General features: G+C 68.9%; 102 protein-coding genes, 2 tRNA genes and 1 other RNA gene (1 of these 105 running past the window's edge). 54 read left to right on the plus strand and 51 right to left on the minus strand.

Annotated elements, in window-relative coordinates:
* The first annotated feature begins 303 nt into the window (after nt 1–303).
* From nhaA to ACH49X_RS07505, 3 genes are read left to right on the plus strand one after another with little or no spacing between them, the layout of a single operon-like run.
* On the plus strand, nt 304–1605 hold the full coding sequence (nhaA, locus tag ACH49X_RS07495) for a Na+/H+ antiporter NhaA (RefSeq protein WP_357207138.1): 1302 nt from the start codon (nt 304–306) through the stop codon (nt 1603–1605).
* Nucleotides 1606–1638: 33 nt separating this feature from the next.
* Nucleotides 1639–2145: a phage holin family protein gene (locus tag ACH49X_RS07500; protein WP_195079851.1), complete on the plus strand. Its 507-nt coding sequence runs from the start codon at nt 1639–1641 to the stop codon at nt 2143–2145.
* A gap of 45 nt (nt 2146–2190) precedes the next feature.
* On the plus strand, nt 2191–3126 hold the full coding sequence (locus ACH49X_RS07505; RefSeq protein ID WP_195079850.1) for an alpha/beta fold hydrolase: 936 nt from the start codon (nt 2191–2193) through the stop codon (nt 3124–3126).
* A 171-nt stretch (nt 3127–3297) separates the two neighbouring features.
* Here ACH49X_RS07505 and ACH49X_RS07510 read toward each other — a convergent pair whose 3' ends face one another.
* The 4 genes from ACH49X_RS07510 to nth form a co-directional block, all read right to left on the minus strand.
* Nucleotides 3298–4491: a MarP family serine protease gene (locus ACH49X_RS07510; protein WP_067799611.1), complete on the minus strand. Its 1194-nt coding sequence runs from the start codon at nt 4489–4491 to the stop codon at nt 3298–3300.
* Entirely contained in the window at nt 4488–5204 is a 717-nt protein-coding gene (locus tag ACH49X_RS07515; RefSeq protein ID WP_195079849.1) for a CoA pyrophosphatase, read from the minus strand. Before ACH49X_RS07515 ends, ACH49X_RS07510 begins: the two co-directional genes overlap by 4 nt.
* An 85-nt stretch (nt 5205–5289) precedes the next feature.
* Nucleotides 5290–5937, minus strand: coding sequence for a TlpA disulfide reductase family protein (locus ACH49X_RS07520; RefSeq protein ID WP_357113162.1), 648 nt, complete (start codon nt 5935–5937; stop codon nt 5290–5292).
* A complete protein-coding gene (gene nth / locus ACH49X_RS07525; RefSeq protein ID WP_323124482.1) occupies nt 5934–6635 on the minus strand; it encodes an endonuclease III in 702 nt (233 codons plus the stop codon). Before nth ends, ACH49X_RS07520 begins: the two co-directional genes overlap by 4 nt.
* A gap of 238 nt (nt 6636–6873) precedes the next feature.
* Between nth and ACH49X_RS07530 the strand changes: the two genes are divergently transcribed.
* Both ACH49X_RS07530 and ACH49X_RS07535 read left to right on the plus strand, forming a co-directional pair.
* Nucleotides 6874–7101, plus strand: a complete 228-nt coding sequence (locus ACH49X_RS07530; protein ID WP_084486060.1) for a hypothetical protein — start codon at nt 6874–6876, stop codon at nt 7099–7101.
* A gap of 132 nt (nt 7102–7233) precedes the next feature.
* Nucleotides 7234–7908 (plus strand): Crp/Fnr family transcriptional regulator, encoded by a 675-nt coding sequence (locus tag ACH49X_RS07535; protein WP_067799618.1) that lies wholly within the window; start codon nt 7234–7236, stop codon nt 7906–7908.
* Nucleotides 7909–7971: 63 nt separating this feature from the next.
* On the opposite strand, the gene ACH49X_RS07540 is transcribed toward ACH49X_RS07535, so the two are convergent.
* Genes ACH49X_RS07540 through ACH49X_RS07550 form a run of 3 tightly spaced genes read right to left on the minus strand, consistent with a single transcriptional unit; the run spans nt 7972 to nt 9440 of the window.
* Entirely contained in the window at nt 7972–8763 is a 792-nt protein-coding gene (locus ACH49X_RS07540) for an MBL fold metallo-hydrolase (RefSeq protein ID WP_195079847.1), read from the minus strand.
* 39 nt (nt 8764–8802) lie between these two features.
* Nucleotides 8803–9261: a RidA family protein gene (locus ACH49X_RS07545; protein WP_195079846.1), complete on the minus strand. Its 459-nt coding sequence runs from the start codon at nt 9259–9261 to the stop codon at nt 8803–8805.
* Nucleotides 9262–9278: 17 nt separating this feature from the next.
* Nucleotides 9279–9440, minus strand: a complete 162-nt coding sequence (locus ACH49X_RS07550) for a DUF4177 domain-containing protein (RefSeq protein ID WP_085994820.1) — start codon at nt 9438–9440, stop codon at nt 9279–9281.
* 909 nt (nt 9441–10349) lie between these two features.
* Between ACH49X_RS07550 and ACH49X_RS07555 the strand changes: the two genes are divergently transcribed.
* Together ACH49X_RS07555 and ACH49X_RS07560 are read left to right on the plus strand one after the other, a co-directional pair.
* The gene (locus ACH49X_RS07555; protein WP_195079845.1) at nt 10350–11345 is read left to right on the plus strand and encodes an ArsA family ATPase; all 996 of its coding nucleotides are present in this window, start codon (nt 10350–10352) and stop codon (nt 11343–11345) included.
* 61 nt (nt 11346–11406) lie between these two features.
* Complete coding sequence (locus tag ACH49X_RS07560; protein ID WP_195079844.1) at nt 11407–12546, plus strand: ArsA family ATPase; 1140 nt, start codon at nt 11407–11409, stop codon at nt 12544–12546.
* A 94-nt stretch (nt 12547–12640) separates the two neighbouring features.
* On the opposite strand, the gene ACH49X_RS07565 is transcribed toward ACH49X_RS07560, so the two are convergent.
* Nucleotides 12641–12964 (minus strand): WhiB family transcriptional regulator, encoded by a 324-nt coding sequence (locus ACH49X_RS07565; RefSeq protein WP_014981178.1) that lies wholly within the window; start codon nt 12962–12964, stop codon nt 12641–12643.
* 367 nt (nt 12965–13331) lie between these two features.
* Here ACH49X_RS07565 and ACH49X_RS07570 point away from each other — a divergent pair, with 367 nt between their 5' ends.
* Nucleotides 13332–15698 (plus strand): penicillin-binding protein, encoded by a 2367-nt coding sequence (locus tag ACH49X_RS07570; RefSeq protein ID WP_195079843.1) that lies wholly within the window; start codon nt 13332–13334, stop codon nt 15696–15698.
* Nucleotides 15699–15752: 54 nt separating this feature from the next.
* On the opposite strand, the gene ACH49X_RS07575 is transcribed toward ACH49X_RS07570, so the two are convergent.
* Entirely contained in the window at nt 15753–16217 is a 465-nt protein-coding gene (locus tag ACH49X_RS07575) for a GatB/YqeY domain-containing protein (protein WP_195079842.1), read from the minus strand.
* Nucleotides 16218–16350: 133 nt separating this feature from the next.
* Between ACH49X_RS07575 and ACH49X_RS07580 the strand changes: the two genes are divergently transcribed.
* From ACH49X_RS07580 to ACH49X_RS07600, 5 genes are all read left to right on the plus strand, one after another.
* Nucleotides 16351–17313 carry a metallophosphoesterase gene (locus tag ACH49X_RS07580; protein ID WP_357108483.1) on the plus strand — a complete coding sequence of 321 codons (963 nt, stop codon included), beginning with the start codon at nt 16351–16353 and terminating at the stop codon, nt 17311–17313.
* 524 nt (nt 17314–17837) lie between these two features.
* Nucleotides 17838–18935, plus strand: coding sequence for a hypothetical protein (locus tag ACH49X_RS07585; RefSeq protein ID WP_357206985.1), 1098 nt, complete (start codon nt 17838–17840; stop codon nt 18933–18935).
* Between the two features lie 60 nt (nt 18936–18995).
* A tRNA-Pro gene (locus tag ACH49X_RS07590) sits at nt 18996–19069 on the plus strand.
* A 104-nt stretch (nt 19070–19173) separates the two neighbouring features.
* Nucleotides 19174–19743: a hypothetical protein gene (locus tag ACH49X_RS07595; protein ID WP_195079839.1), complete on the plus strand. Its 570-nt coding sequence runs from the start codon at nt 19174–19176 to the stop codon at nt 19741–19743.
* A gap of 69 nt (nt 19744–19812) precedes the next feature.
* A complete protein-coding gene (locus ACH49X_RS07600) occupies nt 19813–20535 on the plus strand; it encodes an SDR family NAD(P)-dependent oxidoreductase (RefSeq protein ID WP_357108534.1) in 723 nt (240 codons plus the stop codon).
* Nucleotides 20536–20589: 54 nt separating this feature from the next.
* On the opposite strand, the gene ACH49X_RS07605 is transcribed toward ACH49X_RS07600, so the two are convergent.
* Entirely contained in the window at nt 20590–21048 is a 459-nt protein-coding gene (locus tag ACH49X_RS07605; RefSeq protein ID WP_195079837.1) for a hypothetical protein, read from the minus strand.
* A gap of 178 nt (nt 21049–21226) precedes the next feature.
* Between ACH49X_RS07605 and ACH49X_RS07610 the strand changes: the two genes are divergently transcribed.
* The 4 genes from ACH49X_RS07610 (at nt 21227) to ACH49X_RS07625 (ending at nt 28671) form a co-directional block, all read left to right on the plus strand.
* Nucleotides 21227–21934, plus strand: coding sequence for a GntR family transcriptional regulator (locus tag ACH49X_RS07610; protein ID WP_357206987.1), 708 nt, complete (start codon nt 21227–21229; stop codon nt 21932–21934).
* Between the two features lie 12 nt (nt 21935–21946).
* The gene (uca, locus tag ACH49X_RS07615) at nt 21947–25558 is read left to right on the plus strand and encodes an urea carboxylase (protein WP_357206989.1); all 3612 of its coding nucleotides are present in this window, start codon (nt 21947–21949) and stop codon (nt 25556–25558) included.
* The gene (gene atzF / locus ACH49X_RS07620; RefSeq protein ID WP_357206991.1) at nt 25559–27280 is read left to right on the plus strand and encodes an allophanate hydrolase; all 1722 of its coding nucleotides are present in this window, start codon (nt 25559–25561) and stop codon (nt 27278–27280) included.
* Nucleotides 27281–27441: 161 nt separating this feature from the next.
* Complete coding sequence (locus ACH49X_RS07625) at nt 27442–28671, plus strand: FAD-dependent monooxygenase (protein ID WP_357206993.1); 1230 nt, start codon at nt 27442–27444, stop codon at nt 28669–28671.
* 52 nt (nt 28672–28723) lie between these two features.
* Here ACH49X_RS07625 and ACH49X_RS07630 read toward each other — a convergent pair whose 3' ends face one another.
* The 5 genes from ACH49X_RS07630 to ACH49X_RS07650 all read right to left on the minus strand — a co-directional run bounded on the left by ACH49X_RS07630 (nt 28724) and on the right by ACH49X_RS07650 (nt 34163).
* Nucleotides 28724–29314 (minus strand): TetR/AcrR family transcriptional regulator, encoded by a 591-nt coding sequence (locus ACH49X_RS07630; protein WP_195079832.1) that lies wholly within the window; start codon nt 29312–29314, stop codon nt 28724–28726.
* A 19-nt stretch (nt 29315–29333) separates the two neighbouring features.
* The gene (locus ACH49X_RS07635) at nt 29334–30557 is read right to left on the minus strand and encodes a cytochrome P450 (protein WP_195079831.1); all 1224 of its coding nucleotides are present in this window, start codon (nt 30555–30557) and stop codon (nt 29334–29336) included.
* A 618-nt stretch (nt 30558–31175) separates the two neighbouring features.
* Nucleotides 31176–32105, minus strand: a complete 930-nt coding sequence (gene bla, locus ACH49X_RS07640; protein WP_357206995.1) for a class A beta-lactamase — start codon at nt 32103–32105, stop codon at nt 31176–31178.
* Between the two features lie 101 nt (nt 32106–32206).
* Nucleotides 32207–33676, minus strand: a complete 1470-nt coding sequence (locus ACH49X_RS07645; RefSeq protein ID WP_357206997.1) for a catalase — start codon at nt 33674–33676, stop codon at nt 32207–32209.
* Between the two features lie 61 nt (nt 33677–33737).
* Nucleotides 33738–34163 (minus strand): Fur family transcriptional regulator, encoded by a 426-nt coding sequence (locus ACH49X_RS07650; protein WP_067799685.1) that lies wholly within the window; start codon nt 34161–34163, stop codon nt 33738–33740.
* A gap of 488 nt (nt 34164–34651) precedes the next feature.
* On the opposite strand from ACH49X_RS07650, the gene ACH49X_RS07655 reads away from it, so the two are divergent.
* The gene (locus tag ACH49X_RS07655; protein WP_357206999.1) at nt 34652–35890 is read left to right on the plus strand and encodes an APC family permease; all 1239 of its coding nucleotides are present in this window, start codon (nt 34652–34654) and stop codon (nt 35888–35890) included.
* A 234-nt stretch (nt 35891–36124) separates the two neighbouring features.
* On the opposite strand, the gene ACH49X_RS07660 is transcribed toward ACH49X_RS07655, so the two are convergent.
* Both ACH49X_RS07660 and ACH49X_RS07665 read right to left on the minus strand, forming a co-directional pair.
* On the minus strand, nt 36125–36721 hold the full coding sequence (locus tag ACH49X_RS07660; protein WP_357108556.1) for a TetR/AcrR family transcriptional regulator: 597 nt from the start codon (nt 36719–36721) through the stop codon (nt 36125–36127).
* A gap of 42 nt (nt 36722–36763) precedes the next feature.
* Nucleotides 36764–38230, minus strand: a complete 1467-nt coding sequence (locus ACH49X_RS07665; RefSeq protein WP_357207000.1) for an alpha-L-fucosidase — start codon at nt 38228–38230, stop codon at nt 36764–36766.
* A gap of 361 nt (nt 38231–38591) precedes the next feature.
* Between ACH49X_RS07665 and ACH49X_RS07670 the strand changes: the two genes are divergently transcribed.
* Nucleotides 38592–39941 (plus strand): serine hydrolase, encoded by a 1350-nt coding sequence (locus ACH49X_RS07670; protein ID WP_195079825.1) that lies wholly within the window; start codon nt 38592–38594, stop codon nt 39939–39941.
* Nucleotides 39942–39948: 7 nt separating this feature from the next.
* On the opposite strand, the gene ACH49X_RS07675 is transcribed toward ACH49X_RS07670, so the two are convergent.
* The 4 genes from ACH49X_RS07675 to ACH49X_RS07690 all read right to left on the minus strand — a co-directional run bounded on the left by ACH49X_RS07675 (nt 39949) and on the right by ACH49X_RS07690 (nt 41951).
* Complete coding sequence (locus ACH49X_RS07675) at nt 39949–40866, minus strand: aminotransferase class IV (RefSeq protein ID WP_195079824.1); 918 nt, start codon at nt 40864–40866, stop codon at nt 39949–39951.
* Between the two features lie 61 nt (nt 40867–40927).
* Entirely contained in the window at nt 40928–41185 is a 258-nt protein-coding gene (locus ACH49X_RS07680) for a Txe/YoeB family addiction module toxin (RefSeq protein WP_357207002.1), read from the minus strand.
* The gene (locus ACH49X_RS07685) at nt 41182–41430 is read right to left on the minus strand and encodes a type II toxin-antitoxin system Phd/YefM family antitoxin (RefSeq protein ID WP_067799699.1); all 249 of its coding nucleotides are present in this window, start codon (nt 41428–41430) and stop codon (nt 41182–41184) included. The genes ACH49X_RS07680 and ACH49X_RS07685 overlap by 4 nt, the downstream gene beginning before the upstream one ends.
* Before the next feature lie 98 nt (nt 41431–41528).
* Nucleotides 41529–41951: an SgcJ/EcaC family oxidoreductase gene (locus ACH49X_RS07690; protein WP_357207004.1), complete on the minus strand. Its 423-nt coding sequence runs from the start codon at nt 41949–41951 to the stop codon at nt 41529–41531.
* An 84-nt stretch (nt 41952–42035) separates the two neighbouring features.
* Between ACH49X_RS07690 and ACH49X_RS07695 the strand changes: the two genes are divergently transcribed.
* A complete protein-coding gene (locus ACH49X_RS07695) occupies nt 42036–42599 on the plus strand; it encodes a helix-turn-helix domain-containing protein (RefSeq protein WP_323124476.1) in 564 nt (187 codons plus the stop codon).
* A 190-nt stretch (nt 42600–42789) separates the two neighbouring features.
* Here the strand turns inward: ACH49X_RS07695 and ACH49X_RS07700 are convergent, their stop codons facing one another.
* Together ACH49X_RS07700 and ACH49X_RS07705 are read right to left on the minus strand one after the other, a co-directional pair.
* The gene (locus tag ACH49X_RS07700) at nt 42790–43824 is read right to left on the minus strand and encodes an aspartate-semialdehyde dehydrogenase (protein WP_195079821.1); all 1035 of its coding nucleotides are present in this window, start codon (nt 43822–43824) and stop codon (nt 42790–42792) included.
* 3 nt (nt 43825–43827) lie between these two features.
* Nucleotides 43828–45093, minus strand: coding sequence for an aspartate kinase (locus ACH49X_RS07705; protein ID WP_067799711.1), 1266 nt, complete (start codon nt 45091–45093; stop codon nt 43828–43830).
* A gap of 163 nt (nt 45094–45256) precedes the next feature.
* Between ACH49X_RS07705 and ACH49X_RS07710 the strand changes: the two genes are divergently transcribed.
* A complete protein-coding gene (locus ACH49X_RS07710; protein ID WP_195079820.1) occupies nt 45257–45670 on the plus strand; it encodes a secondary thiamine-phosphate synthase enzyme YjbQ in 414 nt (137 codons plus the stop codon).
* A 110-nt stretch (nt 45671–45780) separates the two neighbouring features.
* A complete protein-coding gene (locus ACH49X_RS07715; protein ID WP_195079819.1) occupies nt 45781–45972 on the plus strand; it encodes a DUF1918 domain-containing protein in 192 nt (63 codons plus the stop codon).
* Nucleotides 45973–46053: 81 nt separating this feature from the next.
* Here the strand turns inward: ACH49X_RS07715 and ACH49X_RS07720 are convergent, their stop codons facing one another.
* Nucleotides 46054–46635, minus strand: a complete 582-nt coding sequence (locus ACH49X_RS07720) for a hypothetical protein (protein ID WP_324722333.1) — start codon at nt 46633–46635, stop codon at nt 46054–46056.
* Between the two features lie 20 nt (nt 46636–46655).
* Between ACH49X_RS07720 and ACH49X_RS07725 the strand changes: the two genes are divergently transcribed.
* Together ACH49X_RS07725 and ACH49X_RS07730 are read left to right on the plus strand one after the other, a co-directional pair.
* The gene (locus tag ACH49X_RS07725; RefSeq protein WP_195079818.1) at nt 46656–47114 is read left to right on the plus strand and encodes an SRPBCC family protein; all 459 of its coding nucleotides are present in this window, start codon (nt 46656–46658) and stop codon (nt 47112–47114) included.
* 85 nt (nt 47115–47199) lie between these two features.
* Nucleotides 47200–48411, plus strand: a complete 1212-nt coding sequence (locus ACH49X_RS07730; RefSeq protein ID WP_195079817.1) for a low temperature requirement protein A — start codon at nt 47200–47202, stop codon at nt 48409–48411.
* On the opposite strand, the gene ACH49X_RS07735 is transcribed toward ACH49X_RS07730, so the two are convergent.
* The 4 genes from ACH49X_RS07735 to ACH49X_RS07750 all read right to left on the minus strand — a co-directional run bounded on the left by ACH49X_RS07735 (nt 48389) and on the right by ACH49X_RS07750 (nt 53558).
* A complete protein-coding gene (locus ACH49X_RS07735) occupies nt 48389–49258 on the minus strand; it encodes an ion transporter (protein WP_323124474.1) in 870 nt (289 codons plus the stop codon). The genes ACH49X_RS07730 and ACH49X_RS07735 overlap by 23 nt on opposite strands.
* Nucleotides 49259–49381: 123 nt before the next feature.
* Complete coding sequence (locus ACH49X_RS07740) at nt 49382–51001, minus strand: GMC oxidoreductase (protein ID WP_195079816.1); 1620 nt, start codon at nt 50999–51001, stop codon at nt 49382–49384.
* A gap of 76 nt (nt 51002–51077) precedes the next feature.
* Nucleotides 51078–52697, minus strand: coding sequence for an alpha/beta hydrolase (locus tag ACH49X_RS07745; protein WP_357419948.1), 1620 nt, complete (start codon nt 52695–52697; stop codon nt 51078–51080).
* A gap of 93 nt (nt 52698–52790) precedes the next feature.
* Complete coding sequence (locus tag ACH49X_RS07750; RefSeq protein WP_195079814.1) at nt 52791–53558, minus strand: sulfite exporter TauE/SafE family protein; 768 nt, start codon at nt 53556–53558, stop codon at nt 52791–52793.
* A gap of 270 nt (nt 53559–53828) precedes the next feature.
* On the opposite strand from ACH49X_RS07750, the gene leuA reads away from it, so the two are divergent.
* Nucleotides 53829–55622 carry a 2-isopropylmalate synthase gene (gene leuA, locus ACH49X_RS07755; protein WP_195079813.1) on the plus strand — a complete coding sequence of 598 codons (1794 nt, stop codon included), beginning with the start codon at nt 53829–53831 and terminating at the stop codon, nt 55620–55622.
* Between the two features lie 264 nt (nt 55623–55886).
* Nucleotides 55887–57512 carry a MinD/ParA family protein gene (locus ACH49X_RS07760; protein WP_195079812.1) on the plus strand — a complete coding sequence of 542 codons (1626 nt, stop codon included), beginning with the start codon at nt 55887–55889 and terminating at the stop codon, nt 57510–57512.
* A gap of 25 nt (nt 57513–57537) precedes the next feature.
* On the opposite strand, the gene ACH49X_RS07765 is transcribed toward ACH49X_RS07760, so the two are convergent.
* On the minus strand, nt 57538–58467 hold the full coding sequence (locus tag ACH49X_RS07765; RefSeq protein WP_195079908.1) for a LysR family transcriptional regulator: 930 nt from the start codon (nt 58465–58467) through the stop codon (nt 57538–57540).
* A 110-nt stretch (nt 58468–58577) separates the two neighbouring features.
* Between ACH49X_RS07765 and ACH49X_RS07770 the strand changes: the two genes are divergently transcribed.
* From ACH49X_RS07770 to ACH49X_RS07790, 5 genes are all read left to right on the plus strand, one after another.
* Nucleotides 58578–59519: an EamA family transporter gene (locus tag ACH49X_RS07770; RefSeq protein WP_195079811.1), complete on the plus strand. Its 942-nt coding sequence runs from the start codon at nt 58578–58580 to the stop codon at nt 59517–59519.
* Between the two features lie 144 nt (nt 59520–59663).
* A complete protein-coding gene (locus tag ACH49X_RS07775; RefSeq protein ID WP_195079810.1) occupies nt 59664–61439 on the plus strand; it encodes an FAD-dependent oxidoreductase in 1776 nt (591 codons plus the stop codon).
* Between the two features lie 76 nt (nt 61440–61515).
* Nucleotides 61516–62154, plus strand: a complete 639-nt coding sequence (locus tag ACH49X_RS07780; RefSeq protein ID WP_195079809.1) for a pyridoxamine 5'-phosphate oxidase family protein — start codon at nt 61516–61518, stop codon at nt 62152–62154.
* 65 nt (nt 62155–62219) lie between these two features.
* Nucleotides 62220–63458, plus strand: coding sequence for a Mur ligase family protein (locus tag ACH49X_RS07785; protein WP_357108592.1), 1239 nt, complete (start codon nt 62220–62222; stop codon nt 63456–63458).
* Nucleotides 63455–64165, plus strand: a complete 711-nt coding sequence (locus ACH49X_RS07790; protein WP_039794476.1) for a type 1 glutamine amidotransferase — start codon at nt 63455–63457, stop codon at nt 64163–64165. The genes ACH49X_RS07785 and ACH49X_RS07790 overlap by 4 nt, the downstream gene beginning before the upstream one ends.
* Before the next feature lie 313 nt (nt 64166–64478).
* On the opposite strand, the gene ACH49X_RS07795 is transcribed toward ACH49X_RS07790, so the two are convergent.
* The gene (locus tag ACH49X_RS07795; protein ID WP_357207009.1) at nt 64479–65375 is read right to left on the minus strand and encodes a transglutaminase family protein; all 897 of its coding nucleotides are present in this window, start codon (nt 65373–65375) and stop codon (nt 64479–64481) included.
* Nucleotides 65372–68383, minus strand: coding sequence for a circularly permuted type 2 ATP-grasp protein (locus ACH49X_RS07800; protein WP_357207011.1), 3012 nt, complete (start codon nt 68381–68383; stop codon nt 65372–65374). Before ACH49X_RS07800 ends, ACH49X_RS07795 begins: the two co-directional genes overlap by 4 nt.
* Nucleotides 68384–68660: 277 nt before the next feature.
* Here ACH49X_RS07800 and ACH49X_RS07805 point away from each other — a divergent pair, with 277 nt between their 5' ends.
* Together ACH49X_RS07805 and ACH49X_RS07810 are read left to right on the plus strand one after the other, a co-directional pair.
* Nucleotides 68661–68867, plus strand: a complete 207-nt coding sequence (locus tag ACH49X_RS07805; RefSeq protein WP_195079806.1) for a hypothetical protein — start codon at nt 68661–68663, stop codon at nt 68865–68867.
* Nucleotides 68868–68888: 21 nt separating this feature from the next.
* Entirely contained in the window at nt 68889–69533 is a 645-nt protein-coding gene (locus tag ACH49X_RS07810; RefSeq protein ID WP_195079805.1) for a hypothetical protein, read from the plus strand.
* Between the two features lie 6 nt (nt 69534–69539).
* Here ACH49X_RS07810 and ACH49X_RS07815 read toward each other — a convergent pair whose 3' ends face one another.
* The 3 genes from ACH49X_RS07815 to ACH49X_RS07825 all read right to left on the minus strand — a co-directional run bounded on the left by ACH49X_RS07815 (nt 69540) and on the right by ACH49X_RS07825 (nt 71175).
* Nucleotides 69540–70157, minus strand: a complete 618-nt coding sequence (locus ACH49X_RS07815) for a LysE family translocator (RefSeq protein WP_195079804.1) — start codon at nt 70155–70157, stop codon at nt 69540–69542.
* A 63-nt stretch (nt 70158–70220) separates the two neighbouring features.
* Nucleotides 70221–70829, minus strand: a complete 609-nt coding sequence (gene recR / locus ACH49X_RS07820) for a recombination mediator RecR (RefSeq protein ID WP_195079803.1) — start codon at nt 70827–70829, stop codon at nt 70221–70223.
* A gap of 13 nt (nt 70830–70842) precedes the next feature.
* Nucleotides 70843–71175 (minus strand): YbaB/EbfC family nucleoid-associated protein, encoded by a 333-nt coding sequence (locus ACH49X_RS07825; protein ID WP_195079802.1) that lies wholly within the window; start codon nt 71173–71175, stop codon nt 70843–70845.
* 192 nt (nt 71176–71367) lie between these two features.
* Between ACH49X_RS07825 and ACH49X_RS07830 the strand changes: the two genes are divergently transcribed.
* The 3 genes from ACH49X_RS07830 to ACH49X_RS07840 are packed head-to-tail and all read left to right on the plus strand — an operon-like array spanning nt 71368 to nt 73216.
* Entirely contained in the window at nt 71368–71991 is a 624-nt protein-coding gene (locus ACH49X_RS07830) for a hypothetical protein (protein WP_195079801.1), read from the plus strand.
* Nucleotides 71992–72042: 51 nt separating this feature from the next.
* Entirely contained in the window at nt 72043–72855 is an 813-nt protein-coding gene (locus ACH49X_RS07835; protein ID WP_195079800.1) for a MerR family transcriptional regulator, read from the plus strand.
* 13 nt (nt 72856–72868) lie between these two features.
* Nucleotides 72869–73216 carry a VOC family protein gene (locus ACH49X_RS07840; protein ID WP_195079799.1) on the plus strand — a complete coding sequence of 116 codons (348 nt, stop codon included), beginning with the start codon at nt 72869–72871 and terminating at the stop codon, nt 73214–73216.
* 55 nt (nt 73217–73271) lie between these two features.
* Here the strand turns inward: ACH49X_RS07840 and ACH49X_RS07845 are convergent, their stop codons facing one another.
* On the minus strand, nt 73272–73706 hold the full coding sequence (locus ACH49X_RS07845; protein WP_195079798.1) for an SRPBCC family protein: 435 nt from the start codon (nt 73704–73706) through the stop codon (nt 73272–73274).
* Nucleotides 73707–73912: 206 nt separating this feature from the next.
* On the opposite strand from ACH49X_RS07845, the gene ACH49X_RS07850 reads away from it, so the two are divergent.
* Complete coding sequence (locus tag ACH49X_RS07850) at nt 73913–75355, plus strand: FAD-binding oxidoreductase (RefSeq protein WP_195079906.1); 1443 nt, start codon at nt 73913–73915, stop codon at nt 75353–75355.
* Nucleotides 75352–76668: a class I SAM-dependent methyltransferase gene (locus ACH49X_RS07855; protein ID WP_195079797.1), complete on the plus strand. Its 1317-nt coding sequence runs from the start codon at nt 75352–75354 to the stop codon at nt 76666–76668. Before ACH49X_RS07850 ends, ACH49X_RS07855 begins: the two co-directional genes overlap by 4 nt.
* 10 nt (nt 76669–76678) lie before the next feature.
* Here the strand turns inward: ACH49X_RS07855 and ACH49X_RS07860 are convergent, their stop codons facing one another.
* Nucleotides 76679–80260, minus strand: a complete 3582-nt coding sequence (locus ACH49X_RS07860; RefSeq protein ID WP_357207012.1) for a protein kinase — start codon at nt 80258–80260, stop codon at nt 76679–76681.
* A gap of 399 nt (nt 80261–80659) precedes the next feature.
* Here ACH49X_RS07860 and ACH49X_RS07865 point away from each other — a divergent pair, with 399 nt between their 5' ends.
* Nucleotides 80660–81142: a MarR family transcriptional regulator gene (locus tag ACH49X_RS07865; RefSeq protein ID WP_357207014.1), complete on the plus strand. Its 483-nt coding sequence runs from the start codon at nt 80660–80662 to the stop codon at nt 81140–81142.
* Here ACH49X_RS07865 and ACH49X_RS07870 read toward each other — a convergent pair.
* The 4 genes from ACH49X_RS07870 to ACH49X_RS07885 form a co-directional block, all read right to left on the minus strand.
* Entirely contained in the window at nt 81139–82236 is a 1098-nt protein-coding gene (locus ACH49X_RS07870) for an esterase-like activity of phytase family protein (RefSeq protein WP_357207016.1), read from the minus strand. The genes ACH49X_RS07865 and ACH49X_RS07870 overlap by 4 nt on opposite strands.
* 114 nt (nt 82237–82350) lie before the next feature.
* On the minus strand, nt 82351–84501 hold the full coding sequence (locus tag ACH49X_RS07875) for a 3-hydroxyacyl-CoA dehydrogenase NAD-binding domain-containing protein (protein WP_323124471.1): 2151 nt from the start codon (nt 84499–84501) through the stop codon (nt 82351–82353).
* 114 nt (nt 84502–84615) lie between these two features.
* Nucleotides 84616–85830 (minus strand): acetyl-CoA C-acetyltransferase, encoded by a 1215-nt coding sequence (locus ACH49X_RS07880; protein WP_195079794.1) that lies wholly within the window; start codon nt 85828–85830, stop codon nt 84616–84618.
* 327 nt (nt 85831–86157) lie between these two features.
* Entirely contained in the window at nt 86158–89025 is a 2868-nt protein-coding gene (locus tag ACH49X_RS07885) for a DNA polymerase III subunit gamma and tau (protein WP_357207018.1), read from the minus strand.
* A gap of 408 nt (nt 89026–89433) precedes the next feature.
* On the opposite strand from ACH49X_RS07885, the gene ACH49X_RS07890 reads away from it, so the two are divergent.
* The 4 genes from ACH49X_RS07890 (at nt 89434) to ACH49X_RS07905 (ending at nt 94697) form a co-directional block, all read left to right on the plus strand.
* Entirely contained in the window at nt 89434–90297 is an 864-nt protein-coding gene (locus ACH49X_RS07890) for a hypothetical protein (protein ID WP_324722332.1), read from the plus strand.
* 79 nt (nt 90298–90376) lie between these two features.
* On the plus strand, nt 90377–92623 hold the full coding sequence (locus ACH49X_RS07895) for an MMPL family transporter (protein WP_357207019.1): 2247 nt from the start codon (nt 90377–90379) through the stop codon (nt 92621–92623).
* Complete coding sequence (locus ACH49X_RS07900; RefSeq protein WP_195079792.1) at nt 92620–93309, plus strand: TetR/AcrR family transcriptional regulator; 690 nt, start codon at nt 92620–92622, stop codon at nt 93307–93309. Before ACH49X_RS07895 ends, ACH49X_RS07900 begins: the two co-directional genes overlap by 4 nt.
* Before the next feature lie 71 nt (nt 93310–93380).
* On the plus strand, nt 93381–94697 hold the full coding sequence (locus tag ACH49X_RS07905; RefSeq protein ID WP_357207021.1) for an ammonium transporter: 1317 nt from the start codon (nt 93381–93383) through the stop codon (nt 94695–94697).
* A 345-nt stretch (nt 94698–95042) separates the two neighbouring features.
* Here ACH49X_RS07905 and ACH49X_RS07910 read toward each other — a convergent pair whose 3' ends face one another.
* Nucleotides 95043–95963 (minus strand): neutral zinc metallopeptidase, encoded by a 921-nt coding sequence (locus tag ACH49X_RS07910; RefSeq protein ID WP_357207023.1) that lies wholly within the window; start codon nt 95961–95963, stop codon nt 95043–95045.
* 286 nt (nt 95964–96249) lie between these two features.
* On the opposite strand from ACH49X_RS07910, the gene ACH49X_RS07915 reads away from it, so the two are divergent.
* Entirely contained in the window at nt 96250–97881 is a 1632-nt protein-coding gene (locus tag ACH49X_RS07915) for a DUF2207 family protein (protein WP_357207025.1), read from the plus strand.
* A 63-nt stretch (nt 97882–97944) separates the two neighbouring features.
* On the opposite strand, the gene ACH49X_RS07920 is transcribed toward ACH49X_RS07915, so the two are convergent.
* From ACH49X_RS07920 to ACH49X_RS07930, 3 genes are all read right to left on the minus strand, one after another.
* Entirely contained in the window at nt 97945–99219 is a 1275-nt protein-coding gene (locus tag ACH49X_RS07920) for an ROK family transcriptional regulator (protein WP_195079788.1), read from the minus strand.
* Between the two features lie 341 nt (nt 99220–99560).
* Complete coding sequence (locus ACH49X_RS07925) at nt 99561–100271, minus strand: hypothetical protein (protein ID WP_195079787.1); 711 nt, start codon at nt 100269–100271, stop codon at nt 99561–99563.
* Between the two features lie 125 nt (nt 100272–100396).
* Nucleotides 100397–100972, minus strand: coding sequence for an HhH-GPD-type base excision DNA repair protein (locus tag ACH49X_RS07930; protein ID WP_195079786.1), 576 nt, complete (start codon nt 100970–100972; stop codon nt 100397–100399).
* A 217-nt stretch (nt 100973–101189) separates the two neighbouring features.
* Here ACH49X_RS07930 and ACH49X_RS07935 point away from each other — a divergent pair, with 217 nt between their 5' ends.
* Nucleotides 101190–101996 (plus strand): methyltransferase domain-containing protein, encoded by an 807-nt coding sequence (locus ACH49X_RS07935; protein WP_195079903.1) that lies wholly within the window; start codon nt 101190–101192, stop codon nt 101994–101996.
* 8 nt (nt 101997–102004) lie between these two features.
* Complete coding sequence (locus ACH49X_RS07940; protein ID WP_195079785.1) at nt 102005–102445, plus strand: SRPBCC family protein; 441 nt, start codon at nt 102005–102007, stop codon at nt 102443–102445.
* Between the two features lie 87 nt (nt 102446–102532).
* Here the strand turns inward: ACH49X_RS07940 and ACH49X_RS07945 are convergent, their stop codons facing one another.
* Together ACH49X_RS07945 and ffs are read right to left on the minus strand one after the other, a co-directional pair.
* Nucleotides 102533–103822, minus strand: a complete 1290-nt coding sequence (locus ACH49X_RS07945) for an aminotransferase class I/II-fold pyridoxal phosphate-dependent enzyme (protein ID WP_195079784.1) — start codon at nt 103820–103822, stop codon at nt 102533–102535.
* Between the two features lie 215 nt (nt 103823–104037).
* Nucleotides 104038–104132, minus strand: an RNA gene (gene ffs / locus ACH49X_RS07950) — signal recognition particle sRNA small type.
* A 128-nt stretch (nt 104133–104260) separates the two neighbouring features.
* Here ffs and ACH49X_RS07955 point away from each other — a divergent pair.
* Nucleotides 104261–104348, plus strand: a tRNA-Ser gene (locus ACH49X_RS07955).
* Nucleotides 104349–104652: 304 nt separating this feature from the next.
* On the opposite strand, the gene ACH49X_RS07960 is transcribed toward ACH49X_RS07955, so the two are convergent.
* A complete protein-coding gene (locus ACH49X_RS07960) occupies nt 104653–104859 on the minus strand; it encodes a hypothetical protein (protein ID WP_195079783.1) in 207 nt (68 codons plus the stop codon).
* A 190-nt stretch (nt 104860–105049) separates the two neighbouring features.
* Between ACH49X_RS07960 and ACH49X_RS07965 the strand changes: the two genes are divergently transcribed.
* Nucleotides 105050–105502, plus strand: a complete 453-nt coding sequence (locus tag ACH49X_RS07965) for a hypothetical protein (protein ID WP_323124469.1) — start codon at nt 105050–105052, stop codon at nt 105500–105502.
* Between the two features lie 99 nt (nt 105503–105601).
* Nucleotides 105602–106240 carry a hypothetical protein gene (locus ACH49X_RS07970; RefSeq protein WP_195079782.1) on the plus strand — a complete coding sequence of 213 codons (639 nt, stop codon included), beginning with the start codon at nt 105602–105604 and terminating at the stop codon, nt 106238–106240.
* A 12-nt stretch (nt 106241–106252) separates the two neighbouring features.
* Here the strand turns inward: ACH49X_RS07970 and ACH49X_RS07975 are convergent, their stop codons facing one another.
* Complete coding sequence (locus ACH49X_RS07975; protein ID WP_357207140.1) at nt 106253–107728, minus strand: WS/DGAT domain-containing protein; 1476 nt, start codon at nt 107726–107728, stop codon at nt 106253–106255.
* Between the two features lie 174 nt (nt 107729–107902).
* Here ACH49X_RS07975 and ACH49X_RS07980 point away from each other — a divergent pair, with 174 nt between their 5' ends.
* Nucleotides 107903–109546, plus strand: a complete 1644-nt coding sequence (locus tag ACH49X_RS07980) for a cytochrome bc complex cytochrome b subunit (RefSeq protein ID WP_195079780.1) — start codon at nt 107903–107905, stop codon at nt 109544–109546.
* Nucleotides 109547–109654: 108 nt separating this feature from the next.
* On the opposite strand, the gene ACH49X_RS07985 is transcribed toward ACH49X_RS07980, so the two are convergent.
* Nucleotides 109655–109864: a DUF397 domain-containing protein gene (locus tag ACH49X_RS07985; RefSeq protein WP_195079779.1), complete on the minus strand. Its 210-nt coding sequence runs from the start codon at nt 109862–109864 to the stop codon at nt 109655–109657.
* Between the two features lie 423 nt (nt 109865–110287).
* Between ACH49X_RS07985 and ACH49X_RS07990 the strand changes: the two genes are divergently transcribed.
* From ACH49X_RS07990 to ACH49X_RS08000, 3 genes are read left to right on the plus strand one after another with little or no spacing between them, the layout of a single operon-like run.
* A complete protein-coding gene (locus ACH49X_RS07990) occupies nt 110288–110770 on the plus strand; it encodes a DUF309 domain-containing protein (RefSeq protein WP_195079778.1) in 483 nt (160 codons plus the stop codon).
* A 57-nt stretch (nt 110771–110827) separates the two neighbouring features.
* Nucleotides 110828–111745, plus strand: coding sequence for a tRNA glutamyl-Q(34) synthetase GluQRS (gene gluQRS / locus ACH49X_RS07995; RefSeq protein WP_195079777.1), 918 nt, complete (start codon nt 110828–110830; stop codon nt 111743–111745).
* A gap of 46 nt (nt 111746–111791) precedes the next feature.
* Nucleotides 111792–112505 (plus strand): RDD family protein, encoded by a 714-nt coding sequence (locus ACH49X_RS08000; RefSeq protein ID WP_357108636.1) that lies wholly within the window; start codon nt 111792–111794, stop codon nt 112503–112505.
* Nucleotides 112506–112582: 77 nt separating this feature from the next.
* On the opposite strand, the gene ACH49X_RS08005 is transcribed toward ACH49X_RS08000, so the two are convergent.
* Entirely contained in the window at nt 112583–113104 is a 522-nt protein-coding gene (locus ACH49X_RS08005) for a DUF4190 domain-containing protein (protein WP_357108639.1), read from the minus strand.
* A gap of 29 nt (nt 113105–113133) precedes the next feature.
* Between ACH49X_RS08005 and ACH49X_RS08010 the strand changes: the two genes are divergently transcribed.
* Nucleotides 113134–113913, plus strand: a complete 780-nt coding sequence (locus tag ACH49X_RS08010) for a queuosine precursor transporter (protein ID WP_357207028.1) — start codon at nt 113134–113136, stop codon at nt 113911–113913.
* A gap of 54 nt (nt 113914–113967) precedes the next feature.
* Here ACH49X_RS08010 and tgt read toward each other — a convergent pair whose 3' ends face one another.
* Nucleotides 113968–114875 carry the 3' portion of a tRNA guanosine(34) transglycosylase Tgt gene (gene tgt, locus ACH49X_RS08015; protein ID WP_357207029.1) on the minus strand. It continues 352 nt past the right edge of the window, so the window shows 908 of its 1260 coding nt (coding positions 353–1260); the start codon falls outside the window, past its right edge; the stop codon is at nt 113968–113970.

The raw sequence follows: 114875 nt of genomic DNA on the forward strand, positions 1-114875 counted from the left end.
CCCCAAAACCCGCAGCGGCAAAATCATGCGCCGCCTCCTACGCGACGTCGCCGAAGGACGCGAACTCGGCGACACCTCCACCCTCGTCGACCCGAGCGTCTTCGAATCGATCCGAGCGGGCAAGAACTGACCGCACAGCACTGAACGCGGCCGGTGGCGGGATCCGTCACCGGCCGCGGCCGTTAAGATTGCCTAAGGTGTGCCGGGAAGTCTGGTCGGCGAGCGGTCGCGCACCCGTTCAGCCGACTCCGGTGGGGTGCCGCCTCCGCGTCCGCCCGACCACCGGCCGAAAGGTTTCCCGTGATCACGCAAGTGCGCTCGGAACTGTCCCGTTACCTCCGCACGGAAACCTTCGGCGGCGCACTGCTTCTGATCGCGGCGGCGATCGCGTTGCTGTGGGTGAACTCGCCCTGGGGTGCCAGTTATCTGACGGTCACCGAGACGGTCCTCGCCATACCGCCGCTGCACTTGGACCTGACCCTGGCCGAGTGGACCGAGGACGGTCTGCTCGCGGTGTTCTTCTTCGTCGCCGGGCTGGAACTCAAACGCGAACTGGTCGTCGGCGAACTCGCCGACCGCAGACGCGCCGCGCTTCCGGTGGTCGCCGCGGTCGGTGGCGTGCTGACTCCCGCGCTGATCGCGGCGGTGGTCGGGTTCGGGATACCCGGCATGGAGCGCGGCTGGGCCATCCCGGTCGCCACCGACATCGCGTTCGCGCTCGCCGTGCTCGCGCTGACCGGTTCCCGCATCCCGGCGGGCGCGCGGGTGTTCCTGCTCAGCCTCGCCGTGGTCGACGACCTGATGGCGATCATCCTGATCGCGGTGCTGTTCACCACCACGGTGTCGCTGCTGTGGCTGCTGGTCGCCGCAGGATGCTTCGCGGGGTGGGCGTCAGGGCAACGCGCCCGCATCCGCACACCGTTGCTCTATGTACCGCTGGCGCTGGTGTCCTGGTACGCGCTGCACGAGGCCGGTATCCACCCCACCTTGGCCGGCGTCGCGCTCGGCCTGCTCACCCGGGTGCGTCCGGATTCCGGGGAACCCGAAGCGCCCGCCACCCGGCTCGAGCACATCTTCCAACCGGTGTCGGCCGGATTGTGCGTTCCGCTGTTCGCCCTGTTCGCCGCGGGGGTCCCGTTCAATCCCACGGTTTTCGGCGATCTGTTCACCGATCGGCTCGCGCTGGCGGTCATGCTGGGCCTGCTGGTGGGCAAGCCACTGGGGATCTTCGGGATCAGTTGGCTGGCAATCCGCTCTGGCGTCGCGACGCGCCCCAGCGGTCTCGGCTGGCGGGACATGTTCGCCCTCTCGGTGCTGGGCGCGATCGGGTTCACGGTTAGCCTTCTCGTGGCGGAACTCGCGCTCACCGATGTCGCGGGCGAGTCGGCCGTCGAGTTGGCGAAGGCCGCCGTGTTGGTGACATCAATGGCGGCGTCGCTCGCCGGTTCGGCGCTACTGTTGCGGCGTGGGCGTGTCCACCAGGCTCGGCGGGACGCCCGTGCGCTACAACGTGAACAAGACGGCGGCGCGAGCGATCCGCCCGGAGGCGGTAGCCTGCGTGACCACGGAGGGCACCGGGAGCACCGCCGATCGAACGGGAGTTGAAGCAGTGCCGGGACAGGGAGAAGGGTCGACCAAGTGAGTTTCAACCACGGCGGTAACGGGAGCGACGCGCAGGGCGGTCGGACCGTCACCTCCATTCCCCTCACGGATGCCGATCCGCTCGGCAACGCCAGTTTCGGGACGCTGGTGCGCGACGCCGCCGAGCAGATGTCGACCCTGGTCCGCGCCGAGGTCGAACTGGCCAAGGCCGAGGTCACCGGCGAGATCAAGAAGGGCCTGCAGGGCAGCGTCTACTTCATCCTCGCGCTCACCGTGCTGCTGTTCAGCACGTTCTTCTTTTTCTTCTTCCTCGGCGAACTGCTCGATGTGTGGCTGGCGCGCTGGGCGGCCTTCCTGATCGTCTTCCTGCTGATGGTCGTGGCCACCGCGGTGCTGGCGTTCCTCGGCTACCGCAGGGTGAAGAAACTGCGCGCGCCGGAGAAGACGATCGATTCGCTCAAGCAGGCGCGCACGGTGCTGCCGCACGGCCTCGGCGCCGCCGCGCACGACGACCGCCTCGCGCTGGAGAAGCGGACTTCGTAGGCGCGCGTTCGCGAGCCGGTACGGCGGCTACTAGGCTCCATCGGCGTGTCGGCGAACTTGCTTCCGGATCCGTCCAGCGTCCGTTACGACGGACCGTGGACGCATCGGGACGTGCACGCCAACGGCATCCGATTCCACGTCGTCGACGCGGCGCCGGAGCGGTCCGATGCTCCGCTGGTCGTGTTGCTGCACGGCTTCGCGGACTTCTGGTGGTCCTGGCGGCACCAGCTCACCGGCCTGGCCGAACTCGGCTACCGCGCCGTGGCCGTCGACCTGCGCGGCTACGGCGACAGCGACAAGCCGCCGCGCGGATACGACGGCTGGACGCTCGCCGGTGACGTCGCCGGGCTGATCCGGGCGCTCGGCTACACCGAGGCGACGCTGGCCGGGCACGCCGAAGGCGGGCTGGTCTGCTGGACCACGGCGGTGCTGCATCCGCGGCTGGTCCGCTCGATCGCGCTGGTCGGCTCGCCGCATCCGTCCGCGCTCAAGAGCGCCGTGCTGCGCAACCGCCGCCAGCGCGCGGCCTGGCTGCCGAACTTCCTTCGCTACCAGCTGCCCCGGTACGGCGAGCACTTGCTGACCACCGACGACGGCTTCGAAGTGGAACGGCTGCTGCGCCAGCGGGTGAGCGCGGGATGGGCGGGCACCGAAGAATTCATCGACACCGCCCAGCGGATGCGGTCGGCGATCCGGATCCCCGGCGCCGCGCACTGCGCGCTGGAGTACCAGCGCTGGGCCTTCCGCAGCCAGTGGCGTCCGGACGGCCGCCGGTTCATGGCGACCATGCGTGAACCCGTCCGCATCCCGGTCCTGGCCATGCGCGGCGAATTGGACCCGTATGTGCTGCCGGGAACTTTCCGTCGCGACCCGCACCTTTCGCCGGAACGGCGGCTGGTGGGCATCCCGGCGGCCGGGCACTTCGCCCACCAGGAGAACCCGGACGCCGTGACCAAGCGACTGGCCGAACTCCTCGGCTGAACCCCTTCGCGATGCACTCCCGGCCGCTGGGTTCACGGCCGGGGTCGCAGCGATCCCCGCGTTCGCCGGTCGCTTGCAGTCTCACTGCCGCCGAAGGAGTTACGCGGTATCAGCGCGACGCCACCGCACCATTCCAGTGGTACGGCCTGCCGTCGCGCTGAGCACCGCCGATCAGCTCAGCACGCACGCTCCGGTGGCCACCGGACCGTCGGAACGCTGCGAAGCGTCGAGTTCGGAGCGGATCTCGTTGAGCGTCAGCACATAACCGGTGTCGTTGTCGGTCACCGCGGCGCCGAAGACGACCCCCAGCACCTGCCCTTCGGTATCCACCAGCGGCCCACCGGAATTGCCCGCCTGCACCAGGCCGCGGACGGTGTACACCTCCCGCTTCACCGTTCCGTCGCGATAGATATTCGGTCCGGTCAGGTCCAGAGTCTCGCGAATCCGGGCCGCGCTGGCGGTGTACCGGCCACCACCCGGATAGCCGAGCACGATAGCGCTGTCGCCGGTACGAGCGGGTGACGGCGCCTGGGGCACGACCGGAGCGGTGAGGCCGGGCACCGAGAGCACCGCGACATCCGTGAACGGATCGAACAGCACCACCGACGCGGGCAGCGAGCCGTAGGCGGTGTCCACGTCGACACTGGTGGTGCCCGCGACGACGTGGGCGTTGGTCATCACGCGCTCCGGGGCGATCACGAAGCCCGAACCCTCCAGCGCCCGCTGGCAACTCGGCGCGACACCGCGGATGCGCAGCACACTCTGCTGCAGCGAGGCCGCGACCGGGCTGGCCAGCACGCTCGGATCGGGTGGTTCGACGGCGGCGATCGGCGCCCGCCCGAACGGTCCGATCACATCCGGCAGACCGGAGGTGTTGAGCAGTTTGGAGAATTCGTTGGGCAGCTTGCGCAGCCAGTTCGGCGCGACGTCGTTGACGTCGGCGAGCACCCGTGAGCCGTTGATCGCCGTGGCGATGGCCGGCTGCGACGACGTGGCGAGCGGCAACGCCAGCAACCAGGCGGTGACCAGCACGGCGACCGCCTGCAGCACCGCGCCGACCACGCTGTCCACGCTGCGGGTGAACGGATGACGCATGCCGCTGCGCGCGGCGCGCCCGAGCACCATGCCCGCGACCTCACCGACGATCACCAGCACCACGATCAGCAGCACGCCGGTGAGCACCCTGGTGCGGCCCTCGTCGACGTGCACCAGGATGTGCGGCGCGATCAGGATGCCCGCGACCGCGCCGAGCACCACGCCGAGGAAGGCGAGCGCGGACGCCACCGCGCCCTGCCGCCACCCCGACGAGGCGGCGAGCAGGGCCAGCAGCACGACGGCGATGTCGAGCCAGGCCGATGAGCTCATAACGTCATTCCTACGGCGGCGAGTGCGGTCTCCAGATCACGGACGTCATCGTGGTCCCACTCGCGATCCCAGCCGGAGGCCTTGCTGATCCCGGCGATGATGCCGCCGGTCAGGCCCCAGACCAGCATCCCGTCCACCTGAAACGCCGGGCTCTGATAACCGAGCGGACTGCGGACCAAGAAGCGGTTGGCCGGATCCAGCAGCTGCGCGAGCGGAACGCGCACCACCCGCTCGGTCTCGCTCTGGTCGACCACCCCCACCGCGCCCGGCGTGCGCCAATACGCGAGCACCGGCGTCACGTCGAATCGGGACGGCGGCACGAACAGCTTCGGCAGCACCGCGAACGGTTCCACGCCGGAACGGTCGAGCCCGGTCTCCTCGCACGCCTCCCGCAGCGCGGTATCGATCGGCCCGGCATCGCCCGGGTCCGCCGCGCCACCGGGGAAGGCCACCTGACCGCGATGCTGGCGCAGGGTCGAGGCGCGCTGGGTGAGCAGCACCTCCGCGTCGGCGGGCAGTCCGCCCGGCGCGTCCGGGTCCGGCTCCGGCGAGCCGCCGAACAGCACCAGCACCGCCGCTTGGCGCGGCTTCGAGGTCACGGTCATGGCGCGGCGCAGCGCACGCGCCCTGGTCAGGGTGTCGGCGCTGTCGGGGGCGGGTTCGGCCGAGCGGGTCAGCCATTCCGGGATGCCGGGGGGCATTTCGATGGTCATCGCACACCTCCCCCGCGCATTCGCCCACCGACCCGCGTGCACGCCCGCACCGTCACCTCCACCATCGATTCGTCCACCCGCATCGTCACGCGGCTACTCCGAGCTTGCCCGCGACGGTATTCGCGATGTCATCCACCCCGTCGAAAGCGCGCACCTCGACGCCGGCGATCGAGCCGTCGGCCCGCACCAGCACCGAGATCGGCAGCACCGCGGGGGCGCCGACGGCGGTGCGCACTCGCGCGTCGGCGTCGAGCACGCCGGGCAATCGAACGTCCAGTCCGCGCAGACGGGACAGTGCCTTGGCCTCATCAGGGTCGCTGTGCACGGTCAGCACCGTAATCGCGTTTCCGGCGCGTTGGGCGTATTGCTGCAAATACGGCAACTCCTCGGCGCACGGTGCGCACCAATAGGCCCAGAGGTTCAGCAGGGCGGGCTTGCCCGCCAGCGCGGCGGCCAGGTCGACCGGCCTGCCGTCGGCGAGACAGCTCAGCGTCATCCCGGACAACGGGCCGCTACCGGAGGCCGCGCCGCTCGGGCAGTCGGGCAGATGGGCCGCGGCGCGCAGGTCGGCGGAGACGCCGGAGGCTACGGAAGCGGGGTGTTGCTCCTGCGTCCGGTCGTCCCCGCCGCGCGGCCACACCGCGACCGCAAGCGCGACCACCACGATCAGACCGGCAAGCGCCCAGCGCCACGCATGTCCCGCTCTCCTTCGGCCCGAGGGCTCCGAACTCACCGGCCCACCAGCTCGAGCAGATGCTCCCGCTCCGGCCCCTTCACCAGCTTGGCCGCGGCTTCCGGATCGGTCGGCCCGATCCCGAACGACGGACAGTCCTTGGCCAGAACGCACGCGCCGCACGCAGGCTTGCGGGAATGGCAGACGCGTCGCCCGTGAAAGATCACCCGGTGCGAGAGCATCGTCCATTCCTTGCGCTCGATCAGCGCGCCGACGATGTGCTCGACCTTGACCGGGTCCTCTTCCTCGGTCCATCCCCAGCGGCGCACCAGGCGGCCGAAGTGGGTGTCGACCGTGATGCCAGGCACCCCGAACGCGTTCCCGAGGATGACATTGGCGGTCTTGCGCCCGATGCCGGGAAGCTGGACCAGTTCGGACAGGGTGTGAGGCAATTCACCGTCGTGACGTTCCAGCAACGCCTGGCCGAGTCCGATCAAAGAGGAGGTTTTGTTTCGGAAGAATCCGGTCGGCCGGATGTATTCCTCCAGCTCCGCCCGATTTGCCTCGGCATATGCACGCGCGTCCGGGTAGCGGGCGAACAGCGCGGGCGTGGTGAGGTTCACGCGCTCGTCGGTGCATTGCGCAGAAAGTATTGTCGCGACCGCCAATTCGAGCGGCGTGGTGAAATCCAGCTCACAGTGCGCGTCGGGGAAGGCGGTCGCCAGTTCCCGGTTCATCCGGCGCGCGCGGCGCACCAGCCCGAGCCGGGTTTCCGCCTGTCGCGCCCTTGTTTTCCGTTTCGGAGCCGCGGCGGCGACCGGCGGCGTTCCTGCGGGCTCGGAGCCGGGCGCAAGCCCGTTCCCGGAGGCGGTGGAGGGGGAGACACGCACGCGTCCACCATACGGAACCGCCGGACAACGTTGCCCTTCCAGTTCAGTTGCCGTGTTCCATCTGAGACCTCGACGGTGTTTACTGCTCGTCATGCAAGGACTCGCTGTGGTGCTCTTCCCAGTGGTGCTGATGCTGTTCGCACTGGGCATGGAGCGGGTCGAGAACCGGCTCCGCAAACTTCTCGAACCCGACGAAGAGGTTCAGCAGTACCTGGACAAGGCAAGCAACGCCGAGGTGAAGGAGCTGACGAAGCTCGGTCTGCCCGCCGCCGTTGCCCGGATGCGCAAGCGCCGCTCCCGCGGCGATGAGATGGATGTGGCCCGCGCGAGCTGATCCGGCGCGAGTGTCGCGCAATCCACTCGTTACGTGGTGTCCGTCACTACGCTGTAGTGACGCCGCGTAGACTGCGCTGTTGGCCGAGTCGCTTCGGTCCGGTACAGAGCCATTTCCCTAAGGAGCACATTCGTGGACGAGGCCCTCGCCAGAGCAGGCATCTTCCAGGGCGTCGAGCCCACTGCGGTGGCCGCCCTCGCCAAGCAACTTCAGCCGGTGGATTTCCCGCGCGGTCATGTCATCTTCAACGAGGGTGAGCCGGGTGACCGGCTGTACATCATCACGTCAGGCAAGGTGAAGATCGGACGCCGTTCGCCCGATGGGCGCGAGAATCTGCTGACCATCATGGGCCCGTCCGACATGTTCGGCGAGCTGTCCATCTTCGACCCCGGTCCGCGCACCTCCACCGCGACCACGGTGACCGAGGTGCGCGCGGTGACGATGGACCGCGACGCACTGAAGGGCTGGATCGATCAGCGGCCCGAGATCGCCGAGCAACTGCTCCGCGTCCTCGCCCGCCGCCTGCGCCGGACCAACAACAACCTGGCCGACCTGATCTTCACCGACGTGCCGGGCCGCGTCGCCAAGGCTCTGCTGCAGCTCGCACAGCGCTTCGGCACGCAGGAAGCGGGCGCGCTGCGGGTCACCCACGACCTGACCCAGGAGGAGATCGCCCAGCTGGTCGGCGCCTCCCGCGAGACCGTGAACAAGGCGCTCGCCGACTTCGCGCATCGCGGCTGGCTGCGGCTGGAGGGCAAGAGCGTGCTCATCTCCGACTCCGAGCGCTTGGCCCGCCGCGCCCGGTAACACTTCTACGACGAGAACGCCGGGTTCAGCGCTCCACTGAACCCGGCGTTCTCGTCGTTCCGGCTAGCCGTGCACGCGCAGGTAGTCCAGCTGCGCCTGCACCGAACTGCGCGCCGCGGGCCACAGCCGCTCGTCCACATCCGCGTACACGCGCCGGACGACCGCCATCGCGTCCGCGTCCGACCCGAGTATCCGCAGCGCCTCCCGCACCTGATCGAGACGCTCGTGCCGGTGCGCGATGTAATACCGAGCCACCGGCTCGAGATCCGGATGGTCCGGGCCGTGCGCGGGCAGCAGGGCCTTGCCCTTGCCCGCTTCGACCAGCCGGTCCAACGAGGACAGATAATCGGCCAGCGCGCCGTCGCCCGGGCCGAGCACGGTGGTGCCCGCGCCGAGGATGGTGTCGCCGGTCAGCACCGCGTCGTCGAGGACGAAACTCACCGAGTCACCGGTGTGGCCCGGCGTCTCGAGCGCGGTGATCCGCAGTCCGGCAGCCTCGATCACCTCGCCGTCGGCGAAGGCGGCGGCCGAGCCGCGCAAGAAGCGGGAGTCCTTGGCGCGCACCGTTGTCCCGGTCAGTTCGACCAGTCGGTCGATGCCGCCGGTGTGGTCGTGATGGTGGTGGGTGATCAGGGTGAGAGCGACCCGGCCGCCGGTGGCCTCCGCGATCGCGGCGCTGTGCGACTCGTCCTCCGGGCCCGGGTCGATCACCACGCAGTCCGACCGCCCCGGCGCGCGCAGGATCCAGGTGTTGGTTCCCTCCAAGGTCATCTGGCCCGGATTGGCGGCCAGCAGCACCGCCGCCGTCTCGGTGACCTGCCGCAGTTGCCCGTAGGCGGGGTGTGTCAACGTCATCGCAAAACCTCGGGTAGGAACGGAGCCGACAGTTCCGGTCTAGCGCACCTCGGCGATCAGTTCGACCTCGACCGGAGTGTTGCGCGGAAGCTCGGACACGCCGACAGCCGAGCGCGCGTGCTTGCCCGCGTCACCGAACACCTGACCGAGGAACTCCGACGCCCCGTTGATCACCACCGGCTGGTCGCCGAATCCCGGTGCCGAGGCGACGAATCCAACCACCTTCACGATCCGCACCACCGCGGACAGCCCGACCAGGTCGTGCACCGCGGCCAGCGCGTTCAGCGCGCACAACCGGGCGGCTTCCTTGGCCGCCTCCACCGAAACCTCCGCGCCGACCTTGCCGACCGCGGACAGCTCGCCGTTCACGAACGGCAGCTGACCGGAGGTGTAGACGAGCGACCCCGTGCGGATCGCGGGAATATAGGCCGCGACCGGGGCCGCGACCGGGGGCAGGGTGATTCCGAGCTCGGCGAGGTTCTTCTCCCACTGGGTCACTGCGTCACCCTCCTTCGCTACTTGGGCCGCTTGAGATAGGCGACGTGCTGCTCACCGGTCGGACCGGGCAGCACGGTGACCAGCTCCCAGCCGTCGGCTCCCCACTGATCGAGAATCTGCTTCGTCGCATGCGTCAGCAGCGGCACGGTCGCGTACTCCCACAAGGTCGTGTCACTCATGTGGTGAGCGTAGCTGTGTCTGATTTGCAGCGCCTTCGGCGCTGCGTGTTCGCGGCCCCTTTGTGGCTCGCGTTCGAGCGACCGCCGCTTGCTCCTTCGTCGCGTACGCGGCGGCCGCTCGAACGCGAGCCGAGCCGCGAACGGAACAGGCTCGGTCTCGCTTCGCTCGAAACCTGTGGTCAGGGTGCGCTGGGCACGTCGGCGGTGAGCACTCGCCCTGGCGTTTGCCTCACGGAGTGACCGGGTCCGGCTCTATCGGCGCGCCGGCGCAGAACCAGGCACGCTTCACCCGAAACCCGGGGTGGCGGGCGCTCAGCACGCAGGCGGTGAGCGCTCGCCCTGGTGTTCACCTCCGACGGTGACTGGGTCCGCTCTTCCGCGCGTAGGCGCAGGGGTTCGGGCTCGTTTCGCTCGAGACGGTGGTGCGGTGCACTGGGCGCATGGGAGGAAATCGCGCTGTCGGAGGTTTCGCGGTTTCCCTCGGGGTCGGCGGGCGCATCCCTCGGTGTCATCCGGACACGGCGGCCGTGCGGTGTCCGAGGCGCGCTGCGAGGAGCGAAGATCGTTTCGCCCTGGCGGACCAACCGTTGCCCAGGCCTCCGCAGGCGCGGCAGTCGGGCGAATTCGACCGCACCGCGAACGAGCACGGTCGGTCTCGCCCGGCTCGGCGGCGTCGGATTGATCACTGGCTGCCGCCCACGTATCACCCCCGCCGAATCCGTGGTTCGGTTGCTGATTTCGCACGGTGATCGGGGGCTTCGGCGGGTGGGCTCGCAACTCGTGGCGGGGGTCGGGAACCGCTTGGGGATCAGCCCGTCTGGTACGGCCTGTGCCCGGCGGCGGCGAACCAGTTATAGGCTCGCGATCGTGGGAGTACCAACTGCAGTGCCGCTTTCGGAGGAGCCCGGAATGGGCGCAAGGTGGCCGAAGCGCGCTGAACAGGCCCGTTTGCACTACGTCTCCGGTAAGGGCGGCACGGGCAAGTCGACGGTTGCCGCAGCGCTGGCGCTCGCCCTTGCCGCGGGCGGGCGACGGGTGCTGTTGGTCGAGGTGGAGAGCAGGCAATCGATCGCGCAACTGTTCGATCTGCCGCCGCTGCCGCCGACCGAGACACGGATCGCCACCGCGGACGGCGGCGGCGAGGTGGTCGCGCTGGCGCTGGACATCGAGCACGCCTTCCTCGAATACCTCGACATGTTCTACAACCTCGGCTTCGCGGGCCGCGCGATGCGCAGGATGGGCGCGATCGAGTTCGTCACCACGATCGCGCCCGGTCTGCGCGACGTCATCCTGACCGGCAAGATCAAGGAGTGCGCGGTCCGGGTGGACAAGTCCGGTAAGCGCGTCTACGACGAGATCGTGGTCGACGCACCGCCCACCGGCCGGATCGCGGGCTTTCTCGACGTCACCAAGGCAATGGCCGAGGTGGCCAAGGGCGGGCCGATCGCCTCGCAGGCCGAGGGTGTCTCGCAGCTGCTGCACTCCGACCAGACCATGATTCACCTGGTCACGCTGCTGGAGGCGCTGCCGGTGCAGGAGACGGCCGACGCCGTCGCCGAACTCACGGCCGCGGACCTGCGCATCGGCACCGTCATCGTGAACCGGGCGACCGAGGGCCAGCTCCCGCCCGAGCTGCGCGCCAGGGCCGCTCAGGGTGATCTGGACGCCGACGCCATCCGCGCCGGCCTGGACGCCGCGGGGATCAGCCTCCCCGACAGCGACTTCCAGGGGCTGCTCACCGAAACGATCGAGCACTCCGCCACTCTGCAAGCACAGGACGACAGCGCCGAGGAACTGGCGAAGGTCGACATCTCCCGGCTCTACCTGCCCGCCCTTCCCGACGGGATGGACCTGGGCGGGCTGTACGAACTAGCCGAACACCTCACCGCACAGGGAGTCCGATGAGCGAGCGAACCATCGACACAGCCACGCCCGTGGTCCTGTCGGAGCCGAGCGAGGCGCGGGCATGAGCACGCCGGCCCATCCCCTAGCTGCCCCCCTGGACATCTCGGGGATCATCGCCGACCCATCCGCGCGGGTGGTGGTCTGCTGCGGCTCCGGCGGCGTCGGCAAGACGACCACCGCCGCCGCCATCGCGTTGCGCGCCGCCGAACAGGGGCGCAAGGTCGTGGTGCTCACCATCGACCCGGCGCGCAGGCTGGCTCAGTCACTGGGCGTCGCCGACCTCGGCAACAACCCGCAGCGGGTGGCGCTGGGCCCGGAAGCCAAAGGCGAACTGCACGCGATGATGCTCAACATGCGCCGCACGTTCGACGACATGGTGCTCGAGCACACCAGCGGGGAGAAGGCGGCGCAGATCTTCGCCAACCCCTTCTATCAGACGGTCGCCTCGTCCTTCGGCGGCACCCAGGAATACATGGCGATGGAGAAGCTGGGCCAGCTGGCCCAGCGCGGCGAATGGGACCTGATCGTGGTCGACACCCCGCCGTCGCGCAACGCCCTCGACTTCCTGGACGCTCCCAAACGACTCGGCAACTTCCTCAACGGCCGGATGATCCGGGTGATCATGGCTCCGGGCCGCGGCGTGACCCGGCTCGTGACCGGCGCGATGAGCCTGGCGGTGCGCGGTGTGTCCACCGTCGTCGGTGGCCAGATGCTCAAGGACGCGTCGAACTTCCTGCAATCCTTGGAGTCGCTGTTCGGAGGCTTCCAGGAACGGGCCGAGCGGACCTTCGCGATGCTGTCGAAGCCGGGCACGCACTTCATCGTGGTGGCCGCGCCGGAACCGGACGCGCTGCGCGAGGCCTCGTTCTTCGTCGACCGCCTCTCCACCGAGCGCATGCCGCTGGCGGGGCTGGTGCTCAACCGCACCCACCCCGTGCTGAGCTCCCTGCCCGCCGATCACGCGCTCACCGCCGCCGACCAGGTGGCGGACTCCGATCCGCTCACCGCGGCGGTGTTGCGGGTGCACGCCCGGCGGGTCGCCACCGACAAGCGCGAACAGCATCTGCTGCACCGGTTCACCGGCGCGCATCCGCGGGTGCCGATCGTGTCGGTCACCGCGCTTCCGTTCGAAGTGTCCGACCTCGACGCGCTGCGCGCCGTCGGCGATCAGCTGACCGGCACGGCACGCGCGACCGCCTGATACTTAGGCGTATCCGCTATTGGTCGGACGGAAATAACAGTCCTGAAACGAAACTGAGCCCGCTTGCGCGGGCTCTGTTTCGACGTCGCCGGGCCTACATCGCCACCTGATGCTGGCGCTGGGCCTGGAAGAAATCGGCCCACGAGGTCACTTCCGGATGCTGCTTCAACAGGGCGCGACGCTGCCGTTCCGTCATGCCGCCCCACACACCGAACTCGACGCGATTGTCCAGCGCGTCGGCACCACACTGCATGAGCACCGGGCAGTGCCTGCAGATCGTCGCCGCTTTGCGCTGCGCCGCGCCGCGGACGAACAACTGATCGGGATCCACTTCCTTGCATCGGGCCTGGGCTACCCAGGCGATCCTCGCTTCGGCCTGCTCCACGTCCAATCGAGCGATGGGGGTTGTCATGTGCATTTGGTGTGCCCCTTTGCAGTCCGAACACCGGGTCAACGGCGCTCCAGAATCGCGTTGTCACCACGCAGCACCCAAACCCCGCTGCGAAGTGCACCACATTCCACTTTGAGTGTTAGCTCTATCACACTGGGTTCTCAATCTAGGTAAAGGTATGGCGCTTGCGCAAGACCACCTCGAGATTTTTTGGTACGTCCGTCCATGCAAAGCCCGGCGCGCACTGGACGGGCAGGCAGATTGCGTGCGGGCCCTCTTGCGACACGCCGTGCGCGATCGCGCGACACGCCCATTCCGGCTCGTGAACAACCAGTTCCGCGCTTCGGACAAATGCCGCCAAGAACGCCGGAATGGCAACCCGTAGTCTTGATTCGTGCCGATCACACATACGCTCGCGCGGCTGGCCGGTAGCTGCGTGCTTGCCTCCGTGCTCGTCGCCGGGTTGTTGTTCCCGCTCGCCGGCGGCTTCGGGTTCGTCTCCAACCGCGCCGCCGACGCCGTCGACAACGTCTCCTCGGAGCTGGTCGAGGGAACGGTGCCCGCGGTGTCGACCATGGTCGACGCGGCGGGCAATCCGATCGCCTGGCTGTACGAGCAGCGCCGATTCGAGGTTCCGAGCGACCGGATCTCCAACGACATGAAACTGGCGATCGTGTCCATCGAGGACCGCCGCTTCGCCGAGCACGAGGGCGTCGACTGGCAGGGCACGCTACGCGCGTTTCTCACCAACTCCGCCAGCGGCGAGGTCCAGCAGGGCGCCTCGACCCTGGACCAGCAGTACGTGAAGAACTTCCAGCTGCTCGTGGTCGCCAAGACCGACGCCGAGCGCCGCGCCGCCATCGAGACCACTCCGGCCCGCAAGATCCGGGAGATCCGGATGGCGCTGACGCTGGACCGCGAGCTGACCAAGGACGAGATCCTCACCAGGTACCTCAACCTCGTCCCGTTCGGTAACTCGTCCTACGGCATCCAGGACGCGGCGAAGACCTACTTCGGCGTCGACGCGGCCGATCTGAACGTCTCGCAGGCCGCGATGCTCGCGGGCATGGTGCAGAGCTCATCCAAGCTGAACCCCTACACCAATCCCGACGGCGTGCTGGCCAGGCGCAACACGGTGCTGGACACCATGATCCAGAACATCCCCAGCCGCGCCGACGAGTTCCGCGAGGCGAAGACCAAGCCGCTGGGCGTGCTGCCGGAGCCCAAGGGCTTGCCGCGCGGCTGCATCGCGGCCAACGACCGCGGCTTCTTCTGCGACTACGCGCTGCAGTACCTGGCCAACGCCGGGATCAGCCGCGAACAGATCGAGAAGGGCGGCTACCTGATCAAGACCACCCTCGATCCGGCCGTGCAGGACTCGGTGAAGCGCGCGGTGACCGACGCGGCGAACCCGAACCTGGACAACATCGCGGAAGTCATGTCCGTGGTGGGGCCTGGTCAGGACACCCACCCGGTGCTCGCGATGGCGAGCAGCCGCACCTACGGCCTGAACCGGGACGCGAACGAGACCGTGCAACCGCAGCCGTACTCCATGGTCGGCGACGGCGCGGGGTCGATCTTCAAGATCTTCACCACCGCGGCGGCCATGGAGAAGGGGCTCGGCATCGACGCCCAGCTCGACGTGCCCGGCCGGTTCGAGGCGAAGGGCATGGGTAACGGCGGCGCCCGCGGATGCCCGCCCGCCACCTACTGCGTGGAGAACGCGGGCCGGTACAAGTCGCCCATGTCGGTGACCGAGGCGCTGGCGACCTCGCCGAACACCGCGTTCGTCAAGCTGATCCAGGCCGTCGGCGTCACCCCGACCGTCGACATGGCGGTGCGGCTCGGCATGCGCTCGTTCACCGAGGCGGGCACCTCCGGTCACGGCAACCAGAGCCTGGCCGACATGATCAAGGAACAGAACCTCGGCTCGTTCACCCTGGGGCCGGTCGCGATCAATCCCCTCGAGCTGTCCAACGTCGCGGCGACATTGGGCTCCGGCGGCCGGTGGTGCCCGCCGAACCCGATCAAGGAGGTCGTCGACCGCCAGGGCAAGCAGGTGCCGCTGACCCAGCAGGCCTGCGAACAGGTCGTCGAGCCCGGCCTGGCCAACACCCTGGCCAACGCCATGAGCAAGGACGACACTTCCGGCACGGCGGCGGGCGCGGCCCAGTCGGTGGGCTGGAACTATCCGATGTCGGGCAAGACCGGTACCACCGAGAGCCACCGCTCCTCGGCCTTCCTCGGTTTCACGAACGCGCTGGCCGCCGCCGTCTACGCCTACGGCGACAGCCCCACCCCGGGTGAGATCTGCTCGTTCCCGCTGCGCAACTGCGGCGACGGCAACCTGTTCGGCGGTAACGAACCCGCGCGCACCTGGTTCAACGCGATCAAACCGGTGATACCGCTGTTCCCGCCGCCCGTGTTGCCCCCGCTGGACAACAAGTACGTGCGCGGCGCGAACAACGCGCAGGTACCGGATGTCGTCGGCATGACACAGGGTGAGGCCACCGCGGCGCTGGTCGCCGCGGGCTTCCAGGTGTCGCCGGTGACCGGGGCGGGCGATCGCCCCAAGGGGACCGTCATGGGCACCGCGCCCAACGGGTCGGCGATCCCCGGTTCGGTGATCACGCTGTACATCAGCGACGGCACCGTCCGGGCCGCGCCGCCGCCGGGGCCGCCCCCGCCGCCGCCGGGCATCCCGGGGCTGCCCGTGCCGCGGCTGCCACCGATCCCCATCCCGATCCCGATCCCACGCTGAGCAAGCAAAGGGGCCGCGAACCGTACGGTTCGCGGCCCCTTTCGCGTCGCCGTCCTACAGCCGCGCCTTCACCGCGGCCGAGATGCGCGAGCCGTCGGCCTTGCCCTGGGCCAGCCCGGTGGCGATCTTCATGACCTGACCCATCTGGCGCATGCCGGGACGCTCGCCGATCTCCTCGGCGACCTGCGCGATGGCGGTGTCGGCGAGATCGGCGACCTCGGCGTCGGTGAGCTGGGTCGGCAGGTACTCCTCGATGATCTGCGCCTCGGCGCGCTCGTTCGCCGCCAGTTCGCCGCGCCCGGCCTGCGTGTAGACCTCGGCGGATTCGCTGCGCTTCTTCGACTCCTTCTGCAGCACGGAGACCACCTCGGCGTCGGTGAGTTCACGGGCCTGCGAGCCGGCGACCTCGGCGTTCTGGATCGCCGACAGCAGCATCCGCAACGTGGAAAGGCGCAGCGTGTCCTTGGCTTTCATCGCGGCGGTGAGGTCCGCTCGCAGCTGCGATTTGAGTTCCGACATGCCGCTCACGGTAGCCGCTCGGGCACGGCGGTCCCACTACATTTGCCGCGCGGCCCGATTTCCCGCCGGAAAAACGGGCGCCTGTGCGGAAACACACTCGGCGGTCCTGCGCGAGGTCACCTATGCTGGGCAAATGCCCGTGATCTCGACCTCTGCTGTACGCACGACCGCGCTGGGAGCCGCCGGGGCCGCGGTGGCCGGAATCGGCTACGCCTCGCTGGTCGAACGCAACGCCTTCGTCCTACGGGAAGCGACCATGCCCGTGCTGGCGCCGGGGTCGTCGTCGCTGCGGGTGCTCCACATCAGTGATCTGCACATGATGCCGGGCCAGAAACTCAAGCAGCAATGGCTGCGGGAACTGGACCGGCTCGAGCCCGATCTGGTGATCAACACCGGCGACAATCTCTCGCACCAGAAGTCGGTGCCCGCGGTAGTCCAGGCCCTCGGCGGGTTGCTCTCCCGTCCGGGCCTTTTCGTTTTCGGCAGCAACGACTACTTCGCGCCGGTGGCGAAGAACCCGCTGAAGTACTTCAAGAAGGATCACCGCCGCACCTACGGCGCCCCGCTGCCGTGGAAGGACCTGCGCGCCGCCTTCACCGAACGCGGCTGGCTCGATCTGACGCACGTACGCCGCGACCTGGAAGTGGCGGGCATCCGCATCGCCACCGCAGGCGTCGACGATCCGCACTTGCAGCGCGACCGGTACGACACTGTCGCCGGCGCTCCGAACCCGTTGGCCGACCTGCGGCTCGGCCTCACCCACTCCCCCGAACCCCGTGTGCTGGACCGCTTCGCCGAGGACGGGTACGACTTGGTCCTCGCCGGGCACACGCACGGCGGCCAGTTGTGCCTGCCCGGCTACGGCGCCCTGGTCACCAACTGCGGGATCGACCGATCCCGGGTGAAAGGGCCGTCGAAGTGGGGGGCGCACACCCAGTTGCACGTCTCCGCGGGTGTCGGCACCTCGCCGTGGGCGCCGTACCGATTCTGCTGCCGCCCCGAGGCGACCCTGTTGACGCTGGTGGCCGCGCCGCCGAAGCGTCCGGGAGCCGACACGGGCCACGGAGTGTCGGCATCGGAGGCCGTCGCCCGCTAATGTCCCCTGCCGAGACGTGTGGCAGGTAGGGGACAACTGTGAGTGGATTCGACGACCGGCGCGACCCGACTACTCCGGGAGGGCCCGCCGGGCCGCCGACTCCTCGGCAACAACCCTTCCGCGCGTTGCGTTCCGTCCCTACCCCGCCGGACGATGACGACCGCGCTCGGCCACCGCACGGCGGAGCGCATCCGGGCCGAACCGGTGACTCGGGACGCCCTACCGGCACACCGTGGCAGCGGGGCGACCGGTCTTCCGGGCCGGCCCCTGGGCAGCAGCCTCCGGACTCGACCGAGAACGGCGCGATGTCCCAGTGGTGGCAGCCCGACCCGGCCACGCAGTGGCAGCCGTATCAAGAGCCGGCGCCAACGCTTCAGTGGCAACCCGGCTGGCAGAGCGACCCGGCGCTGGGTTGGTCCCCGGACGGCGGTTCGCCGTCGGGCACGCGGGACGATCCGACCATGCTCGCCCCCTCGCCGGGACGTCCCGCGCAACCCGGGTCGCCGGGCCGCGATGATCCCACCATGCTGGCCCAGTCTCTGGGACACACACCTCCCGGGCAGTGGCCACCACAGGCCCAGCCCGGTACCGGCGGACGCAACGATCCGACCATGCTCGGCCAACCGCTCGGCGCGCTCGACCAGCCCGTCCCCTTCGGTCGCGGGAGACCGGGTCCCACACCGGCGCAGAACGATTCGGCGCCGACCTTGCTCGGCTATCCGAGCGCCGATCGGTTCGGTCAACCGGCGCAAACCCCGCAGTGGCAGCCGGTCGGCGGGTCCGGGCCGTACGGCACCGCGCCGGACAGCCGGCACCAGCCGGGCTACGGTCCACAGGCGGGCGGACCGCCGCCGCACAGGCCCGGCGGGAGCGGAAAGGTCATCCTGTCGGTCGGACTCGCGGTGCTGCTGGTAGCCGGTCTCGTGGCCGGTGCGGTGGTCCTCAGCCGGATGAAGACGAACGATCCCGCGCAGCAGACCGCGCCGTCGATGGTGAACGCGCTCGGCACGACCACAGCGGGCGCGCCCGCGCGGACCACGACCAGATCCGCCCCGACGACCACCGCACGGGGTTCCGGCGACAAGAATCCGGTCGTCCCCGGTTATCAGGTCGTCCGGGCGCCCGACAGCGGCGCCGCCTACGACGTGCCCGCCGACTGGACGGTCGCGCCGCCGGGCACGATCGGCGGCTTCGGCGAGCCACCGAACGCGGTCGCGGGCAAGGGCTTGGCCAGCGAGGGCAAGGGTTACTGCCCCGGCTCGACCCGGACCGTAGCCTTCCTGACCGGCTCGAACACCGCCGACCCGGGAAAGGCGGCCACCGAACTGGGCACGAGAACCGCCACACTCGCCTACAAAGGAACGACCGGCGGCACAGCCGGCCTGCCCATGCCGCTGGCATCGCTGGACGGATCGCAACACGGCATGTTCGTGGAGACCAAGGGCACCGTCTCCGACGCCAAGCCCGGCTGCGCGAAGGCTTACTCCATCTACACCGCCGCCTTCCCCAACGACCAGGGGAATTTCGTCATGGTGATCGCCGCCGACACGGGTGTCCCGCACGCACTCGACGCCGAGACCGCCAAGCGCATCTTCACCAGCATCCGACCCCTCGAAGGGTGACTGACCTGCCGGTTTAACGTCTCGGGCACCCCTGTTGTAAGCTACTCCAGGTCCACTTCACGGGGTGTGGCGCAGCTTGGTAGCGCGCTTCGTTCGGGACGAAGAGGTCGCAGGTTCAAATCCTGTCACCCCGACTCGTGGTTGAGACGACGGGAAGGCCCCTGACCAGTACGCATGGTCAGGGGCCTTCTCCGTTGCCCGGACGTGGGAGCCGAGACACTCTGCGTAGGCTCGACGCATGCTTGCCCTCTACAGTGCGGCGGTCGCGATCGTCACGGGCGCGACATCGGCCTGGATCGGCTACTACTTCAGTGTCCGCAAGGACCGGTTGCAATGGGACCGGAGTCACGCGACGCGATGGGACAGTGCGCGTCGCGAGGCTTACGTCGCGTTCGCGGCGGCGATCAAGCGCGAGGTCCGCTTACATGTGAAAATGGCCGCCGCGCAGCATCCGGACGTCTGGCCAGGACATGAGACGTTGTCGATGGAGGAAGGCTGGCCACTGCTCGCGGCAGCCGAGGACGCACGTGCCGACCTCCTGGAATCCATCCTCTTGCTCGCCGACGGCCCCACTGTCGAGGCGGCACGCGAGTGGCAGCAGAAGGTCTGGGAATTGCGTGTGCTGCATCGAGATGCGAACGCCTCCGTGGAGACGATCCGCCAGGCGCTGGCCCGGGCATCGGACGCGCGGGACCGCTTCTACGCGTGCGCTCGACCGGACCTCGGCATTCACTCCGCGCTTCCGGGACCGCGGCCATTGCTCGCCATCGCCGATGAACCCGACACCATGGTCGGCGCCCGATCGTAGGTTGGTCCGATCGTATGCGGGAATATCATGCCTAGAACCGATTCCCCGCAATCGACGAAAGGTCGGCAGATGAGCAAGCCCGTCGATGGCGTGCCCGCGGACAGACCACTGTCCGGGAAGACCGCGCTGGTCACGGCGGCCTACACCGGAATAGGCAGGTCGATCGCGAAAACGCTTGCCGCGCAAGGAGCGAAGGTCGTGGTGCAGCATCCGCACTTCCCCGAGCCCGCCGCGGAGGTGGTCAAGGAGATCACCGAGGCGGGTGGCGCGGCGCTGGCGCTCGCGGCCGACATCGCCGATCGCGACGAATACGAGGAGCTGGTGCAGGCGCTGCTCGAGGAAGGCGGCGGGTGGCATGTGCTGGTCAACACCGCCGCGGTGCCGGAATCCGAACCGTTCCCGAAGCTCAGCTCCGAGGCGTTCGACAGCAATTTCGCGGCCACGGTGAAGGGCGTCTTCCACGGCCTGCAACTGGCTTTGCAGCACTTGGCCGACGAAGGCCGGGTCGTCAACGTCTGTGATCCCGCCGACCCGGGCAGCGCGGTGCACGACGCGACGCGCGGCGCGGTCGAGCAACTCGGCCAGGCCGTCGCCCCGGATTTCACGTCACGGCGGATCACCGTCAACACGGTCAGCTACGGCGCGGGCACGACCGACAACGCGGAGCTCGAGACCGCACTCGCCTCGTTGCGGCCGGCCGAGCCGGGCGCGGTGGTCGCCTATCTGGCCGGTGCCGCGGCGAGCACGGTGAACGCCCAGGTCATCCGGCTCGACGGCACGAGCGGCCGGTAGCAGGAGCGACTACGACCGGCGCGCCCGCGGTCGGCGAGCACGCCGGTCGGACGCTCAGGCGGTGACCGTGCCGCCGTAGGAACTGAATCCGCGGCCGAGCGCCTGGCAGGTGAAGCTGCCGTGGAAGCCGACCTGGCACGTCGCTCCGGCATGCTCGATGATGGGGCCCCACTGGCCGGAGCCGGTTTTCACGTCGTAGATGCTGGGATTGCCACCCGGCAGGGTGTACGACGTGGCCGGGTCGAAGGTGGGATGCGCGGGCAGCCAGGCCTGGTCGATCACGATTTCGTTCACCGTCACCGGCACCGGGATGTAGGTGCCGCCGACGTAGTAGCTCAGGTGCTGGGGATAGCCGAAATCGCATCCGACGGAGCCGTTCGCGAAGATCGCGCAGTTCGTGCTGCCCGCCGAGAAGTAGACCGTGCCGGTGTCGGCCTGGGCGCTACCGGCTGCCAAGAGCGGCGCCATCGCGGCGGCGGCGAGTACTCCGGCGAACTTCGTGCTGCGCTTCATCTTTTCTCCTCGATCTTCGCTGATGGACAACCGACTCGATGACTCTGTCGAGCCCGCGCGGGATTTCGTTTCGTCCCGAGTACCCACACAGCCGCCGACCGACGCGGTGAGCAGACGCTAACGCGGCGATAACTTGCGGTCACTCCGCCGAAATGCGAGGTCAATAGCGTATACAGCCATGTCGACACGGATAGCAACCCTGGCCGACGCGGCGGGCAAACCCCTGCGCGACGTGGTGTACGAGAAGCTGCGCGGCGAGCTCATGAACGGGGACATCAAGTTCGGCGAGCGCCTCACCGAGCCGAAACTCTCCACCCGCTTCGGCATCTCGCGCACGCCGATCCGCGAGGCGCTGACCGTGCTGTGCTCGGACGGACTGCTGCAACGCGAAGAATACGGGTTCAGCCCCGTCCGGCCGAGCATCCCGCTGATCCGCGACCTGTACGAGTTGCGAATCACCCTGGAGCTGGGCGGTCTTCAGCGCGCGATGACCAACCCCGCGGTCACCCACGATCGTGCGCTGCTGGAGGCCGAGCGAGCCGCCTGGCTGGAACTGCGCGCCGACCCGCCGGAACAGGAACCGGGCTTCGTGGTGCGCGACGAGGAATTCCACGTCACCCTGCTGACCGCTGCGGGCAACACCGAGATGGTGCGCGCGCTCAAAGCGGTGAACTCCCGCATCCGCCACGTGCGCATGTACGACTTCATGGTCAACAACCGGATCGAGACCACCATCGCCGAGCATCTCGGAATCCTCGAAGCCGTTCTGGCCGAGGATCTTCCGCTGGCGTATCGGCTGCTGCACACGCATATCGGCGAATCGCTGGACGTCGTGCTCGAACGGGTCACCCGTGCGATCGCGGCGATGTCGCTGGCCACGGAATAGCAGGGAGCGGTAGTGAGTCTGGAATTCGACACGGTGCTCGTCGCCAATCGCGGCGAGATCGCTTGCCGCGTCATGCATACCGCCCGGCGGCTGGGGCTGAAGACGGTGGCCGTGTACTCCGATGCCGACGTGGGCGCGGCGCACGTCGAGATGGCCGATGTCGCCGTGCGCCTGGGGCCGGGACCGGCCGCGCAGTCCTACCTGCGCGCCGACGCGGTGGTGGAGGCGGCGCTGGCGACCGGAGCGGGGGCCATTCATCCCGGCTACGGGTTTCTCTCGGAGAACGCGGATTTCGCCACCGCGGTCGAGAAAGCGGGCATCGCGTTCGTCGGACCGACCGCCGAGCAACTCCGCGTCTTCGGTGACAAACACACCGCCCGCATGGCCGCCCGCGCGGTCGGCGTGCCGCTGATCCCCGGCAGCGACCTGCTCGAATCGGCTGATCACGCCGTGACGGAGGCCGAGCGGATCGGTTTCCCCGTGATGCTGAAGGCGGTCGGCGGCGGTGGCGGCATCGGCATGCAGGCGTGCTTCGGCCCGGACGAGGCGCGCGCGGCCTACGAGCGGGTGCAGCGCATCGCCACGGCGAACTTCGGTTCGGCGGGCGTCTTCCTGGAACGTTTCGTCGCGCGGGCCAGGCACGTCGAGGTGCAGCTGTTCGGCGACGGCAACGGCCGCGTCGTCAGCCTCGGCACCAGGGACTGCTCGCTGCAACGCCGCAACCAGAAGGTCATCGAGGAGGCGCCCGCGCCGGGGCTCGCCCCGGAGCAGTCGCAGCACCTGCTGGCGGCGTCGCGGGAGCTGGCCCGCTCGGTCGGGTACCGCTCGGCGGGGACGGTGGAGTTCGTCTACGACACCGACAGCGGCGCCGCGTCCTTCCTGGAGATGAATACGCGCCTGCAGGTCGAGCATCCGGTCACCGAGGCGGTCACGGGCGTCGATCTGGTGGAGTGGATGCTGCGCCTAGCCGGCGGCGACACCTCGATGGTGGACCAACAGCCCGAGAGCGGACCGGTGATCACCGGCCACGCGGTGGAGGCCCGGGTCTACGCGGAAGATCCCGGCCACGAGTACCGCCCGAGCGCGGGCCTGGTCACGGCCGCGCACTTACCTGGTGACGTCCGGGTGGACACCTGGGTCGGTACCGGTTCGGAGGTCAGTTCGTATTACGACCCGCTGCTGGCGAAGGTGATCAGCAGCGGCGAGAATCGAGCCGACGCTTTCGCCGCCCTGCGCACCGCACTCGATGCGACCCGGATATACGGGGTGCAGACGAATCTGCCCCAGCTGCGTCAGGCCGTGGCCGACGGCCGGGTCCTGCGTACCGAGCACACCACCACCACGCTGGCCGACATCCGCCCGGTCGGCCGCCGCATCGACGTGCTGCGCGGCGGAACCATGACCACGGTGCAGGATCATCCGGGCCGGATAGGTCTGTGGGAGGTGGGCATTCCGCCGTCCGGCCCGATGGACGACCTCTCCTTCACCCTCGCCAACACCGCGGTCGGCAACCCGGTCGGCGTCCCCGCGCTCGAGTGCACCTTGCAGGGCCCGCGGTTGCGCTTCTCCGACGCCACGGTGGTGTGCGTGACCGGCGCCCCGGCTCCGGTGACCGTGGACGGCCGTCCGGTGGCCATGTGGGAGCCCGTCACCGTGGCCGCCGGCGCGGTGCTGGACATCGGCGCGCCGACCGACACCGGCCTGCGCACCTATCTGGCGGTGCGCGGCGGCCTCGACGCGCCGCTCTATCACGGCAGCGCGTCCACCTTCACCCTCGGTGGATTCGGCGGTGTGACCGGCAAGGCGGTGGCCACCGGCGACGTGCTCGGCATCGCCCCCGCCGAGGCAGCCACACTCGGCGCGCCGGCCGCCGTAGCGCCGGGCGACCGGCCGCAATTCACCCACGAGTGGCAGCTCGCGGTCGGTGTCGGTCCGCAGACCTCGCCCGCGTACTTCACCGACGCCGACATGGACCAGTTCTGCACGCACCCGTGGCGAGTCGGCAGCCACGCCAACCGCACCGGCATCCGGCTGGAGGGCCCGAAGCCGGCGTGGTCGCGCACCGACGGCGGGGATGCCGGTCTGCACCCGTCCAACCTGCACGACAACCCCTACAGCGTGGGCGCGTTGAACGTCTCCGGCGACACCCCCATCCTGCTCGGTCCCGACGGCCCGAGCCTCGGCGGGTTCGCCTGTCCGCTCACCGTCGTGTCCGCGCATCGCTGGCGGATGGGTCAGTTGCGTCCCGGCGACTCGGTGCGGTTCGTGCCGGTCGACGACGACAAGGCAGCCGAGTTGCGGGCGTCCAACGGCAGCCGCGTGCCGGATCTGGTGACCGATTCCCGCGCCGCCCGGCGCGATCGCGGCGTGCTCGGCGGCGTCGAGGCGTCAGCGGACCGCCCGCGCGTGCGTTACCTGCGCGGCGGTGACGACAACGTGCTGGTCGAATACGGCGAGATGGTCCTCGATCTGGGCTTGCGTATGCGGGTGCACGCCCTGGCCGAAGCACTCGCGGCCGTCCGGCTGCCCGGCGTTGTGGACGTGACCCCCGGCGTGCGGTCCCTGCACGTCCACTTCGACCCCGAGGTGCTGCCGCAGTACCAATTGCTGGGCACGCTGACCGAACTCGAACTCGACCTGCCCGCCACGACCGACCTGGTGGTGCCGAGCCGCACCATCCGGCTGCCGCTGTCGTTCGACGATCCCTCGATCGCCGAAGCGATCGACCGCTATCGCAGCGGCGTGCGCGACACCGCGCCGTGGCTGCCGTCGAACACCGAGTTCATCCGCCGCGTCAACGGGCTCGACAGCGTGGACGAGGTACGCGCGACGGTTTTCGACGCGGAGTATCTGGTGCTCGGCCTCGGAGACGTGTATCTCGGTGCGCCGCTGGCTGTTCCGCTGGACCCGCGGCACCGCCTGGTCACCACCAAATACAACCCGGCCCGCACCTGGACCCCGTCCGACGCGGTCGGCATCGGTGGCAAGTACCTGTGCGTCTACGGGATGGCCTCGCCCGGCGGCTACCAACTGATCGGCCGCACCGTGCCGATCTGGTCCAGCTACCGGCAGTCCCCGCCGTTCGAAGCGGGCACGCCGTGGCTGTTCCGGTTCTTCGATCGCATCGTGTGGGAACCGGTGGGCCCGGAGCAGTTGCTCGAACACCGCGCCGCGGCCGAGGCGGGCAGATTCGACGCCGAGGTGAGCGAGGGCAGTTTCGCGCTCGCCGACCATCTGCGGCTGCTGCGCACCGAGGCCGAGTCCATCGCCGCGTTCGAAACCAGGCAGGCCGTCGCGTTCGAAGCGGAGAAGCAGGCGTGGCGGGCGGCGGGCGAATTCGCACGCGACACCGTCGCGCCCGTCACCGCGCCGGTCGACGACCCGCTGGCCGGACTGCCCGCCGACGCGACGGTGGTGACCGCCCCGATGATCGGCAATGTCTGGCGGGTAGAGGTCGCACCGGGGCAACGGGTCGAGGCCGATGCGCCGGTGGCCGTCCTGGAGGCGATGAAACTCGAATTACCCGTGCACAGCCCGTGCCCGGGCACCGTTTTGAAAGTACTGACCACGCCCGGCGCGAAGGTGGAGCCGGGCACGCCCCTCGTAGTGATCGGAGTCGACTGAATGCCCCTCCTAGGTGACACGGCAGCCGACCCTGTCGAACGCGTGGCGGCCGCCTATCGGCGGATCGCCGAGGTCGATCGGCCGGAAGTGTGGATCACCCTGCGACCGGAACCCGAGGTCGCCGCCGAAGCGGCCGCGCTCGCGCGCAGGCTCGCCGCCGGAGAGACCTTGCCGCTGGCCGGAGTCCTGGTGGCGGTGAAGGACAACATCGACGTGGCGGGGCTGCCGACCACCGCAGCTTGCCCGGAGTTCGCCTATCTGCCGGAGGTGACCGCGGCGGCGGTCGAGCGGTTGCTCGCGGCGGGGGCGCTGGTGCTGGGCAAGACGAACTTGGACCAGTTCGCCACGGGACTGGTCGGGACGCGCAGCCCGTACGGCGCGGTGCGCAACGCCCGGTACCCGGAACTGGTGTCGGGCGGGTCGAGTTCCGGTTCGGCGGCGGCGGTGGCGCTCGGGATCGCGGATATCGGCATCGGCACCGACACGGCCGGATCCGGACGGGTGCCCGCCGCGCTGCACGGGATCGTCGGCATCAAAGCCACTCTCGGGGTGATCCCGGCGCACGGGACCGTGCCGGCCTGTGCGGACTACGACGCCGTGACCGTCTTCGCCGCCGACCTCGACTCGGCGGTCTCCGCGGCGGCGGTGATGGCGGGCCCGGAGCCGCGTGACCCGCGCAGCCGCACGTGGCCCGCCGATGTCCGGCTGGCCGCACCGCTCGCACCGCGCATCGCCGTGCCGCGCCCCGAGGACTTGGCCGCGCTCAGCGAGCCGTACCGGGACGCGTTCGCGCGCACCGTCGCCTTGGTCGCGGAGACGGGCGCGAAGACCGAGGAAATCGACATTTCCGCCCTGCTCGACGCCGCGCTGTTGCTCTACGACGGCGCACTCGTCGCCGAACGCCATGCCGCGGTGGGCGCGTTCCTCGACACCGCCCCCGCCGGGGCCGATCCCACGGTCGCCGCCATCATCGGCGCGGCGCGGGAGAAGACCGGTCCGGCGTTCGCCGCCGACCTCGACCGGCTGGCCCGCGCCAAGGCGAAGGCCGCCGAACTGCTGCACGGCTTCGACGCACTGCTGTTGCCGACGACCACCGAGCATCCGAGCATCGCCGCGGTGCGGGCCGATCCGGTCGGCATCAACCGGCGGATGGGCACCTACACCAACTTCTGCAACCTGCTGGACATGGCGGCCGTCGCCGTGCCCGGAGCGCCCACCGCCGACGGTGCGCCGTTCGGCGTCATGCTGGTCACCCCCGCCTTCGCCGATCAGGTGGCGGTCGATCTCGCCGCCCGCCTGCTCGGTCTCGACAGCGCGCCGCTGCTCGTCGACCAGGGCGCCGACCTGGCCGTCTTCGGTGCGCACCTGCGGGGGCAGCCACTGCACTGGCAGCTCGAGCAACTCGGCGCCCGCTTTCTCGGCGAGATCCGGACGACCGACGCCTACCGCCTGACCGCGCTGGACACCACCCCGCCCAAGCCGGGACTGGTGCGGCACGGACCCGGCCGCGGGGCTCCGATCGAGGGAGAGCTGTTCCGCGTCGCCACGGCCGGGCTGGGTCGCTTCCTGGCCGAGCTGCCCGCTCCCATGGCCCTGACCCGCATCGAACTCGCCGATGGCCGCGAGGTCGTCGGGTTCGCCTGCACCTACGACGCCGCGCGCACCGCCACCGACATCACCCACCACGCGAGCTGGCGCACATACCTCCAACATCGCTCCTAGCTGCTGCGATTCGTCCCCGAGCCCATGGCCGCGAGCACCCGTCGCCGCCATGGGCTTTCACTTGCGAGCCGATTTAGACATTCGTGCTAGACATCCGTACCACCGCATGTTAGACATATGTCTAAGACATTTGGTCAATCCAGTGGGAGTCGAGGAAAGTCATGAGCGCCAAGTCCGTAAGCCAGCTCCGCGTGCTCGTCGCAGGCGGCGGCATCGGCGGCAACGCCGTCGCGCTGCAACTGCTCCGGTCCGGCATCCGAGCCACCGTGGTGGAGCGCGCCGCAGCGCCGCGCCCCGGCGGGCAGGCCGTCGACCTGCGCGGACCCAGTCGCGAGGTGGCCGAGCGGATGGGCATGATGCCGGGCATCAGGAAATATCAGCTCGACGAGCGCGGCATGAAGTACGTCGACGACGCGGGCCGCGAGATCCTCCGCATGTCCGCCGAACTCTTCGACGGCAAGGGCGCGGTCGCCGAAATCGAGATCACCCGAGGCGATCTCAATCAGGTGCTGCTCGGCCTGCTCGACGCCGAGGGCGGCGTCGACTACCGCTACGGCGAATGGATCACCGAGATCCGGCAGGACGGCACGGGCGTCGACGTGACTTTCGCATCCGGCGCCGCCGAGCGATTCGACCTGGTGATCGGCGCCGACGGGTTGCACTCCGCGACCCGAAGGATGGTGTTCGGCCCCGAGGAGCAGTTCGCGACCTACCTCGGCGGATACATGTCGTTCTTCACGCTGCCTCGACCGGAAGACCTCGAGCCCCACTGGTTCACGATGCACTCGCTGGTCGGGGGCACCGGCTTGGGCATGCGTCCCGACGCCGACCCGGCCACCTGCAAAGCACTCGTCGTGCTGCGCGCGGCGGCGGACCCCGCGCTGCGCCGCGACGTCTCGGCACAGCAGCGGTTCATCCAGGAGCGCCTGGCCGGCGGCGGATGGGAGTCCGCTCGCATCGCCGCGGCGATGTCCGACGCGCCGGACTTCTACTTCGACGAGCTGGCCCGCATCGACATGCCGAGCTGGGTCGAGGGCCGGGTTGTCCTGCTCGGCGACGCCGGGTACTGCGGTTCCCCGCTCACCGGGCAGGGCACCGCGATGGCGCTGGTGGGCGCGTACGTGCTCGCCGGTGAGCTCGCCGCGCACGCCGACGACCTCGGACAGGGCCTGGCCCGCTACCAAGAGGTGCTGCGCCCGTTCGTCGAGACGGCCCAGCAGTTGCAGCCGGGCGGCCTGAACGCCATGACGCCCAAGTCCCGCTTCGGCATCCGCGCGGGCCACGCCGTCAGCAAACTGATGATGTCGAAGGCGATGCGACCGGTCATGATGCGGATGCTGAGCAAGACCGAGACCTACGATCTGCCCGACTACTCGGCGGCGACCGTCTGAGCCCGTGGCGCACACGTGGACCGGAGTCCCGCGCGGCTCCGGTCGACCGGCGTCAGTCGATCACGGTCCGGTGGTCGAGCAGGAACGGCAGCACGAAGGTGCGCAGCATCCCGCGTTCCTCGTCTTCGCCCGCGCCGGGCAGCGTCAGCAACGACACCATCGCGCGCACCACCCACCGACCGACCCGCTCGGCCGCGACGGAGGACAGCCCCGGACGGAATCCGGCGACGAAGTCGGTGGCGAGCGCGTCGATCACACCCGGCGAATTCGCCAGCTGGGCAACGATTCCCACGTTGGACGGTTCGAACCAGACCGCGAGATGCGGCGTTTTGCGCACCTCGGCCAGCAGTGCGGTCAACGTGTCGAGCAACTGCTCCCCCGGCTCCGTGTTCGCGGGCGTGGCCCGGTCTCGCCAGACGCGCTCCACCAACTGCCGCGCCTCCCGGCCCGCGAACGCCACGTAGAGCGCCTGCCGGTTCTCGAAGTAGCGATACAGCGTCGCCCTGGAACATCCTGCGGCGTCGGCGACTTCGGCCATGCCGACCCCGCTGACGCCTTTGTCGATGAACAGCGCGCGCACCGCGTCGAGAATGCGCTCACCGGCCAGTTCGGCGCGGCCGTCGGCCAGCCAATCGCCACTCATGCCGTGTCCCTTCCCGTGCTCACGCCCCGCACCGGAACGGCACAGTAGTCGGCCTGCGGACGTACGGCCCGCTCGCGTACTCCACCGCGTCGATGTCGACGACGTACTCCGGGAACCGATCGAGCAACTCTTCGAGCGCGACCCGGGCTTGCATCCGCGCGGCCGCCGCGCCGAGACAGTGATGCGGCCCGTGCCCGAAGGTGAGGATGCGCTGCGGATTGCGATCGATGTCCAGCTCGGCGGCATCGGGGCCGAACGCCCGCTCGTCGCGATTGGCCGACCCGAACACCAGCAGCGCCTTCCGTCCCGCGGGCACCGTCTTCCCGGCGAGTTCCACGTCACGCGTCACGGTGCGCGCCAATCCCTGCACCGGTGCGGTGAGCCGGGCGAACTCCTCCACCGCGACGCGAATCCGATCCGGTTCCGCGGCCAGCGCGGCGCGCTGATCCGGGTGTTGTTGCAGCAGCTGGACGGCGCCGCCCAGCAGGCCTGTGGTGGTGTCGTTGCCGCCCGCGACCATGGTCCAGGTGTAGGCGAGGATCTGGATCAGTCCGCGCACGTCCGTGTCGTCGGCCGCCATCCCCGCCTGCACCAGCAGGGACACGGTGTCGTCGCCGGGGTCGGTGCGCCTGCGTTTGATCAGTTCGGCGAAGTACCCCATCATCTCCGCCGACGCCGCTCGCGCCTTGGTGTTCGTCCGGTCGATGCTGCCCGCGACGACGGCGTCGGTCCAGCCGTCGAATCTCGCCCGATCCTGCTGCGGCACCCCGAGGTAGTACGCCACCACCATGCTCGGCAGCGGCTTGAACAGTTGCTTGACGATGTCACCGCCGCCTTGCGCCGCGATGGCATCGAGCCGGTCGCGCACGAAGCGGCGCACCACCGGCTCCACGTCCTCGACCTGGCGCGGGGTGAATCCGCGAGCGACCAGTTTTCGGAAGTCGGTGTGCTGCGGCGGGTCCTGCATCACCAGCGGGGGGTTGTCGGTCAGACCGAGTTCGTCGAGTTCGCCGTATTCCACCGTCAGCCCGTCCCGCGAGGAGAACGTCTCGCTGTCGCGCGCCGCCGCGTAGACGTGCTCGTGCCGAGTGAGCACCCAGTAGTCGTGTTCGGGCCGCGCGGCCGGGACGACGTGCTGCACCGGATCGTGCTCCCGCAGGGCCGCGTACATCTCCCACGGCGAGGCCCAGGTGGGGCCGGAGCGAAGTTCGAAGACCGGGGGCCGATACGACACGTGCGTCATGTATCGACCGTAAGACAATTTACCAAAAGTGTCTAGAACCGGTTTCAGTTCGGTGGGCCGATCACCATGACGACCAGCCCGGCCGCTTCCGCCCCGCGTGGAACCCGGCGCCGCACACTCGTGGGTTACCTTCGGCAGCGGCAACGCCGTCTCGTTGCCGGTCAGCTCCAGGAAGAGCCAGCGCGAGCGACCGCTCCGCGTCCCGCGTCCGCCGGGCCGGCCACCCCTCGTAGACCGGCCCGGCGGACACCCACCCCCGAGACCCGGCCTGTCACCCCTCGAGACAGGCCGCTTCTCGGTTCGCACCTCGCGGTGCTGGGTATGTCCCTCCCGCGAGACAAACAATGCAGGCACGGGCTTGGCGCGCTCTTAAGAACACCTTGCAAGATCGAATTCGCAGGTGAGCGGGATTCACCAGGTGGTGACCCGGCAAGCGCCTACCGCCCGGCGGCGGAACGCGGGATGATGGTCACGAGTGCGCCAAAATGATTGGGAGCGACGATGGAAACCGTGGTGGTCTGGATTCTGGCGACCCTGCTCTACTGGTGGGGTCTGCTGTAGGTGTCCGAACCTGGCCGCCTGATCCGGCCAGGTCTACTACAGGTCGTCGTTATTCGCTCACTCGCCGCGCCGGTCAGCGAAGACCGTCCAGACCACCCGAGTCACGTCCACCAGCAAATCGTTGCTCACCTCGGCATCGGCACTTGGCTTGCGGCTCATGATCGCGATCACGATCGGCGCCCGGCCACCGTCGGGCCAGACGATCGCGACGTCGTTGGCACAGCCGTAGGAGCCGGTACCCGTCTTGTCGCCGATGACCCACTCGGCGGGCAACGCCGCACGGATGCGCTCGCCACCGGTCGTGTTCGCCTTCAGCCAGGCGACCAACTGATCGCGTTCCCGTACGCCGAGCGCGTCGCCGAGCGCCAAGGCGCGGTAGTTCGCGGCGAGCGCGGCCGGAGTGGTGGTGTCCCGTTCGTCACCGGGGATCGCGGTGTTGAGTTCGGTCTCCCAGCGGTCGAGCCTGCTGGTCGGATCACCGAGCGTGCGGAGAAACGCCGTGAGCCCTTCCGGGCCGCCGATCTCACGCAGCAGCAGATTGCCCGCAGTGTTGTCGCTGCGGGTGATCGCGGCCTCGGCCACGCGCGCCAGCGTCATTCCCTCGGCCAACTCGGCGCCGGTCACCGGCGAATTGTCGACCAGATCCCCCTCATGGAAGCGGATCACCCGATCGAAGTATCCCGTGTCCAGCGGATGCGCATACAGGGCCGCGGCTGCCGCGAGCGTCTTGAAAGTGGACAGGAACGGGAAACGCTCGTCGGCGCGGTGGGTCACCGTCCTGCCGGTGCCGGTGTCCACCGCGAACAACCCGACCTGCGCGCCGTACCGAGCCTCCAGGTCCGCCACGCTCGTGTTCGCGGCGGGACCGGCCTGGACGTTCGACATGAGGGGATTCGGCCGCGCCGCATCGGTTTCCGCACCGCAACCGGCCAGCAGCGTCAGCGCGGCGGCCAGCGTCACGCGGTAGTCACGTGTCAGCCGAGACATGCCCACACTCTGGCACCCGAGCACTCACCGGGCGGACAGGATGGGCCGGACACGCCGAAGGCAGGTGCGCGATTCCGCACACCTGCCTTCGAAGTGAGTGATCAGCCCTGCGAGCCGTCGAGTCCGGCGCGCACGCCCTCCTCGACCCGCTTGCCCAGATCGGCGTCGACGTTCTTCCAGTACTGGAAGACGCGGCTCAGCACCGGCTCGCGGACGCCGCCGAGCACGTGGCCGACAATGTTGTCCACCAAGCGTTCTCGCTGCGCGTCGTCGAGCACCTCACGTACGAGGGTGCCCGCCTGGGTGAAATCGCCGTCCTCGGCATGCCGGATGTAGCCCGCGCGCACGATGGTCGGATCGAAGTCCCAGATACCGCCGTCCGCTGCCTTTTCCGGGTCGGCGTGCGGGCCGCCGAACGAATTCGGCGCGTACACCGGCACATTCGGATCGTTGTAGTGGTACCGCATGGCGCCCTCCTTGGAGTAGGAGTTCACCTCCGCGGCCCTGGCCTGGTTCGGCGGCAGCTGCGCGTAATTCGTGCCGATACGGTAGCGGTGCGCGTCGGCGTAGGCGAAAACGCGGCCGAGCAGCATCTTGTCCGGTGAGAAGCCGATGCCGGGAACGACGTTCGACGGCTCGAACGCGGCCTGCTCGATGTCGACGAAGTAGTTGCGGGGGTTGCGGTTCAGCGTCCACTTGCCGACCTCGATCAGCGGGTAGTCCTTGTGCGACCACACCTTGGTCAGGTCGAACGGGTTGAACCGGTAGCCTTCCGCCTCCGCGACCGGCATGACCTGGACGTACACCGTCCAGCTCGGGAAGTCGCCGCGCTCGATCGCCTCCCACAGGTCCTTGCGGTGGTAATCGGCGTCCTCGCCCGCGATCCGGTCGGCCTCGGCCTGGGTCAGGAACTCGATGCCCTGGTCGGTCTTGAAGTGGTACTTGACCCAGAAGCGCTCCCCCGTGGCGTTGATCCACTGGTAGGTGTGCGAACCGTAGCCGTTCATGTGCCGGTAGGTCTTCGGGATGCCGCGATCGCCCATCAACCAGGTCACCTGGTGGGCGGTCTCGGGACGCAGGGTCCAGAAATCCCACTGCATGTTGTGATCGCGAAGACCGTTGCCGGGCAGGCGCTTCTGCGAGCGGATGAAGTCGGGGAACTTGATCGGGTCCTTGATGAAGAAGATCGGCGTGTTGTTGCCGACGAGGTCGTAGTTGCCGTCCTCGGTGTAGAACTTCACCGCGAATCCGCGCGGGTCACGCCAAGTGTCCGGGCTGCCCTGCTCGCCGGCCACGGTGGAGAACCGCGCCAGCGATTCGGTGCGCGCACCGGGCTGGAACAGCTTCGCCTTGGTGTACTTGCTGACGTCGTTGGTCACGACGAGCTCACCGTAGGCGCCCGAACCCTTCGCGTGCACGATGCGTTCCGGCACCCGTTCGCGGTTGAACTGGGCCAGCTTCTCGATGAGGTAGTGATCGTGCAGCAGGATCGGGCCCTGCGTGCCCGCGGTGAGCGATTCGTCGTCGCTTTCGACCGGGATTCCGGTGTTCGTGGTTGTCGGTTTGGTCACGGAAGACTCCTCGGCTGGTGAACATCGTTTCCCGGGAGGGCTGCCCCGGGCGTATGGACCGCTACTCGGAACGGCAGGTCGGGCACAGCCCCCAGAAGACGACCTCGGCTTCGTCGACCACGAATCCGTGCGCGTCCGACGGGTCGAGGCATGGGGCTCGGCCCACGGCGCAGTCGACGTCGACGACCGCACCGCAGCTTCGGCACACCAGATGGTGGTGGTTGTCACCGATCCGGGTTTCGTACAGCGCGGACGAACCCGCGGGCTCGATCCGCCGCAGGATCCCGGCGCGCACGCACGCGTGCAAGACGTCGTAGACGGCCTGCGTGGACACCGAGCCCAGCGCTTCGCGGACGGTGGCGGCCACCGTGTCCGCGTCCGAATGCGGCCGTGCCGCGACCGCGTCCAGTACTGCGAGCCGTGGCGCGGTGACCCGCAAACCCGCTGCTCGCAGCCACTCGCGTGAGGCAGTGCCGTTGGTGTGCATACTTCGATTCTGACCCTTTTCTGGAACTAGTCAAGAAAAGAGAGTGGAATCACTCCAGAAAACACTCTGGTTCGGAGCTGCTCGACGAGTCGCTCCCGCAGGCGACCAGGCAGGATACGCAGTGGCGAGCGTCACAAATTATCGTCGGAATAGCTTCCGGCAGTATGTGGTTGAACCCCCTGTCGGCGTCCGGACAGCCCCGGGCCGCACCCTTCGTCGCTTCGAGCGACCACCCGCCGAGAGGCGCTTGTGGGACGTCGACACTCACCGTCGGCGTCCGGACAGCCCCGGGCCGCACCCTTTGTCGCTTCGAGCGACCACCCGCCGAGAGGCGCTTGTGGGACGTCGACGGCAACGACACCACCACGGTGTCCCAGCCAACAGCGCCGCCAGGTCATCCCGACCTGGCGGCGCTGTCGCATCCACCGGGCCGGCCCGGCGAGCGAAGTCGCGCTGCGGGGGCGGGGGTGGTGGGGGAGGATGCGGGTATGGCGTCGGTGGATGGGGAGTTGCGTCGGCGGCTCGGGCTTGCCGATTCGGTGGTCATCGGGCTGGGGGCGATGGTTGGGGCGGGAATTTTCGCGGCGCTCGCGCCCGCGGCGGCCGCGGCCGGGAGTTGGCTGCTGGTGGCTCTCGCGGTGGCGGCGGTGGTGGCGTATTGCAATGCGACGTCGTCGGCGCGGCTGGCGGCGCGATATCCCGTTTCCGGGGGCACGTATGTGTACGGGCGGGAGCGGCTGGGGCGTCTGTGGGGGTATCTCGCCGGATGGGGGTTCGTCGCGGGGAAGACGGCTTCATGCGCGGCGATGGCGCTGACGGTCGGTAGCTATGCCTGGCCCGAGCAGGCGCACGCCGTGGCGGTGGGCGCCGTGGTGGCGATCACCGCGATCAATTACACCGGCGTGCAGAAATCGGCGTTCGCGACTCGGGTGCTCGTCGGCGTCGTCCTCGCGGTGCTCGCCGCGGTGATCGTGATCGGGCTGCTCAGAACGCATTCGGCGGCATCCGCCCTGCCCAACCGGATCGGTCCGCGCGACGTGCTCACGGCGGCGGGACTGCTGTTCTTCGCGTTCGCGGGGTACGCGCGCATCGCCACGCTCGGCGAGGAAGTACTCGAACCACGGCGCACCATCCCCCGCGCCATCATGCTCGCGCTCGCGCTCGCACTCGCGATCTACACGCTGGTCGCGGTCGCGACGCTGAGCGTGCTCGGCTCCGCCGGACTGGCCGCGGCCACCGACCCGCTGGCGCGAATGGTCAGCGCGGCGGGCGTCCCCGCTGCCGCGCCGGTGGTGCGGATCGGCGCGGTGCTCGCGGCGGCCGGATCGCTGCTCGCGCTGATCCTCGGCGTATCCCGCACGGTGCTGGCCATGGCGCGGGACCGCTATCTGCCCGGAGCGCTCGCCGCGGTGCATCCGCGGTTCGGGGTGCCGCACCGTGCCGAACTGGTGGTCGGCGCGATCGTCGCCGCGGTCGCCGCGCTGTTCGATGTGCGCGCGGCCATCGGGTTCTCTTCGTTCACGGTGCTCTTCTACTACTTGATCGCGAACATCTCCGCGGCGACACTGACCGCCGAGGAGAATCGGCCACCCCGGTGGATTCCGGTGGTCGGCGCGGTCGGGTGCGTCGTCGTCGCATTCGCCCTGCCGCTCGGCTCCGTGCTCGCCGGGCTCGGCGCGCTCGCCCTCGGGGCAGCGCTGTATGCGTTGGGTGAGCGCTACCGCTAGCGGCCGCCCTTGTCCGCCCGACTCCGTCGTCAGCCGATGCACCGCCCCCAACTCGGCGCAGTGGTGTAGACACCGGGCGAGCGCAACCGCCGAGACGGTCGCGCAACGGGCCGATGGGAGCTGCTGTTGCCAAATCCGAGGGGGCGTCGGCCGTAACTTCTCCGGCAATCGCAGGGTCATGGAGGGGATGCTGCATTGGCTGCGCACACTGCTGGCCCACCATGTCCCCTGCGTCTATCGATCGGCAACAGAAATCGCGCGGTAGACGAACGCTTCCAGTTCCTCGGCCGCAGCCCGCAGATCGAACCCGGGTTCGGTCAGCCATCGGCCGACCAGACCGTCGATCGCGCCGCTGACGACCACCGCGGTCGTCTCGACGTCGAACGTGCGGAACCAGCCATCCGCCTGCCCGGCGGCCAACAGGTCCGCCAGTACTCGCCACCGGGACGAGTCCGCGCGGATCGTGCTGCGGCCGGCGGCTTCCGCGATCGCGATGACCTCGGTGAGCGCCCGGATATGGGACGGATGGGCGCTCAGATGGCCGAGCATCGCCCGGATGTACGCGCCGACCGCGTCGGCGGGCGTGCCAGCGCTCCGCACCGCCGCATCCACTTGCTCGACCAGGCCGCCGAGCACGCGGTCGAGCACCTGGTCGAGCAAGTCCTCTTTGTTCTGGAAGTGATACAGCACCGCGGCTTTCGAGACGCCCGCCTTCTCGGCGATCCGCGACAGCGAGGCACGAGCATGTCCTACCTCGGCGATCAGGGCGATCGCACTGTCGACAATCTGCCCGCGGCGTACGTCAGCCGATTCCACCGTCTCGGCGGTCACGAAATTCTCCTTCTCTCCCTGAGACCAGTGCGGGCAACCGATTCACGACCGCGAAACGGACACCGCCGGGGAGTAGACGCCGGTCAGATCACGACTGAACCCGAGGATGGTGTCACTATCACGCCTTCGGACCGTCACCGGGCTGCCATCCGCCGACAAGGTGCCGGTGGATCCCGGGATCGACAGTGCCTTCAGGGTGATCTCACGCCCCTTCGGATAGCCGATCACCAAGACATGGACGGCAGTGCTGTCACACGTCAGCCGGACCGGCAGCCCCTCGGCTGTCTCGCCCTCCGCTTCGTTCCAAGGGCTGGTGTCGTAGATCGCCGGGCCGTTGCGCCGCAGCCAGCTGCCGAAAGCCGCCAGCCGATCGAGTTGCGCTGCCGGGATGACGCCCGCGCCACCGCTCGGGCCGACATCGAGCAGCAGATTGCCGTTCTTGGCGACCGTGTCGGCGAAAGCCGGGAAGAGATCGTCCTCGAATGACGCGTAGTTCGCGTCGGCCTCGTCGCGGTTGAAACCGAACGAGTTGCCGATACCCCGGGTCGCCTCCCATTTGGCCGACTGGATCGTGTCGAACCGGGCGTACTCGCGAGTAGTGAAATCCGCGTGCGGGACCGCCTGCGGCGCCGCGGTGTGGAGGATGTCCGGGCGCGCGGCGAGCAACTGCTTCATCAGCAGGTCGAAACCGGCCCGGGCCGGTTTCCAGTGCATCACCTTCCTGACCCACGAGTCGATCTGCCAGCGATCGTTGACGACGCCGTCCGGCACCATGCTGTAATAGTCGGCGAACAACGAGAGCAACTGTTTCCGCCCGGTCGGCCACGAGATGTCGTTCCACAAGATGTCCGGCCGATAACGGGTCACGAGTTCACGCATCTGGGCGTCGGCGTAGGCGGGATAGTCGCGGCCGTGCGGTGAATAGATGTAGTCCCCGAGAGTCTTCATCATCTTCGGCTGGAAGGTCCAGTCGATTCCGCCGGAATAATAGACACCGAATCTCATCCCGCGCCCGCGCACCGCGTCCGCGAGTTCGCCGACCAAGTCGCGTTCGGTGAACCATCCGGCTTTGTGCGGGTTTCGCACACCGGTCGGCCACAACGCGAATCCGTCGTGATGCTTGGTGACCATCACCACGTATCGGGCGCCTGCCTGCTGGAACGTCTCAGCCCACCCGTCCGGGCGCCAATCCTCCAGCCCCTGCTCGAACATCGCCTTGAAACCGTCGTACGGCAGATCACCGAAGTGCCGCCGGTGGAACGCGGCGGTGGGCGAGCCGGGATCCTTCATCGCGTTCGCGTATTGCTCGGCGTAGGGATTCCTGGTCATGGCGTGCCCGTAATCGTCGCGCAGCACATCGGCATAACGTCCTCTCGGCGCGAATCCGGGCACCGAGAACAATCCCCAATGGACGAAGATCCCGAATTTGGCCTCCGCGAACCAGGTCGGTTCCCGGCGCGCCCGTGATCCCAGCGAAAGCCCGTTCCCGCCATCCGCGACCTGCTTCATCCTGCGCCTCTTCTCGTGTACGTGCAGGCCAAGGGTAGCTGACCGATCGGTCAGCCGCTGCGCGCCGCCGAGAGGCGATTACCTACCGAGCCGGATACGTCCTGACAGTGATCGTCGAGTGGCTCGAGTCATCGGGAAACCCGGCCTGGTCCAACAGCCCCATAACCCGACCGGCGAACCGACGGGAACAGACCACCGGATCAGCGACGGCTCCTCGCGCCCGGCTCGGCATCGGTGCCACCTGTGCCGCGCGGACCCGGCGAATGCCCGTGCCCGATCTGCGCCTCGTTGCGGATATCAGACGTCCAGTTCCCCGCCTGTTTACCGCGTGAACAGGACGAAGGGCGCTAGCCTTTTGCACATGGGGCGTTTCGGTGGATTCCTGGCGGGAATCGCGGCGGTTTCGCTGGTGGCGGGCAATCTCTTCGCTGGAAGCGCGGGCGCCGCGACCGGTGACGAGGCGCGGTGCGCGGTCACCTCGGGGCGCGATCTGGAGCGGGCGGCGCCGGAGCAAGTCGGGTTGGATTCCGCGAAACTCCAGGACGCGCTGACCTTCGCGGCCGGCCGGAACCGTTTCAACGTCCAGGTTTTCCGGCACAACTGCCTCATCGGCGAAGGGCCGACGAACGAGCAGACCGGCAACGTGGCGTGGAACATCTGGAGCGCGACCAAGAGCGTCGTCTCGCTGCTCGCGGGAATCGCCTGGGATCGTGGCGCACTCGATCTTCACGCGCCCATCGATCGCTATCTTCCCGCCGGACTCGGTGATGCCCAGCACCGGTCGATCACCGTCGAGAACCTGCTCACCGAGACCTCGGGCATGCGGGTCGGCGTGCTGACCGAGGGTGTCACCGGCGTGATCCCCGTCGACCCGGACAGCGCGGTGCAGGCGCTGGGCGTGCCGCTGGACAATCCGCCGGGCACCGTCTTCACCTACAGCCAGCGCAATGTCGACCTGTTGTCCTACGTGCTGGAGCTGGCCGTCGGCGAACCTCTGCAAGATTTCGCGCAGCGGGAATTGTTCGATCCGCTCGGGATTCCGCGCAGCGACTACTACTGGGCTCAGGATCGCTCCGGGCACACCTACGGCTACGCGCACCTGATGATCCCGCCGAACGATTTCGCGAAGCTCGGACTTCTGGTGAGCAACGACGGGCGCTGGGGCGAACAGCAGATCGTGTCCCGCGACTACCTGCGCAAGGCGCGCACGCCGTCACCGACGAACTCGTGCTACGGGTACCTGTTCTGGCTCGGCCGCGGTTGCGCGGAGATCGCCGATTTCCTGCCCGACGACGTGTACGCGATGGCCGGGCTCGGCATGCAGAACGTCTTCGTCATACCCAGCCTCGACCTCACGGTGGTGTGGACCGGCGTCTTCGGGAACGTCAGCAGCCAGGGCGTGTCCGGAGTCGTGCAGAACACCCAGGAATTGCCCTACGAATTCTTCCGCAAGGTGTTCGACGCGTTCTACGACCGGCCGGTACCCGACCCCGGTCCGTACGTCGAGCCGCCGCTGCGGCTCGATCCACGTCGTTTCGTCGACACGGATATCTTGATCGCCGTGTTCGGCCTCGGTCCCGCCGCCTATCCAGGCTGCAATGTCTTCGCCTGCCTGAATCACCCACTGGATCCGCCGTTCGCGGACACCCCGCCGGGTTGCGCCATCCTGGTCTGCCTCGGACCCGACCCGCGCACCCCGGCGATCCGCTGACCTGCCGCTACCGGGTGAGATCCGTGACCCAGCCGTGCACGTCGTCGGTGCGCAGCGCGGCGTGATGACGTTTGCGCAGCGCCTGGGAGATCGGGCCGGGAACCCCGTCGGCGACCAGGCGGCCGTCCACTTCGACGACGGGCGCGGCGCCGGATGACGTGCCGGTGACGAACACTTCGTCGGCGATGTACAACTCGGTGAGATCGACGGTGCGTTCCACCACCGGGATGCCGTCCTCGGCCGCCAAGGTAAGAACGGTCCTGCGGTTGATGCCGTCGAGAATGTCGCAGGAGACAGCGGGCGTGATCAACGTGCCGTTGCGGACGAGGAAGATATTCGCCGCGCTGAGTTCGCAGACGTGCCCGTTGCCGTCGAGGAAGACGCAGTCGTCATAACCGCTGTCGATCGCGTCCTGCTTGGCCAGCACCGAGTTGACGTACGCGCCGTTGACTTTCGCCCGAGACGGGATCGCGTTGTCCGGAATGCGCCGCCACGGACTGGATTTCAGGCGCATGCCGTTCTGCGGGACGATGGGCACCGCGTCGTAGACGAACATGCTGACCCGAATGGCACAGCCCCGCACCCGGGTACCCGGAATGGACTCGACCACGTGCACCGTCGCCCGCACGAAGACGTCCTCGCGCGGAGCGTTCGCCGCGACCAGTTCCACGACGGCCGCACGGAACCGGGCGTAGTCCCACTCCGCCGCGAACCGATCCATCCCGATGATCTTGCAGGATTCCTCGAGCCTGCGGAAATGGTCGTCCAAACGGAACGCCGTCCGCGCTGCCCCATCCACATGCACCGGGAAAACGGTGTAGACACTCAGTCCGTACAACACCGCCGACGATGCGACGCTCACCGTGGCAGCTTCGGCCGCAACGATCCGGTCGCCGAGATACACATGAGGATGAGGGTTCGCCATCGACGCAGGCTAACAGCCCCGCCGCGCGACGAGCGAGGCCTTTTCCGCGTGCGGCCCGCCGTCAGTCGTAATGCTTTCCGGCCTTGGCGATCCAAACCGCATCGTCGACGATTCGATAGACGAGCCGGTGCTCCTGCGTGATCCGGCGCGACCAGTACCCTGCCAAGTCGTGCTTCAAGGGCTCGGGCTTGCCGACGCCTTCGAACGGATCGCACAAGATGGCTTTGATCAGCACATTGACCTTCTTCAATACGAGCCGGTCACGCTGAAGCCAGGCCGCGTATTCCTCCCATGCGGATTCGGAGAATACGACCTTCATTCGATGAGATCGCGTTCGACGCCGCCACCACCCTCGAGCTCTTGAATCGAGCGGCGTAGGCGCGCCCCGTCGCGTCCGCTCAACAGCTCCACGGTTGTCATCAGCGAGTCGTAGTCCTCCTTGGACATCAACACCGCGTTCCCCCCTTTCGACACGATCTCGATCGTGTCGTGATCCTCGTTGACCTTCCGCACCAGAGGAAACAGGTTCTTTCGCGCCTCGCTCGCCGTGATCGCCGAAGCCATGGTTCCTCCTAGCAAGTCGTACAACATATGGTACCACTCGATTGGCATTCGTCCGCACCGCACACGGCTGCGCGGAACAGTGCGCGCCGAGTAGCAGCTCAGCTCGTGGCCAGGCGGGTGAAGCGGGCGGTGTCCATGTAGTCGCGGAAGAGCACCACTCGGCCGTCGCGGACCCGGACGACGTTCACCGAGGTGCGCACCCGGGCGCGACCGGAGCCGGGGACGGTCATGTCCACCTCGTTCTCCACGAGCAGCACCTCGGGGTCGGTGGTCTCGTAGATCTGGGGATGGATCGCGTGCACTTCGATCCCGGACAGGCCCGACCATCGTTGCGCCAAATGCTCGCGGATCGCCTCCCGGCCTTCCAGTCGCGTCGGAAGCCCAGGGATGGTGAACGGGATTTCGAAGACCGCGTCGGGCGCGAGCAGCGCGACGAACGCGTCGGCATCGCGCGCAGGCAGGTCGCCGAACAATCGCTCGACCAGCTCGCGCGGGCTCCGCGCGGACGAACCATCGGTCATCGGACACCTCCAAATAAGCGGAACGCAAGACCCGCTTATCATCTGGAACGCGCGCCCCGGTTGTCAACAGTAGACTCCTGACCCGTGACCGAACCCGAGCGCCGACCCATGCGCGCCGACGCTCGCCGCAATCGCGAGCGCGTTTTGGCAGCCGCGCAGGAAGCGTTCGCCGCGGAAGGGCTCTCCGTGCCGCTGGACGAGATCGCACGGCGGGCCGGTGTCGGCGCGGGCACCGTCTACCGGCACTTTCCCACGAAGGAAGCGCTGTTCGAGGCGGCGATCGTGGACCGGGTGGACCGGATCATCGCGCTGGCACGGCAATTGGCCGACTCCGCGGATCCGGTGCCCGCGTTCTTCGACTTCCTCGCCCGGCTCGTGGCCGAGGGCAGCGTCAAGCGGGATCTCGCCGACGCCGTCGGCGGCCAGGACGCCCCCGAATACCTGCGGCCCGTCCACGAACTCAACGCGGCCATCGGCACGCTGCTCACCCGCGCGCAGCAGGCGGGCGGCGTGCGCACCGACATCGAGGTCGAGGACCTGATGCGCGTCATCAAGGGCGCGTTCCTCGCCACCCACGGCACCGCAGCCACCGCCGCGCAGCGCGAGCGCGCCTTCGCCGTCGTCTTCGACGGTCTGCGCACCCACTGAGCCGTTCCCGAGTCGCCTCGCCTGGAATCGGCAGCGGCTCGGTCCCCCGCCTGGTCGCCCACCCGGGCAGCACCGATACCAGCGATACGAAGCCGACCGCCTCAACCGGCGGAGTCATCCGCGCACGATAACGGAGGAGGGAAACGACGAACGGGCCGCGAAACCCGCGGCCCGTTCGATCGAGTAGCTCTCAGCGCTCGCTGAGCAGCACCTCGGCGATCTGAATAGTGTTGAGCGCAGCGCCCTTTCGCAAGTTGTCGCCGGAGATGAACAGCGCGAGCCCGCGGCCGTCCGGCACACCAGGGTCCTGCCGGATGCGGCCGACGAGCGAATCATCGATGCCCGCCGCGGCGAGCGGAGTCGGCACATCGACCAGCCGCACACCGGGGGCCTTGGCCAGGATCTCCTTGGCGTGCTCGGCCGAGAGCGGCTCGGCGAACTCGGCGTTCACCGACAGCGAGTGGCCGGTGAAGACCGGCACGCGCACGCAGGTGCCGCTCACCGCGAGATCCGGGATGCCGAGGATCTTGCGGCTCTCGTTGCGCAGCTTCTGGTCCTCGTCGGTCTCGCCGGAGCCGTCGTCGACCAGCGAACCCGCCAGCGGAAGCACGTTGAACGCGATGGGCGCGACGTACTTGTTCGGCGCGGGGAAGTCGACGGCGCGGCCGTCGTGGGTCAGCTTCTCGGCGTCATCGATCACCGCGCGGGCCTGGCTTGCCAGCTCTTCGACACCGGCCAGGCCGCTGCCGGAGACCGCCTGGTAGCTGGAGACGATCAGGCGGCGCAGACCCGCGATGTCGTGCAGCGGCTTGAGCACCGGCATGGCCGCCATCGTGGTGCAGTTCGGGTTGGCGATGATGCCTTTGACCAGGTTGCGCGTCTGCTCCGGGTTGACCTCGCTGACCACCAGCGGGACCTCGGGGTCCTTGCGCCACGCCGAGGAGTTGTCGATCACCGTGACGCCTGCGGCGGCGAAGCGCGGCGCCTGCACCCGGGACATGGTGGCGCCCGCGGAGAACAACGCGATGTCCAAGCCGGACGGATCGGCGGTCTCGGTGTCCTCGACGACGATCTCGCGGCCGCGCCAGGGCAGCGTCTTGCCCGCCGAACGAGCCGAGGCGAAGAACCGCACCTCGTCGGCCGGGAAGTTGCGCTCCTCCAGCAGCTTCCGCATGACGGCGCCGACCTGCCCGGTCGCGCCGACGACTCCTACGCGAACTCCCATGGCCTATCGCCCCGTTCCCGCGTGGACCACCGCGACCTCGTCGCCGCCCAGGTCGAACGCCTTGTGCAGCACCTTGACCGCCTCGTCCAGTTCGGTGTCCTTGACCAGCACGGAGATGCGGATCTCGGAGGTGGAGATGAGGTCGATGTTGACCCCCGCCTTGGCCAGCGCCTCACAGAAGGTGGCGGTGACGCCGGGGTGGCTCTTCATGCCGGCGCCGACCAGCGACACCTTGCCGATGTGGTCGTCGTAGAGCACCTGGGAGAAGCCGATCTCGGACTGGCGCTTGGTCAGCATCTCGACCGCGCGGGCGCCCTCGGTCTTCGGCAGCGTGAAGGTGATGTCGGTCTTGCCCGTCTCGATCTTGGAGATGTTCTGCAGGACCATGTCGATGTTGATCTCCGCGTCGGCCACGGCGCGGAACACTTTGGCGGCGTAGCCCGGTTCGTCCGGCAGCCCGACCACGGTCACCTTGGCCTCGCTGCGGTCGTGCGCGACGCCAGTGAGGATTGCTTGCTCCAAGGGGATGTCCTCCATCGATCCGTAAACGTAGGTGCCCTGCTTGTCGGTGTAGGACGAGCGCACGTGCACGGGCACGTTGTAGCGGCGGGCGTATTCCACACAGCGCAGCATCAGGACCTTGGCCCCGCAGGCCGCCAGCTCCAGCATCTCCTCGTAGGAGACCTGCTCGAGCCGCTGCGCGTCGGGCACGATGCGCGGGTCGGCGGTGAAGACGCCGTCCACGTCGGTGTAGATCTCGCAGACGTCCGCGTCCAGCGCCGCGGCCAGCGCGACCGCCGTGGTGTCGGAGCCGCCGCGACCGAGCGTGGTGACGTCCCTGCTGTCCTGGCTCACGCCCTGGAAGCCCGCGACCAGCACGACCAGACCCTCGTCCAGAGCGGCGCGGACGCGACCGGGGGTCACGTCGATGATCTTCGCGTTGCCGTGCGCGCCCGTGGTGATCACGCCCGCCTGCGAGCCGGTGAACGACCGGGCCTCCGCGCCGAGCGAGTGGATGGCCATGGCGACCAGCGCGTTGGAGATGCGCTCGCCCGAGGTGAGCAGCATGTCCATCTCGCGGGCCGGCGGCGACGGCGCCACCTGCTGAGCGAGGTCGAGCAGCTCGTCGGTGGTGTCGCCCATGGCGGAGCAGACGACCACCACGTCGTGGCCCTGCTTCTTGGTCTCCACGATCCGTTCAGCGACGCGCCGGATCCGCTCGGCGGTCGCCACCGAGGATCCTCCGTACTTCTGAACCACGAGAGCCACGACAGGGTCCTCCAAGATCGACAACAAACTGGTAACAGTCATTCAGGGTACCGGCCGGGGCCAGCGGTTTTGCCGCTACCTACCCGGCTTGTGGAAAAGCACACAGCCGCATCCCATCCCGATCGCGCCGCGCGAGCCGCGGCGGATGGGGGACGATGGGCGCATGAAGAGCACACTGCTGGAGGTGCGAACAGGCCACAGTGAAGTGGTACAGGACATCACGCCGCAGTGCGCGGCCTTCGCGCGCGAAGCGGGCGGGGACGGGTTGCTGCACGTCTTCGTGCCGCATGCCACGGCCGGGATCGCGATCATGGAGCTGGGCGCGCGCAGCGACGACGACCTGCTGGCCGCGCTGCGCGATCTGCTGCCCGCCGATGATCGGTGGCGGCACGCACACGGCTCCCGCGGACACGGGCGCTCGCACGTGATGCCCGCCCTCATCCCGCCGTACGCGACCGTTCCGGTCCTCGGCGGGAAGCTCGCCCTCGGCACGTGGCAGTCGATCGCGCTGGTCGATCTGAATGTCGACAATCCGGACCGGCAGGTGCGGCTGTCGTTCCTCGCCGACGCGAGCTGAGCCGGGCGACGAGAAGCCGGTCCCACCGTCCCGCCTCGACCGGTTGCCGCTGCCCCACCTGTTCGCCCAGGTGGTTGTGACGCGCACCACTGGCGTCCGATAATGGGGCGATGATCGCACATGTAGGAGATCGACTCTGCGTGCACGGACACGTGGTGGGAGAAGGGGATCACCTAGCCGAGATCATCGAGGTCCGCGGACCGGACGGGACGCCGCCCTACCTGGTGCGCTTCTCCGACGGTCACGAGTCGCTGGTGTATCCGGGGCCCGACGCGATCGTCGAGCCCGCCGCATCGCAATGAACGTCGCGCCGGGTCGAGCGGCGGGCGGCCTCGCCGTCGCTCGGCCCGGCGCCCACCGACCGGAAACCACCCCCGCGCCGATCAGTCGCTTCGCCGGAAACGGCGGGTCAGCGCGAAGGCCAAGATGCCCGCGATCAGCACCTTGCCCGCCGTGTCGATGATCGCGTTGACGTCGACGGCCGGGTGCCAGGTCAGCCGGCCGTCGCGAAGCACGTAAGCGCCGACCGGCTTGGCGCCGACGCCGAACGCCGCGCCTTCACCCGAGCCCTCCCCGTCCGCGCCGTTCCCGGTGCCGCCGCCTCCGCCTCCGCCGCCACCGACCGACGCGGCGGGAATGACGATCGCCCCGCCTGCTTCGTAGGGGTCGCCGTAAACCCGGCGCACCGTGATCGCATCCCGTGCCTGCGCCAGCAGTTCGGCGTATTTCATGACGTCCTCCCGCGCGTCTCGACGGCGCCGGATACCGGCGCCCATTCGGATCCGATGGTAGGCGCGCAGGCCCCGGCGCGGACCCATCCTTCCGGACGGAAGTTGTTCCCGTGTTTGCCGATCGCCGATCTCGGGCAGATAACGGCATGTTATCCGGGTAACCGAGATCCCCTCTGGCACAGTCAGGTTGACGAACCGGACAAAACGCGGAGACAATCGGGCCGACTTGTCCATCCGGGGGTCGGAGGTATGCCATGCGCACCAAAACGGATATCCGATTCTTCGTCGACACCGATCCCGATCAGGTCATGGACGCCCTGCGGGACGTGGAATCGCTTCCGGAATGGTCGTCCTCCTACAGCGACGTCCGGGTCGCGACCCGCGACGCACGGCGAAGGCCGCGGCGGGTCTTCCTCAAGGCGGAGCTTCTCGGCAGTTCGGATCTGCAAGTCCTGGAATACGATTGGACCGACGACCGGTCGTCCTGGACCGTCGCCGACAGCACCAGGGGCGTGCGGGGCGGCGGTTTTTTCGAGGTGTCCGACAGCGTCGACGGCACGCACGTCTGGTACCACGTCGAGCTCTATCTGCCGCTGCCGGTGCCCGGATTTCTGCTCAAACGCACTTTCCGCAAGGCCAACGAGGTGGTCGTGGAGTGCTTCATTGATTTCGCCGAGCGGTTCCCGGAAACGGAGACCTATCAACCCGTATAGCCGGCAGCTGCGCTCTGCGCGAAATCGGCCGCCTGGCTACCGCGGGGAACCGGCGCGGAATCGGCCGGGGTGCGACGATGAGCGCATGATCGGTTCCAAACGGGCGCGGTTCCAGCCGATGGCGGAAGGCGCGTCGGTGACCCAGCTCGAGTTGTTCTTCGACCTGGTGCTCGTCTTCGCGTTCACCATGGTCACCGGCTTGGTCGCGGAGGAAACCAGCGCGAAGAACATGCTGCGCGGGCTGCTGGTGCTCGCGGTGATGTGGTGGCTGTGGATCGCCTACTCCTGGCTCGGCAACGTGGTCCGCGCCGACGAGGGCATCGCGCGGGTCGCGATGTTCGCCGCCATGGGCGGCGCCTTCCTGGCCGCGCTCACCATCCCGGAGGCGTTCGAGGACCTGGACGGCGGATGGTTCGGGCCGCTGGTCTTCGCCATCGCCTACCTGATCGTGCGGTTGGTGCATCTCGGGATGTTCTGGCTGGCCAGCGCCGAGGACCCGCAATTGCGCGGACAGCTGCTGCGCTGGGCGCTCGGGTCGATCACCCTCGGCACCACGCTGCTGGTGGTCGCCGCGCTGACCACCGGCCGGGTGCAGATCGCGCTGTGGATCGCCGCGATCGCGGGCGACTATCTGTGGACACTGTTCGCGGGCACCGATTGGCGATTGAATTCGGCCAACCATTTCGTCGAGCGATACGGGCTGATCATCATCGTCGCGCTCGGTGAATCGATCGTCTCGATCGGCATCGGAGTGGCGGGCCTGCCGATCTCCTGGCCGATCGCGCTCGGTTCGCTGCTCGGCCTCGCCATTTCCGGCCTGCTGTGGTGGGCGTATTTCGACGTCGCGGCCCTCGCGGTGGAGCACGAATTCGTCCACGCCGAGGGCAGGCGGCAGATCAAGATCGCGCAGGCTTCCTACACCTTCTGGCATTTCCCGATGATCGCCGGGATCATCGCGCTGTCGCTGGGGCTGAAGAAGGTCCTCTACTACGTCGGGGATTCCTCGCACCACACCTTGCGGGACGCGCTGTACGGAATCCCGCTCTACGCCCTCTACGGCGGCGTCGTGCTGTATCTGATCGCCCTGGTGGGGTTCAAGCACTACGCCACGCGCACCGTCACGGTGCCGCGCGTGTTCGCCGTCGTGGTGCTGCTGGCGCTCATCCCGCTGGCCTGCGCCCTGCCCGCGCTGGCTTCGCTGGCCCTCCTGTGTGGCGTCCTGGTCGCGCTGATCGCTTGGGAGACCGTGCGTTTGGCGCAGCCGCGGGATGCGATCAGGCACGCGGTACCCGAGTGACGTGATGCCGCACGCCGTGCTCGGCGGCTGTCGGCCCGTACGCGGACGGCGGTACCCGCACACCGTCGCGGACGGCGTCGCGGATCTGATCGATGTTCTCCCGCAGCACGTCCGCGACGAGTTCGTCGGTGCGCGGATCCTCCAGCACCTGGAACACGATGCGGAAGGTGGTGTCGGCGATCAGCCGGATGATCTCGTCGTGGAACGGGATGTAGCGCACCCGGCCCGCCTGCGGGTCCTTCTTGATCAACTCCAGGATCATCTCGTCCAGCTCGGCGCGGTTCTCCTCCAGCGCGGCCGCGATGTTGCGGGTGTAGTGGCCGGTGCGCAGCACCTCGGCCACCTCGTCCATCACCGCGATGGTCATCGGACGGCGAATGGTGTCGACGATGGTCGCCACGAACCGGTTCACCACCGCGGCGGTCACCCGGTCGCCGAACACCCGATCGGCCACCCGGGCCAGCCTGCCCAGGATCACCACGATGCGCAGCAGCCGGAAAGCGCGGAAGAACGGGCTGGTCACCGGGATCATGCCGAGGATCTCGTACCAATAGACGAACGGGAAGGTCCATGGCCAGCCCGCGCGACGCCAGCGCCACAGGAACTCGAGCGCGAAGACCGCGCACAACGACCAGTCGACCAGCACGATCGCGTGGTAGGTCTGCCCGGAGACCGGGAAGAACGTGATCCAGCTGACCAGCGCCACGGATACGACGGCCAGCGCCAGCATCAGGAAATCGGTCCACAGCATCGGCGGCTTGCGCGGATAGTCCTGCGGCTCCGGCGTTTCCGGCAGGCCGTATCGCTCGACGGATGAGCTCTCGATACCCGAGCTGGGAGCGGACACTGCGGATCCCTTCGACGCCGAACGGTGCCGCCGACATTAGTACGCGAAAAGCACGCTCGGCACGGATGGCGATACCACCGAAAGAAGGCGCCGGGCGAACGTCGCGCCCGGCGCCGTCGAATCTCAGCGACCGGCGCGAACGATTGCCTCGATATTGCGCTCGGCCAGCGCCGCGATGGTCAGCGAGGGGTTGACCGTTCCGGTGCTGCCGGGGATCGCCGCGCCGTCCATCACGTACAGGCCGGGGTGCCCGTGCACCCGGCCGTAGCCGTCGGTGGCGCGACCGAGCACCGCCCCGCCGAGCGGATGCGCGGTGAACAGCGCGTTCGCGTCGTAACCGAGAGCGCTGTACTCGACGAGGGCGTCGGCGCGCTCGGCGATCCGGTGATCGACGGCGCGCGCCGCCGCGACGGTCTCGTTCCGGTTCTCGACCGACCAGCTCAGCCCGACCCGGCCGGTGGCCCCGTCGTAACCGAACCGGGTGCGGGTCGGGTCGAGCACCATGCCGAGCGAGGCGAGCGCGCCGGTCTCGAACGGAATGCCGGGGATGTACCAGCTCTCCAGGGTCAGCGGCACGGCGGATTCGTCGAAGATCCGGCTCGCGCTCGGCACGCCCTGGCCCTGACCGGCCAGCGCGCTGGCGCCGCGGGCAAGGACCACATCCCCGTTGGTGCCCCAGCCGTCGCCGATGTGTTCGTTCAGGTTGGGCAGCGCGCCGGTGGCCTGCGCGCGGACCAGCAATTCGGAGCTGCCGATCGACCCGGCGCCGAGGAAGAGCCGGTCGCAGGTGAGGGTGCGGGTGGACAGCACGTCACCGGTCGGCGACAGCTTCGCCACGGTGACCGCGTAGCGGCCGCCGGATTCCTGCGCGATGGCGTCGACCCGGTGACCGGGGAAGACGCCGCAGCGGCCGGTGCTCTGCGCGTACGCCAGGTAGTTCTGATTCAGGTCGAACTTGGCGCCGTTGGAGTTGCCCAGATTGCTCCGCGCCGCCGTCGCGGAAGGCCTCGACGCTCCGGCCAATTCGGCGCGCAGGATGTCCCAGTTGAAGATCGAGTCGTTGGCCTGCGGCTGGTAGCCCGCCTTGCGCACTTGGTCGTCCCAGGCGCGGGAATGCGCGAACGGCGAGGAGTTGTAGATGTCTGCGGGCATCGGGCTCAGCCGCAGCATCTCGCGCACGCGCGGGTAGTAGACGCGCTCCATCTCGCCGTAGTCGACGAGGCCACCGAAGATGTGGTCGAAGAAGCGGCGCTCCGGGGCGATCATGGCGCCGCTGAAGATCACCGAGCCGCCGCCGACGGCGGCCGCGCGCCAGACGTCGATACCCGGGTATTCGGTGCAGTCCAGCACGCCGCCGAAGCTGGCGAAATGCATCGGCACCTTGGTGACGCCGGTGAAGTTGGTGCGGTGCCAGAAGCCACGGCCGTCGGGCAGGTCGTCGCCGGTGAAGATCTCCCGCCACGGGTCGTTCGGCCAGCGCGAACCGCGCTCGAGCACGGTGGTGGCGATCCCGGCCTCGGCCAGGCGCAACGCGGACACGGCGGCGCCGAAGCCGGAGCCGATGACGATCGCGGGCGAATGCTCCGGCGGATCGGGGATCGGGGCGAAGATCTCCGGAACCCAGGCGCGGAACAGGGCCTCCCACATCGGATTCGCGGAGGCCGCGGCCGTCCCCGCCATCGTTCCCACAGCACCGAGCAGGGCGGCCGTGCCAGCCGCCTTGAACAAGGCACGTCTACGCACCGGTCACCTTCCATCATCAGGCTTAGCGTGCGCAGATTACCGGTATTCCCGATTTGTGAACAGATATCCGATTTGGCTATCGCTCGAACGGCAGCTCGTCCGCGCGACAGGTCGCGCCGGGGGCAGGTAGCTGCAAGTCGACGAGATAACGCTCGCGCAACTTACGGGCACACTCGCCGAGCGGCGTGTGCCCGTAACCGCCCTCCACGACCACCAACCGGGCGTTGACCAGTTCCCGCTGCGCGCGCCGCGCGGCGCTGAGCGGGGTGGCGGGGTCGAAGCGGTTGTTGATCAGCAGAGCAGGGGTGTCCGACCGCAGGATCCACGGCCCGCCGTACCGCTGGGCGTACCCCTCCGGCGGAGACGGCCAAGAGGCGCAAGCCTGGTGCAGCCACAGCCAGAACGCGCCGTAAGTGGGGCTTACCCGCTCCAGATCCTTTGCCATCGCGGGCCATTGACCGGGGTCGCGCGGAAAGGTGTTGTCCGCGCACGAGATCGCGGTGTACGAGTCGAGGAAATCGCCGGTTTGCGCGGTGGCCGCGAGAATCTCGCTCACCGCGTCGGGATTACCCGCCGGACCGCGCTCCAGTTCGGCGAGCAATGCGGCCAGGGCCGGCCAGCCCTTCTCCGGGTCGTACAGCAACAGCGCCCGCGACGACAGCACCTCGGCGTAGGTGACGGTCCGCGCCCGTTCCCCGGCCCCCACGACCTGCGGCGCCTCGCGCAGACGTCGCAGGAGGGCGTCATCGCGCGCGCGCAGATCGACGGGGGTGCCGGGATCGCCCGCCCCCGCGCGCGCGACGGCCCCACCATGGCCGCTCGGCGCGGCGAAGGGGCAGCGCTGCAGGCCCGCGTCCGCGCACAGCCGCAGGAATTCACCGAGCACTTCTTCGGTCCCCGCGGCGGTGGCCTCGACGGCGCTGCGGGTGTCGTTGGTGTACGCGTGCGGGTCGATCATCGACGCCAGGGACAGCGCGCGCACCCGATCGCCGAACAGCGCGCCGTACACCTGGCCCAGATAGCTCGCGTAGGAACCGCCCGTATAGGTCAGCTGGGCGTCGCCGACGGCCCGGCGCAGCAGATCGAGGTCGCGCGCCACGTCGACGGTGGTCAAGTGGCCGAGCAGAGCGCCGCCGTGCGCCGCGCAACCGGCGGCCAGCTCGCGGCCGGCCACGTCGGCCGCACGCTCCTGCTCCGGGCCGACGGGCGGAAGCACCGCGCCGGACCAGAACCGCCGCTGCCGCTCGGCGTCCGCGAAACACCGCACCTGTCCGCTGCGGCCGACGCCGCGCTGGTCGAAGGTGATCACGTCGAAGCGGCGTGCGAGCTCGCCGCCGAGCAGTTCGCCTTCGGCCGCCCAGCGCAGTCCCGAATTCCCCGGACCGCCTGCGGCGGCGAACAGCGTGCCGATCCGTCGCTGCGGGTCGGTGGCCTGCTGACGCAGCACCGCCAGACCCAGGGTCGGGCCGTCGGGGTGCGCGTAGTCCACCGGCACCTGGGCGGTCGCGCAGTGGAATTCGCGCAGCTCCGGCTCTGCGCACTGCGCCCAGTCCAGCCGGGGCGTCGGCGCGGCGTCGGCTTGCGCGACCAGGTCCGCGACCGCCGACTCGTGTCGGCTCGGCGGCCCGCCGCAGCCGCTCACCACGGGCAGCGACGCGGCGAGCGCGGCGACTATGACGATCTTCCAGCTAGGCACGGCACTCATCCTGTGCCCCGTACACGGTGGCCGTCGTCAGCCTGAGGATTGACATCCGACCCTGATATCTCGCGGCACGGGTCCGTCCGCCACCTAGGACGTCACCAAGCGGATCACCGCGATGAGACCGACCACGACAATCACCGCGCGCAACAGGTTCGGTGGCATCCGCCTGCCCAGCCGCGCGCCGAGCTGCCCGCCGATGATCGAGCCGAGGGCGATCAGCGCCACCGCGCGCCAGTCCACATCGGCCACGACGATGAAGATCAGCGCGGAGACCGCGTTCACGATCAGGGCGAGCACGTTCTTCGCCCCGTTCAGGCGCTGGATGTCGTCGTGCACGAAAACGCCGAGCAACCCGATCAGCAGCACGCCTTGCGCCGCGCCGAAGTACCCGCCGTACACACCGGCGGCGTAGACCGCGGTGACCAGGATCGGTCCCCCGTGCTCGGGCACCGGTGCGCCGTCGTTCTCCCGGCGGCGCTTGACCCAGTTCGCGAGCCGTGGCTGCACGACGACCAGCACCAATGCCAGGATGATCAGGATGGGCACGATCGCCTTGAACGCTTCGGCGGGTAACTCCAGCAGCAGCACCGCGCCGGTGATGCCGCCGAGCAGCGACGCCGTGCCCAATCGCAGCAGCCGTTGGCGCTGGCCCGCCAGTTCGCGCCGGTATCCGTGCACACCGCTGATCGAGCCGGGGACCAGACCGATGGTGTTGGACACATTCGCGGTCACCGGCGGAAGGCCGAAAGCGAGCAGAACCGGGAAGGTGATCAGCGTGCCGGAGCCGACGATCGTGTTGATGCCGCCCGCCCAGATGCCGGCGCCGAAGACGGCCAGTTGCTCCAGCCAGGTCATTTGTCAATCCTTCTACGTCCCGTCGGACCCCGGGGTCCGTACAAGCGTCGTGCACTGCCGGACGAACGGTAGCGGGGTCATCGGATCACCCGACGACGGGACCTCCCTTCCCGGCGGTATGCCGGCACGGTAAACTCGCGGACATCATGCAGCGGGCACTTCTTCTCGACCGCCGCGACGGGGTCTGATCGGACCGGCTCCCGTCGCGGGGTTTTGCCGCGCCGGTCGACCAGCCCATTGGGAAAAACGACATCCTCGGGAGAACCGCCCATGTCCCCTGCTGACGCATTCGTATCCGGCGCGCGCACCATCACCGCGCCGAGCAAACCCGCCCCCGCCGACCAGCCCGGTTGGAACAAGCAGAAGAACTCCTCGATGCCGACGTTCCGTTACCGGCCGTTCGCCGAGGAGGTCGAGCCGATCTCGCTGCCCGACCGCACCTGGCCGGACAAGGTCATCGACCGGGCGCCCGCCTGGTGCGCGGTCGACCTGCGCGACGGCAACCAGGCGTTGATCGACCCGATGAGCCCGGCCCGCAAGCGCCGCATGTTCGACCTGCTGGTGCGGATGGGTTACAAGGAGATCGAGGTCGGCTTCCCGTCGGCCAGCCAGACCGATTTCGACTTCGTCCGCGAGATCATCGAGGACGGCGCGATCCCCGACGACGTGACCATCCAGGTGCTGACCCAGTGCCGTCCCGAGCTGATCGAGCGCACGTTCGAAGCCTGCGCCGGCGCGCAGAACGTCATCGTGCACTTCTACAACTCCACCTCCATCCTGCAGCGCAAGGTGGTCTTCCGTGCCGACCGCGAAGCGGTGAAGAAGATCGCCACCGACGCCGCCGCGCTGTGCCTGGAGATCGAGAAGCGCTACCCGGACACCAACTGGCGTTACGAGTACAGCCCGGAGTCCTACACCGGCACGGAGCTGGAGTACGCCAAGGAGGTGTGCGACGCGGTGTCGGCGATCATCGCCCCGACGCCGGAGAAGCCGCTGATCATCAACCTGCCCGCCACCGTGGAGATGGCGACGCCGAACGTCTACGCCGACTCCATCGAGTGGATGAGCCGCAACCTGGCCCGCCGCGACGCGATCGTGTTGTCGCTGCACCCGCACAACGACCGCGGCACCGCCGTGGCCGCCGCCGAGCTGGGCTACCAGGCCGGCGCCGACCGGATCGAGGGCTGCCTGTTCGGCAACGGCGAGCGCACCGGCAACGTGTGCCTGGTCACGCTGGGGATGAACCTGTTCTCCCGCGGCGTCGATCCGCAGATCAACTTCTCCGACATCGATGAGGTCCGCCGCACCGTCGAGTACTGCAACCAGCTGCCGGTGCACGAGCGGCACCCGTACGGCGGCGACCTGGTCTACACCGCGTTCTCCGGCAGCCATCAGGACGCCATCAACAAGGGCCTGGACGCGATGAAGACCGCGGCCGACGCCGCCGGGGCGGACGTCGACGACATCGTCTGGGAGGTGCCCTACCTGCCGATCGACCCGAAGGACGTGGGCCGCACCTACGAGGCGGTCATCCGGGTCAACTCGCAGTCCGGCAAGGGCGGCGTCGCCTACATCATGAAGACCGACCACGGGCTGGCGCTGCCGCGGCGGCTGCAGATCGAGTTCTCGCAGGCGATCCAGAAGATCACCGACGGCGAGGGCGGCGAGGTGACGCCCAAGGAGATGTGGGACGTCTTCCACGAGGAGTACCTGAGCCCGATCCGGCCGTTGGAGCGGATGCGCCAGAAGGTCACCGCGTCGGAGACCGACGGCGGGGTCGACTCGATCGTGGCCGTGGTGAAGGTCGACGGCGTCGAGCAGGAGATCACCGGCAAGGGCAACGGGCCGCTCGCCGCGTTCGTCGACGCGATCGCCACAGTCGGCTTCGACGTCGAGGTCCTGGACTACTCCGAGCACGCCATGTCGGCGGGCGACGACGCGCAGGCCGCCGCCTACGTGGAGTGCGCGATCGGCGACAAGGTGGTGTGGGGCGTCGGCATCGCCACCTCGATCACGACCGCGTCGCTGCGCGCGGTGGTGTCGGCGGTGAACCGGGCGCACTGACAGCGCGTCTCGGCACGCATCCGGACGGGCGCCGCGCGGGTTCACCGCGCGGCGCCCGATCTCGCTGGGGCAGACCGCTTGTCACGGGCGTCTCGCTCCCCATGCCCGGCACGCCTACCGCGACACGGGGTAGCGAACCCCGTGCTAGCGTTGGATTCGCACTCCAAGCGCCGAGCTCTCTGCTCGAACTCCCGAGCAGATGGGGGAACCGTGACAACAAACGACCACAATCCGACCTCTCCACCCTGGCTGCAGAGCCATTCCGTGGATACGGCCGAAGCCAGCGACGTGGAGTCATCGGCCAACGACCCGGCGGCCGAGCCGACCGGCGGCGCGGAAGCGAAGGAAACCGACGTGCCTGCCGGGGCGCCGCAGCCGGACGCCCAACTCGAACAGCTGGAGCCGCAAGGCTCGACGGAGCAGACCACGGCCTACCCGCAAGCCGCCGCACCGGTGCAGGCCTGGGCTCCCCCGCAGGACGGACCGGCCGAACCCTACGGTTCGTACGCCCCGCCTCCTCCCGGCGCGTATCCCCCTCCGTCGCCCTTTCCTGGAGAGGCGTTCGCTACCGGCGCATTTCAGCCGCAGCCGGGCCACAGCGGTAGCCATCCGGTAGCCACCCCGCCGGAGCCCAACCAGGGTTACGGGGACTACCGCCATGACATCGGCGGCGACGGCCTGGCCAGGCACGCGCCCATGGATTCCGCGCAGCCGGAACCTCCTGCGCCGCAACTTGATCAGCCCAGCGGCCCGATCTACAGCTGGGCGCCGCCGCCTCCGCCGGTGACACATCAACCTCCGCCGCCCGCCTATCAACCGCCTCCGCCGCCGCTGGGGCAGCCGCAGGGGCCGAGCTGGCAGGGCGGCCCCGGGCCGCACCAGTCCGCGCTGCCGTTCCAACCGCAGCATGTGCCGCAGCCCGGCCAGCCCGGACATTCCGTGAACGACCTGAATCTGCTCCGGCGTGCCCGCAGGGCGCCGCGCAGCGGTTGGCGCCGCGCGGTGCACAAGGTGTCCGGCGGCATGATCAATCCGGGCGAGTCGGCGGCCGACATCGTCTACCAGGACTTGGTCGACCGGGTGAACCAGCCCGTGCGCGGTGATTACCGAATCGCGATCCTGTCGCTCAAGGGCGGCGTCGGGAAGACCACCACTACGGTTGGTCTCGGCTCCACCTTCGCCTCGCAGCGCGGCGACCGTGTCATCGCGATCGACGCCAACCCCGACCTGGGCACGCTCGCGCACCGGGTGCCGCGGCAGACCCGCTCCACCGTGCGCAACCTGCTCGAAGATCAGCACATCACCAGGTACTCCGACGTGCGGGCGCACACCTCGCAGGCGCCGAGCCGCTTGGAAGTGCTGGCCAGCGAACAGGATCCGGCGGTCTCCGAGGCGTTCAGCGAAGCGGACTACCGCAAGGCGATCGGCATCCTGCAGTCGTTCTACAACATCATCCTGACCGACTGCGGCACCGGCTTGATGCACTCCGCGATGGCGGGCGTGCTGGATATGGCGAGTTCGCTGGTGCTGGTCACCTCGCCCGCCATCGACGGCGCGCGCAGCGCGTCGGCCACGCTGGACTGGCTCGACCACCACGGCTACGGCAAGCTGGTGGAGCGAACCGTGGTGGTGGTGAACGCTTCCCGGCGCGGCGCGTCCACCGTCGACCTCGACCAGCTGCGCAAGCTGTTCCTCGATCGCACCCGCGCGGTGCAGGTCGTGCCGTTCGACGACCACCTCGCCGAAGGCGCGGAAATCGATCTGGAACTGGTGAGCAAGCCGACCCGGCGGGCGCTGCTGGAACTGGCGGCGATGGTCGCCGACGACTTCGGTTACGTCAGTTCGCAGGCCCAGCACCCCTATCGGCACCAGCCGCCGCCGGGATACTGATCGTCGTCGGCGCCGCCGCGCGGAGTCATATCCGCGCGGCGGAGCCGTTTCCGTGCGCGGAGTCGGCGGTCGCCAGTGCGGCGGCCGATTCGAACGCCGTGAGCACGGCCGCGATCGCGGGCCGGGCATCGGCCCTGGGCCGGGTCGCCAGTTCGTATATCCGGGCGGCTCGCACGCCGGACAGCCGCAGCACCGTCAAGTCGGGATGGCCCACCGCGTAGCGGGGCATGAGCGCGACGCCGTATCCGGTGGCCACCAGCGTTTCGATGACGCGAAAATCGTTGAGGCGCTGGGCGATGCGCGGCTGCACGCCGGTCACCGTGGCGATCGAGCGCAACACGTCGTCCACCGGGAAGCCGCCCCGCACGCTGAGCCAGGTCTCCTCGGCCAGTTCCTCCGGTGCGACGGCCGAACGGCCCGCGAGCCGATGCGTCGGCGCCGCGACCACATCGATCGGCTCGCGCATGAGCGCCCGGGTGGTGACCCGCGGGTCGGCGATGGGCGCGGCGTGTTCGTCACGATGGGTCAGCACCACGTCGTAGTCGGCGAGCAGGCGCGCCACTTCCGACGGCGGCACGTCCTCGTCCCGCGCGATCACCTCGACTCCGCTGTCCACCATGCCGGGCAGCACATGCGGCAGCAGCAACGCACCGCCCGAGGGGAACACCGCGACGCGGACCCGTCCGCGCGGCGAGCCGCGGTAGTGCGCCATCTCGGCGACCGCCCGGTCCATGGCGGCGAGCACTTCGTCGGCGCGCACCACCAGGGCGCGACCGGCGTCGGTGAGCCGCACGCGTCTGCCGTCCGGTTCGAGCAGGGCCACGCCCGCCTCCCGGGCGAGCACCTTGAGCTGCTGGGAAACGGCGGAGGGCGTCATGGACACGGCGGCCGCCACGGCGGCCACAGTGCCGCGATCGGCTAGTTCGCGCAGGATACGCAGACGCTCCAATGCCATGGGCGGGCCGGACGCGACAGGTTCGGAGCCGAAATCCATTAAGCTAAACTACATCATTGATACAGAATTATTCGATTGTCCTGATCTTTAGCGGACCGCACGATGAAGGCGTGACCAACCGTGACCGTCTGCTCGGCCTGACCGTCGTCCTGCTGTGGGGAGTGAACTTCCTCGCCATCCGGGTCGGGCTCGACCACTTCCCCCCGTTCTTCTTCGCTGCGCTGCGCTTCGCGGTGCTGGCGGTGCCCGCGCTGCTGTTCGTTCCGCGTCCCGCGGTGCGGATGCGTTGGATCCTGCTGTACGGGATCGGATTCGGCATCCTGCAGTTCGCGTTCCTGTTCACCGCGATGCGGGTGGGGATGCCGACCGGGCTCGCCTCGCTGGTGCTGCAATCCTCGGCGCCGTTCACCGTGCTGCTCGGCACGCTACTGCTGCGCGAGCGGATGCGCCCGGTGCAGGTCGCGGGCATCGCCGTCGCGGTGGCGGGCATGGCGGTGATCGGCTGGGACCGGCTCGCCCACGCCACCCTGCTCCCGGTGCTGCTGACCCTCGCCGGCGGGCTGGGCTGGGCCTTCGGCAACATCGGCGCGCGTCTGGCCGGCACCGAGTCCCCCGGCGTCAATCCGCTGCACCTCATGCTCTGGACCACGGCCATCCCACCGGTGCCGCTGTTCGCGCTGTCGGCGGTCGTCGAGGGGCCGACCACGGGAGCGCGCGCTCTGGGTGCGGCGTTCACGCCGACGGGTCTGCCCGCGCTCCTGGCGCTCGCCTATATCGCCGTCCTCGCCACCGTGGTGGGCACGGGGTTGTGGACCTACCTGCTCGGTCGCTATCCGGCCGGGCTGGTCGCGCCGTTCTCCCTGCTGGTCCCCATCGTCGGCATCGCGGCGGCTTGGACTTTCCTGGGCGAGACTCCGGCCCCGTTGTCGCTGATCGGCGGGGTTGTGGTGCTGGCCGGCGCGTTCGCCGCCACGTCGAGCAGGCCACGGGCGAACGCCCACGTCGAGGCATCGGGAACTGCCGCGATGGTGGGCGCCGGTCGCCCGGCCTGAGCGACGGCAGCGGTGTTCACTCCGACACGAGAATCGCACTCCGCGCCGGTCGCCGCACGGGGTCGGTGCGAATTGATCGGATTGTCGCTCTACAGTAGTGCGCGGCGTGGAAGTTGGTCCCGAGGCTAGGCAGCAGAGCGGCGCATGGCAGACAATCAGTGGACCGTATCGCGAAGAGCACTGCTTCGTAACACGGTCGCGGCGGGGGTGGCTACGGCGGGGGCGCTGACGGCGGGTGCGCTGAGACCCACGCCGGCGAGGGCGAATCCCGGTGGCAGAAGAGTCGCGGTACTCGGCGGCGGTGTCGCGGGCCTGACCGCGGCACACGAACTGGCGGAACGCGGGTTCCAGGTCACCGTCTACGAGAAGCGGGCGTGGGGCGGCAAGGCCCGCAGCGTCGGCGTGCCCGGCACCGGAACGGAAGGACGGCCGGACCTGCCCGGCGAACACGGCTTCCGCTTCTTCCCCGGCTTCTACCAGCACATCCCCGAAACCATGCGCCGAATCCCCTTCCCGGGCAACGCGAATGGCGTATGGGACAACCTCGTCGCGGTGCCGGAAGCACGATTCGCCCGGCACGGCGGCGACGACTTCCGCGTCCCGCTCGGGCCGCGCTCCCGCGCCGAATTCTCTCCCGACAGTTTCCGCGAAACGCTCGGCGCGGCGCTGTCGACCGCACTGAAGATGCCGCCGCACGAGGGCGTCTACTTCGCCGAACGCCTGCTGGTCTTCAACACCAGCTGCGATGCCCGCCGCCTCGGCCAGTGGGAGCGCACCTCCTGGCACGATTTCGTCGGCGGCCACGCGCGCTCGCACGAGTTCCGCGCGCTGCTGTCGCGCACGCTGACCAGCATCATGGTGGCCGCGAAAGAGAACATCGCCAGCGTGCGCACCATCGGCACCATGGGCGAGCAGTTCCTCGGCAACCCCATGGGGATCGGCAACGACGGCAGCTTGGACCGGGTGCTCAACGGCCCGACCAACGCGGTGTGGATCGAGCCGTGGACGCAGCGGATCCGGGAACTGGGAGCGCAGTTCGTGCTCGGCGCCGAAGCGCGCGAGCTCGAGGTGCGTGACCGCAGGATCGTCGCGGCCCGCGTCGTGGACGAGACCGGCGCGCAGCGCACGATCGAGGCCGACTACTTCGTCGTCGCGTTGCCCGCCGAACGGGCACGCACGCTGTGGTCGCCGCAAGTGCTCGCCGTCCAGCCCGAATTGGCCGGGATGGACAACCTGTTCACCGACTGGATGAACGGCATCCAGTTCTATCTGCGCCGATCGGCCGACATCTCCCGCGGCCACACCGCATACATCGACGCGCCGTGGTCGCTCACCTCGATCAGCCAGAACCAGCTGTGGCGCCGCAAGCTGACCGAATTCGGCGACGGCGGTGCGCAGGACTGTCTTTCGGTGGACATCTCCGACTGGAACACCCCCGGCATCCTGTTCGGCAAACCCGCGAAGGAGTGCACCCACGAGGAGATCGCTCGCGAGGCGTGGGCGCAGATCAGAGCCCACCTGGACGATCGCGGCGAAGTGCTGGGCGACGCCGACCTGCACTCCTGGTTCCTCGATCCGGGCATCACCTGGCAGGAGGGCCAGCGGCGCAACGCCAACGCCGACCCGCTGCTGATCAACACCGCCGGGTCGTGGGAGCACCGTCCGCAACCGCACGGCGCGCTGGAAAACCTCTTCCTGGCAGGCGATTACGTGCGCACGAACATCGACTTGGCGACCATGGAGGGCGCCAACGAGTCCGCCCGCGCGGCGGTGAACGCACTGCTGGACGTGGCCGGCTCGAACGCGGAGCGCTGCCGGATGTACACCCTCTACCGCGCCCCCGAACTGGAACCCCTGCGCCGGATCGACGCCGACCGCTTCGCAGCCGGGCTACCGAACATGTTCGACGTCCCGGTCTGAACGGATGTGATCGATCTCCTCTCGCCCGAACCCAATTCGATCGTCATTCCCCAGGCCGTGGTGCTTGAATCGAACTATGCGCGAGAGCACCGCCAACGACATCACCGACCCGGCGGATCTGCGGGCACTGCTCGGCGAGGTGGCGCCGCGCGTCGCGACCAAGGAGCGTCCCGTCCTGCACGCCAGGGACCGCGAGTGGATCGCGCTGTCCCCGTTCCTGGTGATGAGCACCTGCGACGCGAACGGGAACTGCGACGCCTCGCCGAAAGGCGACCCGGCGGGCTTCGTGCGGGTGCTCGACGACACCACCATCGCCATCCCGGAGCGCCCCGGTAACCGGCGCGCCGACGGCTACCTGAATATCCTGTCCAACCCGCACGTCGGCCTGCTGTTCATGATCCCTGGCCGCCGCGAGACGCTGCGGATCAACGGCCGCGCGCGGCTGGTGCGCGACGCGCCGTACTTCGACGACATGGTGGTGCGCGGCCACCGCCCGATCCTCGCCGTCGAGGTGAAGATCGACCAGATCTTCTTCCACTGCGCCAAGGCGTTCATGCGCAGCCACCTCTGGGAGCCGGATCAGTGGCCGCAGGACACCTTGCCGAGCGCTGCGCGCCTGGTCAAAGAGGTGCAGACGAACGTGACCGAGACGGTGGAGGAACTGGAGCGCTACTACGCGCCGGAGAACTACGCGGCCAAGCTCTACCAGGCGTGAGCCGCGTGGCCCACGCCACCCGACCGCGGCGCGCCCGGATCGCGCGTCGAACATAGACTCGCGGCGTGGCAGAACTATCGGTGCGCGGACGGCTCGCGCTGGCGGCGGCGGCCGCGGCGTCCTGGGCCTCGCAGAAGGCGGGTCGCGGCAAGGGCTCGATGATCGGCGGCCTGATCGCGTTGAAGATCGATCCGACCGTCATGGATCAGCTCGGGCAGCGACGGCGCACCGTGCTGGTGACCGGCACGAACGGCAAGTCGACCACCACGCGGATGACCACCGCCGCGCTCAGCACCCTCGGCGCGGTCGCGACCCAGGCCGACGGCGCGAACATGGACGCGGGCATCGTCGCCGCGCTGAACGCGCACCGGCGCGCGCCGCTGGCCGCGATCGAGGTGGACGAACTGCATCTACCGCACGTCACCGATTCGCTGAACCCCTCGGCGGTGGTGCTGCTGAACCTCAGCCGCGACCAGCTCGACCGGGTCGGCGAGATCAACATGATCGAGCGCAAGCTGCGCGCGGGCCTGGCCGAGCACCCGGCCACCGTGGTGGTCGCCAACTGCGACGACGTGCTGGTCACCTCCATCGCCTACGACCATCCCAACGTGGTGTGGGTCGCCGCGGGCAGCGGCTGGGCGATGGACGCGACCAGCTGCCCGCGCAGCGGCGAGCCGATCGTCTGGGAGGGCGCGCACTGGCGCAGCACCGGAGCGGATTTCCAGCGTCCCGAGCCCGATTGGTGGCTCGACGGGGACGATCTGGTCGGACCGGAGGGCAAGCGTTTCCCGCTGCGCCTGGCGCTGCCGGGCCGGGCCAACCGCGGCAACGCCGCACAGGCGGTGGCCGCCGCTGTCGCGCTCGGCGCCGACCCGGAGCAGGCCGTCGCGGCCGCGGGCACGGTGCGCGAGATCGCGGGCCGCTACCGCACCGTGCAGGTCGGCGAGCACGACGCGCGGCTGCTGCTGGCCAAGAACCCGGCCGGCTGGCAGGAGGCGCTGTCGATGATCGAGCCGACCTCGGCGGGCCTGGTGATCGCGGTGAACGGTCAGGTGCCCGACGGCGAGGACCTGTCCTGGCTGTGGGACGTGCGCTTCGAGCACTTCGAAGGCGTGCAGGTGGTTGCGGCGGGCGAACGCGCCACCGACCTCGCGGTGCGGCTGACCTACGCAGGCGTCGAGCACACCTTGGTGCCCGATCCGGTGCGCGCCATCGCGTCGTGCCCAGCGGGGCACGTGGAAGTGCTGGCCAACTACACCGCCTTCCGTGATCTCAACCGTGACCTCGAGGAGCGGGCCTCATGAGTGAATCGACCTTCCGCATCGGCTTGGTGCTGCCGGACGTGATGGGCACCTATGGCGACGGCGGCAACGCCCTCGTGCTGCGCCAGCGGCTGCGCATGCGCGGATACGACGCCGAGATCGTCGAGATCAACCTGTCGGAGCCGGTGCCGGATTCCCTGGACGTCTACACCCTGGGCGGCGCGGAGGACTCCGCACAGCGCCTGGCCACCCGGCACCTACAGCGCTACCCCGGTTTGCAGCGCGCCGCCGGGAGGGGCGCTCCGGTGCTGGCGATCTGCGCGGCCATCCAGGTGCTCGGCCAGTGGTACGAGACCTCGGCGGGCGAGCGGGTCGACGGCGTCGGCCTGCTCGACGTCACCACCTCGCCGCAGCACAAACGCGCCATCGGCGAGGTGACAACCACACCGCTGCTCGACGGGCTCACCGCCGCGCTCACCGGCTTCGAAAACCACCGGGGCGGAACCAAACTCGGCGGCGACGCGCACGGCCTCGCCCGCGTCACCCGCGGCGTCGGCAACGGCGTCGGCGACGGGCTGGAAGGCGTCGTGCAGGGCTCGGTGATCGGCACCTACATGCACGGCCCTGCGCTGGCCCGCAACCCCGAACTCGCCGACTTGCTGCTGATGCGCGCCCTCGGCGTCACCGAACTGGCCCCCCTCGATTTGCCCGAGGTCGACCAGCTCCGCCGGGAACGCCTGCGCGCCTGAACCGGCGCATCACGGTCGGACCAGGCCACCTGAGCCGCCACCGGCGCTCCTCGCAGGGCGGGCGGCGGCACGAGGCTGGGTAAGCGCCGGTCGCGTCTTGTGCACGGTGGATTCTCCGGCCGTCCTAGCACCATGAGCCGGACTACCTTCGTGTGCCGATGACGCGATAGGAGAGGTGGGAAGGAACCGGACCTCGAGGTCGCCGATGGCTTCATCGCCCTGGTCGACGGTGAGTTCGAACCCGATCCGCCGGGGGGCTGGTGGCTTCTGAGCCCGGCGAAGCGCGCCACCGGTGGATAGCAGGTCGTAGTGCTCAGGCGTCCACCTCGGTGACGTCGACGGAGACGGTGATCGTGCTGTCCTTGGCGTCGGTGTAGATGATGCCGCGCAAAGGAGGAACGTCGGCGTAGTCGCGGCCCCAAGCCACGGTGATGTACCGCTCGTCGCCGAGCTGGTCGTTGGTGGGGTCGAGGTCGATCCACCGGCCCGAGCGGTCGGGTCCCGCGCCGGGCGTCCACACCGCCGCCCAGGCATGCGTGGCGTCGGCGCCGACCATCCGCTCCTTGCCCGGCGGCGGATCGGTGGCCAGGTAGCCGGACACGTACCTGGCGGCGAGGCCGTGCGACCGCAGGCAGGCGACCGCGAGGCGCGCGAAGTCCTGACAGACGCCTGCGCGGGCCGCGAACACGTCGGCCACCCGGGTGGACACCGTCGTGGCGCCGGAACGGTAGGCGAAGTCGGTGTAGATCCGCGTGTTCAGCTCGGTCACCGCGTCCAGCAGCGGCCTGCCCGGCCACAAGGATTCGGCCGCGTACGCGACGAGCTCGGAAGTGATCTCCTCAGGGTGCAGATCGAGGGCGAACTCCACGGCGAACGGCCCGTTCGCCCCCGTCGGGCGCGCGCGTTCCCACGGTTCCGCCGCCGGGCCCGCGTCATCGCGGAAGGGAACGTCCACATCGACGAGTGATTCACCGACGACCGTCAAAGCGCGATGCTCCGTGGTGACGTGGAAATAGCACGTGATGTTGCCGTACACGTCCGCCCCGACCGACCGGTCCGATGGAGCGGGGTCGATCCGGATCTCATGGGCGAGCAAGCGCTGGCCGGGCAGATCACGCGGCGTCAAGTACGCGCGCCCGTAGGAGTTGATGACCTCGCCGGAGTACGAGTACTTGGTGCGATGCTCCACTCGGTAGCGCCGGCCGGTCATCCGACGACCTGCGCGCTGCCCCACAGCGGCTGGATGTCCACCGGCAGCGACAGCGTCGTGGTCTCGAAGGACTCGGATACCGCGCGCAGGCGCGAGTGCACTCCCTCCAGCAGCTCCGCCAGTTCGGTGCGCCGGTCGTCCGCGTCGGTGACCTCGAGGTCGTCGGGGTCGAGGCGGCGCAGCATGCGGCGCGCGTCCGCCAGCAGCCGCTGTGGACGCGACGAGCCGGACGCGCCGGGCAGCGCCTGGAAATCGGCGTGCAGGCGGCCCAGCTGATAGGCCAGCGAGCGCGGATTGGCGGTGTCGAACAGCAGCAGCTCGGCGACATCCGATATCCGCACCGAATCCTGGTGCCGCCGACGGTAGCTCACCGACGACTCGGTGGCGCGCAACACCCATTCGGTGACCTCGCGCTCGATCTCCTCCGGGTAGCGCTGGGTCAGCGCGGCCGACAACACGGCGGTCAGGGCGAGGCCACGCTCGATCCGTTTGCCGATGTCCCTGACGTGCCACCCGGTGTCGCGGATCAGCGACTCGCCGTCGATCCCGGACAGCGCGAGCAGCCCGGCCAGGGTCCGCGAATGCACGTCCGACAGCTCCGCCTCCTGATCGTCCACCGCGGCCAGGTAGCAGGCCAGCGCGCGTTCGACCGCGCCGAGGATCATCCAGGTGTCCACCGACAGCTGGTCGCGCACGGCACGCGCGGCGTTGCCGTACCGATCGATGGCGAAGGCCAGTGATCCTGGCAGCTCCCGGTCGATCGTCAGCGCGACGAGGTAGTCGTGGCCCGCGCGGGACGCGCCCGGCACTCGGTGTGCCCGCGGGGCGGTGTCCTGCGCCGCACCGGTCGTCTCGTCGTCCGGTCGTTCGGCGACGGCCTCCATACCGGCCGTAACGGGTTGTGCCACACCGGCCACGGCTTCGTCCCTGGTCACGGCGGAGCGGCGTTCGATACCGGAATCGACCGCACGCCGAGCAGGCTCGGTGGCGGGAACATCCTCGGCCGACCGGCGACCGGGAGACCGCGACGCCGGGGTGCCCTCCGCGCGCTCGCCCGTACCGGGCAGCGCCGGTAGGGCATCGGAAGACCAGGCGGGCGAGCGCTCGTCCCCGTACTGCGTGACACCTCCATCGAGGCCTGCCCCCGACGGAGCGAGCATGCCGCGATCGGCCGAACTCTGCTGCGGCGCTGGGGCTCTCACCTCGGCGCCGAAAAGTCCGTCGGTCGGCGCAGGGGTGGCGGTGGTCCGGCCGAGCGCGGTCAGGAGGATCGGCAACGCGCCCGCGCCTTCCAGCCACGGCCGGTACCGGAACTCCTGGTAGCGCTCGTGGGTGGCGATGAGAAGCCGGGCGGTGTCCTCCGCGCGCTCGCCGTAGCGGCCGATCCAGAACAGGTCGTTGAGCACGCGCGGAGAGCTGATCGCCGCGACGACCGGAGCGGTGCGCCGCGGCTCGCGCGGCGGCTCGGTGCTGATCGCGGCGGCGGCCGTCGGCGCGGCGCGCACCCAGATGTCCTTGGCGGCGACTTTGCGCGCGACACGGTCGGTCGTGCGCTGCCGCACCTGGCCGAGACCGCCGGACAGCACGGTGTAGCCGCGCCGATGGGCGAGCGAGAACAAGCGCATGCCGACCGGAGCCGCGGCGAGGCCGGCCTGCTCGCGGACGGCGGGCGCGACGGAGAACTGTGCCGGTTCCTGGCCCACCCACTGCCATCCGTGCGCACCGATGCGCGCCTTCAGCTCGTCGCGCTGCTCCCGGCTCAGCTCGGGACCGAACAGCGCGGCGCCGTGGACCGCCGAACGGAGAACCAGCTTGTCCAGATTCGCGATCAGATGCTCCCGCTCCCGCTCCCGCCCGCCCCAGTACGAGGGCGCGCTGTCCAGCAGCAGGTCCTCACCGAGCAACGCGCGCGCCAGGGCGGGCAGGAATCCGGTCAGCGCGGGATTCTCCAGCAGTCCGCTGCCGAGCGTGTTCACTACGGTCACCGCGCCCCGGCGCAGCACCTCGACCAGGCCGACCACGCCCAGTCGCGAATCCGGCCGTAGGTCCAGCGGATCGGACAATTCGGCCTCGATCCGGCGCAGCACCACGTCCACCCGCTTCAGCGTGCCGAGCGAGCGCATCCACAGCGCGCCGTCGCGCACCACCAGGTCCGCGCTCTCCACCAGCGGAAAGCCGAGGGTGGAGGCGAGATAGGCCTGATCGAACGCGGTCTCGGAATGCACGCCGGGGCTGAGCACGACGACCACCGGCTCGTCGTCGTCGGTCTGCGCGGATTCGATCAGCATCAACCGCATCGCCCTGGCGAAAGGCGTCAGCGGACGGGGATTCGCGTGCTCGAACGCCTCCGGGATCGCCGTCGCCACCACCCTGCGGTCGGCCAGCGCGTATCCGACGCCGGAAGGCGCCTGCGCCCAGTCCGCGAGCACGCGGAAGCGGCCGTCGCTCCAGCGGCTGAGATCGCAGGCGTGCAGGAACAACTGGTGGCGCCCCGGCACGGTGATGCCGTGCGCGGCCCGCACGTAGCCGCGGTGGCCGAACACGATCTCCGGCGCGATCAACCCCGAGGCGAGCGTCCTGCGCGGCCCGTAGATGTCGGTGAGCACCTCGTCGAGCACGCGGGAACGTTGTTCCAGCCCGGCTTCCAGCCGGCTCCAGTCGTCCGCGGCGACCGGCAAGGGAATCGGATCGAGGCGCCACGGCGCCGGGGTCGCGGCTTCGGCCGACGCGCCGGCCTCGAGGTAGCTGATGCCGTCGTCATCGATCAGCCTGCGCACCCGGCTGTCCAGCCTGCCGAGACCGTCCTCGCCGAGTTCGGCGAAGTCCGCGGACAATTGCGACCACACCCGGCGCACCTTGCCGTCCACGTCGACCAGTTCGTCGTAATAGCCCGCGACGGGCGCGCCGCACTCGTCGTAGGCGGCGGTGGCGGCGGCCTCACCGCGATAGCGCGCGACCTGTTCGCGCACGGTGGTCGCGGTCACCCGCCGCTCATCGCGCAACGTCACCGCGCCGACCTCACTTTCGCCGCCGTCCGTGCCCAACGGTCGCCGAATGCTGTCCAGGCGGTCAGTACCGATCGCGCCCGGGGCACCGCAAGTGTGGGCTGTGCAGCCATTTTCGCATGTCACGGCTAGCGCACCTGGCACATCGGCGGTGCGTCCACGTCCGGTTGCACGATGTTTGCCCGATACTCGACTGTGCGACACACGGGCGCGGGTCCCACCGCGCGGCCCGCGCCGGTGGTATCACCGAACGACGACAACGATCTCGTCAGGAGGTCATATGCGTAAATCCAACTGCTCTTCTTGCGAATCCGCGTTCGACCACTGCCACGGCACCCTGATCGTGCACGTGAGCCGGATCGCCGAATGCACCGACGAGCACTGCCTCGAACTCGACCACGCCAGGCACGCCTTCGTCCTCGATTGCCGCGACCTCGCCGGCGGCTGCCGGTGCGGCGAGGACGAGACGGCCCGGCGCCGCGCCTGAACGGTTCCGTACTCTGGCCCGGTGAGCTATGACCACGTGTTGCTGCCGTCCGGAGTCGCGTCGTCGATCGCGGAGGTCGACGCCTACCTGAGCACTCAGCAGGGCGTCCCCGAGTCGGAGGCGGTCGCGCGGATCGCCGCCGAACTGAACAGACGCAACGCGGAACTGCCCGAGGAGGACAACTTCCTCAGCACCGCGCCGGTCGGCGGCGCGGCCACCGGCGCGGCACTGCACGTGGCCTGCCCCTACGACGCGATCGGCTTCGTCCGCCACTTGCTGTTCGAACTCGCCACACCGTTGAACTACGCCGTCTACGACCCGCAGCTGGCCTGGCTGATCGATCCCGCCGGGCATGTCAGGGCCATCGTCACCCACGGCGGCGCGGGCGAGTTCCCGTACCTGACCGAAGCGCTGGTCCAGCAGTGGATCCCGGAGCTGAGCCCGCCCAACCCGTATCTCGTCGTCGAACGCGGCGAGCAGTTCTACATACAGACCTACCGGGAGAACTCGGGCGCTTACACCGTGGAATACCGGGACGGCTCCCCCGACAAGCATTTCGGCACCACCGTCTCCGATCCCGCCACCGTGGCCGCGCTCATCTGGGGCTGGGCCAACGACGACCGCTCCCGCTTCACCGGCCTGCCCTGGGCGCGCGTCGATCTCTGAACCCGGTCACTGGTTCTGAACGGCCAACCGGCCCGCGAGCGCGAGGAACGAGGCGCCGAAGACCCTGCGCGTCCAGGTGACCACGGCTGGGCGGGAAACGACCTGATCGCGGACGGCGGCGGCACACGCGCCGTACACCGCGAACACCACCAAGGTGGCGAGCATGAAGATGCCGCTCAATTCGAGCATGCGGGCCAGCGCGTCCGGCGTGCCGGTGGGTACGAACTGCGGCAGGAACGCGAAGAAGAAGATGGTCAGTTTGGGGTTGAGCAGGTTCAGCAGCACCGCCGAGGCGATCACTTTCCGCACCGTGGGCGCGGTGTGCCCGGTCTGCTCCGGCACGGCGAGCGCGCCCTTGTCCCGGAACGTGGTCCAAGCCATGTACACCAGGTAAGCGACGCCCAGGTACTTCAGCGTCTGGAACGCGACCGCGCTGGCGTCGAGCAGCGCGGCCAGACCCGTGATGGCCGCGATCAGGTGCGGGACGATGCCGAGCGTGCAACCGAAGGCCGCGATCACCGCGGCCCGCGCACCGCGAGACAGCCCCGCCGCCAACGTGAACAGCACACCGGTGCCGGGGGTGGCGACGATGACGAGCGTCGTCAGCACGAATTCGATGCTCATCCCCGACACGGTAACGCACGCCCGGCGCGGCGCAATGCCCGTGCCGGGAGGCGCTTTCGGGAGCTACAGCGCGCGTCGGCCGGACAGCGCGCGCCCGAGGGTCAGCTCGTCGGCGAACTCGAGGTCGCCGCCCATCGGCAGGCCCGAAGCCAGCCTGGTCACGCTCAGACCGGGGAAGTCGCGCAGCATGCGGACCAGATAGGTGGCGGTGGCCTCGCCTTCGGTGTTCGGATCCGTCGCGATGATCACCTCGCTGACGTCGACGCCGTCCTCCTGATTACCGATGCGCGCCAGCAGTTCCCGGATCCGCAGTTGGTCGGGACCGATGCCGCTGAGCGGATCGAGTGCGCCACCGAGCACGTGGTATCGACCGCGGAATTCCCTGGTGCGCTCGATCGCCTGCACGTCCTTGGGCTCCTCGACCACGCAGATCATGGTCCGGTCCCGGCGCGGGTCGGCGCAGATGCGGCACAGCTCGCCGTCGGAGACCGTCCCGCAGCTCACGCAGAACTGCACACCGTCGCGCACCTTCTGCAGCGCGGCCTGCAGCCGGTCGATCTCCGGCGGCTCCACGTGCAGCAGGTGAAAGGCGATGCGCTGCGCGCTCTTCGGACCGACGCCGGGCAGCTTGCCCAATTCGTCGATCAGATCCTGGACCGGACCCTCGTACAACTGCTACCTCGGCTCAGAAACCGGGCAGCGAACCGCCGCCGAAGCCACCGGACAGCGGTCCGAGCCGTTCGGCGGCGATGCGCTGCGCGTTGGCCATCGCGTCGTTGACCGCGCCGATGACCAGGTCCTGCAACGTCTCGACGTCGTCGGGATCCACGGCCTTCGGGTCGATGGTCAGCGACACCACCTCACCGCTCGCCTTGAGCCTGACCTGCACCAAGCCGCCGCCTGCCGCGCCGTCCACCTCGGTCGCCGCGATCTCGGCCTGCGCCTCCATCACCGCCTGCTGCATCTGCTGCGCCTGGGCGAGCAACTGTTGCATATCGAACTGGCCACCTGGCTGCACGGGAGAGTCCTCTCTGGAGAAGGTGTCATCGGCCAGCCTAGTCCTGCCGCGGCGCGGCAACGGCGCGGCCCGACGGTCCCGGGTGCGCGGCGCATGGTGGATAACAGGTTGGGTAGTTCCGATTGGAACCGACCGATCGCGCCCTACCATCGACACCTAGTCGGAGCGCGGTGGGCAAACCTGGAGCCAAAGATGATCGCAGTTCGTGCACGTTTCCTGAGCACCCTGGTGCTCACGCTCGGTGTTCCCGGCATCTTTCTCGGCGCCGCGGCGTCCGCGGACCCGGATATCACCGATGCGACCGAGGTGATCGACACGCAAGAGGCCGTCGAGCCCGCGACCGCCCCGGCGGTCGCCGACTACGGGGGCGGCTGCGTCCTCTACCCCGACGACAAGGCGGCGACGCTCGATTCGCTGCGCTTCCGGTGCTCCCCGGAGCAGCAGGACGCCATCTTCCGCGCCGCGCCTCTCGGCGCCGTTCCGGTCGGCGTGAAATCGGGCTGGGTCACTCGTCCGCCGGTCATGCAGGCCGTCGCGCCACCGCTGTGGATCGGCAAGACCTTCTACACCGGCCCGGACGGCGGCTACCTGATGAACCGGATCACCGGCGCGGGCATCGAGGGCTGGCGCGCCGACGTCTACTCCGCGCCCGCCCTGACCGACGGGCAGCCCGCTTGGGCACTGAACTACGCACCGTCCCCGACGCCGCCGGTCTACGACGAGATCCGGGAGGTCACTCCCGGTGTGTGGTTCGGCTACTCGTGGTGGCGCGGCGCGTTCCAGACCACCCTGCTGCTGACCTTCGCGCTCGCCTGAACAACGGGTGTCGTTTGACCCTCCCGCCACTGGAGGGTGTTGGCTGATGCCATGACGGCGACCGTCCCCATCGGGGAATTCTCCAGGCTGAGCAATCTCAGCGTGAAGACGTTGCGCTACTACCACGAGATCGGCCTGCTCGCTCCGGCCGATATCGACGCGAGTTCGGGCTATCGCCGGTACGCGACGGCGCAGGTGACCCAGGCTCAGTTGATCCGGCGGCTGCGTGAGCTGGACATGCCGGTTCCGGAGATCCGCGCCGTGCTGGCCGCGCCGGACGAGAACGCGCGTGACGCCACGCTGCGCGCGCATCTGGAGCGTATGGAGGCCGAGCTGGCCCGTACCCGCGCGGTCGTGGCCTCGCTGCGCGCGCTGCTGACGCCGTCCGCTCCGATCACCGTGGAGTATCGCGCGGTCGCGGCGTTCCCGGCGGCGGCGATCGGCGCGACGGTGGCGCGCGAGCACATCGGCGAGTGGTGCGCTTCGACGTTCCAGGCGTTGTACGAGGCGCTGGCCGCCGCGAACATCGCGCCAGCGGGCGTCGGCGGCGCCACCTACGGCACCGATTTCTTCGAACAGGACGAGGGCGAGGTCGTCGCGTTCGTGCCGGTCGCCGACGCGGAGGTGGCCCTGCCCCCGCGGCTTTCGGCGATCGAGTTACCCGCGCGCCGTTTCGCCGTCGCCGTGCACGAGGGCCCGTTCGTCGATTTCGACCGCACCTACGGCGCGCTCGGCAGTCATGTCGCCGAACACGATGTGGCGCTGCCGGAGCCGATCCGCGAGATGTACCTGCTCGGACCGGACGTGTCCGACGATCCCGCCGCCTACCGGACCGAAGTGTGCTGGCCCGTGGCCCAGCCGTGAAAAGGAGATATCCATGACGATCTCGATCGCCCACGTCACCATCGATTGCGCGAATGCGGGCGCACTCGCCGAATTCTGGTCACGATTGCTGGACACGCCCGTCGATCCCGGCCCCACCCCGGAGTTCGCCACCGTCGGCCGTACCACGGGCGCCGCGACCCCGCTGATGTTCATCCGGGTGCCCGACAAGAACCCTGGCAAGAACGTCATCCACCTCGACCTGCTCGCTTCCGGCCGGGACGAGGTCGAACGCGCGATCGATCTGGGCGCGAAGCACGTCGCCGACTTCGACGAGTGGGGCATGAAGTGGACGACGCTGGCCGATCCCGAGGGAAACCTCTTCGACGTCGCGGCCGAGTAGACCGCGTGCAGACCCGCGACGACGGCCCGAACGGACCGTCGTCGCGTCCGTCCGATCAGGCCAGTTCGCGCTGCAGGTTGGCGAGCACTTCGGCCTGGATCTTCTTCAGCCCGAGCGGCGCGAAGATGCCCTCGAAGATGCCCGCGATGCCGCCAGCGCCCTTCCAGGTGGTGCGCAGCGTGACCCGCGCGCCCGTGCCCTCCGGGGTGACGGTCCAGGTGTTCACCAAGGTGGAGTTCGAGTCACGCTCGGTGACAATGGAATCGGACACCGTGACCACCGCGTGCACGTTGCGCGAGCGCTTCTCGGTGGCCTGCAACGTCCACTCCGCGACGGTGCCCGCGCCCTTGCCGCCCTCGACCACCTTGTAGTCGCGGTAGTGCGAGGAGAGGATGCGCGGACGCACCGTGTCGTAGTCGGCGATGGCCTCCAGCGCACGCTGCGGATCCGCCGCCACGTCGATCGAACTACTGGCGCTGACCTGTCCCACAATGAGCTCCTTGTCCGGATGCGGTGTCTCGACGGATCTCCATCCTGCCCTGCCCGCGCCGGAGCGAAGCGGCGAGGGCGCAGCGTGTGGCGAACTTCTCCGGACAATTCGGTATTCCCCTTCGCAACATATGCGTGACATTTCTCCACGACCGTGGCCGAGCGGTGGCCCCGCCGAATGGTCCGTACTAGCGTCGAGGGGTGGCAGTGAGTCTGTTGGGGAAGGCCGGACACCCACCGGCCGCACGCGAATCAGGATTTGCCGCGCATCGAGCGGGCGTGGACCGCCTCCTGGCGAGTTACCGCGCCATACCCGAGCACGCCAACGTCCGTTTGGCCAAGAAGACCTCGAACCTATTCCGCGCCAGGGCCAAGAACACCGCGCCCGGCCTCGACGTCTCGGGGCTGACCAGGGTGATCGCGGTGGACCCCGCCGCGAGAACCGCCGACGTGGCCGGCATGACCACCTACGAGGAGCTGGTCGCCGCCACCCTCCCGTACGGGCTCGCGCCGCTGGTGGTCCCCCAGCTCAAAACCATCACGCTGGGCGGCGCGGTCACCGGACTCGGCATCGAGTCCACCTCCTTCCGCAGCGGCCTGCCGCACGAGTCGGTGCTGGAGATGGACGTGCTGACCGGCGCGGGCGAGATCCTCACCGCCACGCCGGACAACGAACACGCCGATCTGTTCCGCGGCTTCCCGAATTCCTACGGCACGCTGGGCTACACGGTCCGGCTCAAGATCGAGCTGGAAGAAGTCCAGCCGTACGTCGCGCTGCGGCATCTGCGCTTCCGGGACCTGCGCGAACTGGAGGCCACCCTCGCGACGATCGTCACCGACCGGGTGCACGCGGGCGAGCCCGTCGACTATCTCGACGGCGTCGTGTTCTCCGCCGAGGAGAGCTATCTGACGCTGGGCCGCAGGACCGACGAACCCGGCCCGGTCAGCGACTACACCGGAATGGACATCTACTACCGGTCCATCCAGCACGACGGCGACACGCCCAAGCGCGACCGCCTGACCCTCCACGACTACCTGTGGCGCTGGGACACCGACTGGTTCTGGTGCTCGCGCGCCTTCGGCACGCAGAATCCGAAGATCCGCCGGTTCTGGCCGAAGCGCTACCGGCGCAGCAGCTTCTACTGGAAGCTGGTGGCCCTGGACCACAAGTACGACATCGGCGACAAGCTGGAGGCCCGCAAGGGCAATCCCCCACGGGAGCGGGTCGTGCAGGACATCGAAGTGCCGGTGGAACGCACCGCCGACTTCATGGAGTGGTTCCTGCGCGAGATCCCGATCGAGCCGATCTGGCTGTGCCCGCTGCGTTTGCGCGAGACCGGCGGCGCCGAACGCCCCGGCGGACGCACTTGGCCGCTGTATCCCTTGGAGCCGGGCCGCACCTACGTCAACGTCGGATTCTGGTCGGCCGTGCCCACCGTCCCCGGGCAGCAGGAGGGCGCGGCCAATCGCGCCATCGAGCAGAAGGTGACCGAATTCGACGGTCACAAGTCGCTGTACTCGGATTCCTATTACGACAAGGATGAGTTCGCGGCGCTCTACGGCGGAAACACCTACACCGAACTGAAGAAACGCTACGACCCGGACCAGCGCCTGCTGGATTTGTATTCGAAGGCGGTGCAACGCAAATGACGACATTCAAGGACCGTTCCGATGTCTTTGCCGATCTCGGGACCAAACTCAGCATTGCCGAGATCTTCGAGACCCTCGTCGAGGGCGAAGTCCCGATCCGGTTGACGGCCTACGACGGCAGCGCGACCGGCCCCGAGGACTCGCGGTTCGCCCTGGACATCCGGACCCCGCGCGGCATCAACTATCTGGCCACGGCCCCCGGTGACCTCGGCATGGCCCGCGCCTACATCTCGGGCGACATGACCGCCAGCGGCGTGCACCCGGGTGATCCGTACGAGCTCCTGAAGGCGATGGACGGGTTGAAGTTCCGCCGTCCGTCCGCGCTGGCCCTGGTGACCATCGCGCGCTCGCTGGGCTGGGAGCGGCTCAAGCCGGTCGCCCCGCCGCCGCAGGAGACGCTGCCGCGCTGGCGGCGGATCGCTTTCGAGGGGCTGCGCCACTCCAAGACGCGCGACGCCGAAGCCATCCACCACCACTACGACGTGTCGAACGCCTTCTACGAGTACGTACTCGGCCCGTCGATGACCTACACCTGCGCGGCCTACGGCGACGAGAGCTGGACGCTCGAGCAGGCACAGGAGAACAAGTACCGCCTGGTCTTCGAGAAGCTGCGGTTGAAGGAGGGCGACCGGCTGCTCGACATCGGCTGCGGCTGGGGCGGCATGGTGCGCTACGCCGCCAAGCGCGGCGTCAAGGTGATCGGCGCGACGCTCTCGGCCGAGCAGGCGGACTGGGCGCAGAAGAAGATCGCCGAGGAGGGCCTGGCCGATCTGGCCGAGGTGCGGCACTCCGACTACCGCGACGTGCCGGAGGGCGAGTTCGACGCGGTGTCCTCGATCGGGCTCACCGAGCACATCGGGGTGCACAACTACCCGTACTACTTCGAGTACATCAAGAACAAGCTGCGCGACGGCGGCCTGTTCCTGAACCACTGCATCACCCGCCCGGACAACACCCGCACCACCAAGGCGGGTGATTTCATCGACCGCTACGTGTTCCCCGACGGCGAGCTGATCGGCTCCGGCCGGATCATCTCCGAGATCCAGAACATCGGGCTCGAGGTGCTGCACGAGGAGAACCTGCGCGAGCACTACGCCCTGACCCTGCACGAATGGTGCAAGAACCTGGTCGCCAACTGGGACGCCTGCGTCGCGGAGGTCGGCGAGGGCACCGCGAAGGTGTGGGGACTGTACATGGCCGGCTGCCGGCTCGGCTTCCAGCGCAACGTGGTGCAACTGCACCAGGTGCTCGGCGTCAAGGTGCCGTCCGACGGCGACTGGACCGTGCCGCTGCGCCCGTGGTGGCAGCCGTGACCCGGTTCGTTCAGTAGATCTTGCTGCCCGCCTCGTTCAACAGTTCGTCCAGGAACGGGGCGGGCAGTTCGATGTCACCGACCTGCGCCGAGGCGGGCAGGTCGGTGCGCAGCACGCGCAGGATGCCGACCACGCCGGGGCCCGCGTCCAGCAGCGGCCTCGTCCAGCCGAGGTCGGCGCAGGTCGCGACGGCGGGCAGCAGCAGGTTGGTGGCCTCGCCCACCCAGCCCGCGGCGGCCAGGCATTCCGCGAGCAGCAGCGCGGCGTCCAATTGCGCTCGGGGGCGGTGCTTCTGGCGCGTGTGGTCGTAGAGCGCGCGAGCGCGGCGCACGGCGCGATCGTCGGAGCCGAGCCGGTGGTCGGCGAGCAGCGCGCGGATGACGGCGAGTTCCTCGGCCTCCGCGGTGAGCAGGGCGGCGCCGGTCAGCCGGTGCGCCGCCTGCAACGGCGTCGACTCGCTGAGATCGGTGTACCGGCGGTCCGCGGCCTCCAGCGGCAGCCCCAGACGCAGCCGTTCGGCCCTGATGTGCGCGGACAGCCGGGGCAGGCGGTTGTCGGCGGCGATGCGCGCGCCCTCGTCCAGCCGGGTGGCGGCGGTGAACAGGTCCCCGCGAACCGCCTTGACCCGGGCGCCGACGACGAAGGTGGAGATCAGGAAATCCACCGGTCCGACCCGGGTGACCAGCTGGTGGCTCTCGTCGAGCCGCCGGTCGGCGGTGTCCAGATCGCCTGCGCGGTAGCTCATCTCACCGAGCAACGCGGCGGCCACGCGCATCGCGTGCGAGCGCGGGCCAGAGCGCTCTCGCGCGGAATCCCACGCCTGCTGGAAACAGCGGGTCGCGGTGGCGACGTCTAGTTGTTCGTAGGCGGCCGCGCCTTGGCCGCAGCGGCCGAACACCAGGCCGAGCGAATCCTTCGAGCGTTCGTGATACTCCTCGGCCCATTCCTGGATCTCGCGCGCGCCCTCGAAGTCGAATCCGCACAGGCGAACGAAGGAGGTGAGGTTCGCCGCCGTCGAGACCGTCCACGCGGGTAGATCGTCCGGCTCCCGCAGACAGTCGGCGACCCGGTCCAGCACGCCCTCGGTATGGTCGCGCGCGATCTGATCGGCGGCGGCGAGCACGGCCGCCTGGCAACGCTGCACGCGCACGTCGGCATCGCCGGTGGCGCCGCGGGCCAGGATGTTCGACAGCCTGCCCAGCGCGTTGCGCGCCGCGCCGGACTGCTGGAGGTTGACGTTCGCCCTCGCCACCGCCATCAGCAACTTCGAGCGCGAGGCCACCTGCTGCATCGGCAATTTCGACACGCTGCCGAGCAGGGTGGCTAGGCGGGAACCGTCGATCAGATCCATCCCGCCGCCCTCGAGCAGGTCCAGCGCCATCTTCAGGTCGGTCGCCGCCAGCGCGTGGTCGACCGACTTGCGCAGCAACTGGTGTTCGGCGTACCAGCGCGAGGCCTTGCGGTGCAGCGACTTCAGCTTTCCGGGGTGGACGCGCTCGAGCCGGGTCCGCAGATGCTCGGCGAACAGCGGCTGCATCCGGAACCACTCGGGGTCGTGCTCGATGCGCCGCAGGAACAGCTCGCGCTGCTCGGCCTGCTCGAGCAGCTGTTCGGCGTCCGGCTCCCCGGACAGAGCGGCGGCGAGCGAGCCGCACACCCGTTCGGTCACCGCGATCGACATCAGGAACTCGAGCATTTTCGGTTCCAGGGTGTCCAGAACGTTCTCCGCCAGGTATTCGCGGATGCCGTGGTTGCCCTCGGAGAGGGTGGCGATCAACTGGGCCGGGTCGGCGTTGCCGCGCAAGGACAGGCCGACCAGCTGGATGGCCGCAGGCCAGCCGTCGGTGGCGGTGTGGATCTCGGTGACCTGCTCGGGCGTCAGGTCGAACCCGTTGCGATCCACGAGAATCTGACGGGTTTCGGCTTCGGTGAGGCGCAGCGCGGCCGAGCCGATCTCGACCAGTTCGTCGTGCACCCGCATGCGGCTGGTCGGCAGGCCGGACTGCTCGCGGCTGGTCACCACGAAACGCAGGTGGTGGCAGCCGTTGTCCAGCAGGGCCTCCATCGCGCGATGCGCCCCCGCGTCGGTGATCCGCTGCCAGTCCTCGACGATCACCACCACCGTCTTGCCCGCCGCGTGAATCTCGTCGATGAGGGTGGGGATCACGAAGGCGGCGGCGTCGGCGGGCCGCTCCTCCAGCACCTGTTCCAGACCGGCGCCGACCTCGGGATGCACCCGCCGGATCGCCTGGATCAGATGGGCCAGCAGCCAGATCTCGTTGTCGTCGTCGCGGTCGATACCGATCCACGCGACCGCGACATCGCCTTCGGTGAGCTCGGCGCGCCACTGTGCGGCCAGCGTGCTCTTGCCGAAGCCCGCGGGCGCGTGGATCACCGCCAGCCTGCGCCGCCCGCCCGCCCGCAGGATGTCCAGCAGCCGCGGGCGCGCTATCGGCTCGCGCGTCGGCGTCGGCGGCCGGAACTTGGTCACGGCCGTCGGCGGCGCCGTCGGCACGGCCGTCGGATGCTGGGAGACGGCGGGCCGCAGCGTCAGCGGCCAACTGCGCCGCGCGGTGACCGCTGGACGCGAGCCCGTCCATGCCATGGTCGGATCGCCGACGGCGGCCGGGGTGGCCGGCTCCGGCTCCGGCGTGGTCTCCAGCAGGGCCATCTCGTCCGGCAACTGATCGTGTCCGCGCTGCACGGTGCGCAGCATTTCGCCGAACTCGTAGGCGCTGGCCGGACGATCCCGCGGATTCGGCGCCATGGCCTGTTCGATGACAGTGGCGACATCCGGTGGAATATCCTGTTCCCGCAGATCGGGCACCGGCTGGGTGGTGATCCGCAGGAACTGCGCGACCACCCGTTCACCCGCCTGCCGCTCGAAGGCCGCGTGCCCGGTGAGCAAGGCGAACAGCGTCGAACCGAGGCCGTAGACGTCGGAGCGGACGGTCGGCTCGTCGCCTTTGAGGACCTCCGGCGCGGTGAACGCGGGCGAACCGGTGATCATGCTGCTCGACGTCCGGAAGCCGCCCGGGATGCGGGCGATGCCGAAATCCGTCAGCTGCGGTTCGCCGTAGCCGCTGAGCAGCACATTGGCCGGTTTCACGTCACGGTGCAGAATCCGGGCGCGGTGGGCGCTCTCGATGGCGCCCGCCAGCTTGACCCCGGCACGTAGCGAATCCGCCCACGTCAAGGGGCCTTGCTCGCGAATCAGCTTCTCCAGCGACCCATGGGTGCAGTACGGCATGACGATGAGCGGCATGCCGGTCGGCGTCACGTCCACCTGGAGTATGTCCACGATGTTCGGGTGGCCCGACAGCCTGCCCATGGCCTGTTCCTCACGCAGGAACCGCTCCCGGCTCTCCTGGTCGATCTCCGATGGCAGCACCTTCACCGCGACCACACGGTCCAACGCGGTCTGGACGCAGCGGTAGACCACCCCGAATCCGCCGCGCCCGATCTCCACCGCACCGGACAGGCCCATCGCCTCGAGTTCGTCGGCGATGTCGACGGGCGTCTGCCGCTGCGTCTTCGCCTCGGCCGCAGAAGATTCCGGGCGCACCCGGCCCGAACGCGTCTGTGGATTCATGTGATCACCTCGAACACTCACATCGAATCGGCGACATCGGCGACCAATTCCGCGCCGGCTTCCGGACGCCGGGTCCGATATGCCTGCGCATACTCCAACGTAGCGCGGCCCGGTATCACGCGGGTGACGTTTCCGAACAGGTCGGGTGTGTTCCGCGTCCGCGTGTTCCGCGCCGCCGATCGTTCCGATCGGAACTCGTTGACCAGCGCGAAAAGGACGCTCCGGCGCACCTTTGCGAGTGCCGTCTCGAGTGTGACCATCGCCACGTCGGGTCTACCCGTGCGGATGCCCGGAGCAGTTGGGGCCAAGCACGCCGCCCATGATAGGTTACTTCTTAGGAGAGCTTTCTTCTTTACAGAACTCTCTTTACGAAAGAAGACGTTAGGTGCGGAGGAAACCGTGTCGACATCTGAACCCGGCCAGGAGTCCGCGGCGCGCGGCGTCCGCTCGGACGCCAGCGAGGTCTACCGGCGCTATCTGAGCGCGGTGATGCTGCACGGACAAGCGGGGGCGCGGGCGGTCGATCTCGGCGCCACCGATCTCTACGCGCTCAACATCCTCGAACTGGCCGGCCCGATGACGCCGGGCGAACTCGGTGCGCGCAGCGGACTGACCACCGGCCCGACCACGCGGCTGATCGACCGCTTGGAGGACGCGGGCTATGTCCGCCGCGCACCCGTCCCGGGCGACCGTCGCAAGGTGATCGTCGAATTGATCGGCAAGCCCGCCGATCTCGACGAGGTGCTCGCCCCCGCGCGGCAGCGCATCGGCGAGATCATCGGCGGCTACACACCCGAACAGCGCGAGGTGCTGTTCGACTACTTCACCAGGGCGGCCGCCGCGTATCAGGCCGCCGCCGAGCAGCTGCGGCCGACGGATTAGGCCACCGCGAGGGCGATGACCTGGGTGATCTGGCGGCTGTCGAAATTGTCGTCGCTGACCAGCACCAACGTCCGCTCGCCGGACGGCAGGCGCGGACCCCAGGTCATGCCCTCGACATTGTCGACGGCGGGGAGTCCGACGTCGTCGAGATCCACCAGCAACCGCTTGGCCGCCGGGCGAGCCGCGCCGATCGGGGCATCGATGATGTTGGTCGCGGCGCTCAGGTCGGCCTCGTAGAGGCGGATCTTGTTGGGCGTCCCCGGCGAGAAGGATCGTTCCAGCACAAGCACTTTCGCGGGGTCGAGCGGATCGGCGGCGAGGATGGAGGCGATCCCGTTCGATCCGCGACCTGGCTCCGGCCGCGACTCGGCGAAGACCGGGTCCAGCGGATACGCGTACTGGGCCAGCACCGGCCCGGATCGAGCCTGGACGGTGATCCGAGTGAGAGACCCGCTCGTCGTAGTCGCCGCAGGACCGTCCGGCAGCAGCGACTCTTCCGTCGCGGTGGCGAACAGTGTGCCGCCCGCGAGGAAGGTCGCGCCCTCCAGCGCCTGATTCTGGCGCGGCCCTGAGCCGGGGAGCATCCGCTCGTTCTCCGGAATAGGGAGCTCACCGGCGTAGGAGCCGTCCGGGTGCGCGATCCGCACCGACGGGTCCTGCAGCACGGCGCCGTCCCGCTCACCCTCTTGCGTCCAGTAGTAATCGCCGGCCCACGGGTCCACCCGGATCTCCTCGGGGTCCACCGACATCGGCGCGTAGGGCACGCCCGCCGCGGTGAGCAGCGGCCGGGTGCCGGTGAACGTCACCGGCCCGACTCCGCCCTCGCCCACCTCGAAGCGCGCGGTGTAGTACCGCGCGGGGTTCTTGTTCGATCGGTCGTCGCTGATCAGCACGAATTCGCCGGTACGCGGCGAGTAATCGATGCCGGAGAGGCCGCCGACGGCGGTGCCTGCGAAATTCACGCCCGATGCGACGACCTGCTCGCCCAGCAAGCGCACCGATGGCGCCGCCCCCGGATCGGCAACCGCCACCGGGGCCGAGGCGAGCGCGAGGGCGCAACTGGCGATCAGAGCATGGCGACTACGTCTCGGCACGTCTGCCAACTTATCGCGCCGAACGGACGCGAAGATTCACGGGCGGGAACACAGCGGAAGCCCGCCACCGCGAAAAGCGATGGCGGGCTTCGCCGCTGCGTTTGCGTCGCGCGACTACTTGCGCAGCGAGGCCGGAACCTCGAAGCGCTCGCCGTAGGTCTTGGCGAGGTAGTCGGCGCGCTCCACGAAGGCCTCCTGGCCACCGGGGTAACCGACGATGAACTGGTGCACACCACCGGTCCAGGCCGGGAAGCCGATGCCGAAGATCGAGCCGATGTTGGCGTCGGCGGTGGAGGTGAGCACGCCCTCGTCGAAGCACTTCTGGGTCTCGATCGCCTCCGCGAACAGCATGCGGTCGATCAGATCCTGCAGCGGGACACCGAAGTCCGCCGTGGTCTTGAAGTGCTCACGCAGGCCGGGCCACAGACCGGTGCGCTTGCCGTTCTCGTCGTACTCGTAGAAGCCCGCCTTCTCCAGGCGGCCCGGACGGCCCTCGGCCACCATGTAGTCGATGACGTCCTGCGCCGGGTGCCGCTTGCTGCCGAGGGTGGTGTCGCCGGACTGGGCGGCCTCCTCGGTCTCCTTGGCGATCTTCTGCATGAGCTTCATGTTCAGCTCGTCCGACAGCTGCAGCGGCGCGGCCGGGTAGCCCGCCTGCAGACCGGCCTGCTCGATGGTGGCGGGCTCGATGCCCTCCTTGAGCATGGCGATCGCCTCGTTGACGAAGGTGCCGATCACGCGAGAGGTGAAGAAGCCGCGGCTGTCGTTGACGACGATCGGGGTCTTCTTGATGGCGAGGGTGTAGTCGAACACCCTGGCCAGCGCCTCGTCCGAGGTCTTCTCACCCTTGATGATCTCCACCAGCGGCATCTTGTCGACCGGCGAGAAGAAGTGGATGCCGATGAAGTCCTCCTGGCGCTTCACGCCGGTCGCGAGACCGGTGATCGGCAGGGTGGAGGTGTTCGAGCCGAGCAGCGCGTCGGGGGTGACGATGTCCTCGATCTCCTGGAACACCTTGTGCTTGAGTTCGGTGTTCTCGAAGACGGCCTCGATGACGAAGTCGACGCCGGCGAAGTCGGCCGCGTCCGCGGTCGGCTTGATCCGGTCCAACAGCGCCTTGGACTTCTCCTCGGTGGTCTTGCCCCGGGAGAGGGCCTTGGCCTCGATCTTCTCGGAGTAGTTCTTGCCGCGCTCGGCCGCCTCGATCGAGACGTCCTTCAGCACGACCTCGTAGCCCGCCTTCGCGGAGACGTACGCGATGCCCGCGCCCATCATGCCCGCGCCGAGCACGCCGACCTTCTTGATCTCCTTCTTCGGCACGTCCTTCGGACGCGAGCCGCCGTTGTTGATCGTCTGCAGGTCGAAGAAGAACGCCTGGATCATGTTCTTCGCGACCGGGCCGGTGAGCAGGTGCACGAAGTAGCGGGACTCGATCAGCGACGCGTTGTCGATGTCGACCTGCGAGCCCTCGACCGCGGCGGACATGATCGCGCGCGGCGCGGGCATGTTCGCACCCTTGATCTGCTTGCGCAGGTTCGCGGGGAACGCGGGCAGGTTGGCCGCGAAGGCCGGGGAGGACGGGGTGCCGCCGGGGATCTTGAAGCCCTTCTTGTCCCAGGGCTGCACGCCGGCCTCGGGGTTGGCCTTGATCCACGCCTTGGCGGCGGGAACCAGCTCCTCGATCGAGCCGACCAGCTCGTCGATCAGGCCGATCTCCTTGGCCTTGGCCGGCTTGTTGCGCTGGCCCTGCAGCAGCACCTGCATCAGGGCGTTCTGCAGGCCGAGCATGCGCACGGTGCGGATGATGCCGCCGCCCGCGGGCAGCAGGCCGAGGGTGGCCTCGGGCAGACCGATCTGCGAACCGGGCACGTCCGCCGCGATGCGGTGATGGGTGGCCAGCGCGATCTCCAGGCCACCGCCGAGCGCCGCGCCGTTGATCGCGGCGACGACCGGCTTGCCCAGCTGCTCCAGGCGACGCAGGGCGCTCTTGATCTCGGTGAGCTCCTCCATCAGCGCCTGGGCGTCGTCCGGGCCGACCTTCATCATGTTCTTCAGGTCGCCGCCGGCGAAGAAGGTCTTCTTCGCGGAGGTCAGGACGACACCGGTGATGTTGTCCTTCTCCGCCTCCAGCCGGTCGACGGTGGCCGTCATCGACTTCTTGTACAGCTCGTTCATCGTGTTGGCGCCCTGGTTCGGGTCGTCCATCGTCAGCACGACGATGCCGTCCGAATCCTGCTCCCAACCGATCATGTTGGTTTCGCTCACAGCTCTGTGTCTCCTAAGTGAATTGGCGGCGTTCGCGGCCCTACGTGGTTACGCAGGCTGCCGCCTCCGGGCCTGACGCTCACGCCGCGTGAATTCTCAGCTGTCGGTTGGGGCTCAGACCCGCTCGATGATGGTGGCCACGCCCATGCCGCCACCGATGCACAGGGTGATCAGCGCGTAGCGGCCGTTGCGGCGCTCCAGCTCGTCGACCATGGTGCCGGTGATCATCGCGCCGGTCGCGCCGAGCGGGTGGCCCATCGCGATGGCGCCGCCGTTGACGTTCAGCTTCTCGTCCGGGATGTTCAGGTCCTTCTGGAACTTCAGCACCACGGAGGCGAACGCCTCGTTGATCTCGACCAGGTCGATGTCGTCGAGGGTCAGGCCCGCCTTGGCCAGCACCTTCTTCGAGGCCGGGGTCGGGCCGGTCAGCATGATGGTGGAGTCCGCGCCGCTGGTGGCGGTCGCGACGACGCGCGCACGCGGGGTCAGGCCGGAGGCCTTGCCCGCCTCTTCCGAACCGATCAGCACGAGCGCGGCGCCGTCGACGATGCCGGAGCTGTTGCCGCCGTGGTGCACGTGGTTGATCTTCTCGACGAAGTGGTACTTCTGCAGCGCCACCGCGTCGAAGCCGCCCATCTCACCGATCACGGCGAAGGAGGGCTGCAGCTTGGCCAGATCCTCGGCGGTGGTGCCGGGGCGCATGTGCTCGTCCTTGTCCAGCACGACGATGCCGTTCTGGTCCTTGACCGGAACGATCGACTTGGCGAAGTAGCCGCCGGTGGTGGCCTTGGCGGCCAGCTCCTGCGAGCGCACCGCGTAGGCGTCGACGTCGTCGCGGCTGAAGCCCTCGATGGTGGCGATCAGGTCCGCGGAGACGCCCTGCGGGACGAAGTAGGTGTCGTAGTTGGTGGCCGGGTCCAGCGCCCACGCGCCGCCGTCGGAGCCCATCGGCACGCGCGACATCGACTCGACGCCACCGGCGATGACCAGGTCGTCGAAGCCGGAGCGCACCTTCTGGGCGGCGAGGTTGACCGCCTCGAGGCCGGAGGCGCAGAAGCGGTTGAGCTGGAAGCCGCCGACGGTGTCGGGCAGGCCGGCCACGGTGACCGCGGTACGGGCGATGTCCGCGCCCTGGTCGCCGACCGGCGCCACCACGCCGAGGATCAGGTCGGAGATCCGGTCCTCGTCGAGGTTGGGGAAGCGGCCGCGCAGTTCCTGGATCAGACCAACAGTCAGGTCGATCGGCTTGACCGAGTGCAGCGAGCCGTTCTTCTTGCCACGGCCGCGCGGAGTGCGGATGGCCTCGTAAATGTAGGCCTCTGTGGTCATGGAGTGTTCCTTCCTCAATTGCGGCGGCCGGACGTTCGTCCGTCCGAGCGCTCCTGTGCGGTCGGCCGGTACGTTCGTCCGTCCGAGCGCTCCTATGCGGCGACACCGCGGGTGCGGTATGGCTGCGGCTGACCTCGCCGACCGGCCTTGCGGCCGACCGTTCCTAACGCTGTACAAAACCAGGCAGGCAAGGACGAACGCACGGCCAGGTCGCCCGTACGCCTGGGCATACCATAGAACGTCGGCGTACCGAAGCTCCCGGCTACCCGTCCATACTACCGTGGAGTGCGAACTCCGGTTAACTTAACGTCGTGAGAGCGGTGGTTGTCAACCATCCAGCCGTGTGGCACCAAGCTCACTCTTCAGCAATTCGAGGGCGACCTCGTCCGGGTCGCGCCGGTCGCCGGGAGCCACCGGATCGGCCGCGGCGGCCATCATCTCCTGCTCCTCTTCCGGGGTCGAGGCGGGAATGACCCGGGCCCGGTCCCATTCCAGGTCGGCGGCCGCGACGTCCGCACTCGGCGCGGCGTCGTAGCGCGGATAGTCCGCGGGGCCCGGGTCGTCGGGTAGGTCGGGGTAGTCGGGCGGCGGGATGTCGTCGTCCGCCGGATACGGGCGCTGATCGGCGCCGCCGGGCCGGGAACGCCCCGCGCCGCCCGCCTTGTCGGCGTTCTTCGCCTGGCTCGGGCGGGAGAAGCGAGGCGCGGGCGCGGCAGTTCCGCGGCCTGCCGCGTTGCCGGATTCACGTCCCGGCTGATTGGCCGCCTGCCCGCGGGTCCGGTTCGCGGCGGCGCCCGATCGGGGAGCCGGGGCCGGCCGTTGCGGCGCGCCACCCGCTTCCCAGCGCACCTCGTGGTCGCGGCCGAGCACGGCACGCACCGCCGACCGGACCGCCTCGAGATTGCGCGGATCGGACAGGCGCTGGGCCAACGGCGCGTGCTGGTGCGCGAAGACGATCACCTCGCCCTCCACCCGGGCGACCGACGCACCGGCGAGCATCGCCTGCACGGCCGCGCCGAACTCACGCACCTTGGCGCGAATGTCCGCCCACGCGGATTCCACCTCGCGCAACAGATCACCGCTCGGCACGGGAGCGGGCCCGTCGGCAGGCTCCGGCGCGGACGTGTTGGCAGCCGGTGCGCCGGATCGATCCCGGTCGGCCTGCCCGGTGACAGGAGCCCGGGCGGCAGAAGACTCGACGGCCTGATCGCCCCGGGCCGCGGCATCCCGCGCCGCACCGGAGTCGGCGTCGCCGTGATCACGCCGGGCCCCGATAGGCGACCCCGCACCGGAGTCGGCAGCACCCTGATCACGCCGGGAGGCCAGATCGGCGGTAGGCGACGCTGCCTGCGCGCCCGCGACCCGAGAACCCGTTGCTTGCGCCGACGGCCGCCCGGCGTCGGAAGGACGTTGCGCCGCTGCCGATTCGGGAGAGTCTGCGCGGCTCGCTGCGTCACCGGCCGGCCCGAAGGGCGCGGGCATGGAGCCTGGCGCGTCGGCCGTCCCGACCGTCGAGGCACTCGGCTCAGCGGTCGCGCTCGACCCTCCCGCCGACATCCTCCCGGCCGACCCACTGTCGAAGAGCGCAGCGGACTCCGGTTCCAGAACCGGAACAACCGGATCCGTGCCGCCTTCCGCCCCCGCAGCCGACGCGATCGAGGCTGCGGAGGGCGCACCACCGGCAGGCGTCGGCCGACTCGCGGGTTCCCCGCCACCGGCACCGGGTCCACTACCTGGCGCCGCGACACCGGAGCCTGCCGCGCCGCGCACTGGCCCGTCACCGACCTGCGCTGAGCGCTCAGCGGCGTCAGCGGACGATCCCGCGGCGGACACCGGCCCCTCTGGACCACCGCTCTGCGACGGACCGCTCGCGGGAGCGCCGCCACCAGCTCCAGCCGCACCTCCCGACTGGCCGCGGTTCTCGCGACGAATCGCGGCCAGCGCCTCAGCGCCCCGGCGACGCGGCGGTTCCGACGGCGCACCGGCCGCCGATGACGGCGCGGGAGCGGACGACGCGGCGGAAGCCGGCGCGATGCAACCACCGGCCAGACCGCGTTCGAGCCGTTCCAGCCGTTGCAGGGTGGCGGATTCCGCGTCCGACACCGAGGGCAGCAGCATGCGCGCGCAGACGACTTCGAGCAGCAGTCGCGGCGCGGTGGCGCCGCGCATCTCCCCGAGACCTTCGTGCAGCAACTGGGCGTAACGGGTGAGCGTGGCCGAACCCAATCGCTCGGCCTGGCCGCGCATCCGGTCGAGCACGTCGCCGGGGCCGGTGACCAGGCCGCGTTCGGTGGCGTCGGGCACCGCTCGCAGCAGGATCAGGTCGCGGAAGCGGTCGAGCAGGTCGGCGGCGAAACGGCGCGGATCGTGACCCGCCTCCATCACCCGGTCGACGGTGCCGAACAGCGCGGCGCCGTCGTCGGCGGCCAGCGCCTCGACCGCGTCGTCGATCAGCGCCACGTCGGTGACGCCGAGCAGCGAGACCGCGCGGGCGTACGTGACGCCCTCGGGGCCCGCGCCCGCGAGCAGCTGGTCCAGCACGCTCAGGCTGTCGCGCGGCGAACCGCCGCCCGCGCGAATCACCAAGGGGTACACCGCTTCTTCGACCGGCACGTGCTCCTGCTCGCAGATCCGCCCGAGCAGCCCGCGCATGGTGGCGGGCGGCAGCAGCCGGAACGGATAGTGGTGCGTGCGCGAACGGATGGTCGGCAGCACCTTGTCCGGCTCGGTGGTCGCGAAGATGAAGATCAGGTGGGCCGGCGGCTCCTCGACGATCTTGAGCAGCGCGTTGAATCCCGCCGTGGTCACCATGTGCGCCTCGTCGACGATGAACACGCGGTACCTGGACTCGGCGGGCGCGTAGAAGGCGCGATCGCGCAATTCCCTGGTGTCGTCGACGCCGCCGTGGCTCGCGGCGTCGAGTTCGATGACGTCCAGGTTGCCCGGGCCGCCCGGCCCGAGCGCCACACACGACGGGCAGGTGCCGCACGGCGTCGAAGTGGGCCCATCCACGCAGTTCAACGAGCGGGCGAGAATGCGCGCGGAGGACGTCTTGCCGCAGCCGCGCGGACCGGAGAACAGATAGGCATGACTGATCCGCCCCGTGTCGAGCGCGGTACTCAGCGGGTCGGTGACGTGCTCCTGACCCACCACCTCAGCGAACGTTGCCGGTCGGTACTTCCGGTACAGAGCCACGGCCAGAGGTTACCGGCGACCACCGACAATGCACATTCCCGCCTACCGCCCCGGTCAGCGGCCCACCGGACCCCAGGAATGTGATGCACGTCACAACAGACGCACTGTCTTCTTCAGTGGCCGACCGGGATATGCATAACAGCAACCTCAGAGCTATCGCTCATGCTGCACGGGCGAATACCGGACGCACCCGCCGCGGCATCCCGGCTGGGCCGGAAAAGATGGACTCACACCCCGATTTACCTCGACTTTTTGGAAATAACGAAACCGTCACCATGGGTGACATAGACGCAATCGTCTGGCTAACGTGGCAGACGGCAACTTCGGTAGCCAAACCTTCATCAGGTTGGTGACCCCGGCCGGTCCCTCATCCCGACCGGGGCACAACCAACAAAGCTCGGCCCACGGGTGACCAGCGCCAATTCCCCCACTTCCACCGGAGGATTGTCCACCGTGTCGTGTGACGACATCGCCGCTGCCTGGCTGTCCAGCACCGATTTCGCCGGCGACCGCTCCGCCGTCGCCCTCTTGAGCCGCGCCATCAGTCCCCAGGAGTTCGCGATCAAGCGCGACTCGCTGCCGGTGACCGCGGCCGCCGATCCCGCCACCGCCGCCGCCATCCTCGAACTCCTCGAACGCGGCCAAGTGCCCACCATGGCGGCGATCCGCACGCTGACCGCGCAGAACGAGATGCGCCGCGAGGCCGAGCGCATCGAACGTCTCGGCCGCCGCGCCCAGCGCAGCATCGACGACTTCGGCCGGGTGCTCGCCAAACTCGCCGACGCGCACTGGACCGCGCACGGCTACGGCCCCACCCGCCGCGACGTGCTGTGCACCGAGCAGATCATGACGCTGATCCGCACCCGCGTCGGCAATATCGCGCCGTCGGCGGTCAAACACCTCTGGCTCATCGAGCGGGCCCAGCGCGCGGGGTGGATCGCCTCCAACGCCAATCCCCGGTCCCTGTGCGCCGGGCGGCGCTTCTACGCCGCCCAGTACGGCAATCGGGTCTCGCTGCGTCCCGTGAACACCATCGGCACGGCGATCGCCACCTATCTCGCGGACTACCAGGCCGAACACGGCCGTCCGCCGCGCTGGTCGGTGGTCGCCCAAGAACTGCGGGACGACCGGGGCCGCCGGATCTTCCACAACACCGCAGACGCTCGTGCGCAGCAACTGTGGCTGACCACCGCGGAGTGGGTGGAGATGCGCGACGACCTTCCCGTGCCCGGCCGAAGAGGTCTGCGGGCGATCCGCAAGTCCCGCGGCTGACCTCGGGCGCACCGTGGCAGTCGACACCATAGGTTAACGGCGTTACTCTAACGCCGTTAACCTAGCGAGCGGAGCCGCGATGCTGACCCGGATAGCCCGATTCATCACCCGATCTCCGCGCGCCGTGCTGGCCGCCGCGCTCGCCGTCGCCGTGCTGTGCGGCGTCTTCGGCGCCACCGCGCCCGCGCACTTGAAATCCGGCGGGTTCACCTCCGAGGACGCCGAGTCCGCCCGTGTCGCCCGACTGATCGCGGACAACTTCGCCGGCGCGGCGCCCAACTTCGTCCTGCTGGTCAGCTCGGACGCCGGTGCGGAGGATCCGGCCACGAAGGCGGTCGGCGCCGGCCTGGCCGACGCGCTGAAATCCCGCGCGGATGTGCAAGGCGTCCAGTCGTACTGGACCACGCCGCAGCCGCTGGCGAACGCGTTGCGCAGCACCGACGGCAAGAGCGCCCTGGTGGTCGCCTACATCGACGGCGACGAGACCCAGGTGCAACAGACCGCGAGCGAACTGGAACGGCAATTCGCCGGCGAGGCGAACGGCATCACGGTGCGGCAGGGCGGCATCGCCGCGATCTATCACGACGTCACCGAGCAGACCACCCGCGACCTCGCCCTCGCCGAGGGCGTCGCGGTGCCGCTGTCGATGATCGTGCTGGTCCTGGTGTTCGGCAGCCTGGTCGCCGCGTCCCTACCGCTGGCCATCGGGGTGTTCGCCATCCTGGCGACGCTGGCGCTGCTGCGCATGTTCACACTGTTCACCGACGTCTCGATCTACGCGCTGAACATGACCACGGCGATGGGCCTCGCGCTGGCCATCGACTCCAGCCTGTTCATCGTCAGCCGCTTCCGGGAGGAACTCGCCAACGGCCTGGATCCGGCCGCGGCCACCGTCCGGTCCGTGCAGACCGCGGGGCGCACCGTGCTGTTCTCCGCGCTCACCGTCGCGCTGTCGATGGCCGTGCTGAGCGTGTTCGACCTGTACTTCCTCAAGAGCTTCGCCTACGCGGGCGTCGCGGTGGTCGCCGCCGCCGCGCTCGCGTCGATCGTGGTGCTGCCCGCGGCGCTGGTGCTGCTCGGCCATCGGGTGAACTCACTCGACCTGCGCGCTCCGTTGCGTCGCCTGTTCGGTCGCGGCGCGCCCGCGCCCGGCCCGCAGGCGCCGGAGGACACCGGCTGGTACCGGCTGGCCGAATGGGTGATGCGGCACGCGGCGCCGGTCGCGGTCGCGATCATCGCGCTGCTGCTCGCGCTCGGCGCGCCGTTCCTTTCGGTGAAGTTCGGCTACCCCGACGACCGGGTGCTGCCGGACTCCGCCGCGAGCCGCCAGGTCGGCGACGCCCTGCGGACCGAGTTCCCGCAGGCCGATCCGGTCGCCAGCACCACGATCGTGCTGGACGGTTATCGCGGCGACAGCGCGGCTCTGGGCGGATACGCCGCGGAACTGTCCAAGGTGCAGGGCGTGCCTGCGGTGCTGTCCGCCGCGGGCGTCTACGTGACCGGCGCGCGAGTCGCGCCGCCGCCGCCCGGAATGAGCAACGACACCGGCACCTACCTGAGCGTCGCGACCAAGCTCGATCCCTTCTCGCCCGCCGGTGACCGGCAGCTGAAAGCGATCCGGGCGATCCCCGCTCCGGGCGACGCGCTCTACGGCGGCGCCGCGGCCGCCAACGCCGACTCGCTTGAGGCACTGGCCGCCCGGCTACCGCTCGCCGCCGCCTTGATCGCGCTGGCGACGTTCGTCGTGTTGTTCCTGTTCACCGGCAGCGTCGTGCTGCCGATCAAAGCGCTCGTGCTGAACACGCTGTCGTTGGCCGCCGCGTTCGGCGCGATGGTGTGGGTGTTCCAGGAAGGCCACCTGTCCGGCCTGCTGGGCTTCACCGCGGTCGGCTACTTGGTGCCGACCATGCCGATCCTGATGTTCTGCCTGGCCTTCGGCCTGTCCATGGACTACGAGGTGTTCCTGCTGTCGCGGGTGCGCGAGGAGTGGCTGGCCACGCACGACAACACCCGCGCGGTCGCGATCGGCCTTGCCCGCACCGGCCGCATCTTCACCGCCGCCGCCGTGCTGATGGCCATCGTGCTCGGCGCCCTGGTGACGGCGAAGGTGTCGTTCATGCAGCTGCTCGGCCTCGGCCTCACGCTGACCGTGCTGGCCGACGCCACGCTCATCCGCGGCCTACTCGCGCCCGCGCTCATGCGCCTGCTCGGACCGGCCAACTGGTGGGCGCCCGCCCCGCTGGCCCGGCTGCACGCCAAGATCGGGCTGACCGAAGGCGAGGAGGACGCCGCCGCACGCCCGCTGGAAACCGCGGGCCGCGCATGATCGGTGGCAGGCGACCGCGCTCGCCCCGCGGTTCCGGAGCCCAGCTGCGCGAGGAGATCCTGCGGGCCACCGCCGAGTTGCTCACCAGGACCGGGCACGCCGAAGCCGTCTCGATCCGGGCGGTGAGCAAGCTGGTCGGGGTGAGCGCGCCGTCGATCTACCGGCACTTCGCCGACAAGGACGAGCTCATCGAGGCGGTGGTCGCCCAGGTCTTCGAAGACCTCGCCGACGCGATGCGGGCCGCCACCGACACCTCGACCTCCCCGCTGACCCAGCTGCACGACCAAGGCATGGCGTATATCCGCTTCGCCCTCGAGCATCCCGAGCAGTACCGGCTGGCGACCGCGCCCACCGAGACCGGAGGCGCGGTGGACCAGGTCCTCACCAGCGGGGCTTTCCAGCATTTCGCGGCCACGGTGCGCAAATGCATGGACGAGGGGACGATCGCGCCGCGCGACCCGCTGCCGATCGTGCTGGAACTGTGGTCGGTGGGCCACGGCATCGCCTCCCTGCTGCTCGCCAAACCCTTCCTGCCCTGGGGTGACGCGGAAGCGACCGCGTCACGTGTGATGGGCGCGGCATGCATCGGCTACACCGTGCTCGACCTGGTCGGCGCGGATCCGCCCACACCGGACGCCGTGGCGGCGTGGCTGCGGGGTATTCGCGAGGACCGACCCTCCCCTTGACCGATCGGCCGTCGGCCCGCGAGCGACCATTCGGTAACCTCGCAGCGCACGCGCGCCGAAGGAGTAACCCCGTGTCATCGACCATCGACCCCGCGGCCACCGCCTGGCTGCTGATCAGCACGGCGCTCGTCCTGCTGATGACCCCCGGCCTTGCCATCTTCTACGGCGGGATGGTGCGTTCGACCGGCGTGCTGAACATGCTGATGATGAACTTCATCGCGATTCCGCTGGTCACCGTGATCTGGCTACTTTTCGGCTACAGCCTGGCGTTCGGCGCCGACGCCGGTGGCGGCCTGATCGGCGGCCTCGATCACCTGGGCATGGCGGGCATCGATCCGAGTTCGGTGCACGGCTCGGTGCCCGAGCTGTTGTTCGTCACCTTCCAACTCGCCTTCGCCGTCCTGACCGCCGCGCTGATCAGCGGCGCCATCGCCGACCGCGCCAAGTTCTCCGCGTGGATGATCTTCGTACCGGTGTGGGCGCTGGCGGTGTACGCGCCGATCGCCCACTGGGTGTGGGGCCCGGACGGCTGGCTCGCCCGCTTCGGCGCGCTGGACTATGCGGGCGGCCTCGTGGTGGAGATCGCCTCCGGCGCGTCGGCCCTGGCCTTGGCGCTGGTGCTCGGCCCCCGCATCGGGTTCCGCACCGATGCCATGCGTCCGCACAATCTGCCCTTCGTGCTGCTCGGCGCGGGCCTGCTGTGGTTCGGCTGGTTCGGCTTCAACGCCGGTTCGGCGCTGGCGGCCAACGGTCTCGCCGCCGCCGTCTTCCTGAACACACTGGTGGCCGGCTGCCTCGGCATGCTCGGCTGGCTGGCGGTCGAGCAGATCCGCGACGGCAGGCCCACGACCTTCGGCGCCGCCTCCGGCGTGGTGGCCGGGCTGGTCGCCATCACTCCCTCCTGCGGGTCGGTCAACACCCTCGGTGCGGTGCTGGTCGGGCTGGCCGCGGGCGTGGTCTGCTCGTTCGCGGTGGGCTGGAAGTTCAGGGCGGGCTACGACGATTCGCTCGACGTGGTCGGCGTGCACTTCGCCGGTGGTGTGGTCGGCACCGTGCTGATCGGCTTGCTCGCCACCGCGGTGATGACCGGCGGCGTCGACGGCCTGTTCTTCGGCGGTGGACTCGCCCAGCTCGGCAAGCAACTGGTGGCGGTGCTGGTCGTCGCGGCCTACGCCTTCGGCGTCTCGTTCGCGCTCGGCAAGGGCATCGACCGGCTCGTCGGCTTCCGGGTCAGCAAAGAGGACGAGACCGCCGGGATCGACTTCGCCCTGCACGCCGAGACGGCGTACGCCGAAGGAGTGCACGGGCACGCGCCCCGCCGCCTCGGCGAAGGTCACCTCGGGCGTCCGCACACCGATCGCGCGGTGGAGGACGATCCGAAGTCCTGACTGGCGGTCAGTACCCGAACCGGCGGCGCGATCACCTGTTCGCAGTGTGCCGCCTGGTTTCGCCGAAACGGTTGCCGATCCTCACTCGCCGTTGTGGTTTCGTCGATCCGAGATGGTTCGTTCGGCCGCCACGGGCTTCCGCCCTCAGCGAGCCGTAGCGATGGGCGGGGGCGTCGACGTGGGCGCTCTACCGCCTCGGCAAGCCATCACCAGCGTCGATGCTCGCGCTGGAGACCGTCTCCCGGAACGAAGGACGGGTGCGGGTGCGGAATCCTCGCGCCGGGGCAGCAGCAACGGGCTGGCGAGGATCACGGCATGGCCCGGCCGCACACCGCGCGGCCCATGTCAGCTCACCGAACTCGCCGACGCGGTGAACGTATTGCACTGCGCCGCACGGTTCTTGTCCAAGCCCGTCTCGAACCACTGACCGCCGTTCTCGGCGGTCCCGTGGTCGCGCATGTCCCCGGCCTGGTCGCCGCGCCCATAGGCGTCCTTGCGGGCCGCGGTGAGCTGCGGATCGGTCAGCGAGCCGCCTTTCGACGACGATGAGAGGTACATGCCGTCGAAACAATTGGCCTGCAATTCGACTCGACGGGACAATTCCAGTCCCTTGGCGGTGCGCGGTCCGGCGTCGGCCCGCTCGCTGTTGGCCTTGCGCAAGATGCCGGACATCGCCTGCACGTGGTGTCCGTACTCGTGCGCGAACACCGAGAGGTAGACCACCCAGTTGTCCTTGAAGTACTCCGTCTGCAACTGACTGATCGGCATGTAGATGGTCTTGTTCGCCGGGCAGTAGAACGCGGCGAAATTGCTGGTCGAGCCGGTGCACGGTGTGGTGATGCCCGCCGTGGTCGCGCTGACGTTCAGCGCCGGAGGCTGGAACGGCAGGTTCGCCTTGCGCAGCACGGGTTTCCATGCCGACTCCAGGCACGACGCGGCGCTTTCGAAGAACTTGCGGGCGGCGTCGACCTGGGTGCCCCACGGCGAGTAATCGCACCGCGCCGGAACGAGTGTCGCGCTCGGATCGGTGAGCAGCGGGTTGGCACCGGTCTCCGAGGGACCGGTCGCGCCGTCCGGCTGGGCGTCGAACGTGAAGCTTGGACGCGGGCCGGACGCGTCGCTGTCGCCGCGCCCCACCGAGATCGCGTTGCGCACCAGCCCCGCCGCGACCAGGAAAACGACGACGACCAGCAGCGCCACCCATCCGCCGCCACCGCGTTTGCGCTGCGGCGGGTAGGGAGGCCGACCGGGCGGCCCATAGGGCATCGGCGGCGGGACCGGAGGGCTGTAACCGGGTGGCGGACCGTAACCGGGCTGGGCATATCCCGGCGGCGGACGGTAACCGGGAGGCGGGCCGTATCCAGGTGGCGGACCGTAACCGGGACGCGGTCCATGGGGCGCACCGTAGCCGGGCGGCGGAGGAACCGGACGCCCCTGGTGCGGGACCGGTCCGTGTCCGTACGGTGGTTGTGTCACGCCCCCGTACCCCCTCGTCTCAGTGATCGCCGACAGCCGCTGACGCAGGATAGCAAGCTGTCTAGAGTAGGCAGCCATGCTGACTTTTCGGGGGGCCGCCCTAGGCGCGCTGCTTCTCGCCGTCGCGGCAATGTTCGCGGCGGCCCCGGTCGCCGAGGCCGAGCCCGTGCCCGACGGCGTGACCATCACCGCCGATCTGAAGCTGAATCGCGAGGGTGTCCTCGAAGTCGTCGAACAGATCTCGGTGCCGCCGGACGGATCGTTCCGGATGTCGCTTCCACTGCGGCTGAAGGTGAGCGACGACGCCGAGCGCGTCTTCCGGGTCACCGATGTGAACACCGAGGGCGCCGGGACCGCGACCGTCGCGAACGACCAGTTCACCATCGAGGCGCGGCCGGGCGAGTCCACCTTCCAGTACTCCGTGCGGAACACCGTCAGCGACGCGCCGGGCACTCAGGTGTTCCATTGGCTCGGCGTGCTCGGCGCCGACATCGCGTCCATCAGCGCCTCGCTGATCAGCCCGAGCTTCGAAATGGGCATCGTGGACTGCAAACTCGGCCCGCCCGGCAACACCAGGCCGTGTGCCGACGTCAAGATCGAGTCCGACGGCGTCCTCTTCCTCGAGCAGACCGACCTGCACAAGGGCGACGCGATCGACCTGACGCTGCAGCTGCCGCCCGGCACCGTGCCGAGCAACGCCGACGTGCGCGGCGGCGACGACGCGGGCGCGTTCGCGATCACCGCCCCGGTGCTCGTCGCGTTCGGCGTGCTGCTGCTCGCGCTGGCGGGGCTGGTCGCCTTCGCGCTGCGCGCCCGCCGCAACGACTCGATCGTGGGCGGTGGTTCGGAGACGATCGACCCGCTGCTGCGCGAAGGCGATCGAGTGCAGTTCACCTCCCCCGATGGGGCGCTGCCCGGCGAGGCCGGTCTGCTGCTGGACGGATTTGTCGATCCGGTCGACATCGCCGCAACGGTGGTGGATCTCGCGGTGCGCCGGTACATCCGGATCGCGCCGCTCAGCGACAGCGACTGGCGGATCACCCGGGTGAATACGCCCGACGATCAGCTGCGCGACTACGAGAAGGCGGTCTACCAGGCCTTGCTGCCCTCCGGCGCCGACGCGGTGACACTGGGCGAGCTGCGCAAGCCGGGGCGCGTTGCCTCCGGTCCGGTCCGCGCCGCCATGATCGCCGACGCCGTCGCCCGCGGCACTTTCCTCGATCGCCGCCGTCCCGGGCTCGCGGTGTGGCTCGGTGGGGCGCTGGTGGCCGCCGGCGTCGCGGTGACCGTGGCGCTCGCGCTCACTTCCGGACACGCCTTGGTCGGTGTCGCCATCGCGCTCGGCGGTGTCGCGACCCTGCTCGCACCGAAGTACCTGCCGGTGCGTACGGCCAGAGGCCTGGAACTCGCCCGGCAGATCCGCGCGTTGCAGCGTGGCTTGGAAAACATTCGGCGCGAACAGATCCCGCCGATCGACCAGGAGACGGTGTTCTCCCGCGCCCTGCCGTTCACGGTGCTCGGCGCGCGTGCCGACAATTGGATCCGCGTCTTCCGCGACCTCGATCCCTCGGCCGACGCGCAACCCGGCCTCTACTGGTTCGGCGGCTTCGAACGCGACCGCAACTTGCAACGCTTCGCAAGCCACTTCCCGTTCTTCATCACGGCGTTGGAGGGCCTGTTCGCGACCGCGGGCGACCCGCATCGATAGACGCCGTAGACGCACGAAAAGGGCGACCGGACAGGGTGTCCGGCAGCCCTTTCGTCGTATTGCTCAGTCGATCGCCGCGGTGCGCCGGATCGCGGCCAGCGGATCGGCGTAGAGGACGCTGAGCGAGGTCACCACGGCGGCGTATTCCTGAACCTTGCCGCCGAATCCGCTGATCCGGATATCGGTGGGCGGCAGCGTCGAACCCTGGTTGAACGCCCGCGCCACATGCGCGACCGCGGGGCGGTAGCCGGTGAACGCCTGGCCACCGAGGATGACCCGATCGGGGTTGAGCATGTCGCGCACCATCGCCACGGTGTGGCCGAGGATGGTGGCCCGCTCGGCGAGCAGCTCGCGCGCGGATTCCGAACCGGCCTCCGCGGCGCGGTACAGATCCGCGATGGTCGAGCCCGCGGTCCCGTTGTGCGCCGGGATGATGCCGCGGCCGACGGCCCTGGAGTGCAGCGACCGATCACCGACAGTCACCTCCAAGCAGCCACGCCGCCCGCAGGCGCATTCCACGTCCGAACCCGTCGGCAGGTGCGCGATCGAGCCGGGGCCGTTGCTCGGCGTGTGCACGCGACCGTCCAAAGTCACTGCGATACCGGCGGTCTCACGCACGTAGAAGTACAGGCTGCTGCCGCGCTCGACGCGGGCTTGGTCCTTCGGCTCGACTGTGGGCAGCAACAGCTCCGAGCCCGCCATCGCCTCGACGTGCGGCGCCACCGAGACGGGCAACTCCAGCACCTCGCCGAGCACAGAACCGACCTGGGCGCCACGCCATTCCAGCTTCGGGTGGTCGACGACGCCGGTCAGCGGGTCGACCCGGCCACCGATCGCCACGCCGGCCCACAGCGCCTTGCGCCGGTGCCAGCGCTGCAGGAACGCCTTCGCGCTGCGGGCGACGGTGACGGTGGCGAATTCCTGGCCGGTCTGCGGGGTGGCGATGGCAAGGCCGCCGAGGATGCGGCCGCGCAGATCGGCGGCGACGATCTTGGTGACCGCGGCGCCGATGTGGATGCCGATGGTCAGGTACGCCTCGTGATCGATTTCGAAGGGGACGCGGGGGCGTCCTACCGCACCCGAGGCCGTCAGGTCGGGGCGCTCCCGCAGCAGGCCGGCCGCGAGCAGGGCGGAGACCTGGCGGTTGACCGTGGCGATGCTCAAACCCGTTGTGCGGGCGGCGTTGTCGCGGGAGACGGGGCCACCGGTCGCGGCGCGCAGCACCGCGGCCGCCGGGTTGTCGCCGATGCGCAGTTCGGGGGCGACAACGGGGCGCTGGACGCGGGTACGGCTGCCCGCAACCCTGGAGACGGATCGTTCGAGGGTGGGAAGGGACATTGTGCAGATCCTTGCTGAAGTCCCGTAATCGAACGGGACGTGCCTACATGGGCGGCGAGGCAGCAAACGAGCAGGAAAAACAGCTCAGCTGCAGCAAGAGAGACGACACAGTTCGCGTGTCAACGGCAGCCGCAGACCCAGCGCGGCGGTCACGTAAGTGACGCGCAGGAGGTTCGATCGGCCGGCAGACATGTCATTTAAATTAACACCGATATCCATGACACACCAACCCTCGACGCGCCGTTGTGTGCACCCGCACATTGTTTCCCCAGGTCGCGAGCACACAAAAAGACCCCGCTCCCCGGAACCCGGACGGAGCGGAGTCTTTTCACGCGGAAGGATTACTTCGGAGCGACGAACGGCTGATTGATCGTCGCGAAGTACTGGATCGCGGCGGCGACCGCCACCGGAGCGGTGACCAGGATCTGGCCCGCCAGCGTGCCGAGCGCGCCGACGGCGATGATGCCGCCGAGGCAGCCGATGGCCGCGGCAGGGATGAACGCGCCGAACAGTCCGACGATCGCTGCGGAGGCGACGGTCGCGCCCGCGATGCCGCCGAGCACGCAGCCGATGGCGCCGCCGGCCAGGCCGCCGACGAGCGTTCCGATGGTGGCTCCGGCGGAGATCGTGCTGGTCAGGCGAGTCCAAGCGGCGACCTCACGGTCGTACTCGGTCTTCCACGGCGCCTTGTCCTCGTACGGGAGGGCCACCGGCTTGTAGACCGCGTGTTCCCGGTCGAACACGGGCGTCAGCGTGGCGGTGCGGCCGGAAACCGCTGCTGCGATGGGGAATTCGAAGTCCTCGAGCTGAAACCTCAGCGGCTGCGCCGCGAGGACGGTACCGTTGGAGGCCTTGACCTCCAGCACCTCGTTCTCGACCACCAGCGAGCCCGCGTCGATTTCGATGATCGACTGGGTATCGGTCGCGTGCGCGGTGAAATTGATCGCGCTTTCCGTACTTTCTTCCGCCGGGGCAGCGCCGGATGTACCAGCGGCCACTCCGGTCGCAATGGTTACCAGCGCCGCCACCACGGCGAGCTTCCTCATCCTCATGTCCTGCAATCCCTCATCTCAGGTGGAGCCATACCAGCCAAAAGCATCGGGCAACGGCTCTGCGAGAACGAGGAAAAAACGCAGGGCGATTTCAAATAGGCAACCGGGGAGTTACGAGCACGGAACTACTTCGCTTTGGCCGCCGCTTTCGCCTGCTTCTTGAATTCCCTTACCTGCGCCAGGGATTCGGCGTCGGTGACGTCGGCAACCGAACGGCGCGAGCCCTCGTCGCCGTACGCGCCCGCCGCGGCGCGCCAGCCCTCCGGCCGCACGCCCCGCTGCTTGCCCAGGAGGGCCAGGAAGATCTTCGCCTTCTGCTCGCCGTAGCCGGGGAGTTCGCGCAGCCGCCGCAGCACCTCCTTGCCGTCGGGGTCGCCCGCGGTCCAGATGTTCTCGGTCTTGCCGTCGTAGTGCTCGATGACGTAGCGAGCCAGCTCCTGCGCACGCCTGGCCATGGACCGGCCGTAGCGGTGGATCGCGGGCGGGGTCGCGGCGAGTTCCTCGAACTCCTGCGGATCGGCCTCGGCGATGCGCTGGATGTCGAACCCGCCCATCCGGTCGGCGATCTTCTTCGGGCCCCGGAAGGCGTGCTCCATCGGGTACTGCTGATCCAGCAGCATGCCGAGCAGCGTGGCGAAATGGTCCTCGGTCAGTAGCCGGTCCGCTTCGGCGTCCTGCGCCAAGCACAGCGTGCGCGTCATGCCCTACCTCCTGCTCGGTGTGCTGGGACGGGTCGATCATCTCACCGGAGCCGACGGTGCGGCAGCACCCGGGTCGCCGCCGCCGGGCCTGCATAGTGACTCAACTCACAATGCCTACGCGCGGGTAGACGACCTGCCGCGTAGGCTCCAGGCCATGCCTCAGACGACGGCGACCCCCACCAAGACGACGCCAACGGCCAGGGATGGACACGGGCCCATGAACACCTACGCATTGCGCCCCGATCGATTCGACCGAGCAGGTCAGGACCAACTCGTCGACGTGCGCGACCTCCAGGCCGCGCTGCCGGGCATCCGCCGCTTGCGCACCTGGGCGCACGAAGCGCTCGCGCTGCGGCCCGGCGAACACGCCGTCGACATCGGCTCCGGTACCGGATCGGAGGTCATCACCTTCGCCGAGGCGGTCGGCCCGGACGGCAGCGCGGTCGGCGTCGAACCTGACCCGCAGCTGCTGGCCTCCGCCGAGCGCCGCGCCGCCCAGGCCGGCTCCACGGCCAGATTCCACTCCGGAGATGCCTACGGCGTGCCGTTCGGCGCGGACAGCTTCGACGCCGTCCTGTGCGAGCGCGTCTTCCAGCACCTCACCGCCCCGGGCCGCGCGGCCAACGAGATCGCGCGCGTGCTGCGTCCGGGTGGCCGCGTGGTCGTGGTGGACAGCGATTGGGACACCGCGATCGTGCACCCCGGTGACCGGCGGGTCGTCCGCGAGGTGATCGACACGCTCGTGTCGGCCACCACCAATCCGCTGTCGGGCCGTCGTCTGCCCGGTCTGCTCACCAAAGCGGGCTTGGTGGTCGACGACATCGGCTCGGAGGCTCTGGTGCAGGACCGCCGCGTCGGCGCGGGCTCGCTGATCACCAGGATCTCCGCGATGGCGGTCGCGCGCGGCGCGATCACCGAGGCCGAGCGGGAGCAACTGCTCGCCGACCTCGCGGCGGGCGCCGCCAGCGGCGACATCCACCTCTCGGTGACCATGTTCGCCGTCCTCGCGCACAAACCGCGCTGACCCGGCCGATGGCCGTCGATGTGGTGACCGACGTCGTGATCGACCGATCACGCGAGCTGGTCGCCGCGTATTCGGCCGATCCGGCGCACGCGCCCGCGTGGTACTCGCGCATCCACAGCGTCACCTGGGAAACGGAACCTCCGCTGCGCGTCGGCTCGCGGATGACGTTCGTCGCCCACTTCCTGGGCGGCAGGCTGACCTATACCTACGAGGTGGTCGACTACACGCCCTGCGTCCTGCTGGTGATGCGCACCGCACAGGGGCCGTTTCCGATGGAGACGACCTACACCTGGGCCGATACGCCGGAAGGCGGCACCAGGATGACGCTGCGCAACCGCGGCGAGCCGAAGGGTTTCCGGAAGCTGACCGCGCCTGTGCTGGAAGCGGCCATCCGGCGGGCCAACCGCGCGGATCTGGCGCGGCTGAAGGAACTGCTGGAAACCGGATAGGCCGCGTGCCGACGCCGCCACCGGCTTTCGACACAGATGACAGCGCCCGGCACGGAAGCCGTGCCGGGCGGTCAGTCGTTCGCGGTCCTACTTGCCGAGCAGCTTCTCGGTGGCGGCCAGCAGCACGCAGGTGGCCAGGCCGTCCATCGCCTTCTCGAGCTCGGGCAGCTTCGGGAAGCTGGGCGCGATGCGGATGTTCTTGTCCTCCGGATCGTTGCGGTACGGGAAGGCCGAACCGGCCGCGGTGAGCGCGATACCCGCCTCCTTGGCGAGGGCGATCACCCGCGCCGCGGTGCCCTCCAGCACGTCCAGGCTGATGAAATAGCCGCCCTTGGGTTCGGTCCAGGAGGCCACCTTGGACGCGCCGAGGCGGTCCTCGAGGATCTTCAGCACCAAGGCGAACTTCGGCTCCAGGATGGCGCGGTGCTTCTGCATGTGCGCGCGCACGCCGTCGGCATCGCCGAAGAAGCGCAGGTGGCGCAGCTGGTTGATCTTGTCCGGGCCGATGCTCTTCTTCGAGGCGTGGCTCAGATACCAGTCCAGATTCGCGGTGGAACCACCGATGAAGCTCACGCCCGCGCCCGCGAAGGTGATCTTCGAGGTGGAGGCGAACACCAACGGACGGTTCGGGTTTCCGGCGGCGGCGGCCAAGCCGAGCACGTCGATCACCGGGGCCGCCGTGTCGGTGAGCGGATGCACCGCGTACGCGTTGTCCCAGAACAGCCGGAAGTCGGGCGCCGCCGCCGGCATCGAGACGAGTTCGCGGACAACGTCTTCGGAGAAGACGACGCCGGTCGGGTTGGAGTAGTTCGGCACCGCCCACAGGCCCTTGATCTGCGGGTCGCTCGCCAGCAGCTCGGCGATGGCGTGGGTGTCGGGGCCGTCGTGGCGCATCGGGATCGGGATCATCTCGAAGCCGAGCGCCTCGGTGATCGCGAAGTGCCGGTCGTAGCCCGGGGCCGGGCACAGGAACTTCAGAGTGTCCTCGGCGGCCCAGCGACGCTCGGAATCATTGGTGCCGTACAGCATCGCGTAAGTGATCACGTCGTGCATCAGCTCGAGACTGGCGTTGTTGCCCGCGAGCAGATTGTCCACCGGGATGTTGAGCAGCTCGCCGAAGATGGCGCGCAGTTCCGGGAGACCGTGCAGGCCACCGTAGTTACGGCAGTCGGTGCCGGTGCCGTCGCGGAAATCGCCGTCGCCGGGCAGGTTCAGCAGTCCGGCGGACAGGTCGAGTTGCTCCGGCGAAGGTTTCCCCCTGGTCAGGTCCAGCGTGAGCTTCTCGGTCTTGAGCGTCGCGTAGTTCGCGGTCTGGGTGTCGTGCTCGAGCACGAGCTCCTCATGGCTCATCAAACCGATCTGCGTTTGCCGGGGCATCCTGGGCAGCCTTTCAAGCAGCGAAGGGACGATGGGTTGGCCGGACCGATGTGCGGCGGCGACCGAACAGGTTGTCCGTGCAGACGCACGTGCATCCGCGGACGGTGTTCACGTTACCCGTGCGGCGCCCGGAATTGGAGGCGTTATCCGGGGATGGAATGCGGGGACCGCTGCCCCACCGGCTCGACGCAGGCGAGCCGCCCCGCAAGCCCTTCGAAAGGGGACCCCGCGCACCCGGCAGAGCCCGTTGACCCTTGCTGCCTTCCGGCCCTGGGGGGGTTCACAGGATGCGCGCCGCGCGGGATCCGTCGGCCAGTGTAGCGCCTCCGGCCCACAAACCCATCCTCCGGGTCCACCACCCCCACGCGACCAGGCACTTCACCCACGTCACCCCACCTATTTGGCGACCGGCCGGGGGCTACCGGTATGCTGCTCCACGGAGGATTCGCCTAGTGGCCTATGGCGCTCGCCTGGAACGCGGGTTGGGTTAACGCCCTCAGGGGTTCAAATCCCCTATCCTCCGCCAGAGAAGGGCCTGGTCAGGACGGTTTACCCCGTTCCGACCAGGCCTTTTCTCATCGGGGGCCGAACGCACTGAGAAGATGCCCGGGCGAAGCCCGTTCCCCACCATCCAGGGCCACCGATGCAAGCATCCGTGAGCGCAGCGCCCCAATGGCAACGTCTACGAGCAGGCCGCCACGCTGCATTGTCATCGGTGGGCCGCTGAAGGCCGACATGCGAGGGCCGCGTCCCCCCTGCGCAACAGAAACCAGCGAGTCGACCACGTAGCAGGGCCGCTACTGACAACAAGCAGCTTCATCGGAGCGAACTTAGCACTGGAGGATGGCGGGCCCGCTTTCTTTGCGTCCCTCGCTCGTACCGGTGTCCCAGGTGGCCCGCATGACGATCTTGGCCTGCCACACGCCCGGCAGGCAGTCCAGCGCCATCGCGGCCGTGTGGACGCTGGGGTCGGGGATCTGCGTGACTATGCCGACTGTCCCTTCGGCCGCGGGTTGCTGGTGCCCGACCGATGCCACAGCTGCAACAGTGCCGAGCCTCGACGCGGTTCGGCATCAGCGCCAACCATGTCGCGAGGAGATCAGCGAAGGTATACAACCACACGGGCGGTTCGGCGCGGTCGTCGAACCGCGGAGCGGATGGGGCCGCTGGTTGCCGCGACAGCATAGGAGAGCACATCGCATGGTGCGGATCGGTGTCACCGGGCATATGAACATCACCGCGGCTACTGAACCGTTGGTGTACGACGCGGTGCGTTCGCTGCTGGACAAGCACGATCCGAGCGAGCTGATCGGAGTGAGTTGCCTTGCGCGCGGTGCCGATTCGGTGTTCGCGCGGGCGGTACTCGATGCGGGTGGTCGGCTCGAAGTCGTGTTGCCGTCCCGCGATTACCGGGAGCGGAAGGTGAAGCCGGTTCACGCCGAGCTGTTCGACGAGCTGGTGCGGCGCGCGGCCCAGGTGCGGGTGATGGATTTCGACAACGCGGGTCGTGAAGCGTACGAAGCAGCCAACGATGCGGTGGTCGGGTCGGTCGACCGGCTGGTCGCCGTGTGGGATGGCGATGCCGGGCAGAAGGCGGGCACGGGGACGGTGGTGGAACTCGCGCGTCAGCGTGGCGTGCCGGTCGACGTCGTGTGGCCGGACGGCGCCGCGCGCGGCTGACGCCGGTCCACCGTCGGATTTCCTCCCGAGTTGCCGGACGAGCCGGATTCGCCCGATCTGGGCTGTGCGACTTCCCATTCCGATGGAATGATCTTCTCCGTGACTCAGTGGCTTCCGCTCTTCGGTTCTCTCATCGTTGCCATTGCGGCATTGGTCGGCGTGCTGGTCAACAACCGCACGAACCGGGCGGCGCTCACCGCCGCGGACGAGCGGAACCGGGTCACGCTGGACGCGGCGCAGCGCACCGTGGAGGCGACCAACGCGGCGGCCGAGCGGCGTGAGCACGACAAGTGGCGGCGGGAATCGGTGCTGACCGCGGTGTCGTCCGTGCTGTCCATCTCGAGCGATGTCCGCCAGCAGTTGCTGCACTGCGAGCACTGGGAGGCCGACGAACTCGATGACGTCGACGCGGAGATCCGGCAGCTCATCACCGGCTCGCGCGGCTACATCAGCAACCTGCGCGTGCTGTCGCATCGCAAGATCCCCAATCGCTGCGAGGACCTGATGCGCACGCTCACCGCGGCGCTGAACATCAGTTCACAGCGCCGCCGGATCGAACTCGACGGCGAGGCCACCGCCGAAGAGATCACCGAGATCCAGGCGCTGTGGTCGCGGGCGATCGAGAACACTGTCGAGGAAGAACGCTCGGTCATCAACGCCACCCGGCTCGAACTGGACATCAAGATCTCCGCCGAGGTGCACCAGGCCGCGGCGCAGCCCGCCCTCGCCCGTTCCTGACCGGCGGGCTCGTCACACCGATGGCGACGCCTCGACCCGCGTGCGGTGGGCTTCGCGCAGCGCGGCACCGAGGTGGGCGGCGTAGGCGTCCAGGTCGGGCAGCACGGCCGGGTCGGCGTGCAGCGAGATGGTGACGGTGTCGCCGAGGCCGTGCACGCCGTGGGTGAGATGCATGACGGAGCCGAGGGCCGGGAACCCGGCCGTGAAACGCACGGCGCCACCGCCGAAGGACAGATCGGCTGGGCCGCGATCGACGCTGGAGACCACCGTGTGGCCCGCGATCGAGTCGGGGACGGTGTCGAGGGGGTAGCGATCCACGTCCCGCCGCAGCAGCGGGGCCGGCATGGCCGCGGTGACCCGATCCTGCGCGGACAGCAGCGGGTGCAGCGCGCGGACCCGCCGGTCGGCGAGCGCGGCGGCGATCTTGTCGGCGCGCAGGCGCGGATCGGGTTCGTCGACGAAGAGATCGACGCCGAGGCTGCGATAGTTGTTGCGCGGGCGAGCTGCCTCGGGAAGAGCCATCGGCACCTGCGCACCCAGCCGCTCCACCGGCTCGCCACGCTCGGCCAGGTGGCGGGCCAGCGCCAGCGACACCGCGGTCAGGACGACGACCGTGACGGTGCGGCCCGGCACCCGCACGTCGGCGGACGGGAACACCAGCATCCGCGCTTCGTGTCGCGAAATGCCCTGCGGGGAAGATCTGTTCAGCACGGTTGGAAGGAAACCCTCTGCGGGCGGCGGCACTTCGCCCGACGCGGTCAGATCCGCCAGCCGCTGCTGCGCGCGAAACGCCTGGTAGCCGCGCATAGCTGTGACGGCTATCCGAACCGGCGCACGCAGTACGCCGATCGCCGAGTTCACCAGCACCCCGGCCGACGACAGGCTTGACGGCACCGCCTCGCCGATCGCCCGCCCCCGTGCCGCGAAATCTCGCGTGGACGGCCACCACGCGGAACCCCGCCGCCACGATCCCGGCGCGCTCGCGCACTCGTCCGCCGCTTGGACTCCACCGTCGGACACCGGCGGAGCCTCCGTGAACAGCGCCCGCGCGATCGCGGCGGCCCGCCGCCCATCGGCCAGGGCATGGGACATCTGGAGCACCGCCACCAGCGCGGGCTCGCCTTCCAGGCCGGGCGCGTCCTGGATCGCACGGAACACATGCAGCCGCCACGGGTGCACGGCGGCATCGACGCCGGTGCCGAGCAGGTCGCCGAGCGCCTCCAGCAAGCACGACCAATCGCGGTCCGGCAGTTCGTGTTCCATGAATTGCTCGGCGCCGAATTCGCATCGGGTCCAGCGCGGGTAATCGAGGTCGACGGGCAGTTCGCGCAGCCGGACCCGTAGGTCGGCGATGCGCGCGCTGCGTTCTGCGACGGCGGCCCGCAGTTCCTCCGTGGGGAGGCCGCGATCGGCGAAGCAATACAACAGAAAGAGGTCGTTGCGCGTGCGTTCGGACAGCCAATACATCGTCGCGTCCTGCGGTGCCATCGCGCTCACGAGTAAAACGATATCGACTCGGATCCGGTCACGTCCGCGGGGCCAGGCAATGTGAATGATCTTGTTCCACAATTCCGTCCGGAAAATCCCATCGATTCCGGCACGCGGCTCTGCTACCGTCTGTAGTAGGACCCGGATACCACTCACCCAGGCGGGGTGTCGGCCATGGCTATAGATCTAGCTCGCAAAATCGCCAACCAAGCCGATGAGGCGGACGAGCGGTACAAGGCCGCCGCGTTCGTGAAGCGGTCGATCAACAAGGTCTTCCCGACGCATTGGTCGTTCCTGCTCGGCGAGATCGCGCTCTACAGCTTCATCATCCTGCTGCTGTCGGGCGTCTACCTGACCTTGTTCTTCGACCCGTCCATGACGGAGGTCGTCTACAACGGCTCTTACCAGCCGATGCGCGGCGTGACCATGTCGCGGGCGTACGAGACGGCGCTGAACATCTCCTTCGAGGTCCGCGGCGGTCTGTTCGTCCGGCAGGTGCATCACTGGGCGGCGCTGCTGTTCGCGGTGTCGATCATCGTGCATCTGTTCCGGATCTTCTTCACCGGCGCGTTCCGGAAACCGCGTGAGGCGAACTGGGTGATCGGCTCGTTGCTGCTGATCTTGGCGATGTTCGAGGGCTTCTTCGGTTACTCGCTGCCCGACGACCTGCTGTCGGGCACGGGCCTGCGCGCCGCGTTCTCCGGGATCACGATTTCGATTCCGATCATCGGCACGTGGCTGCACTGGCTGATGTTCGGCGGTGACTTCCCCGGCGACATCATCATCCCGCGGCTCTACATCGCGCATGTGCTGTTGTTCCCGGGCATCATCCTGGCGCTGATCGCCGCGCACGTGGCGCTGGTGTGGTATCAGAAGCACACGCAGTTCCCCGGCCCGGGCCGCACGGAGAACAACGTGGTCGGCGCCCGGATCGTGCCGGTGTTCGCCGCCGACCAGGGCGCGTTCTTCGCCTTCACCCTCGGCGTCGTCGGCCTGCTCGGCGGACTCTTCCAGATCAACCCGATCTGGAACCTGGGGCCATACAACCCGTCGCAGGTCTCCGCGGGTTCCCAGCCGGACATGTACATGATGTGGACCGACGGCATGGCGCGCTTGATGCCGCCGTGGGAGCTGTATTTGGGCCGCTACACCGTGCCCGCCGTCTTCTGGGTCGCCATGCTCATGGGTCTGGTGTTCGCCGTCCTCATCGCCTACCCCTGGATCGAGAAACGGCTCACCGGCGACACCGGCGCACACCACAACCTGTTGCAACGCCCCCGTGACGTGCCCGTTCGCACCGCGATCGGCGCGATGGCGATCACCTTCTACGTGGTGCTGACGCTCTCGTGCGTCAACGACATCATCGCCTACAAATTCCAGATCTCGTTGAACGCGACGACCTGGGCAGGCCGCATCGGCATCCTGCTCGCACCGCCGATCGCCTACTTCCTGGCCTACCGCATCTGCCTCGGCCTGCAACGCAGCGACCGCGCGGTGCTCGAGCACGGCGTGGAGACCGGCGTGATCAAGCGCCTGCCGCACGGCGAGTACATCGAGGTGCACCAGCCGCTGGGGCCGGTGGACAAGCACGGCCACCCGGTTCCGCTGGACTACCAGGGCGCCCCCGTGCCGAAGAAGATGAGCAGGCTCGGCGCGGCGGGCAAGCCGGGGACCGGCAGCTTCCTGCGCGCGGATCCGCGCGACGAGAGCGTCAAGCACTTCGAGCTCGAGCACGAAGAGGAACGCAAGCAGCTCGCCGTGCTGCGCAAGGTGCAGGAACGGGCGAACGGAAACGGGAACGGTTCCGGGCACCGATGATCCGGCGGCCACCCGCGCCGGCGCACAATCCGCACAGAAAACCGCGAAGGCCCCGAGTCCATGCGACCCGGGGCCCGCTTTGCCTTGTTCAGGCGATTCCGGCGTGACTCAGCCGCGCCGGAACTCTCCCGTCGAGACCCCCACTAGGAATGCATCCCACTCGCCCGGCGCAAACGCCAAGACCGGGCCACGTCCACTGTCCTTGGTGTCACGAACCGCGACATTGCCGTCGACGAGAAAAGCGACTTCCACGCAGTTCCCATCCGGACCGCTGTATGTGCTCTTGCGCCACACAGCGCCCGTCCAATCAACCTCCACGGCACTAGCTCCTTTGCTGCGTCGAGAGCGAGATTTCTCCTGACATCGTTCCAGCTAGCATCGGTACCCGACTGGAAAGCCGAATCCCGTGGTGCACCCCGTGCCGGAGCGCACTTTCCCGGTGCGTCGATATCGCACATCGAGTTCGAGAGGAAATTAACCTCGCGCGGGGCCTGTCCCCGCGCGGTAACACTAGCAGGTCCTTCGAAAGTTTGCCCGGCTCTTGCCTATTCAATCATCGCAACCACACACGTTTGCGAAGCAACGGAGTTGCGGGAACATTGCCAACTCCCGGCATTCATTCCAAACACTGACGTACCACAATGTTTTTAACGGATGTGATTGCTCTGTTATCGGCCGACAATTCACCTCCCTCCGGAGGCCGCGTCGACGAAGGAGCGGCGGCCGTGCATGATGGAGCCTATGGTCGAACGCGATCGAGACGACGCAGGTCGCGCCCGTAATGCCCGTCCGCGCGACCGCCTCGGGCGTCCACTGCCTGCCGGCAGCACCGGAGTTGCCCGAATTCCGGACGATCTCGATCTTCCACCCCAGCAAACCTTGACCTTCGCCCAGCAACTGCTGGACGAGGGACTTGCATTCAACGCACACGAGGTTTTAGAGGCCGCGTGGAAGAACGGACCGTTCGCCGAGCGGATGCTGTGGCAGGCGCTCGCGCAGTTCGCTGTCGGTCTGACGCACATACAGCGCGGTAATCCGAAGGGAGCGCGTACACTGCTCGCCCGCGCGGTGTCGCGGTTGACGGCATACCGGCCCGAAGGCGAGCGCGCGCCCTACGATATCGACCTGCCCGGATTGGTCGCCCACGCCCGAGCCTTGCTCGCCACGCTGGAGGCGGGCGGCGAACCGGCGGACGACGACCTGCGGCCGCGTCTGCGCGGCTGACCGCCGTGACTTCTACCATGGCCGACGTGCGCATCTCATCGTCCATCAGGCGAGCCCATGAGTGAGCCGGGCGCGGGCCGGTATGCGCCGAGCCCGTCCGGGGACCTGCACCTGGGCAATCTCCGCACCGCACTGCTGGCTTGGGCGTTCGCTCGCTGCACCGGCCGCCGCTTCCTGCTGCGGATCGACGACCTGGACCGAGTGCGTCCCGGCGCCGAGCAGCGGCAGCTGGAGGATCTCGCCGCGATCGGCGTGGATTGGGATGGGCCCGTGGTCCGCCAGTCCGATCGGCTGCCGCAATACGAGTCGGCTATCGAACGCCTCACCGCCGCCGGGCTCACCTACGAATGCTTCTGCACCCGAAGAGAAATCCAGAAAGCCGCGACGGCCCCGCACGGACCGATGGGCGCCTACCCCGGCACCTGCCGCACCTTGCTCCCCGTGGAGCGCGAACGGCTGCGCGCGCAGGGCCGCCCGGCCGCACTGCGCTTGCGCGCCACGATCACCGAGTTCGAAGTGCGCGACGAGCTGCACGGTCGCTACCGTGGCCCGGTCGACGACGTGGTGCTGCGGCGCGGTGACGGCATCCCCGCCTACAACCTCGCCGTCGTGGTGGACGACGCGGCACAGGGCATCGACCAGGTGGTGCGCGGCGACGACCTGCTGCCGTCGACCCCGCGGCAGGCATACCTCGCGACGCTGCTCGATCTGCCGGTGCCGCACTATGCCCACGTGCCGCTGGTGCTCAACGCGGAAGGGCGGCGACTGGCGAAACGGGATGGGGCGGTGACACTCCGCGAACGATTGGCGCTCGGCAACACGCCGGAGGAAGTAGTGTCGGCACTGGCCGGTTCGCTCGGCTTCACCGCGACATCGTCGTCCGAGCTACTCGAGCGTTTCGACACCGAGCGGCTACCCCGCGAACCGTCGATATTCGACGTGGACGGGTTGTTGCGAAGCAGCCCATGTCCGTAACGTACGCATCGTCCAACTACTGATCAATCGACGAGGACAAACAACTATGACAAGCGGTGGGTACGACCCCAACCAGTATCCGCAGGGCGGGCAGCCGTACGGGCAGCCGTACCCACAGGGGGGCGACCAATACGGGCAGCAGCCGCAGTATGGCCAGCAGCCCCAGTACGGGCAGCAGCCTCAGCACGGCGGCCAGCAGCAGCAATACGGTCAGCAGCCCCAGTACGGGCAGCAGCCCCAGTACGGCCAGCAGCAGCCGCAATACGGGCAGCAGCCGCAGTATGGGCAGGAACCGTACGGCCAGTACCCGCAGCAGCCGGGGTTCAACAACTACGGTGGCCAGCCGGGCGACCTCGGCACCCGGATCGGCGCGCGTGTCATCGACGCGCTCATCCTCTACATCCCGTACCTCATCCTGTACACCCTGTTCAACAACTCGCTGGGCCTGACCATCGGCCTCAGCATCGTGTGGACCTTGGTCCAGCTCGGCTACTTCGTCGGCATGGAGACCTCGCAGGGCACCACGCTCGGTAAGAAGATCCTCGGTCTGAAGGTGCTCGCCCCTGGCGGCGCCGCGAAGATCGAGCCGGCCACCTCGCTGAAGCGCAACATCTTCGTCGCGGCCAACATCATCCCGTGCGTCGGCGGCCTCGTCTCGCTCGGTTTGGCGATCTACATCATGGTCACCATCTCGCAGGACCCGAACAAGCAGGGCTGGCACGACAAGTTCGCCGGCGGCACCCAGGTCGTGAAGGCCTGATCCGCCGCGGCGGGCACGAAAGCGGAAGGGGCGCACCCGAATGAGTGCGCCCCTTCTGCTTTCCGTAACCGGCTGCGCTACGCGCTGGTCGCCCCCGCGATGATCACCACGACGAACCACAGGATGCCGAGCACGATCGCGCCGACCCCGATCCAGATGCCGGCGAGCGCCATGCCGCGCCCCTCCTGGCCGGTCTGCTTGACCTGGTTCAACGCGACCACGCCGAGGATGATGCCGACGATCGACCCCAGTCCGCAGGTGACGAACCCGACCAGCGACGAGATCAGCGCGCCGATCGCCATGCCGTTGGTGCCTTGCGACGGGACTCCGTAGGGCTGGTAGGGCGTCTGGTAGCCGTACTGCGGCTGGGCGTACGGCTGCGCGGGCGGCTGGTAGGACGGGTACTGCGGCTGCGGAGGCGGCGTCATCGGCTGCGAGGGCGGCTGCACCGGGTACTGCGGCGCCGACGGGTAGCCCGACGGCTGCTGCTGCTCCTGGCTCGGATACTGCGGGACCGAACTCTGCGCCCCGGACTCCGGCGACACGCCTTGGCCGCCGTACTGCTTCCACCATTCGTCGGAGTCCCCGGGATTCGTCATTGCTACAGCGTATTCCACAACCTGGTTTGATGATGCGGGTGAGTGAGTCGAAAACCACGCAAGAGCACGGCGGGCCTGGACGCCCCGCGGACCATGCGGCATTTGCCCAGGTAGCGCGGGGGTACTACGCACCGATCGTGGCCCTGTTCACGGCAACCCTGATCATTTCCAACATCTGCGCCACCAAGGGGGTGGAGTTCTTCGGCGACCGGTCGGTGTCGCTGGGGCCGCTGCAAATCCTTCCGATCGCCACCGACGGCGCCTTCTTCCTGTTCCCGTTGGCCTACATCCTCGGCGATGTGCTCAGCGAGGTGTACGGCTTCCGCGCCACCCGGCGGGCCATCTACTACGGCTTCGCCGCCCTGCTGCTGACGGTCGCCTGTTTCGCCATCGCGATCCGGCTGCCCGCCGCGAGCTTCTACGACAACCAAGAGGCGTTCCGCACCGTCCTGGGGACGACGCCGCGGCTCGTCATCGCGGGCCTGGCCGGGTACTTCGTCGGCCAGTTGCTGAACTCCGCGACGTTGGTGCTGATCAAGGAGCGGACGAAGGAAAAATACCTGTGGGCCAGGCTGATCGGATCGACCATCGTCGGCGAGTTCGCCGACACACTGATCTTCTGCTCGATCGCCGCGGGCGCCATCGGCATCGATACCTGGCAGCAGTTCGTCAACTATGTGATCGTCGGCTTCATCTGGAAGACCCTCTGCGAGGTATTCGTACTCCCGATCACCTACCGGGTGATCGCGTTGCTCAAGAAGCGCGAACCGAGCTACGCACCGACCGAAGCGGATCCGCTGCACGCCTGACGAAGGTCCCGGCGACACCACGGAGGGCGCGGGCGACGAGAGCCGATCGGAGAGTCACCGATCCGCCTCACGCTCCGCGCCCTTCTTGCTTTTCCAGCGCCCCAGGGTCTCCGTTTTGTGCTCATCGAAGTAGCCGCCCTCGATGCTGTGGCGGATGCGATCGACCAGGCGGACCGTGAACCGCTCGTTGTGGATCGTGCACAGCGTGGCCGCGAGCATCTCCTTGGCCTTGAACAGGTGATGGATGTAGGCGCGCGTGTAGTTGGCGCAGGTGTAGCAGTCGCAGTTCTCGTCGATCGGGGTGAAGTCGCGGCGAAAGCGGCTGGTGTTGATGTTGAACCGGCCGGTGTCGACGTAGATGGCGGCGTTGCGGGCGACCCGCGACGGGTTGACGCAGTCGAAGGTGTCGGCGCCGTTCTCGATGGCGGTGAAGATGTCCTCCGGCTCGCTGATGCCGAGCATGTGGCGTGGCTTGTCTTCGGGCAGCTCGTCACTGCACCACCCGACGATGGCGCCCAGATTGTGCTTCTCCAGCGCGCCGCCGATGCCGTAGCCGTCGAATCCCGTCCCCGCGTTTCCGCGAATCGATTCCAGTCCGCGGCATGCCTTCCTGCGCAGGTCCTCGTACTGCGCGCCCTGGATGACGGCGAACAGCGCTTGGTAGGGACGGTGCGTGCGCGCGGCGGTCAGCCGCTCGTGCTCGTCGATGCAGCGCTGCGCCCACTCGTGCGTGCGCTGCACCGATCGTTCCTGGTAGGCGCGGGTGTTGAGCAATGTAGTGAGTTCGTCGAACGCGAACATGATGTCGGCTCCGAGCTGGTGCTGGATGGTCATCGACACCTCGGGCGTGAAGCGGTGCACGGAGCCGTCGAGGTGGGAACGGAACGTGACGCCGTCGTCGTCCACGGTGGCCAGCCGCTCTTTGCCCGGTGCGATCACGTCGTCGCTGCGCACATCGACCG

The sequence above is a fragment of the Nocardia sp. NPDC019323 genome, from assembly GCF_044389845.1.
GTDB classification, from domain to species: Bacteria; Actinomycetota; Actinomycetes; order Mycobacteriales; family Mycobacteriaceae; genus Nocardia; species Nocardia implantans.

Bases quoted from the DNA above. Each gene is read 5' to 3' on its own strand.
- ACH49X_RS07510 (WP_067799611.1), bottom strand. From the start codon at position 4,491: ATGAGCTCATCGGCCTGGCTCGACATCGCCGTCGTGCTGCTGGCCCTG.
- ACH49X_RS07515 (WP_195079849.1), bottom strand. From the start codon at position 5,204: ATGACCATCGAAATGCCCCCCGGCATCCCGGAATGGCTGACCCGCTCG.
- ACH49X_RS07540 (WP_195079847.1), bottom strand. From the start codon at position 8,763: ATGACGTTGACACACCCCGCCTACGGGCAACTGCGGCAGGTCACCGAG.
- ACH49X_RS07550 (WP_085994820.1), bottom strand. From the start codon at position 9,440: ATGAGTGACACGACCTTGTGGGAGTACGCGACCGTGCCGCTGCTGACG.
- ACH49X_RS07555 (WP_195079845.1), top strand. From the start codon at position 10,350: ATGGGCGCAAGGTGGCCGAAGCGCGCTGAACAGGCCCGTTTGCACTAC.
- ACH49X_RS07560 (WP_195079844.1), top strand. From the start codon at position 11,407: ATGAGCACGCCGGCCCATCCCCTAGCTGCCCCCCTGGACATCTCGGGG.
- ACH49X_RS07565 (WP_014981178.1), bottom strand. From the start codon at position 12,964: ATGCACATGACAACCCCCATCGCTCGATTGGACGTGGAGCAGGCCGAA.
- ACH49X_RS07575 (WP_195079842.1), bottom strand. From the start codon at position 16,217: ATGTCGGAACTCAAATCGCAGCTGCGAGCGGACCTCACCGCCGCGATG.
- ACH49X_RS07580 (WP_357108483.1), top strand. From the start codon at position 16,351: ATGCCCGTGATCTCGACCTCTGCTGTACGCACGACCGCGCTGGGAGCC.
- ACH49X_RS07585 (WP_357206985.1), top strand. From the start codon at position 17,838: ATGCTGGCCCAGTCTCTGGGACACACACCTCCCGGGCAGTGGCCACCA.
- ACH49X_RS07595 (WP_195079839.1), top strand. From the start codon at position 19,174: ATGCTTGCCCTCTACAGTGCGGCGGTCGCGATCGTCACGGGCGCGACA.
- ACH49X_RS07600 (WP_357108534.1), top strand. From the start codon at position 19,813: ATGAGCAAGCCCGTCGATGGCGTGCCCGCGGACAGACCACTGTCCGGG.
- ACH49X_RS07605 (WP_195079837.1), bottom strand. From the start codon at position 21,048: ATGAAGCGCAGCACGAAGTTCGCCGGAGTACTCGCCGCCGCCGCGATG.
- ACH49X_RS07610 (WP_357206987.1), top strand. From the start codon at position 21,227: ATGTCGACACGGATAGCAACCCTGGCCGACGCGGCGGGCAAACCCCTG.
- atzF (WP_357206991.1), top strand. From the start codon at position 25,559: ATGCCCCTCCTAGGTGACACGGCAGCCGACCCTGTCGAACGCGTGGCG.
- ACH49X_RS07625 (WP_357206993.1), top strand. From the start codon at position 27,442: ATGAGCGCCAAGTCCGTAAGCCAGCTCCGCGTGCTCGTCGCAGGCGGC.
- ACH49X_RS07630 (WP_195079832.1), bottom strand. From the start codon at position 29,314: ATGAGTGGCGATTGGCTGGCCGACGGCCGCGCCGAACTGGCCGGTGAG.
- ACH49X_RS07635 (WP_195079831.1), bottom strand. From the start codon at position 30,557: ATGACGCACGTGTCGTATCGGCCCCCGGTCTTCGAACTTCGCTCCGGC.
- bla (WP_357206995.1), bottom strand. From the start codon at position 32,105: ATGTCTCGGCTGACACGTGACTACCGCGTGACGCTGGCCGCCGCGCTG.
- ACH49X_RS07650 (WP_067799685.1), bottom strand. From the start codon at position 34,163: ATGCACACCAACGGCACTGCCTCACGCGAGTGGCTGCGAGCAGCGGGT.
- ACH49X_RS07655 (WP_357206999.1), top strand. From the start codon at position 34,652: ATGGCGTCGGTGGATGGGGAGTTGCGTCGGCGGCTCGGGCTTGCCGAT.
- ACH49X_RS07665 (WP_357207000.1), bottom strand. From the start codon at position 38,230: ATGAAGCAGGTCGCGGATGGCGGGAACGGGCTTTCGCTGGGATCACGG.
- ACH49X_RS07670 (WP_195079825.1), top strand. From the start codon at position 38,592: ATGGGGCGTTTCGGTGGATTCCTGGCGGGAATCGCGGCGGTTTCGCTG.
- ACH49X_RS07675 (WP_195079824.1), bottom strand. From the start codon at position 40,866: ATGGCGAACCCTCATCCTCATGTGTATCTCGGCGACCGGATCGTTGCG.
- ACH49X_RS07680 (WP_357207002.1), bottom strand. From the start codon at position 41,185: ATGAAGGTCGTATTCTCCGAATCCGCATGGGAGGAATACGCGGCCTGG.
- ACH49X_RS07685 (WP_067799699.1), bottom strand. From the start codon at position 41,430: ATGGCTTCGGCGATCACGGCGAGCGAGGCGCGAAAGAACCTGTTTCCT.
- ACH49X_RS07690 (WP_357207004.1), bottom strand. From the start codon at position 41,951: ATGACCGATGGTTCGTCCGCGCGGAGCCCGCGCGAGCTGGTCGAGCGA.
- ACH49X_RS07700 (WP_195079821.1), bottom strand. From the start codon at position 43,824: ATGGGAGTTCGCGTAGGAGTCGTCGGCGCGACCGGGCAGGTCGGCGCC.
- ACH49X_RS07710 (WP_195079820.1), top strand. From the start codon at position 45,257: ATGAAGAGCACACTGCTGGAGGTGCGAACAGGCCACAGTGAAGTGGTA.
- ACH49X_RS07715 (WP_195079819.1), top strand. From the start codon at position 45,781: ATGATCGCACATGTAGGAGATCGACTCTGCGTGCACGGACACGTGGTG.
- ACH49X_RS07720 (WP_324722333.1), bottom strand. From the start codon at position 46,635: ATGGACAAGTCGGCCCGATTGTCTCCGCGTTTTGTCCGGTTCGTCAAC.
- ACH49X_RS07725 (WP_195079818.1), top strand. From the start codon at position 46,656: ATGCGCACCAAAACGGATATCCGATTCTTCGTCGACACCGATCCCGAT.
- ACH49X_RS07730 (WP_195079817.1), top strand. From the start codon at position 47,200: ATGATCGGTTCCAAACGGGCGCGGTTCCAGCCGATGGCGGAAGGCGCG.
- ACH49X_RS07750 (WP_195079814.1), bottom strand. From the start codon at position 53,558: ATGACCTGGCTGGAGCAACTGGCCGTCTTCGGCGCCGGCATCTGGGCG.
- leuA (WP_195079813.1), top strand. From the start codon at position 53,829: ATGTCCCCTGCTGACGCATTCGTATCCGGCGCGCGCACCATCACCGCG.
- ACH49X_RS07765 (WP_195079908.1), bottom strand. From the start codon at position 58,467: ATGGCATTGGAGCGTCTGCGTATCCTGCGCGAACTAGCCGATCGCGGC.
- ACH49X_RS07775 (WP_195079810.1), top strand. From the start codon at position 59,664: ATGGCAGACAATCAGTGGACCGTATCGCGAAGAGCACTGCTTCGTAAC.
- ACH49X_RS07780 (WP_195079809.1), top strand. From the start codon at position 61,516: ATGCGCGAGAGCACCGCCAACGACATCACCGACCCGGCGGATCTGCGG.
- ACH49X_RS07790 (WP_039794476.1), top strand. From the start codon at position 63,455: ATGAGTGAATCGACCTTCCGCATCGGCTTGGTGCTGCCGGACGTGATG.
- ACH49X_RS07795 (WP_357207009.1), bottom strand. From the start codon at position 65,375: ATGACCGGCCGGCGCTACCGAGTGGAGCATCGCACCAAGTACTCGTAC.
- ACH49X_RS07805 (WP_195079806.1), top strand. From the start codon at position 68,661: ATGCGTAAATCCAACTGCTCTTCTTGCGAATCCGCGTTCGACCACTGC.
- ACH49X_RS07815 (WP_195079804.1), bottom strand. From the start codon at position 70,157: ATGAGCATCGAATTCGTGCTGACGACGCTCGTCATCGTCGCCACCCCC.
- ACH49X_RS07830 (WP_195079801.1), top strand. From the start codon at position 71,368: ATGATCGCAGTTCGTGCACGTTTCCTGAGCACCCTGGTGCTCACGCTC.
- ACH49X_RS07835 (WP_195079800.1), top strand. From the start codon at position 72,043: ATGACGGCGACCGTCCCCATCGGGGAATTCTCCAGGCTGAGCAATCTC.
- ACH49X_RS07840 (WP_195079799.1), top strand. From the start codon at position 72,869: ATGACGATCTCGATCGCCCACGTCACCATCGATTGCGCGAATGCGGGC.
- ACH49X_RS07855 (WP_195079797.1), top strand. From the start codon at position 75,352: ATGACGACATTCAAGGACCGTTCCGATGTCTTTGCCGATCTCGGGACC.
- ACH49X_RS07860 (WP_357207012.1), bottom strand. From the start codon at position 80,260: ATGAATCCACAGACGCGTTCGGGCCGGGTGCGCCCGGAATCTTCTGCG.
- ACH49X_RS07880 (WP_195079794.1), bottom strand. From the start codon at position 85,830: ATGACCACAGAGGCCTACATTTACGAGGCCATCCGCACTCCGCGCGGC.
- ACH49X_RS07895 (WP_357207019.1), top strand. From the start codon at position 90,377: ATGCTGACCCGGATAGCCCGATTCATCACCCGATCTCCGCGCGCCGTG.
- ACH49X_RS07900 (WP_195079792.1), top strand. From the start codon at position 92,620: ATGATCGGTGGCAGGCGACCGCGCTCGCCCCGCGGTTCCGGAGCCCAG.
- ACH49X_RS07910 (WP_357207023.1), bottom strand. From the start codon at position 95,963: ATGCCCTATGGGCCGCCCGGTCGGCCTCCCTACCCGCCGCAGCGCAAA.
- ACH49X_RS07915 (WP_357207025.1), top strand. From the start codon at position 96,250: ATGCTGACTTTTCGGGGGGCCGCCCTAGGCGCGCTGCTTCTCGCCGTC.
- ACH49X_RS07920 (WP_195079788.1), bottom strand. From the start codon at position 99,219: ATGTCCCTTCCCACCCTCGAACGATCCGTCTCCAGGGTTGCGGGCAGC.
- ACH49X_RS07925 (WP_195079787.1), bottom strand. From the start codon at position 100,271: ATGAGGATGAGGAAGCTCGCCGTGGTGGCGGCGCTGGTAACCATTGCG.
- ACH49X_RS07930 (WP_195079786.1), bottom strand. From the start codon at position 100,972: ATGACGCGCACGCTGTGCTTGGCGCAGGACGCCGAAGCGGACCGGCTA.
- ACH49X_RS07935 (WP_195079903.1), top strand. From the start codon at position 101,190: ATGAACACCTACGCATTGCGCCCCGATCGATTCGACCGAGCAGGTCAG.
- ACH49X_RS07940 (WP_195079785.1), top strand. From the start codon at position 102,005: ATGGCCGTCGATGTGGTGACCGACGTCGTGATCGACCGATCACGCGAG.
- ACH49X_RS07945 (WP_195079784.1), bottom strand. From the start codon at position 103,822: ATGCCCCGGCAAACGCAGATCGGTTTGATGAGCCATGAGGAGCTCGTG.
- ACH49X_RS07965 (WP_323124469.1), top strand. From the start codon at position 105,050: ATGAACATCACCGCGGCTACTGAACCGTTGGTGTACGACGCGGTGCGT.
- ACH49X_RS07975 (WP_357207140.1), bottom strand. From the start codon at position 107,728: ATGGCACCGCAGGACGCGACGATGTATTGGCTGTCCGAACGCACGCGC.
- ACH49X_RS07980 (WP_195079780.1), top strand. From the start codon at position 107,903: ATGGCTATAGATCTAGCTCGCAAAATCGCCAACCAAGCCGATGAGGCG.
- ACH49X_RS07990 (WP_195079778.1), top strand. From the start codon at position 110,288: ATGGTCGAACGCGATCGAGACGACGCAGGTCGCGCCCGTAATGCCCGT.
- gluQRS (WP_195079777.1), top strand. From the start codon at position 110,828: ATGAGTGAGCCGGGCGCGGGCCGGTATGCGCCGAGCCCGTCCGGGGAC.
- ACH49X_RS08000 (WP_357108636.1), top strand. From the start codon at position 111,792: ATGACAAGCGGTGGGTACGACCCCAACCAGTATCCGCAGGGCGGGCAG.
- ACH49X_RS08005 (WP_357108639.1), bottom strand. From the start codon at position 113,104: ATGACGAATCCCGGGGACTCCGACGAATGGTGGAAGCAGTACGGCGGC.
- ACH49X_RS08010 (WP_357207028.1), top strand. From the start codon at position 113,134: ATGATGCGGGTGAGTGAGTCGAAAACCACGCAAGAGCACGGCGGGCCT.